Origin of the sequence: Streptomyces griseicoloratus (assembly GCF_014534645.1) — a bacterium.
In the GTDB taxonomy this organism is placed as follows: domain Bacteria; phylum Actinomycetota; class Actinomycetes; order Streptomycetales; family Streptomycetaceae; genus Streptomyces; species Streptomyces griseicoloratus.
The window spans coordinates 1-113,634 of record NZ_JACVQF010000163.1; the positions used below are offsets into that span (position 1 = coordinate 1).

Sequence of the window (113,634 nt, forward strand, 5' to 3'; positions counted from 1 at the left end):
CCGAGTCCTTCCGGGAGATCGACCGGCACCGTGCCGCGGTCGCCATCTACCAGAAGGAGTCCAGGCACCTGCTGGACCAGCCGCGGTTCGGCTATCTCGCCGAGTCGCAGCAGAAGTTCGAGAAGGCGTGGCTCGGCACCCTCGAACGCGGAGTGGCCGCCGAGGTCTTCCGCGCCGACCTGGACGTCCGGCTCACCTACCGCTTCGTGCGCGACACCGTGTGGGTCGCCGCGTCCTGGTACCAGCCGGGCGGACAGCACAGCCCGGAGGAGATCGCCCGCCAGTACCTGTCCATGGTGCTGGAGGGCATCGCCCTCCGTGAATGACGCAGGGCCTGCCCGCCGCGGACCGGCCCGGTCGGTCTCACATCCACTCGGCGAACCGCAGCCAGGACATCATGGTGTCCATCTGCGCCGGGGCCATGGCCGCCGCCCCGGCGTCCGAGCCGTTCCCCGCCGCACGAGCCGCCCCCGCCGCCCGCGCCCCCGGGCGCGAGCCCGATCGGGCCGCGGCCGCGCGACCCGGCCCGTACAGCGCCGACCACACCGCCCGCGCCGTGCCCAGCACCGCCGGCGCCATCCGCTCCAGCTCGCGGTGCACACCGTTGCCGCACACCGAGATGGAGGCGATCGCCCGGCCCGAGCCGCGCAGCGGAGCCGCCACGCACGCCACCCCGCGGAAGGCCTCCTCCCGGTCGAAGGCCACCCCGCGCTCGCGGATGCGCGCCAGCTCCTCCCGGAAGGCCCGCGGCCGGGTGATCGTGTACGGGGTGCGCGGACGCAGCCCGGACCGCAGTACTTCGGCCACCAGCGCCTCGTCGCCGAAGGCCAGGATCGCCTTGCCGGTGCCCGTGCAGTAGGCCGGCTGCCGGCCGCCCGTCCGGGACGGCACCGAGCAGTCGGCCGCGCCGCCGATCCGCTCCAGGTACACCACCTCCGGCCCGTCGATCACGGCGAGGTGCACCACGTGCCCGACCTTCTCGTGCAGCTCGTGCAGATGCGGCAGCGCGGCCCGGCGCAGCCGGTTGTGGTGCGAGGCCATCGCCCCGAGCTCCAGCATCCGCATGCCCAGGCGGTAGTCCCGACCGTCACGATCCAGCCAGCGAAGCTGCACCAGTTGGTCGAGGATGCGGTGCACGGAGGAGCGGGGGAGCCCGGAGCGGTGCACCACCTCCGTCAGTGTCAGCCGGGGCGTCGAGCCCTGGAAGGCACCGAGGACGAGAGCCGCCTTCTCCAGCAGCGAGGGCGGAGGCTGGGCTTCGTGACCGGTTTGCTGAACGGGCTGCACTGTCATCGGCGACTCCTGCGAGGAAGCGGAGGAAACCGCGTGATTCCGGCCACGCTCGTGCTGTTGCCGAGAGGTTGCCACGGTTCCCGCTCAGTGGGAAGTACCTATTTCGTTTCGAAACAAAGAGCCATAGGTTCGCGGCACTTTCCCACCTCCGCATCACGACCCGAGAGGGGATGCCATGACCGAACACGCGGTCCTCGCCGCAGTCCGGGACCTCGCCCCCCGGCTGCGCGAGCGCGCCGCCGAGGCCGAGGAACTGCGGCGGGTGCCGGACGCCTCGATCAAGGAGATCGAGGAGACCGGGTTCTTCCGGCTGCTGCAGCCCCGGTCGTACGGCGGCCACGCGGCCGACCCCGTGGTCTTCTACGAGGCGGTCAAGGAGATCGCCAGGGCCTGCGGTTCCACCGGCTGGGTCGCCTCCGTCCTCGGCGTGCACCCCTGGCACGTGGCGCTGTACGACCCGAAGGCCCAGGAGGAGGTGTGGGGCGCCGACCGCACCACCCGGATCGCCTCCTCCTACGCCCCCACCGGGAAGGTCACCCCGGCCGACGGCGGCTTCCGCATCTCCGGCCGCTGGCACTTCTCCTCCGGCTGCGACCACACCGGCTGGGCGCTGCTCGGCGGCCTCGTCCTCGGCGAGGACGGCGCCCCGGCCGACATGCGCACCTTCCTCGTGCCGCGCACCGACTACCGCGTCGACGACGTGTGGGACACCGTGGGCCTGCGCGGCACCGGCAGCAACGACATCGTGATCGAGGACGCCTTCGTGCCCGACCACCGGGCGCTCAGCTTCGGCCCGGTCACCGAGCTGAGGACACCGGGACAGGAGCTCAACCCCGAGCCGCTGTACCGGCTGCCGTACGCCGCCGTGTTCACCACCACCATCTCCACCCCGATCGTCGGCATCGCCGAGGGCGCCTACACCTCCTACGCCGAGGCCACCAAGCGGCGCATCCGCGTCTCCTACGGCCAGAAGGTCGCCGAGGACCCCTTCGCCCAGGTGCGCATCGCCCGCGCCGCCAGCGACATCGACGCCGCCTGGCTGCAACTGCGCCGCAACATCGAGGAGCTGTACGAGCACGCGCGGCGCGGCGAGGAACTGCCGATGGAGCTGCGGGCCCGCGCCCGCCGCGACCAGGTCATCGCCACCGAGCGGGCCGTGGCCGCGGTGGACCTGCTGGTGGAGAACGCCGGCGGCAACACCATGCGCACCGGCCCCAACCCGGTCCAGCGGGCCTGGCGTGACGCACACACCGGCCGCGGGCACGCCGCCAACGACCCCGAGCGCGCACTGCTGCTCTTCGGGCGGGGAGCCCTCGGCCTCGACATCCAGGACACGATGCTCTGATGGGAGCCCAGGTGGCCGATCTCACCTACGAGTCGACCTCGCGCACCGCCAAGGCCGGCGCGCTCACCCTGCACTACCACGAGGCCGGGCCCGACGGCGGCCCCGGCGCACCCGTCGTGATCATGCTGCACGGCGGCGGCCCCGGCGCCTCCGCCTGGAGCAACTTCGGCCGCAACCTCCCGGTGTTCGCCCGGACCTTCCGCACCCTGCTGGTCGACCAGCCCTGCTTCGGCCGCTCCGGCAAACCGGAGCTCGACAAGGACTACTTCAGCTACAGCGCGGACGCCATCGCGGCCCTGATGGACGAACTCGGCATCGCACAGGCGCACTTCGTCGGCAACTCGCTCGGCGGCGGCACCTGCGTACGCATCGCCCTCGACCACCCCGCCAAGGTCGGCAAGCTGCTGCTGATGGGCCCCGGAGGGGTCTCGCTCAACCTCTTCGCACCGGATCCCACCGAGGGCATCAAGCGGCTCTTCGAGTTCAACACGGCACCGCAGCCCACCAAGGAGCAACTGCGCGCCTTCCTCGGCGTCATGGCGTACGACCCGTCCGTCGTGACCGACGAACTGGTCGAGGAACGCTGGGCGTCGGCCACCGACCCCGAGGCCCGGCTGGGCAGCGCACGGATGGCCGCCGCCTTCGCGAACCCGGCCTGGGCCGAGGACCGGATGCTCTGGCGCGAGGCCCACCGGATCACCCACCCGGTGCTGCTCACCTGGGGCCGCGAGGACCGGGTCAATCCGCTCGACGGCGCACTGGTCGCCCTCAAGACCATCCCGGACGCCCGCCTCCCCGTCTTCCCGCACTGCGGCCACTGGGCGCAGACCGAACAGGCCGACGAGTTCAACCGGCTCGCCATCGACTTCTTCACCCACTGAGCCGACCGCCGCACCGAAGGAGACCGACCATGGACATTCGCGCTCTCGGCTACCTGCGCCTGGAGACCACCAGGCCCGAGGAGTGGCGCACCTACGCGCTCGACGTCCTCGGCATGGTGGAGGCCTCCGGCACCACCGAGGACACCCTCTTCCTGCGGATGGACGACCGCTCCTACCGCATCGCCGTCCGCACGGGCGACACCGACCGGCTGCTGGCGGCCGGCTGGGAGGTGGCGAACGCCGCCGCGCTCGCACAGGCCGCCGAGGAACTGGAGGCCGCGGGCGTCGCCGTCAAGCCCGCCGACGCAGGCGAACTCGCCGAGCGCCGCGTCCAGGGACTGATCCACGTGACGGACCCCTGCGGCAACCCGCTGGAGATCTACTGGGGCCAGGCGCAGGACCACACCGCGCTCGGCACCCCGTACGGCAACCGGTTCGTCACCGGCGACCTGGGCCTCGGCCACGTGGTGCTGCCGGTGCCGGACGTCGAGGCCGCGCTGGACTTCTACGAGAACCTGCTCGGCTTCCAGCTCCGCGACTCGATGAAACTCCCGCCGCAGGCCGTCCCCACCGCCGCCGAGCAGCGGGACTTCCACTGGATGCACTTCCTGAGCCCCAACCGCCGCCACCACAGCCTGGGCCTGTACCCCGGCGCCCTGCCCCCCGGCATCGTGCACTTCATGGTCGAGCTGGAGACCCTCGACGACGTGGGCCGCGGCCTGGACCGGATGAACGCGGCGGGCATCCCCATCGCCTCCTCCCTCGGCCGCCACACCAACGACCGCATGGTCTCCTTCTACGCCCAGGCCCCCGGCGGCTTCCAGGTCGAGTACGGCTGGGACGGCCTGATCGTCGACCCCGCCACCTGGGTCGCCAAGGAGATCACCGCCGACAGCTTCTGGGGCCACCGGTGGAACGGCTGACGGACCAGGGGCGGACCGGCCCGCGGATCGACGCGGCAGCCTTCCGTGACGTCCTCGGCCGCTTCGCCAGCGGCATCACGGTCGTCGCGGCACTGGACGGCACCGAGCCGGTCGGCTTCACCTGCCAGTCCTTCGCCTCGCTCTCCCTCGACCCGCCGCTGGTCATGCTGGCCGTGGCCAGGACCTCCAGCAGCTGGCCGAGGATCGAGCGGGCCGGCCGGTTCTGCGTCAACATCCTCGCGGAGGAGCAGCGGGAGACGTGCGCCGCGCTCGGCCGCAGCGGCCCCGACAAGTTCACCGGTGTGCCCTGGAGCGCCGGCGAGCACGGGACCGTGCGCATCGACGGCGCCCTGGCCTTCGTGGAGTGCGAACTGCACGCCGTGCACGAGGCCGGCGACCACCACATGGTCACCGGCCGGGTGATCGCGCTCGACGCCCGCGAGGACGGCCGGCCGCTGCTGTACTTCCGCAGCCGCTACGCCGTGGGGGCGTTCTGATGCCCATCGACGTGCACGCGCTCCTCGCGGCGCCACCGGTCCGCACCGACGTCGTGTGGGACGACCGTGACGTGCGGCTGTACCACCTCGCGCTCGGCGCCGGCGTCCCGGAGACCGACCCGGACGAGCTGCGCTACGTCTACGAGCGGCATCCGCGGGGCCTGAAGGTCCTGCCGCTCTTCGGGGTGGTGGCGGCGGGCGTCGGCTTCCAGGTCTTCGACCGGCCGGGCGTGGACATCGATCTGGCGAGGGTGCTGCACGGCGGCCAGGAGGTCACCGTGCACCGGCCGCTGCCGCCCGCGGCGAAGGCGACCGCCGTCACCCGCGTGACCGACGTCCACGACAAGGGCATGGCCGCCGTGATCGTCCAGGAGTCCGCGCTGCTGGACGAGACCGGGGAGCCGCTGCTGACCCAGCGCAACCACGTCTTCGTGCGCGGCGAGGGCGGCTTCGGCGGCGACCGCGGTCCCTCCGGCCGGATGCCGGACCCCGACGGCGAGCCGGAGCGTGTGTTCGAGCTGCCGACCCTGCCCCAGCAGGCGCTGCTCTACCGGCTCACCGGGGACTGGAACCCGCTGCACGCCGACCCGGACGCGGCGCGAGCGGCCGGCTACGACCGGCCCGTCCTGCACGGACTGTGCACCTTCGGAGCGGTCGTCAAGGCGGTCACCGACCGCTTCCTGGGCGGCGACACGAGCGCGATCGCCGGCTGCCGCACCCGGTTCGCGGGGGTGTTCCTCCCGGGCGAGACCCTGCGGATCAGCGTCTGGACGGATCCGGATCCGGCGACCCGCGGCTACCGGCTGCGGGCCACCGCGGCGGAGCGCGGCGACGCGCCGGTGCTCACCGACGCCGCCCTCACCGTCCGCTGACCCGAAGGCGCGTCCCGTCCGCGGGCGGGGCCGGAACGACACGACGAGGGAGAACGCGATGAACGACACGTGGGACCACACCTACGACGTGGTGGTCATCGGGTCCGGCGCCGCCGGAATGGCCGCCGCCATCACCGCCCGGCTGCGCGGACTCACCGTGCTCGTGGTCGAGAAGACCGACCGCTACGGCGGCTCCACCGCGCTGTCCGGCGGCGCGATCTGGGTGCCCAACAATCTCCATCTCGACCGGGCGGGACTCGGCGACACCCCGGAGAAGGCCCGCGCCTACCTGGACGCCACCGTCGGCGACCGGGTCCCACCCGAGCGCAGGGACGCCTACATCGAGCACGGCCCGGCCATGGTGCGCGAGTTCCACGAGAAGACCGACGTCCGGTTCGTCCACACCCCGGGCTACTCGGACTACTATCCCGAACGGCTCGGCGGCTCCCCGCAGGGCCGGTCGGTCGAGCCGGAGATCTTCGACTTCAGGAAGCTCGGTCCCGAGCAGCGCGCCACCATGCGCCGGGCCGGCCTGCCCACGTACGGGCTCACCATCACCTCCCACGACTTCCGGCACCTGAACATGGTGTCGCGCACGTGGGCGGGCAGGAAGACGTCGCTGAAGGTCGGGCTGCGCGCCCTCGGGGCCCTGGCCACCGGCAGGCGGCCGCTCTCCCTCGGCGAGGCGCTGGTCGCCCGGATGCGCCACTCGCTCGACAGGCTCGGCGGCGAGCTGTGGCTGTCCGCGCCGTTCACCGGGCTGGTGACCGAGGACGGCCGGACCACGGGCGTACGGGTCCGCCTCGACCCCTCCCGGCACCGCCCGGCCGACGGGACCTCTGCCGGCCGGGAGACGACCGTACGGGCCACCGGCGGTGTCGTCCTCGCCTCCGGAGGCTTCTCGCACGACCAGCGGCTGCGCGAGAAGTACCTCCCGGCGCCGACCTCCACCGAGTGGAGCTCGGCGGCCGAGGGCCAGACGGGCGACGGCCTGCAGGCCGCACTCGCGGCGGGCGCCGCGACCGACCTGATGGACAAGGTGTGGGGGGCGCCGTCGGTGGTGCCGCCCGGCGGGAAGCCGTTCTTCCTCGTCGCCGAGAGGGGCATCCCCGGCATGGTCGTCGTCGACGGAGCGGGCGAGCGCTACGTCAACGAGGCCGCCCCGTACCACGAGTTCGTCGACGCGATGTACGCCTGCGACCGGCCGGGGGCGTCCACCGTCCCCTCCTGGCTGATCCTCGACGCCACCTCCAAGGCCCGCTACCTCTTCATGGGCCTCTTCCCGGGACAGCCCTTCCCCAGGGCGTGGATCGAGAGCGGCTTCGTCAAGAAGGCCGCCGGCCTCGGGGAACTCGCCGCGCGGACGGGCCTGCCCGCCGAACGGCTGCGGGCCACCGTCGACCGCTTCAACGGCTTCGCCCGCAACGGCCGCGACGAGGACTTCCGGCGCGGCGAGAGCGTCTACGACCGCTACTACGGCGACCCGACGCTCCCCAACCCCAACCTCGCGCCGCTGGACAAGGCCCCCTTCTACGCCGTCCCGGTCCATCCCGGCGACATCGGCACCAAGGGCGGCCCGGTCACCGACGCCAGGGCCCGGGTGCTGCGCGACGACGGCAGCGTCATCGAGGGCCTGTACGCCTCCGGCAACGTCTCGGCCGCGGTGATGGGCGAGACGTACCCGGGGCCCGGCGCGACCATCGGCCCGGCGATGACCTTCAGCTGGCTCGCGGTCAACCACATGGCGGACACCCTCGCCTCCCGCTGACCACTCCGGAAGGAGCACACCACGCCCCGTACCCGTCCGGCCGGCGCAGCCGCCTCCGTCATCGGCGAGGCCACCGCGCCGCTCCTGCACGCGCGGGGCCACACCGTCATTCCCCTCACCGGGAGGCCAGCGCGGCCCGCAGGGCGCGCGCCGCCCCGGTCAGGGCCTCGTCGGCCTCCGGCAGCAGCCCGCCGAGGCCGAGGAAACCGTGGAACACGCCCGGCCACACTCGCAGCCGCGGCGCGGCACCGGCCTCCCGCAGCCGCCCGGCGTAGCGGAGCCCGTCGTCACGCAGCGGGTCGCACTCGGGCAGCACCACGACGGCCGGCGGCAGGCCGGCCAGGTCGGGGGCCAGGCCCGGGGAGGCGTACGGGTGCGAACCGTCCCCTCCGGGGCCGAGATACTGCTCCCAGTACCAGCGCATGTGCGCCGTCGTGTGGAAGAAGCCCGTGCCGTACGCCGAGTACGAGGCGGTCTCCATACGGTGGTCGAGGACCGGGTACGCGAGCAGTTGCGCCGCGATGTCCGGGCCGCCGCGGTCGCGTGCCATCAGGGTCACGGCGGCCGCGAGGTTGCCGCCGCTGCTGTCGCCCGCGACGGCCAGCCGGCCGGCGTCGCAGCCCAGCAGGGCCGCGTGCGCGGACACCCACGCGGTGACCGCGTAGGCGTCCTCGGCCGCCGACGGGAAGCGGTGCTCCGGGGCGCGGCGGTAATCCACCGAGACCACCACCGCGCCGGCGTGGAAGGCCAGTTCGCGGCAGATGCCGTCATGGGTGTCCAGGCCGCACAGCACCCAGCCGCCGCCGTGGAGGAAGACCACCACCGGTGGCGGGGAGCCGGGGTCCGCCGCCGGCTCGTAGACCCGCACCGGCACGTCCGGCGCGCCCGCCGGCCCGGGCATGCGGCGGTCGGTGACCCGGGGCAGCGGCCGTACCGGCCGCGCCGCGGCACCGGCCCGCGCGGCCTGCCGGATCTCGGACACCCGGACCGGGCCGAGGGCCGGGTCCGGGAAGCCGGCCGACATGGCGTCGGCGAGCTTCCGGGCGCGGGGAGTCAGGGGATCGGTCACCGGGCCGTCAGCCCCCCGTCGATGGTGAACTCGGCGCCGGTGACGTACGCCGAGGCGTCCGAGACCAGGTACAGCACCATCTCCGCGACCTCCTCGGGCCGGCCCATGCGCCGCAGCGGCACGTTCGGCCACTCCCGCTCTCCCGCGTCCGCGCCGAGGGCCCCGGCGACCATGGGGGTGTCGACCATGCCGGGGTGGACGGAGTTGACCCGGATGCGGTACCGGGCCAGGTCCATGGCCGCGGACCTGGTCAGTCCGCGCAGGCCGGACTTCGTCGCCCCGTAGGAGGCGTGGCCCGCGATGCCGACCAGGCCGGCGGTGGAGGAGATGTTGACGACCGAGCCGCCGTCACCGGTCGCGCGCATCGCCGGAACGACGGCCTGGATGCCGAGGAACGGGCCGACGAGGTTCACCCCGAGAAGCTGCCGGAGGTTGTCCTCGGTGTCCTCCTCGACGGGGGCGGTGCGCCACAGTGCGGCGTTGTTGACCAGTGCGTCGATCCGGCCGAAGGCGTCGGTCCCGGCCCGGACGGCCCGCCGCCAGCCGGCCGCGTCCGTCACGTCGTGGACGACGAACAGCCCCTGGTCGCCGAGGTCCCCGGCGACCGCGCGGCCCTCGTCCTCCCGGACGTCCGTGAGCACCACGCGCGCGCCGTGCTCCGCGAACAGCCGTGCCTCGGCCGCGCCCTGACCGCGGCCGGCCCCCGTGACGACGACGACCTTGCCGTCGAGGCGCCCGGGCATCACGCGCTCTCCCGGTCGAGGGCGCGGAAGTGCGGGATGACCTTCTCGCCCCACTGCCGGACGGTCTCCATGCACACCTCCTGCGGGACCGTGCCCATCTGGATGAGGCACATCACCTCGTCCACGCCGGTCCGGCGGAGCTGTTCGACGTAGGCGATGGCGGTGGCGGCGTCACCGTAGGCGTGCTCGGTGTTGTACGTGCCGGTGTCGACGGGGCGGGCCGGGATGCTGGCCTCGTGGAGCCGGGCGACGAGTTCGTCGCGGTCCCTGGCGAGCGCGGCGACGTGGTCCTCGTCCTCCGCGTGGCCGGTGGGGGCGGGCCCGTTGCCGTACCAGTGGGCGATGGACTCGGCGAAGAAGCGCTGGCCGCGGGTGCCGAGCCGGAGCGCGCGCTCGGCGTCGTCGAGGACGATGGTCGGGCAGAGGGCGGAGAGGTGGTCGTTCACCTCGGTCGACACGAACCGCTCGCCGCTGCGGGCCGCGATCGCCTCGTCGTACACCTTGCGCATCTCCCGCACGTCGTCCGCGCCGGCGAAGCCCATCACCAGGGCCCCGATGCCCAGTTCGGCCGCGAGCTTGAGGGTGTCGTGCCGGGAGCAGGCCATGAAGAGGGGAGGGTGCGGGTCCTGGACCGGGCGGGGGAGGATCGCGCCGGGTCCGATGTCGATCGTGCCGTGCCACTCGAAGCGCTCCTCGCGCCAGGCGGAGGAGAAGATCCGCAGCGCCTCCTCCATCTGCGGGTAGGTGTCCTCGGGCCTCACCCCGTACATGGACATCTCCTGGCGGGTGGCGCCGCGGCCGGCGCCGATGTCGACGCGGCCGCCGGAGAGCACGTCGAGCATGGCGGCGCGTTCGGCGACCCGGACCGGGTGCTGGTAGCCGAAGGGCATGGTGACCACGCCGTGGCCGATGCGGATGCGGGAGGTCTTCGCGGCCACCCAGGTGAGGAAGATCTCCGAGGCGCTCATGTGCGCGTACTGGGTGAGGGAGTGGTGTTCGACCGCCCAGATCCGGTCGAAGCCCATCTGCTCGGCGAAGACGGCCTGTTCGACGCAGTCGTGGAGGACCTGCCGCTCGCGTTCGGGGGTGGGGTCGACCATCTGGGCCTCGAAGATCATGGAGAACTTCACCGACGCCTCCTCTATGCCTGTCAGAAATATTTCTGTCAGGCATATACGAGACCGAAGGCCCGGCGCATGCCTTCGCTCCCACTCAGCGGGAAGACGGCGTTCCCTTCCGGGGACGGGGAAACGTACGGTCCTGCCACTTCGCACGACAGCCGGGCTGCGGCGGCGTCACGAGGAGGGGACGGGACAGTGGCGGATCTTCGGGGCAGGACGGTGATCGTCACCGGCGGCGCACGCGGACTCGGCGCCGAGACCGGCCGGGTGGCCGCCGAGGCCGGCGCCCGGGTGGTGCTCACCGACGTGCTGGAGGAGGGCGGGGCCGTCGCCGGGCAGCTCGGCGACCGTGTCCGGTTCGTCCGGCACGACGTCACCTCCGAAGAGGACTGGCGGCGGGTCGTGGACTTCACGGTCGCCGAGTTCGGCGGAGTCGACGGCCTGGTCAACAACGCGGGCGTCTCGGGCGGTTCCCACCCCCTCGAACAGCAGTCGGTCGAGGCGTTCCGCCGGGTCCTCGACATCGATCTGACCGGTGTCTTCATCGGCATGCGCACCGTGATCCCGGTGATGAGGCGCGACGGCGGCGGCTCCATCGTCAACATCTCCTCCGCGGCGGGCCTCATGGGCCTGGCCATGACCGCCGGGTACGGGGCGGCCAAGTGGGGCGTGCGCGGGCTGACCAGGGTCGGTGCCGTGGAGCTCGCGGCCGCCCGGATCCGCGTCAACTCCGTGCACCCCGGCATGATCTACACCCCGATGACCGCCCACGTCGGCATCGAGCGCGGCGAGGGCAACCACCCCGGCACCCCCATGGCGAGGGTCGGCGAGCCCCCGGAGGTCGCCGAAGCGGTCGCCTTCCTCCTCTCGGACGCCGCCTCCTACATCACCGGCGCCGAGCTGGCCGTCGACGGCGGCTGGACCGCCGGGCCGACGGTCGAGCCGCTGACGGATCACTGACACGGCGGACGACGACAGCACGACGGCAGGACAACGACGGCACGACGACAGCACGACGTCAGGGAGGACACCCATGGACCGCTTCGAAGGGCGCCGGGTCCTGGTCACCGGCGCCGGATCGGGCATCGGGCGGGCGACCGTGCTGCGGCTCCTGCGGGAGGGCGCGGTCGTCGCCGCCGCCGACGTCTCGGAGCCCGGACTGAAGGAGACGTCCGCCTCGGCCGGTGCCGGGGACCGGCTGCACACGCGGGTGATGGACGTGTCGGCCGAGTCCTCCGTGCGGGAGGGCGTCGCCGCGGCCGTGACACACCTCGGCGGGCTGGACGTACTGGTCAACGCGGCCGGCATCCTGCGCTCCGCGCACACCGAACGGACGACCCTGGAGCTCTGGAACCGGATCGTCGCCGTCAACCTCACCGGCACCTTCCTGACGACCCGGGAGGCCCTGCCCGCGCTGCTGGCCTCGCGCAACGGCACCGTGGTCAACTTCAGCTCCACCGCGGCGTCCTTCGCCCACCCCTACATGGCCGCCTACGCGGCGACCAAGGGCGGCATCCAGTCCTTCACGCATGCGATCGCGGCCGAGTACGCCAAGCGGGGACTGCGGGCGGTGTGCGTCGCCCCGGGCAGCATCGCCAGCGGCATGACCAGCAACCCGGGCCTGCCGGAGGACACGGACTGGAGCCTGCTCGCCAAACTGGCCCCGGCCCTCGGCCCGGGCTTCGCCGACCCGGCGGCCGTCGCGGGCGTCGTCGCCATGCTGGCCTCGGAGGACGGCGCCTTCATCACCGGCACCGAGATCCGCATCGACGGCGGCACCCACATGTGACGGCCCGCACCACTCTTCCGGAGATGCCGCACGGGCCGCCGCAGCCCGCCCGCCCCCGCGAGGGGCCGTCACCGGTCCTTGGTCAGTGCGACGAGTTCGGCGAACAGGCCGCCGGCGTGGACCAGGTCCTCGTACGTGCCGTGCTCGACGACCCTGCCCCTGTCCATGACGAGGACGCGATCGGCGAGACGGGTGTTCTCCAGTTGGTGGGTGACGACGACCGTGATGCGTTCGGCGGCGATCCTCCTGATCTCCAGGAAGACGGCGTGCTCGCCACGGGCGTCCATCTGGGAGGTCGGCTCGTCCAGGATCAGCAGCGGTGTCCGCCGGTACAGGGCGCGTCCGCACACCAGGCGCTGCCACTGCCCGCCGGAGAGCTCGGCGCCGCCCCACAGCTCCTTGGCGAGGAGCGTGTCGAGCTGCCGGGGCAGCTTCTCGATCGCCTCGCGCATGCCGACGGCATCGACCACCTCCCACACGGGCCCGTCGTCGAAGGTCTTCGGCTGGCCGAGCGTGATGTTCTCGCGGGCGCGCAGGGGCCAGCAGGCGAAGCCCTGGGGGACGAGCGCGGTGCGCTTCCACACGGCGTCGGGATCGGCCTGGGCGAGGTCGACGCCGTCCCACAGGACGCGTCCCTTGTCGGCGAGGAGGATGCCGGTGATGAGCTTGACGAGGGTGGACTTTCCCGAGCCGTTCTCGCCGACGACGGCCAGGATCTCGCCCCGGCGCAGGGTGAGCGACACCCCGGCGACGGCCGGTTCGTCCTTGCCCGGGTAGCGGTGGACCACTTCGTCGAGGCGGATCTCGTCCACGCGTTCCGGGATGGTCAGCTCTCCGCGTCTCGGGGCGCGTTCGGCGGCCAGGTCGAGGAAGGCCCGCATGTCGGCCAGGTACAGCGAGGTGTGGAACATCGCCGCGCCGTGGATGACGACGTGGCCGAGCGCGGCGAGCGCGGTCTGCACGGCGACGACGGCGGTGGCGGCGACGGGCAGGGCGACCCGGCCGGTGGCGGCCAGCCAGGCGAGGGCGGACCAGGTGCACAGCAGGAAGGCCCCGCCGAGTGCGCTCGTGGTCAGGACGATGCGCAGCATGCGCGGGGCCGCGGTGAGGCTGCGCCGGTCGATGCGGTCGGACAGGGCGCGGTACCAGTAGAGGAGGTAGCCGGTCATGCCGTTGGCGCGGACCTCGTCGCCGTAGCGGGAGTAGGTGGCCCACCAGCGCATCATGGAGCGCACGTTGCGGTCGCCGACGTTGAGGTAGTGGGTCTCGTAGTCGACGCGCGCGGACAGCACGGCTCCGGCGCCGGCCGGGAGAACGGCCAGCAGGAGCAGGGGCAGCATCAGCGGATGCAGTGCCGTGACGACTCCGCTCGCGGCGGTCATGCGGATCAGGGCGGACATGAACCGCTGGGCGTCCTGCACCATCAGCCGCGTGCGCGTGACGCCGACCTCGGCGGCTTCCTGCCGGTCGGCGAAACCGTCCTCGCCGTAGGCGGAGGACTCCACCCGGCAGACGGCGGCGACCAGGGCGATGTCCGCTTCGGTGGTCAGCAAGGGGGTGATCCGGCCGTCGGCGTAGGAGGACAGGGCGCCGCTGATCCGGCCGACGGCCGCGGCCGTCGTCACCACGACCAGGGCGGGCAGCGCGCCGTGCAGGCGTTCGGAGACGGAGCCGCTGCCGAGGACGTGCGCCATCGCCTCGGCGGTGAACGTCAGGACGACGGCGGCCGCGACGCCGGTGACGAGCTGGCACGCGAGGAGCAGCACGACGCCGGGCCTGTCGACGGCCCACGCCATCCGCGCGGTGTGTCCGAGCACCGACGGCAGGCGGCGGCACATCGCGGTGAAACCGGCGTCCGTCAGCGGGTTCCTGCCGTGCTTCCCCTCGAAGGTGAGGCTCGCCGGCGGTGGAGGGGGCGGCATCTTCTCGTCAGCGGTCGAGGCGTCGGGCACAGTCATCCGCGTCCCTCCTGGAGGTCGGTGCCGGACCTGGACGGCTCGGCGGTGCACGGCATAACGACCCGGCGCCGGAATCGAACGCGCTCGATTCCGGACGCGTTGAGACCCTTGCCGCGCAAGGGGTCGCCCGGGGCGGCTCGTTGCTGGAGCCGGTCCCGGGCGCACGGGACTGGCCGAATCGCCGATGCTTGAGAGCTGTGTGACGGATGGGATTTCAGGAAGCGCCCTGCGTGCATCTCGGGGGCCCCGGCGCAGGGTGATCGATAGCCTGCCGGGGGAGCGGACGGAGGGGCGCCCGGGCGCCAACTCCCCGGATCCGCCCCGAAGTAGGTCCCGAGCGCCGGCCGGACCAGGCCGGTGCGCGTAGACAGCGAGGTGAGAGGCCCTATGTTCACCACCCGCCCCACCCTCCAGGGCACCTTCGGCATGGTGTCCTCCACCCACTGGCTGGCCTCGCAGTCGGCGATGGCGGTGCTGGAGGACGGGGGCAACGCCTTCGACGCCGCCGTGGCCGGTGCCTTCGTGCTGCACGTCGTCGAACCGCACCTCAACGGACCGGCGGGGGAGGTGCCGATCCTGCTCGCCCCGGCGGGCGGCGAGGTGCGGGTGCTGTGCGGGCAGGGCGTGGCGCCGGCCGGTGCCACGGTCGCGCACTACCAGGGGCTCGGGCTGGATCTCGTACCCGGCACGGGCCCGCTCGCCGCCGCCGTCCCCGGAGCCTTCGACGCCTGGATGCTGCTGCTGCGCGACCACGGCACCAAGTCCCTCGCCGACGTGCTCAAGTACGCCATCGGCTACGCCGAACACGGCCACGCGCCCGTGGAGCGCCTCGGCGAGACCGTCGGGACCGTGCAGGGGCTGTTCGAGACGGAGTGGACGTCCTCGGCGGAGGTCTACCTGCCGGGCGGGCGCCCGCCGCGGCCCGGCGCGCTGTTCCGCAACCCCGCGCTCGCCGCCACCTGGAAGCGGCTGCTGGCCGAGGTGGCCGGCGCCGGGGACCGGGAGGCCGGGATCGAGGCGGCCCGTGCCGTGTGGCGCACCGGGTTCGTCGCCGAGGCGCTGGTGCGGCAGGCGGGACGCCCCACCATGGACACCAGCGGCGTGCACCACTGCGGCACCCTGACGGCCGCCGACCTCGCCGGCTGGTCCGCGGCCTACGAGACCCCCGTCACGTACGACTGGAACGGCTGGACCGTGTGCAAGGCCGGCCCCTGGAGCCAGGGCCCCGTCCTGCTCCAGCAACTGGCGCTGCTCCCGCCCGAGCTGCCCGAGTACGGGTCCGCCGACTACGTCCACCTGCTGGTCGAGGGCTGCAAACTCGCCATGGCCGACCGGGAGGCGTGGTACGGGGACGCCGCCGAGGTGCCGCTCGACGACCTGCTGTCGCCGCAGTACAACGCCGCCCGGCGGAAGCTCGTCGGCGACAGGGCCTCCCACGAACTGCGCCCCGGCAGCCCCGGCGGGCGAACCCCGCGACTGAGCGCCCACGCGCGCGTGGCGGCCGTCGAGGCAGCGGGATTCGACGCGCTGGGGATCGGCGAGCCGACGGTCGCCAAGGGCCCGGCGTCACCGGTCCCCGGCGAACCGGACGTCGCCGCCGACGGCGGCACCCGCGGCGACACCTGCCACCTCGACGTCGTGGACCGCTGGGGCAACATGGTCGCGGCCACGCCCAGCGGCGGCTGGCTCCAGTCCAACCCCGTCGTGCCCGAACTCGGCTTCCCGCTCGGCACCCGGCTGCAGATGACCTGGCTGGAGGAGGGCCTGCCCAACACGCTCACGCCGGGCCGCCGGCCGCGCACCACGCTCACGCCCTCGATCGCCCTGCGCGACGGCGAGCCGGTCATGGCCTTCGGCACGCCCGGCGGGGACCAGCAGGACCAGTGGCAGCTGCACTTCCTCCTGGCGGTCGCGCTGCGCGCGCGGGTGCGCGGGGGCCTCGACCTCCAGGGCGCGATCGACGCCCCGAACTGGCACAACGACAGCTTCCCGGGTTCCTTCTTCCCGCGCGGCATGCGGCCGGGCAGCGTGACCGTGGAGTCCCGCACGGACCCGGCGGTCGTCGAGGACCTGCGGCGCCGCGGCCACGACGTCGTCGTGGGCGACGCATGGTCGGAGGGGCGGCTGTGCGCCGTCGCGCGGGACCCGGACACGGGCATCCTGTCGGCGGCCGCCAACCCGCGGGGCATGCAGGGGTACGCGGTCGGCCGCTGACCCGGGCCCGGGCCGGCGAACCGGGAGTTCACCCCGATTCCACCGGGAGTGCACCCCCAGGGCGGGGATTGTCAGTGGCGCGTGCTCTCATGGACTCGTGATCCAAGACATCGAAACCATCGACGAGTTTCTCACCCGGCACGCCGACGACGTGGAGGAAGCCGTCCGCAAGGCGGCCGCCCAGGAGATCATGCCGCGCTGGCGCCGGCTCGCGGCGCACGAGGTCGACCAGAAGTCCGGCCCGCACGACCTGGTGACCGACGCCGACCGCAAGGCCGAGCAGTTCCTCACCGAGGCCCTCGTCGGCCTGCTGCCCGGCTCGGTCGTGGTCGGCGAGGAGGCGGTGCACGCCAACCCGGCGTCGTACGAGGCGATCCGGGGCGAGGCGCCGGTGTGGATCGTCGATCCGGTCGACGGGACCCGGCAGTTCGTGCACGGGGACACCGGCTTCTGCACCCTCGTCGCGCTGGCCCACCACGGGGTGCTGCGCGCCTCCTGGACCTACGCGCCGGCCCGCGGCCAACTCGCCACGGCGGTACGCGGCCGGGGCGCCTTCCTCGACGGGAAGCGGCTGTACGCCGGCCCGCCGGAGCCCGGCCGCGACCTCCGCGTCGCCACGTCCCACCCGGACTACACGACGGACGAGGAGAAGCGCGCCCTGCTCGCCCTGCGCACCCCGGGCGTGGCGCCCCGCGCCTGCGGCTCGGCGGGCCTGGAGTACCTGGCCGTCGCCCGCGGCGAGTCGGACGCCACGGCGTTCTCCTGGGAGGCCGCCTGGGACCACGCCGCGGGCCTCCTCCTGGTCGAGGAGGCGGGCGGCACCCACCTGACCCGCACGGGCGAACCCTTCCGCATCGCGGGCGACAACGACCTGCCGTTCACCGCCGCCCGCGACGCGGCCACGGCCCGGCGCGTGGCGGCGCTGCTGGCGGGCGAGGGCGTCTGACCGCCCGGGACCCGGCACCCCGCCTCCCGCCACCCTCGGCCGGGCGGTGCCGGTGCCCCGGCATATCCTGATGCCCAGTGGCCGTCGGCTGACGAAGGGGTCCGAAGGTGCCGTCGATGCTCGATGCGGTCGTGGTGGGTGCGGGGCCGAACGGGCTGACGGCTGCCGTGGAGCTGGCCCGGCGCGGCTTCTCCGTCGCCGTCTTCGAGGCCCGGGACACCGTGGGCGGCGGCGCCCGCACCGAGGAGCTGACCCTGCCCGGCTTCCGGCACGACCCGTGCTCCGCCGCGCACCCCCTCGCCATCAACTCGCCGGCCTTCCGCGGCCTGCCCCTGGAGCGCTACGGGCTGGAGTGGGTGCACGCCGAGCTGCCCATGGCACACCCGTTCCCGGACGGCTCCGCCGCCGTGCTGGCCCGGTCCGTGGGCGCCACGGCGGCCTCGTTCGGACCGCGCGACGCGGGCACCTACCGCAGGCTGGTCGAGCCGTTCCTCGCCCGCTGGGACACCCTGGTCCGCGACTTCATGTCCCTGCCGCTGACCGCGCTGCCCAGGGACCCCGTCACCCTCGCCCGGTTCGGCCTCGTCGGCCTGCCCCCGTCGACCTGGCTGATGCGCCGCTTCCGCGACGAGCGGGCCAGGACCCTGTTCGCCGGCCTGGTCGCGCACGTCATGGCCCCGCTCGGCGGCTTCGCCACCGGCGCCATCGGCCTGGTCTTCGCGCTCGCCGCGCACGCCCGCGGCTGGCCGGTGGCCCGCGGCGGCTCCCAGGCCGTCTCCGACGCCCTCGCCGCCCACCTCACGGACCTCGGCGGCACCGTCCACACCGACTTCGAGGTCAAGCGCCTGGACGACCTGCCGCCCGCGCGCGCGTACGTCTTCGACACCTCGCCCACCGCCCTGGCCCGTATCGCCGGCTTCGGCAGCCTCTACGACCACTACCGCTACGGCCCCGGCGTCTTCAAGATCGACTACGCGCTGGACGGCCCGGTCCCCTGGACCGCGAAGGAGGCCCGCGCCGCGGGCACCGTGCAGATCGGCGCCGACAGCGGGGAGATCGGCACCGCCCTGCGCGCCGCCTCCCGCGAGGGCCGCGCACCCGACGCGCCCTTCCTCATCACCGTCCAGCCCAGCGTCGCCGACCCGACCCGCGCTCCCGCCGGCAAGCACGTCTTCTGGGCGTACGGCCACGTGCCCAGCGGCTGGACCGGCGACCTCACCGACGCCATAGAACGCCAGCTGGAGCGCTTCGCCCCCGGCTTCCGCGACCGCGTCCTGGCCCGCGCGACCGCCGGGCCGCCCCAGATCGCCGCCCGCAACGCCAACTACGTCGGCGGCGACATCGCCTCCGGCGCGGTCTCCGGGCTCCAGGTCCTGCTGCGTCCCAGACTGTCCCTGTTCCCGTACAACACCCCGCACCCGGCCGTCTTCATCTGCTCGTCGGCCACCCCGCCGGGCCCCGGGGTGCACGGCATGTCCGGACACAACGCGGCGAAGGCCGTCTGGCGGAGGCTGAGGCAGGCATGACGACGATCACGCTGGTCCAGGGCGACATCACGCGCGAGAGCGCCGACGCGATCGTCAACGCGGCCAATTCCTCCCTGCTCGGCGGAGGCGGCGTCGACGGCGCCATCCACCGGCGCGGCGGCCCCGCGATCTTGGAGGACTGCCGCAGGCTGCGCGCCGGCCGGTACGGCAAGGGCCTGCCCACCGGCCAGGCCGTCGCCACCACCGCGGGCGATCTGGACGCCCGCTGGGTGATCCACACCGTCGGCCCGGTCTGGTCGGCCACCGAGGACCGCTCCGAGCTGCTGGCCTCCTGCTACCGGGAGTCCCTGCGGGTCGCGGGCGACCTGGGCGCCCGTACGATCGCCTTCCCCGCGATCTCCACCGGTGTCTACGGCTGGCCGATCGACGACGGCGCCCGCATCGCCGTCGAGACGGTGCGGGCCGCCGGGACCTCGATGGAGGAGGTCCGGTTCGTCCTCTTCGACGAGCGGGCGTACGAGGCGTTCGCCGCGCAGATCGGCTGAGGTGCCCGCCGGGCGGTCACCGGCCGAGGGCAAAAAACAGTCCCCGGTAGTGCTGCACGTGTCCTGAAGCTCCAGTCGTCACTGTCGCCTCGGTATCGCGCCGGCTTGCCGGGGGCCTGAACCACATCCTGTCCAAGTCTCTCCGCCGACTAGACGTCCTTGCCGACTTCGAGACTCTTTCGGTGTTGTGGTCTAACAATCACTCTGCACCTTATATATCCAGAGTCAATAGGTTTTGGGCAGATTTTTCGGTATTCCGTGGACGGATCCCGTCGGCTCGTGCCGCCGGGCGGGCCCATATGCGCCCCCACCAGGCTTGACGCGTCTATTGCAAGTGATATGCAATAACCTGTCGACAGCAACAAATGTGGGGGAGAGATGACCACCCGTCTGATACGAAGCGCCGCCGCCGCGGCGGCGCTGGCCGCCGGCGTCGCCGCCTGCTCGGCACCGGGGAGCAAGACGGACGACACCGAGGCGGCCGAGTCGGTCGTGATCGGGGTGGCCTCCGAACCGGACACCCTCAGTCCGCTGCTCGGCTACGGCAAGGACGGCAACTCCAAGATCTTCGACGGGCTGCTCGCCCGTGACGCCGATCTCAGGCTGAAGCCTGCCCTGGCCACCGCACTCCCGGAGATCGCCGACGGCGGCCGCACCTACACGTACACCCTGCGCAAGGGCGTGAAGTTCAGCGACGGCGAACCGCTCACGCCCGCCGACGTGGTCTTCACCTACAGGACCGTCCTCGACGCCAGGACCAACAACACGGCGCGCAGCGAGCTGGACGCCGTCAAGGACGTCCGGGCGAGCGGCGACGACAAGGTCGTCTTCACGCTCAAGTACCCGTACGCGCCCTTCGCCGCCCGGACGGTCCTGCCCATCGTCCCCGAGCACGTCGCGGGCGCGCAGGACCCGAACACCGGCTCCTTCAACACCGAGCCGGTCGGCACCGGACCGTACGTCCTCGCCGACTGGCGCAAGGGGGAGAAGCTCACCTTCAAGGCCAACCCGCACTACTGGGGCGGCAAGTCCGAGGTGAAGTCCTTCACCATGGCGATCATCGCCGACGACAACGTGCGCGCCACCCGGCTGCGCTCCGGCGACCTCGACGGCGCCGTCCTCCCGCCCAACCTCGCCGCCACCTTCGAGAACGAGGACGGCAAGCGCACCTACGAGGCGAAGTCGTACGACTTCCGGGCCGTCACCCTGCCCACCGGCAACAAGGTCACCGGCGACCGCGCCATCCGCCGGGCCCTGGACGCCGCCGTGGACCGCCAGGCCATGGTCGACAAGATCCTCGACGGCGCCGGCACCCCGGCCTACGGGCCGCTGCCCACCGACGACCCCTCGTACGAGCCGGGCATCGAACGCCCCCACGACCCGGCCGGCGCGCAGAAGATCCTGGACCAGGCGGGCTGGAAGCCCGGCCCGGACGGCATCCGCGCGAAGAACGGACAGCGGGCCGCGTTCACCCTGTACTACCCGTCCGGCGACAAGGTCCGCCAGGACCACGCGCTCGCCTACGCCTCCGACGCCAAGAAGGCCGGCATCGAGGTGAAGGTGGAGAGCGCCACCTGGGAGGTCATCGAGCCGCGCATGAAGAGCGACGCGGTCCTGGCCGGCTTCGGCAGCGTCGGCGACCCGGACTTCGGGCTCTACACCCTGCTGCACTCCTCCCTCGCCGGCGACGGCTTCAACAACATGGCCCACTACGACAACCCGGCCGTGGACGAAGCACTCGACGCGGGCCGCCGCAGCCAGGACCCCGAGGAACGCGGTTCCGCCTACGACAGGCTCCAGAAGGAACTGGTCGCCGACCCCGGCTACACCTTCCTCACCCACATCGACCACCTCTACGTCCTCGCCGACCGCTGGGACGGGCTGACCACCCAGCTGGAGCCGCACGAGCACGGCTTCGCCAGCGGCCCCTGGTGGAACATCGAGGACTGGCAGCCCAAGAAGTGAGCCCGCTGCCCTGGGGAGCGATGGCGCGCCTCGCGGGGCGGCGGGCCCTGTTCGCCGTCCCCGTCGTCCTCGTCGTCACCTTCGGCGTCTTCGCCATCGCCGCCGCCTCCCCGTTCGACCCCGTCAAGGCGTACGCCGGCACCGCCGCGCTCGGCGCCGACCAGGAGACCCTGGACCGGCTGCGGGACAACCTGGGCGTGGACCAGTCCTTCGTCGTCCGCTGGTGGCACTGGCTGACGGACGCGCTCACCGGCGACCTCGGCCACTCCGGCGTGATGCGGCAGCCCGTGGCCCAGGTGATCGGCGAACGCCTCGTGTGGTCCGCGCTGCTGTGCGCCGTCGCCTTCGCCGTCGCGGTGGCCGTCGGCACCCTGCTCGGGGTGCTGGCCGCCCGCCGGCCCGGATCGATGCTCGACCGCGCCGTCACCTCGCTCGCCTACTGCCTGGAGGCGGCGCCGGTGTTCTGGATCGCGCTGCTCGCCGTCTGGCTGTTCGCCCTCCAGTGGGACGTCCTCCCGGCGGGCGGACTGACCGACACCGCCAGCGAGCGGGTCACCGCCGGACAGGTCGCGAGCCACATCGTGCTGCCCGCCGGTGTGCTCGCCGTCTCCCAACTGCCCTGGTTCACCCTCTACGTACGCCAGGGCGTCGGCGACGCCCTGGCGGAGGATCCCGTGCGCGGCGCCCGCGCCCGGGGCATCGGCGAGGGCACGGTCCTGCTCGGCCACGCCCTGCGCTCCGGACTCCTCCCGGTGCTCACCCTGATCGGCTCCCGCGTGCCCGAACTCATCACCGGGGCCCTGCTGGTGGAGAGCGTCTTCAGCTGGCCGGGCATCGCCGCGGCCACCGTCGAGGCGGCCACCGCCGTCGACTTCCCGCTGCTGGCCGCCCTGACCACCCTCGCCACCGCCGCCGTCCTCGTCGGCAACCTGCTCGCGGACCTGCTCTACGGACTGTTCGACCCGAGGGTGAAGCTCAGTGAAATGTGACTCCCATGGCTGAGACCGCGGCCGAGAAGGCCGAGCGGCCCGGCACCGCGTGGCGCTCGTACGGCGCGAAACACCGCTCCACCCGCACCCTGCGCCTGCGCACCTCCGCCGCACTGGTGGCCCTGACCGTCCTCGCCGTCCTGGTCGTACCGCCGCTGGTCCAGCTCGACCAGCAGGCCGTCGACCTGGCCGCCAAGCTGCGACCGCCGAGCCCGGAGCACCCCTTCGGCACCGACGACGTCGGCCGGGACCTGCTGCTGCGCTGTGTGTACGGGCTGCGCGTCTCCCTGCTCGTCGGGGTGGCGGCGGCACTGACGGCGACCGTGGTCGGCACCGCCGTGGGCGCCGCCGCCGGGGCACTGGGCGGCTGGGTCGACCGGGCTGTCATGCGCGTCGTCGACGCGTTCTCGTCCGTGCCGCACCTGCTGCTCGGCATCTTCATCGTCGCCATGTTCCGGCCGGGCGTCTGGCCGGTGGTGGTGTCGGTCGCGCTCACCCACTGGCTGTCGACCGCGCGCATCGTCCGCGCCGAGGTGCTGTCCCTGCGCTCGCGCCCGTTCATCGACGCGGCGGTCTCCGGCGGCGCGTCCCGGTGGCGGGTGGCCGTGCGCCATCTGCTGCCCGGCGTGCTGCCGCAGGCCGCGCTGGCCGCCGTGCTGATGGTGCCGCACGCCATGTGGCACGAGTCCGCGCTGTCCTTCCTCGGACTCGGACTGCCCACCCACATGGCGAGCCTCGGCAACCTCATCCAGAGCGCACGCGGCTCGCTGCTCGCCGGGCAGTGGTGGCCCACCCTCTTCCCGGGCCTGTTCATCATCGTCCCCACCCTCGCCGTCGCGGGCCTCGCCGGCGCCTGGCGGGAGCGGATCAACCCCCGCCGCCGATCGGAGCTGATGCTGTGACCGAGCGAGCCCCCGTGCTGTCGGTCCGCGGACTGTCGGTGCGCTTCCTCATGCCGGGTGGCCGGCGGGTCGCCGCCGTCACCGACGCGCACTTCGAGGTGCGGGCCGGCGAGTGCCTGGCCCTGATCGGCGAGAGCGGCTGCGGCAAGTCCGTCCTCGCCTCCGCCCTCCTCGGCCTGCTCCCCGGCAACGCCCAGACCGCCGGCAGCGCCCTGCTGGGCGACCTCGACCTGCTCACCGCCGACGAACGGACCCTGGCCCGCACGGTACGGGGCCGGCTGGCCGGCCTCGTACCGCAGAGCCCGGCCGCCCACCTCACCCCCGTGCGCACCATCCGCTCCCAACTGCAGGAGACGGTCGCCGCACTGACCCCGACGCGGGGACGCGCCGCCCTGCGTTCCGCCGCCGAGGCCGCCGCCGAACGCGCCGCGTTCCCGGTGGACCACCTCGACCGCCACCCGCACGAGCTGTCCGGCGGCCTCGCCCAGCGTGCCGCCACCGCCCTCGCCCTCGTCGGCGACGCCCCGCTGCTGCTCGCCGACGAACCGACCACCGGACTCGACCGCGACCTGGTGGACCGCACCGTCGACGAACTGCGCCGGCACGTCGACGCCGGCGGCGAGGGCCGGGCCCTGCTGATGATCACGCACGACCTGGCCGCGGCCGAACGCATCGCCGACCGGGTCGCCGTGATGTACGCGGGCCGGATCGTCGAACTGGCCGACGCCGCCGCCTTCTTCGGCACCCCCGGACCCCGCCACCCCTACAGCCGCGGCCTGCTCCAGGCCCTCCCCGACCGGGCCTTCACCCCCATCCCGGGCCTGCCGCCCGAACTCGGCGCCCTGCCCGACGGCTGCGCCTTCGCCCCCCGCTGCGACCGGGCGAACGACGCCTGTGCCGTGCTCCCGCCGCTGAGCGGCACGGTCGCCTGCCACCATCCGCACGCCGCTCTCACGGAGGCCGCCGACCGTGCTTGACCTGCGGGCCATCACCGCCGGATACACCAGGAACGCACCGGTGTTCCGGGACGTCTCCCTGACCGTCGCGCCGGGCGAGGCCGTCGGACTGCTCGGCCCCAGCGGCTGCGGCAAGTCCACCCTCGCGCGCGTCGCGGCCCTGCTGCACCGGCCCGAGTCCGGGACCCTGGTGCTCGACGGCGAACCCGTACGACGCTGGCGCCACCGCGCCCCGCGCGCCCAGCGCACCGCCTTCGGCGTCGTCTTCCAGCAGCCCAGGCTCTCCGCCGACCCCCGGCTGCGGCTCACCGACCTGATCGCCGAACCGCTGCGGGCCACCGGCCGGCGCGAGGGCAGCGCCGACCGGGTCGCCGAACTGGCCGCCACCGTCGGGCTGACCGCCGACCTGCTCGGCCGGCGCCCGCACGAGGTCAGCGACGGCCAGCTCCAACGGGCCTGCCTCGCCCGCGCCCTCGTGCTGCGCCCGCGCTGGCTGGTGTGCGACGAGATGACGGCGATGCTCGACGCGTCGACCACCGCAGCCCTGGTCCGGGTGGTGGAGGACTACCGCGCCGCCACCGGCGCCGGTCTGCTGGCCGTCGGCCACGACCGCACCCTGCTGGACCGCTGGTGCGACCGCACCGTCGACTGGACGGCCCTGACCGGCACCGCCCTCGCCGCGGAGGCGGCCCGGTAGTACGCCCTCCGGTTCCTCGACATGCATCCGTCAAATGGGGTCCACGGACACAGCAGTCGGGGTTCATCCGGCGCCGTTTGGCTGGTGCGCGGCCGACCGTCCGCCGTCTGGAGGTTCGATGACCCCGCCGCGCACCAGCATGGACCGTCCTCTGAAGAGAAGGGGCTTTCTCGGTCTCACGGGCACAGCCGCCGCCGGTGCGGTGCTGCTCGGCACCGGCGCCGCACCCGCCGCGGCCGCACCCCTGCGGGTCCCGCGCGACCCGTTCCGGCTCGGTGTCGCATCCGGCGACCCGCTCCCCGACGCCGTCGTCCTGTGGACCCGCCTCGCTCCGCAACCGCTCGCCCCCGACGGCGGCATGCCCGCGCGTCCGGTGCCGGTGCGGTGGGAGGTGGCGCTCGACCAGCGGTTCCGCAAAGTCGTCCGGCGCGGTGTGGAGCACGCCCTGCCCGAGGAGGCGCACACCGTCCACGTCGACGTGCGGGGCCTGCGCCCGCACCACGAGTACTACTACCGCTTCCGCGCCGGCGACGCGGTCTCGCCGGCCGGCCGCACCCGCACCGCCCCGGCACCCGGCACCGCCCCCACCGTGGACTTCGCGTTCGCGTCCTGCGCCAACTGGGAGATGGGGTACTTCACGGCGTACCGGCACATGGCCGACGAGCGCCCGGACGTCGTCTTCCACCTCGGCGACTACCTCTACGAGTACGCGGCCGGGGTCAACGGCGACGTACGCACGCACATCGGCGACGAGATGAACACCCTCGCCGAGTACCGGCAGCGGCACGCCCAGTACAAGACCGACCCGGACCTGCAACTGCTGCACGCGACAGCGCCGTTCGTCGTCACCTGGGACGACCACGAGACCGACAACAACTACGCCGACCTGAGCCCGGAGAACACCGACGCGGGCCAGGGCAACGACACCACAGAGCACTTCGCCGCCCGCCGCCGGGCCGCCTACCGGGCCTACTGGGAGCACATGCCGCTGCGCCGGTTCCGCAAGCCCGTGGACACGGCACTGCCGCTGTACCGCCGCTTCGAGTTCGGCGCCACCGCGACCTTCAGCGTGCTGGACACCCGCCAGTACCGCACGAACCAGCCGTACGGCGACAAGTGGCAGGTCTCCGGTCCGGAGCAGTGGGACCCGAAGGCCACCATCCTCGGCGACGAGCAGCACGCGTGGCTGGAGCGCAGCCTCGGCCGGTCGCGGTCCACCTGGAACGTCCTGCCCCAGCAGATCTACTTCGCCAACTGGGACGCCGTGGCCGGGCCGGACGACGGCGGCTACAACGACGGCTGGGACGGCTACCGCGTCTCGCGCGACCGGGTCCTCGGCTACGTCGAGGAGCGCGGCATCGACAACTTCGTGGTGCTCACCGGCGACGTGCACAGCAACTGGACCAACGACCTCAGGCGTGACTTCGAGCGCCCCGAGACCCGGCTGGTGGGCAGCGAGTTCGTCACCACGTCGATCACGTCGAACGGCGACGGCACCGACTCCCACGACCCGGGCCGGGTGTACTGGGAGGAGAACCCGCACCTCAAGTACTACAGCAACCGCCGTGGCTACGTGCACTGCACCGTCTCCCGGGACCAGTACACCGCCGACTACCGGGTCGTCGACTACGTCAGCCGCCCCGGCGCCCCCGTCCGCACCGACAAGTCCTTCGTGATCGAGGCGGGCGTGCCGGGGGTCCAGCCGGCCTGAGGCCCGGCCCGGTCACCCCGGCAGCAGCTGCCGCACCAGCGCGTCCGCCGCCCAGTGCTCCCAGCGGGCCGGGGTCCAGCCCCGGGCGCCGACCAGCAGGCCGTAGGTCTCGGGGCCGAGGACGGCCAGGGCGACGTCGGCGGCCGAGGCGGCGTCGTGGCCGTCGCGCAGCGTGCCGCCGGCCTTGGCCAGCAGGGCCTCGGCGAAACGGAGTTGCACGGTGTGCCGCTGCCGCCGGTTGAGCCGCCACAGCTCGGCGAGCTCCACGTCGGCGGCAGCGGCCGCGTGCACCACCTCCAGCACGGGGGCGGCACGCTCCAGGACGGCCCGGGCACCCGCCGCCTGCAACGCCAGCTGGGCGGCGGGGTCCGGGGCGTCCAGCACCTCCCGGGCCCAGGGGCGGTCCAGCGTGGCCACCGGATCGGGATCGCCGGCGATCACGGTGTCCAGCAGTTCCTTGAGCAGCGCGCGCTTGGTGCCGAAGGTGAAGTAGACCGTCTGGACGCCGACTTCGGCGGCGCGGGCGATGTCCTCCACGGTCGTACCGGTCCAGCCGCGCTCGGCGAACAGCCGCGCGGCGGCATCGAGCATCCGCTGCCGGGTACGGCGTGCCTTCTCGGCCCGGGGGACGGGGGGCACCATGCCGCCTCCTCTGCGCCGCGCGAGGCGGCAGAGCTTTGACTGTAGTGACACTACAGTGTAGTCACTGGAGTATGACTACAGTGAACTCCGGCGGTCCCACCGGGCGGATCCTGGTCGTCGGCGGCTACGGCGCGGTCGGCGCCACGGTGTCCGCCACCCTCGGCGCGTGGTTCCCCGGCCGGGTGGTCCCCGCCGGACGCGACGAGGCCAGGGCCCGGCGGCTCGGCGGAGTGCGCGTGGACGTCACCGACCCGGACGCCTTCCGCCGCGTACTGGACGAACTGGGCGACGTCGCCGCCGTGGTGCTGTGCGTGGAACCCCCGGACGCGGGCATCGCGCGGATCACGCTGGAACGCGGCGTCCGCCTGGTCGACGTGGCGGCCACCGCCCGTCTCCTCGACGCCGTGACGGACCTGTCCGGCACCGCCGCGGCCCACGGAGCCACCGCCCTGCTCAGCGTGGGAGTCGCCCCGGGTCTCACCAACCTGCTCGCCCGCCGCGCCCACGAGGCAGTCGGCGGCGCCGAACGCCTGGACATCACCCTGCTGTTCGGCACCGGCGAGCGGCACGGCGCCGACGCCCTGCGCTGGACCCTGACCGCGCTGGGCGAGGCCGCCCCGGGCGCGCCGTACCGGACGGACCTGCCGGGACACGGAACCCGGACCGCGTATCCCTTCCCGTTCTCCGACCAGCACACCCTGCGCCGCACCCTGGACGCCCTGGACGTCACCACCCGGCTGTGCCTGGACTCCCGGCCGCTGACCGCGGCGCTCTTCGCGCTGCAACGCACCGGACTGTCCGGCGCCCTTTGCCGGCCACGCGTGCTGCGGCCGCTGACCGGCGCCCTCCACCGGATCCGCCTCGGCGGCGACCGCTTCGCGGTCCGGGTGGATGCCCGGCGCGGCGACCGGCACGCGGTGTACGCCCTCACCGGTCACGAACAGAGCCGGGTCACCGGACTCGTGGCCGCGCACGCCACCCGGGAACTGCTCACCGGCTCGCCCCCGCCCGGCGTCCACCACATCGAACAGCTCCCGGCCCTGGCCCGGCTGCCCGAGTCCCTGGCCGCCCACGGCGTCGTACTGCGGCGCCCGGCACGGCGGGGCGGCGATGACCGGTGACCGGGGTGGAGACCCGGGCGACGTCATCTTGCGAGACAGATCGTCATCGGGGCGGTTACGATGTCGGCGATGATGAACTTCTCCTCGTACGGATTGGGGGAATCGTCCGCGCAAGGTGATTGCTGATGGCACATCACTTCGCGAACGAGCTTCCTTCCCGCCTGTTGATGTGGCAGCGCGTGCGTGAGTACGCCGTGCCACCGTCCATGATCGAGACCGCGACCGCACGGCGTGCGGCCGGTGACTGGGCGGGGGCCTGCGCCGCCGCCCGGATCGACGTCGATCTCGATCTGCGCGCCGTGCGCGACCGCCACGGCACCGACCTCGTCCACCGCCTCCGCGCGGATCTGCGGCGGCTGTCGCCGGATCTGCTCCGCTGGCACATGCCCCGGATCGCCCCCGACGGGCGGCTCAGGCCCGGCCTCACCCTCTCGCTGGCCCGGTACCGGAGCTCCGGCGACCTTCCGCTGGAACTGGTGGTGCGGACACCGCCGGCCTGGGCGGACGCCGGACAGCGGATCTCCCTGGCCCTGTGGGAGGGGTCGGCGAACGGCGCACCGCGGCACCACCCTCATCCCCATCCCGACCGGCGATTCCGGCTCGACCTGCACCGGCATCTGTGGGACGCCGGGCGGAGCGGCGAACTGGCACGGCGGTGCGGGGCGCACGGAGCACCGTCCGCGGCGCCGCCGGACCTGCCCGCCGTAACCGACGCCCCGTGGGCGGTGGGGCGTTGGGCCGCCGAGGCGGAGCTGCTGCTGCGGGCCGAGGGACGTCCGCGCGGGGCGTTCGCCGTGCGGCTCGGTGCCCGCAGCCGCGCCGTCCTCGAACTCGTCGCCCCCGACGACAGCCACGCCCCGGCGTTCCGGCCGCTGCGGGAGGCGCTGCCACCGCAGGAGGCCGCGGCGCTTCCGGTGCTGCCGGAGGCGGCGGCCCGGGTCCTGCCGGACCTGGAGCTGCTGCGGGCCGGGCTGGTCGCGGCCGAGCGGCTGCATCCGCTCGTCGCCGCGGCGCTGCCGGTGTCCGGCCCCGCACCGGTGGCCGGCCCGGCCGCCGAGCCCGGTGACCCGCACCGGGTGGAATGCCGGGGCGAGGTCCACCGGATCGCGCTGCGGGACGGGGTGCTGACGGCCGTCGATCACGACCCGGCCGAACTGCGCCGGGAGGAGCTGCTGGTGGCGCTCGGCGGACCGGCGCTGCCCTGCCTGCGCGCGATCGACGCGGTGCACCGCACTCCGCAGGCACTGCCCGCGGTCCGCGAGCGGCTCCGCCACGGTGACGTCGCCGGGGCGCTGGCCGTGGTCGAGGGTCTGCTCGGTCCCGCCGCGCTCCTGCGCGACGGGCCGCTCAAGGAGGAACTGGAGTCGGCCGCGGAGCGCCGCGTCGACCACGGGCTCTTCCGCTCGGGGCTGGTCGCCGTGCACCCCGCCGCCGGCCGGGAGCACGCGGAGGCGGACCACCGTCCCCGGCTCGACCGCCGTACGCCTCTCGTGATGCGCCGCAAGCGCGCCGGCCGGGGCCGGCCCCGCACCGGCCTGACCCGCTGACCACCGCCGAAGCCCTCACCCGTACCGCGCATTGGGCGCCGTACGCCCCCATGACCTCCGGAACGGGCCGTCCCGTTTCCGTTCCCTTCTCCCACCCCAGGTGACGCCCATGACCCTCAGCACCCTTGTGTCCGCGCCCGCCCCCACGGCCGCCGACACGTCCGGAACCGGCGCCCAGCTCGCCCTCGCCGACGACCTCCTCGCCCTCCTGCGGACGACCACCACCGAGCCGCGCCCCGACGAACAGCTCGACGCGCTCACCCTGGCCGTCGCGGCCGACCTGCCCGTGCTGCTCTGGGGCGAGCCGGGCATCGGCAAGACCGCCGCCCTGACCCAGCTCGCCGCCTCCCTCGACCTGCCGCTGACCACCGTGATCGCCAGCGTCCACGAGCCGTCCGACTTCTCCGGGCTGCCCGTCGTGGGCGACGACCCGGCGGTGCAGGGGGTGCCGATGGCGCCGCCGCAGTGGGCCGTGGAGCTGGTGCGGGCCGGGCGGGGGCTGCTCTTCCTGGACGAGCTGTCCACCGCCACGCCGGCCGTCCAGGCCGCCCTGCTCCGGGTGGTCCTGGAGCGGAGGGTCGGGGCGCTGCAACTGCCGCCCGGTGTGCGGATCGTGGCCGCCGCCAACCCGAGGGCGTCGGCGGCGGACGGATGGGAACTGAGCCCGCCGCTGGCCAACCGGTTCGTCCATCTCCACTGGGTGCACGACCGGGACGTGGTGGTGCGCGGGCTGGGCGGGGTCTGGCCCCGTGCGGAGCTGCCCCGGCTGGTGCCCGAGCGGCTGCCGGAGGCGGTGGCCTTCGCCCGGCGCGCGGTCTGCGGCTTCCTGGAGGTCCGGCCGACGCTGATCCACCGGCTGCCGGGCACCGAGACGCGGCGCGGCGGTGCCTGGCCCTCGCCCCGCAGCTGGGAGGCCGCGCTGACCCTGCTGGCCTTCGGCACGGCGGCCTCCGTCTCCCGCGAGGTGCTGGCGCTGCTGGTGCGGGGCGCGGTGGGGGACGGCCCCGGGCTCGAACTCCTCGCCCACCTGGACCGCATGGACCTGCCGGACCCGGAGACACTGCTCGCCGAACCGGCCTGCGCCGAACTCCCCGAGCGGGGCGATCTGCGCCAGGCGGCGCTGGAGGCGGTGGTCGCCGCCGTCGGGGCACGCCCGGAGCGGGAGCGATGGGAGGCGGCCTGGGCGGTGCTCGTCCGGGCCATGGAGACCGGCGCTCCGGACCTGCTGGTCGCCCCGGCCACGACGCTGGCCTCGCTGCGGCGCGACGACTGGGAGGTGCCGGAGTCGGTGGAGCGGCTGGCCACGGTGATCGGCCTCGCCCGACGCGCGGACCGGTCGGTGGAGAGAGCCACGAGGGCCGAGACCGGGCATGCGACGGGGGCGCGCCGATGACGGCGGCCACGCAGGGCCCCGCATCCGGGTCTGCGGTATCGGGTCCCGTGTCGGGACCCCTGTCTGGGCCTGTGCGGTCGGGTTCGATGCCGGGCCCGGTGTCCGGGTCTGTGCCGTCGGGTTCGATGCCGGGCCCGGTGTCCGGGTCTGTGCCGTCGGGTCCCGTGCCGGGCCCCGAGTCCGGGGCTGCGCTGTCGGGCTCGGTGCCGGGCCCCGTGTCCGGGTCTGCGCCGCCGCGTCCGGTGCCGGGGCCCGTGCCCCGGCCCGCGCCGCCGCGTCCGGTGCCGCGCCCCATGTCCCCGCCCCCGGCGCCGCGCCCGGTAGCGGCCACCCTGCCGGAGCCGCCGACCGGACCCGGCGGACCGGACGGCTCCCCCGGGGCGGCTGGCTCCCGCGGGCCAGACGGCTCCCGCGGACCGGACGGCCGGCCCGGATCACCGCTGGACCTGGAGAAGTTGCTGGCCGCGAGGCTGCACGCGGTGAAGGTCCGGCCCTACCTTGCCGACGCCCTCTTCGCGCTGCACATCGTCGCGGACCGGTCGGTCCCGACGATGGCGGTGGACGCGCACTGGCGCTGCTACGTCTCGCCCGGTTTCGTGGCGCGCACCCCGGTGGAGGAGCTGGCGGGCGTCTGGGTGCACGAGGTCTCCCATCTGCTCCGCGACCACCACGGGCGGGGCGAGCGGTACGCACGGGAGCACGAGGAGTACGGGCCGGGCGAGCGAAGCGAGATGGGGGTCCCCCCGGCCGAAGGCTGGGGGAGGCTGCGGCGGAACATCGCCGCGGACTTCGAGATCAACGACGACATCTACGGCGACGGTCTGCCCCTGCCCGCCGGAGCGGTGCTGCCGTCGCTGCTGCGGCTGCCCGACGGGCTGCTGATGGAGGAGTACCTGCGCACGGCGTCGATGTCCTCGCTCGCCGCGGACCTGGCCTGGCTGGACTGCGGCAGCGGTGCCGACGGCCGGCAGCGGCCGTGGGAGCTGGGTCCCGACGGCGCCCACGGGCTGACCCGGCAGCAGCGCGACGCGGTCCGCTTCCGGGTGGCGGAGGGGATCAAGGGCAGGCCGGGCGACGCGCCGGAGGGCTGGCGCCGGTGGGCGGACGAGGCGTTCCACCCGCCGCAGCCCTGGCGGCAGTTGCTCGGCGCGGCGGTCCGCTCGGCGGCGAGCGCACCGGGGGCGGGCGAGGACCACAGCTACCGGCGTCCGTCCCGGCGCTCGGCGAGCGTCCCCGGCGTGGTGCTGCCGAGCCTGCGCCGCACGCCGCCCCGGGTCTGCGTCGTCATCGACACCTCCGGGTCGGTGAGCGACGCCGAGCTGGGCAGCGCGCTGCTGGAGGTGGCGGCGATCTCGCGCGCGGTGGGCGGACGGCGCGACCTGGTCTCGGTGATCTCCTGCGATGCGGCGGCCGGGATCGCCGTACCGCTGTGCCGTGCCGAGAACATCGAGCTGGTCGGCGGCGGAGGCACCGACCTGCGCTCCGGCTTCGCCCGGGCGCTCCGCTCCCGGCCCCGCCCTGACGTGATCGTCGCCCTGACGGACGGACAGACGCCCTGGCCCTCCGCGCAGCCGTACTGCCGCACCGTCGTCGGTCTCTTCCCCCGTCCCGCCCGCGCCGTGAACGAGGAGGACCCGGACTACGTCCCGGACACCCCGCCGCCCTGGGCGCGGGTCGTCACCATCGGCTGAGGGAAGGGTACGTGGACCGGCCTGGTCCGGGGAGGCGAGCCGCAATCGGGGGGATCAGGCCATCGTCCACCAGGACCCAACAAAGTCCGACGGGGTAATTGATTCGGTTGTGTTCGGGTCCTAGGGTGACCCTGACTCAGTAGCCGCACCATCACCGGCAGTTGCGCCACAACCCCACGTCAACCGCCGTCACAGCACCGAGCGTTGAGCCGCCCCCGAAGCCCACGGAAGGCCACGGTCATGCCGCACTCGCCCGTGTCACCCGCCGAATCCCCGGCCCGTCCCCGCCCGCTGGTCAGCCGCCGCCGTCTCCTGGAGGGCGGTGCCGCCGTGTTCGGCGCGCTCGCCCTGTCCGCGTCGCCCCTCGCCGCGCACGCGGTCACCCGGCGCCCGGTGGCGCAGGACACCCCGGAGTGGAACGACTTCGGCGTCTTCCGGCTCGGCACCGAGCCGCCCCACACCACGCTCATGCCGTACGCCGGCGTCGAGCAGGCACTGGCGGGCGACCGCACCCGCTCGCCCTACCGGCTGAGCCTCGACGGCACCTGGAAGTTCGCCTACGCGGACCGCCCCGACGACCGGGACACCGACTTCCACCGCACCGACACCGACGACAGCGACTGGGAGACCATCCCGGTCCCCTCCGTCTGGCAGCTGCACGGCCACGACTTCCCGATCTACCTGAACATCACCTACCCGTACTGGGGCCCGAACGGCCGGGGCGAGGAACCGCAGCCGCCCGCCGCCCCGACCCGCTACAACCCGGTGGGCCAGTACCGGCGCACGTTCACCGTCCCGCGCGACTGGTCGGGCCGCAGAACCTTCCTGCACTTCGAGGGCGTCAAGTCCGCGCACTACGTGTGGATCAACGGGGAGCTGGTCGGCTACGACGAGGACTCCTACACCCCGAGCGAGTACGACGTCACCGAGCACCTGAAGCCCGGCACCAACCAGATCGCGGTGGAGGTGTACCGCTACTCCGACGGCGACTGGCTGGAGGACCAGGACATGATCCGGCTGAGCGGCATCTTCCGCTCGGTCTACCTCTACTCCACCCCGGCCGTCCACCTGCGCGACTTCAAGCTCGACACCCCGCTGAACGACACGTACACCGAGGCCGAACTGGCGGTCACCGCGAGCGTGCGCGCCTACGGCGGCGACGGCGGCGGGCGGTACACGGTGGAGACCCAGCTGTACGACGCGCGCGGCCACGCCGTCTGGTCCCGGCCGCTGGAGCAGTCCGCCGACCTCGGCACGGTCCGCGCCGGCGAGGACGTCACCGTACGCGCGTCGAAGGCCGTACCCGAGCCGAAGCTGTGGTCGGCCGAGCACCCGAACCTGTACACCGCCGTGCTGCGCCTGAGGGACCCGGCGGGCCGGGTGACCGAGACGCTCTCGCACCGGGTGGGCTTCCGCGAGTTCGCGCTCAAGGACGGCCTGATGCGCATCAACGGCAAGCCGGTCTCCTTCCGCGGCACCAACCGCCACGAGATGCACCCGGCCCGGGGGACGGCGCTCACCCGCGCGGACATGGTCGAGGACATCGAGATCATCAAGCGGATGAACATCAACAGCGTCCGCACCTCGCACTACCCGAACAACCCGCTGTGGAACGAACTCGCCGACGAGTACGGCCTGTACCTGGTCGACGAGACCAACCTGGAGACCCACGGCATCCGCGGCGAGTACCCCGGCGACCACCCCGAGTGGACCGCCGCCTGCGTGGCCCGCGCCCAGAACATGGTCCACCGCGACAAGAACCACGCCTCGGTCGTCATCTGGTCGCTGGGCAACGAGGCCGGCGGCGGCAGCACCTTCGTCGCCATGCGCGACTGGATCCGGTCCTACGACCCCACCCGCGTCATCCAGTACGAGGGCGACGACCGGCCCGCGGTCAGCGACATCCGGTCGGAGATGTACGAGACGCCGCAGCGGGTCGAGCAGCGGGCGAAGGACACCTCCGACACCCGGCCCTACGTCATGATCGAGTACTCCCACGCGATGGGGAACTCCAACGGCAACTTCAAGAAGTACTGGGACGTCGTCCGCCGGTACGACGTGCTCCAGGGCGGCTGGATCTGGGACTTCGTCGACCAGTCCCTGACCTGGCCCACCCCGGCCCGCACGCTGCTGACCGAGACCGGCCCCGGCAGGCTGCGCGGCGAGATCCTCGCCCCCAGCGGCACCTTCGACCCGGGCAAGGGGGTGAGCGGCGGCACGGTCTTCGCCCGCGACGAGCGCCTCGACCTCACCGGCTCGCTGACCCTGGAGGCCTGGGTCACCCCGGACGTGACCGGGTACCACCAGCCGATCCTCGCCAAGGGCGACACCCAGTACGCCCTGAAGCAGACCAACCGGAACCTGGAGTTCTTCATCCACTCCGGTGGCCAGTGGGTCACCGCGAGCTGGGCGCTGCCGGACGACTGGACCGGCCGCGAGCACCACATCGCGGGCGTCTTCGACGCCGAGGCCGGCACGCTCACCCTGTACGTCGACGGCACGGTGAGGGCCACCCGCACCACCACCCGGCGGCCGGCCGTGAACACCGCGCCCCTCGCCCTCGCCACCGACGCCGACGCCCAGACCCGGGAGTTCAGCGGCACCATCCGCCGCGCCCGGGTCTACGCCCGCGCCCTGACCGCCGCCGAACTCGCCTCCGACGGCCGCGGACCGGGCGACGACGGCGTGCGGTTCTGGTTCGACGCCGCCACCGCCGAGGTCACGCGGAAGCGGCCCGCCGACAAGACCTTCCTCGCCTACGGCGGCGACTGGGGCGACAACCCCAACGACGGCAGCTTCGTCGCCGACGGCATCGTGACCGCCGACCGCGGCCACACCGGCAAGGCCGCCGAGATCAAGCGCGTCTACCAGGCCGTCAACGCCGCCCGGTCCTCCGGCGGGGCCCCCGGCGCGGTCACCCTCACCAACGAGTACCTGTTCACCAGTCTGCGCGAGTTCGACGGCCGGTGGGAGCTCGTCGCCGACGGCCGTGTCGTACGGCAGGGCAGGCTCACCCGCGACCAGCTCGACGTGCCGCCGCTGTCCCGGAAGGACATCACGCTGCCGGTCCGCCTGCCGGACGACCCGGAGCCGGGCACGGAGTACTTCCTCCAGCTCTCCTTCACCACCAAGGAGTCCACCAAGTGGGCGAAGGCGGGCTTCGAGGTGGCCCGGCAGCAGCTCCCGCTCGACGCCGGCAGCCCCGCCGTCACCCCCGTGCCCCTCAAGAGCGTGCCGGTGCTGCGCCACGAGGAGCGCGAGCAGGACGTCACGGTGCGCGGCCGGGACTTCTCGGTCACCGTCGACAAGCGCTCCGGGACCATCACGTCGTACGAGGCGAAGGGCACCCGACTGATCACCTCCGGACCCGTCCCCAACTTCTGGCGGGCGCCCACCGACAACGACAGGGGCAACGGGCAGCACACCCGCAACCAGACCTGGCGCGACGCCGGCGCCCGGCGCACGGTGACGGACGTCGCCGTGCGGACCCTCGGCGACCGGGCCGTCGAGATCAAGGTGGGCGGCACCCTGCCGACCACGGTGGAGTCGGCGTACACCACGACCTACACGGTGTTCGGCAACGGCGAGATCAAGGTCGACAACACCCTGCACCCGGGGGCGGCGAACCTGCCGTACATTCCGGAAGTCGGCACCCTGCTGTTCCTGCCGCGCCGCCTGGACCGGCTGCACTACTACGGCCGCGGCCCCGAGGAGAACCACTGGGACCGCAACACCGGCACCGACGTGGGCGTGTACTCCTCCACCGTCGCCGAGCAGTGGACGCCGTACATCCGCCCGCAGGAGAACGGCAACAAGACCGACGTCCGCTGGGTCGCCCTCACCGACGCGCGCGGCGTGGGGCTGCTGGCCTCCGGGGAACCCCTGCTGGAGGTCAACGCCTCGCGGTTCACACCGGAGGACCTGTCGGCCGGGGTGCGCCACGACTACCAGCTGACGCCGAGGGACGAGGTCGTCCTCCGGCTGAACCACCGTCAGATGGGTGTCGGCGGCGACAACAGCTGGGGCGCGCACACGCACGACGAGTTCAAGCTGTTCGCCGACCGCGACTACGCCTACACCTACCGGCTGCGCCCGCTCACCGACGTGGGTGAGGCGATGGCGGCCTCGCGGCGGCCGACGGCGACCGAGTAGCCGTACACCGGCGGACGGGAGCCCGGGTGCGCCGGGCTCCCGTCACGAGCGCTCATCCGGCGCGTCGCTGATCCCGAGCCGCAGGTGCTCCACGTGGTACACGGCCTGGTCGAGCAACTCGGCGACGTGGTGGTCGTGCAGGGCGTACACCACCGACCGGCCGCGGCGTTCGCCCACCACCAGGCCGAGGTTGCGCAGCAGCCGCAGCTGGTGCGAGCAGGCCGACTGCTCCATGCCGACCTCCGCCGCCAACTCGGTGGCGGGCAGCGGGCCTTCCCGCAGTCGGGCGAGGATCAGCAGCCGGGACGGCGTGGACAGGGCCTGGAGCGTGGTGGCGACCTTGGCGACGTTGTCCGCGTCCAGGCGCACCCGCTCGGCGGCGTCCTGCGCGGCGGTGGCGGCTCCGTGACCCATGCGGTCATCTTACGCAGCTGGACGCTCGCCGCACTGCTGGCGTTCCTGGCGGCCCTCGCCCTCGACCTCGACGGCGCCCCCGCCTGGGCGCACGGCCCGCTGTACGCGGTCGCCTACGCCGCCGGCGGCTGGGAGCCCGCCCTGGAGGCCCTGGCCACCGCCCGCACCGCCGACTCCGTGCGCGGCCTGCTCGACCTCGCCCCCGCCACCGCGACGCGTATCGCCGGCGACCGCGAGGAGACCGTCCCCTCGCACAGGACTTCACGGCGCTCCCCGGACGCGGCGTCACCGACCTCGTCGACGGCCACGAGGTGCACGTCGGCCGCGCGGACACCCCCGACGACGACCTCACCACCCTCCAGGTCAGCCGGGACGGCACCCCCGTCGGCACCCTCGCCCTCGCCGACCGGCTCCGCGCCGACGCCGCCCCGGCCACCGCCGCGCTCACCACCCTCACCGGCACCGCCCCCGCCCTGCTGACCGGCGACAACGCCCCCGCCGCCGCCCGCGTCGCCACCGCCACCGGCATCACCGACGTCCGCGCGGACCTGCTGCCCGAGGGCAAGGTCGAGGCCGTCCGCGAGCCGGAGCGGGCCGGCCGCAAGGTCCTCTTCGTCGGCGACGGCGTCAACGACGCCCCGGCCCTCGCCGCGGCCCACGCCGGGGTCGCCACGGGCCGCGCGGGCTCCGACCCGGCGCTGGAGACCGCGGACGCGGTCGTGGTGCGCGACGAGCTGACGGCCGTCCCCGCGGTCGTACGCCTGTCCCGCCTGGTGCAGCAGAACCTGGTCATCGCGGGCACCTTCATCACCGTGCTCGTCCTGCGGGACCTGATCGGGCATCTGCCGCTGCCGCTCGGCGTCGCCGGGCACGAGGGCTCCACCGTGCTGGTCGGCCTCAACGGACTGCGGCTGCTGCGCGAATCCGCCCGGCGATCCGCCGGGGCCCAGGAAGCGTGAGGTCCATGTCGGATTCTCGCCAGCCCCGGCCGCCCGGATCACCCATGCTGGACGCATGCAGATGGGGATGCACACCGACACCGAGCGCTGCGTGCGCGCCGTCCGGTCCAAGGACGCGCGGTTCGACGGCTGGTTCTTCACGGCCGTCCTGACGACCCGCATCTACTGCCGGCCCAGCTGCCCGGTGGTGCCGCCCAAGCCGGAGAACATGACCTTCTACCCCAGCGCGGCGGCCTGCCAGCAGGCCGGGTTCCGGGCATGCAAGCGCTGCCGCCCGGACACCAGCCCCGGCTCCCCGGAGTGGAACCGGCGCGCCGACCTCACCGCCCGCGCCATGCGGCTGATCGCCGACGGCGTCGTGGACCGCGACGGCGTGCCGGGCCTCGCCGCCCGGCTCGGCTACAGCACCCGGCAGATCGAACGCCAGCTGCTCGCCGAGCTGGGCGCCGGCCCGCTCGCCCTCGCCCGCGCCCAGCGCGCCCAGACCGCCCGCCTGCTCATCGAGACGACCCCGCTGCCGATGGCGGACATCGCCTTCGCCGCCGGCTTCTCCTCCATCCGGACCTTCAACGACACCGTCCGCGAGGTCTTCGCCCTCAGCCCGAGCGAGCTGCGCGGCCGCGCGCCGGGGGGCCGGACCGCGAGCGCCCCCGGTGGCGCCCTGAGCCTGCGCCTGCCGTTCCGCACCCCCCTCAACCCCGACAACCTCTTCGGCCACCTCGCCGCCACCGCCGTACCCGGCGTGGAGGAGTGGCGGGACGGCGCCTACCGCCGCACCCTGCGCCTGCCCCACGGCCACGGCATCGCGGCCCTGACCCCGCGCCCCGACCACGTCGCCTGCCGCCTCACCCTCAGCGACCTGCGGGATCTGACCGTCGCCATCAGCCGCTGCCGCCGCCTGCTCGACCTGGACGCCGATCCGGCCGCCATCGACGACCAGCTGCGCACCGACCCGCTGCTCGCCCCGCTGGTCGACAAGGCACCGGGCCGCCGGGTCCCGCGCACCGTCGACGCCGCGGAGTTCGCCGTACGGGCCGTACTCGGCCAGCAGGTCTCCACGGCGGCCGCCCGCACCCACGCGGCCCGCCTGGTCACGGCGCACGGCGAGACGATCGACGACCCCGAGGGCGGCCTGACCCATCTCTTCCCGTCGGTGCGGGCGCTGGCCGAGGTGGACCCGGAGGCCCTGGCGATGCCCCGCACCCGGCGCGCCACCCTCACCACCCTCGTACGCCACCTCGCCGACGGCTCCCTCCACCTCGGAGTCGAGAGCGACTGGGCGGACACCCGCGCCCGCCTCCTCGCCCTGCCCGGATTCGGCCCCTGGACCGCCGACGTCATCGCGATGCGCGCCCTCGGCGACCCCGACGCCTTCCTCCCCACCGACCTCGGCATCCGCCGCGCCGCCCGGGAGCTGGGCCTGCCCTCCACACCCGCGGCGCTCACCGCCCGCGCGGCGGCCTGGCGGCCCTGGCGGGCGTACGCGGTCCAGTACCTGTGGGCGACCGACAGCCACCCGATCAACTTCCTGCCCGTGTGAGGCAAGCACCGTGAAACAGCACACCGTGACCGACAGCCCCTACGGCCCGCTCACCCTCGTCGCCGAGGACGGCGTCCTGTGCGGCCTGTACATGACCGCCCAACGCCACCGTCCGCCGGAGGAGACCTTCGGCGAACCCTCGTCCCCCGACGAGGGCCCGTTCGCCGAGGCCCGGGAACAACTGGCGGCGTACTTCGCCGGCGACCTGAAGGACTTCACCCTCGACCTGTCCCTGCACGGAACCCCGTTCCAGCGCAGCGTCTGGGACCAGCTCCGGAAGATCCCCTACGGCGAGACCCGCACCTACGGCGAGCTCGCCGACGCCCTCGGCAACCCGGCCGCCTCCCGCGCGGTCGGCCTCGCCAACGGCCGCAACCCGGTCGGCATCATCGTCCCCTGCCACCGCGTCATCGGCGCGAGCGGAAGCCTCACCGGCTACGGAGGCGGCCTGGAACGCAAGCAGCGGCTGCTGGACTTCGAGCGGGGCTCTGCACTGTTCTAGAGACCGCCGCCCGGCGGGAGGGGGACCTCCCGCAACGGCCGGCCCCCGTCGACGAACAGCCGGCCGCCGGGGGCCAGCGCGGCGGCGATGCGCTCCAGCGCGCGCCGGCCCGCCTCGGGATGACGGCCGTCGAGCGCGCCGACACGCACTGCAAAGACGATGTCGAAGGGCTCCTCGCCGGGCTCCTGTACGAAGTCCTCCGCCGCGACGCACCGCACGCTCATCCGCCCCGAGGCGATCTCCCGGGCGGACCCGGCCTCGGCCTGCGCGATCGCCCGCGCCGAACGGTCGATCGCGAGAATGTGCCCCGCGGTCAGCCGCGCCGCCACGGCCCGCGCGGCGGCCCCCGGACCGCAGCCGATCTCCAGGACCCGCGCGCGCGGCGTCAGGGGCAGCGCCTCCACGATCTCCGCGAGGCGGGGCGAGAGCTCTCCGGTCACGGTCCGGTCACCTCATCTCCTCGGCGTGCCGACGCGCAGGCGGTTGCCGTCGGGATCGCGCAGCTCGATCTCGCGGCCCCAGGGAGCCTCCTCGACCCGCACGCCGAACTCGGCGGCGACCTCCTCGACGTCGGCCACCCGCAGGTACACCAGCGTGTCCGGCCGGGCGTCCCCGGCGTGTTCCGACAGGAACAGCCGCACCCGTCCGCGCGCGACCTCGACGAAGGCCGGCAGACCCGGCTCGAAGCGGTGCTCCCACTGCTCGGCGAAGCCCAGACGCGCGTACCAGCGCACGGCCGCAGCGGCATCGGCCACACGCAGGATCGGGATGACCTCCTCGTCCACGGTTCAGTCGCCCTCCCGGCCCAGCCCGCGCAGCAGCTCCGGCAGGGCCGTGCCGATGGGGTCGCGCACGACCTCGTCGGCGAGGTCGTCGTACGGCGTCGGCTCGGCGTTGACGATGACCAGCCGCGCCCCGTGGTCGGCGGCCACCCCCGCCAGCCCGGCCGCCGGCTGGACCTGGAGGCTGGTGCCGACGGCGATGAACACCTGGCACGCCTTGCTGATGGCGACCGCCTGGCCGAGGACCACCGGGTCCAGGCGCTCGCCGAACATCACCGTCGCCGACTTCAGGATGCCGCCGCACTCCAGGCAGGGCGGGTCGTCCTCGCCGGCCTCGACGCGGGCGAGGGCGTCCTCCATCGGACCCCGGGCATGGCACCGGGTGCACAGGTAACTCCGTGCGCTGCCGTGGAGCTCGAGCACCTTGCGGGCCGGCATCCCGGCGAGCTGGTGCAGCCCGTCCACGTTCTGCGTGATCACCCGCACCGGCGCCCCGGACCGCTCCAGCTCGGCGACGGCACGGTGCGCGGCGTTCGGCTCGGCCTTCAGCGTCCGGTTCCTCCGCCGCATCTGCCAGGACCGGCGCCGGATCTCCGGATCGCCCATGTAGTACTCGTACGTCACGAGCTTCTCGGCCTCCGGGTCCCGCCGCCACAGCCCGTTCGGCCCGCGGTAGTCGGGGATGCCGGAGTCGGTCGAGACACCGGCGCCGCTGAGGATCGCGACGAGGGGCGTGCTGGTCATGCGGTCGAGACTAGGTGCCCCGCGCCCGCCCGGCGAACGGGTTTCACCGGTCGACGCGTCGGCCGTTCTCCAGCTCCGCCGTCCCCGAACCCTCGGCCAGCACGTCCAGCGCCGCGAGGACACGGCCGTGCAGCGAGCCCAGCAGGTAGCCGCCCAGTTCCTCGCGCGGCACCAGCCGCCAGGACACCAGCTCCTCCTCCTGCAGCCGGATCGCCTTGAGGTCGTCCTCGGTGAGCACCCCGCCGTCGTACAGATACGCCACGATCGGCGGCCGGCCCGCCCCGTCCACCCAGTCCACCGCGAGCAGCCGGCCCACCCGCACGTCCAGCCCGATCTCCTCCAGCGTCTCCCGCCACGCGCCCTGGCGCGGAGTCTCCCCGTCCTCGGACTCGATCGTCCCGCCGGGCAGCGCCCACCCCTCGCGGTAGTTGGGCTCGACGATCAGCACCCGGTCCCGGGCGTCGCGGAAGAGCGCGGCCGCACCGGCGAGGACGCGGGGCAGGCCGGCGATGTACGTGGCGTAGTCGGGCGTGGTCATCCTGGAAGCGTAACGGGACCCCCGCGCGTCATGCCCCGGCGCCGGCCAGCCGCAGCGTCCGCTCCGCCAGCTCGGTGACCCGGACGCCGTCGAAGCCGAACACCGCGCTGCGCACCGTGTCCCGCAGCGGCTGCGTCCACTGTCCCGGGATCGACGACGCGCCGCCGTGGACCCCCGCCACCGAACCCGCCGTCGCCCCGTTGGAGTCGGTGTCCAGACCGCCGCGCACGGTGAGCGCGATCGTCCGGGTGAAGTCGCCGTCGCCGTACAGCAGCCCGGCGGTGAGGACGGCGACGTTCGGGACCACGTGGATCCAGCCGAACCCGGCGGTCTCCTCCGAGACGGTGGTGAGCGTGTCCTCCCACGCCATCCCGGTCTCGTGCAGCGAGACGACCCGGCGGACCGTGCGGGCGAGCCGGCTGCTCGCCGGGACGACCGTCAGCGCGTCCTCCACGGCGTGCCGCACGGTCGGCGCCGTGAACGCCGCCGAGACCAGCGCCGCCGCCCACATCGCGCCGTACACCCCGTTCCCGGTGTGCGACAGCACCGCGTCCCGGCGGGCGGCCGACGCGGCGCCGTGCGGGTCGCCGGGGCGGGTCCAGCCGTGGACGTCGGCGCGGATCAGGGCGCCGATCCACTCCTGGTAGGGGTTCTCGTACGTCGCGGTGAGGGGCGGTCTGAGCCCGTTCGCGAGGTTCCGGTACGCGGCGCGCTCCGCCGTGAACGTCTGCAGGTACGGCAACCGCAGCAGCCACAGGTCGCCGACCTGCTCGGTGCTGAAGCCGAAGCCGTGGGTCTCCAGCAGGTCCAGGCCGAGGATGGCGTAGTCCACGTCGTCGTCGCGGCAGCTGCCGTCGATCCGGCCGCGGACGCAGGCGCGCCACTCGGGCCGCAGCAGCCCGGCGTCGTCGCTGTCGCCGGCCGGCTCGGGCAGGTAGTCGGTCAGGGGCAGGGCCCCGGCCCGCCGCAGATAGCGGTCGATGCGCTCGCGCGTCCACACCTCGCCCTGCTCGACCGGCTTGCCCAGCATGTTGCCGGCGATCCGGCCGAGCCAGCCCCCGAGGACGCGGTCGGCGAGTGCCGGTCCGGTGCGTACAGCAGTCATGGTTGCGGTGTACCCACTTCCGCCGGCGTTCCAGGGTGCGGGCAGGGGCATGACGGAGCGGGTGTCGTCCGGTTAAGGTCGCAGCGGCGCGACTGCCTTGACGTGCGCAAGGCTCGGAGAGCAAGGGGAGAGCAAGGTGGCTGACGCTGCAGTGGACGGGACCCGCCGGGTGCTCGTCGCCGCGGACAAGTTCAAGGGGTCGCTGACGGCCGTGGAGGTCGCCGAGCGCGTCGCGGCCGGGCTGCGCCGGGTCGTGCCGGACCTCGGCGTCGAGGCGCTGCCCGTGGCCGACGGCGGCGACGGGACCGTGGCCGCGGCCGTGGCGGCCGGGTTCGAACGGCGGGAGGTCCGGGTCGCCGGGCCCCTCGGCGACGAGGTGACGGCGGCGTTCGCGCTGCGCGGTGACACCGCGGTCGTGGAGATGGCCGAGGCCAGCGGGCTGCAGCGGCTGCCGGCCGGCGTCCTCGCACCGCTGACGGCGTCCACGTACGGCTCCGGTGAGCTGCTGCGGGCCGCCCTGGACGCGGGTGCGCGGACGATCGTTTTCGGGGTCGGCGGCAGCGCGACGACGGACGGCGGCGCCGGGATGCTGTCCGCGCTGGGCGCGCGGTTCCTGAACGCCTCGGGGGAGCCGGTGGCGCCGGGCGGCGGGGGTCTCGCCGATCTGGCCACGGCGGACCTGTCCGGACTGGACGCGCGGCTGTCCGGCGTGGAGCTGGTGCTCGCCAGCGACGTCGACAACCCGCTGACCGGTCCGAAGGGCGCCCCGGCGGTCTACGGCCCGCAGAAGGGGGCCTCGCCGCAGGACGTGGAGACGCTGGACGCGGCGCTGGCGCACTTCGCGAAGGTGCTGGAGGACGTGGTGGGCGGGAAGGCGGCCGAGTACGCCGCCTCGCCGGGTGCCGGTGCGGCGGGCGGCATCGGATACGGTGCGCTGCTGCTGGGCGCGCGGTTCCGGCCCGGTATCGAGGTGATGCTGGACGTGCTGGGCTTCGCCCCGGCGCTGGAGCGGGCGGACCTGGTGATCACCGGGGAGGGCTCGCTGGACGAGCAGACGCTGCACGGCAAGGCGCCGGCCGGTGTCGCCGCCGCCGCGCGGGCCGCGGGCAAGGAGGTCGTCGCGGTGTGCGGGCGGCTGGCCCTGGCGCCGGAGACGCTGGGGCGGGCGGGGATCCGGCGGGCGTACCCGCTGACGGACGTCGAGCCGGACGTGGCGAAGTGCATCGCGGAGGCGGGGCCGATCCTGGAGCGGGTCGCGGAACGCATCGCGCGGGACTTCCTGGGCTGAGGGTTCTCGCCCCCGCCGCCCCTACCCTTCCCGTCCCCGGGGGCTGCCGCCCCCGGACCCCCGCTTCGGCCCTGAACGGGCCTCGTCCTCGAACTTCCCCAGAGGGGGCACCCCCCAGACGGGCTGAATTGCCCCTGACCGCCGTATGCCATCCGACCGAGTCGGGTGGTGTGTGGGCACAGGCCCGGGGTCCGGGGGCGGAGCCCCCGGCGAGGCCCGCGCCCGTACCGGGCACGCGGACAAGCGAAGGGCCCCGGACCCACCCGGGTCCGGGGCCCCACCCAGCGGAGCGCTACGGCAATTGCGCCGCCCGCGCCTCCCGCCGGTTGTCACGGAAGTTGTTCACCCGGCGAGCCGTGGCGAACAGGGGGATCACCGCCCCCATCACCAGCTGCAGCGCACACCCCGTCTGCAGCAGCAGCTGCCCGCTCGGGGCGTCGAAGGCCCAGGCGGCCAGCAGGCCCATCGACAGGACGATCCAGGACAGCATCGCCACGGCGAGGCGGCCCCGGGGCTTGGGGTACTCCACCCGGCTCACCATCAGCCAGGCCGTGCCGATGATCGCGAGGAGCGTCGCCACGAAGGGGAGCTCCAGCAGCACGATCGACACCACGGTCAGCGCCCCGAACGGCGACGGCATGCCCTGGAAGGTGCCGTCCTTGACCGTGACGCAGGAGAATCTCGCAAGCCTCAGCACCACCGCCAGCAGCACCACGATCGCCCCGACCGCGGCGACCCGCTGATACGCGTCGTGCGCGACCATGCCGTAGACCAGGACGAAGTACGCCGGGGCCAGCCCGAAGCTGATCAGGTCGGAGAGGTTGTCCAGCTCGGCGCCCATGGGGGAGGAGCGCAGCTTGCGCGCCACCAGACCGTCGAACAGGTCGAAGATCGCCGCGCACAGCATCAGGATGACCGCCGTGGCCGCGCTGTGCCGGGCCATGCCCGACTCCTCGCTGCCCGTGAGGTGCGGGATCAGGATGCCGGTCGTGGTGAAGTACACGGCCATGAAGCCGCACGTGGCGTTGCCGAGGGTGAGGGTGTCCGCTATCGACAGGCGCAGCGAGAGGGGCATCTCCTCCTCTTCGTCCACCTCGTCGGCCTCGGGCACCCACCCGGCCTGGGTCTGCGGATCAATCACGGTCAATGCGAGTCACCCCAGCCACGGTCTTCTGACCCACTTCGACCGCCACCTCCACGCCCTCCGGCAGGTAGAGGTCGACACGCGAGCCGAACCGGATCAGACCGATCCGGTCGCCCTGCTCGACCTTGGTGCCCTGGGGCAGGTACGGGACGATGCGGCGGGCCACCGCGCCGGCGATCTGGATCATCTCGATGTCGCCGAGCTCGGTGTCGAAGTGCCACACGACCCGCTCGTTGTTCTCGCTCTCCTTGTTGAAGGCGGGAACGAAGCCACCGGGCACGTGCTCGACGGACGTCACCGTGCCGGACAGCGGGGCGCGGTTGACGTGGACGTTGAGCGGGCTCATGAAGATGGCGACCCGGGTGCGGCCGTCCTTCCACGGCATGATGCTCTGCACCACGCCGTCGGCGGGCGAGATGACCCTGCCCGGAGCGATCTCGCGCTCGGGGTCGCGGAAGAACCACAGCATCCCCGCCGCGAGCGCGGTGGCGGGGACGGCGACGGCCTTGGCGGCACCGGAGCGGCGTGCGCGCGCCAGACTGAGGGCCGCCGTGGCGACGGTCGGGAGGAGCCACGGCGATGCTCCGCGCGCGAGGCGTACGCCGGCGATGCTGCCGCGTGTTGCAGAGGTTTGGCTGTGGGGCATGGATGACCTTCGTAGCGGATGATGCCGCGCTGTGACGGGGGACGGCGGCTTTCCGGCGATCGTAGCGGCTATCAGCCGCAACTGGGTAAGCCAGGAAGCTGAGTCGGCGGCCGAACATTGCCTACGGGGTGTGACCTTCTTCTCCAAGAAAACACCCCGTATCCGGACATCTAACCCTGGAATCGATACTCTTCGAGCAGTCTGCGGCCGATGATCATTTTCTGGATCTCGGCGGTCCCCTCACCGATCAGCAGCATGGGGGCCTCCCGGTAGAGACGCTCGATCTCGTACTCCTTGGAGAACCCGTAGCCGCCGTGGATCCGGAAGGCGTCCTCCACGACCTCCTTGCAGTACTCCGACGCGAGGTACTTGGCCATCCCCGCTTCAAGGTCGTTTCGTTCACCCGAGTCCTTTTTGCGTGCAGCGTTGACCATCATGGCATGCGCGGCCTCCACCTTGGTAGCCATCTCCGCCAGCTTGAACTGAATGGCCTGGTGCTGGGCGATCGGCTTGCCGAAAGTGTGACGCTGCTGGGCGTACTGGACACCGAGCTCGAAGGCACGCTGGGCGACGCCGCAGCCACGCGCCGCCACATTGACGCGGCCGACCTCCACGCCGTCCATCATTTGGTAAAAACCTCGTCCGGTGACCCCGCCGAGCACCCGGTCGGCGGACACGCGCAGGCCGTCCATGATGAGCTCGGTGGTGTCGACGCCCTTGTAGCCCATTTTGTCGATCTTGCCCGGGATGGTCAGGCCGGGGCGGACCTCGCCGAAGCCGGGCTCCTTCTCCACCAGGAAGGTCGTCATCGACTTGTGCGGGGCCGTGCCCTCGGGGTGACCCTCGTCACTCCTCACCAGGACGGCCACCAGGGACGACGTGCCGCCGTTCGTCAGCCACATCTTCTGGCCGTTCAGGACGTACTCGTCGCCGTCCTTCACCGCCTTCGACGTGATCGCCGACACATCCGAGCCCAGCCCCGGCTCGGACATCGAGAAGGCGCCCCGGATGTCGCCGGCCGCCATCCGGGGCAGGAAGTGGTCCTTCTGCTCCTGCGTGCCGTGCTGCTTGAGCATGTACGCGACGATGAAGTGCGTGTTGATGATGCCGGACACCGACATCCAGCCGCGGGCGATCTCCTCCACGCACAGCGCGTAGGTCAGGAGCGACTCGCCCAGGCCCCCGTACTCCTCGGGGATCATCAGACCGAACAGGCCGAGTTCCTTCAGGCCGTCGACGATCGCTTGCGGGTACTCGTCGCGGTGCTCCAGCTCGGTGGCGACCGGGATGATCTCCTTGTCCACGAAGTCGCGGACGGTGGAGAGGATCTCCTGCTGGACGTCGGTCAGACCGGCGGTCTGGGCGAGACGGGCCATCGCTTACTTCCCCTGTTCCTTCAGCTCGGGGCGGCCGGGCTGCTCGCCGCCGCGTTCCTTGATGTACGTCTCGGTCGGCACCATCACCTTGCGGCGGAAGACGCACACGAGCGTGCCGTCCTGCTTGTAGCCCTTGGTCTCGACGTGGACGATGCCGCGGTCGCTCTTCGACTTCGACGGCCACTTGTCGAGCACGGTGGTCTCGCCGTAGACGGTGTCGCCGTGGAAGGTCGGGGCCACGTGCCGCAGCGACTCGATCTCCAGGTTGGCGATGGCCTTGCCGGAGACGTCCGGGACGGACATGCCGAGCAGCAGGGAGTAGATGTAGTTGCCGACCACCACGTTCTTGCCGAAGTCCGTCGTCTTCTCGGCGTAGTTCGCGTCCATGTGGAGCGGGTGGTGGTTCATGGTGAGGAGGCAGAACAGGTGGTCGTCGTACTCCGTGACCGTCTTGCCCGGCCAGTGCTTGTACGTCGCCCCGACCTCGAACTCCTCGTACGTGCGTCCGAACTGCATGGCGCTCAGCCCTCCGGGATCTCGAACTTGCTGGTGCGCCGCATGCCGGCGGCCCGACCCTTGCCCGCGACCACCAGGGCCATCTTGCGGCTGGCCTCGTCGATCATCTCGTCGCCGAGCATCGCGGAGCCCTTCTTGCCGCCCGCCTCGGACGTGTAGTACTCGTACGCGTCCAGGATCAGCTCGGCGTGGTCGTAGTCCTCCTGGGAGGGCGAGAAGATCTCGTTGGACGCCTCGACCTGGCCCGGGTGCAGCACCCACTTGCCGTCGAAGCCGAGCGCGGCGGCGCGCCGGGCGACCTCGCGGTAGCCGTCCACGTTGCGGATCTGCAGGTAGGGGCCGTCGATCGCCTGGAGGTCGTTGGCGCGGGCGGCCATCAGGATCTTCATCAGGATGTAGTGGTAGGCGTCCGCCGGGTAGCCGGGCGGCTGCTCGCCGACCACCAGCGACTTCATGTTGATGGACGCCATGAAGTCGGCCGGGCCGAAGATGATCGTCTCCAGGCGCTGGGACGCCTGCGCGATCTCGTTGACGTTGTTCAGGCCCTGCGCGTTCTCGATCTGCGCCTCGATGCCGATTCTGCCGACCTCGAAGCCCATGGTCTTCTCGATCTGCGTCAGCAGCAGGTCCAGGGCGACGACCTGCTGGGCGTCCTGGACCTTCGGCAGCATGATGCAGTCCAGGTTCTGGCCGGCCCCCTCGACGACCGTGACGACGTCGCGGTACGTCCACTCGGTCGTCCAGTCGTTGACGCGCACGACGCGGGTCTTGCCGCTCCAGTCGCCCTCGTTGAGGAACTTGACGATGGTGTGCCGGGCCTCGGGCTTGGCCAGCGGGGCACACGCGTCCTCCAGGTCCAGGAAGACCTGGTCCGCCGGGAGGCCCTGGGCCTTCTCCAGGAAGCGCGGGTTCGAGCCCGGTACCGCCAGGCAGGAACGCCGGGGGCGAAGGCGGTTGACGGTCATGCGGGGACCTCCAGGGGGTCGAGCTTGTTCGCTTTGCGGATCTCGTCGACGATCCGGCCGATGATTCCGGTGATGTCGAAATCCTTCGGAGTGAAGACCGCGGCCACTCCCGCGGCCCGCAGCTGTTCGGCGTCGCCGTTCGGGATGATGCCACCGGCGATCACCGGTATATCTGTGGCACCGGCCACACGCAGCCGGTCCAGGACGTCCGGCACCAGCCGGGCGTGCGACCCGGAGAGGATGGACAGGCCCACCGCGTGCACGTCCTCCGCGAGGGCGGCGTCCACGATCTGCTCCGGGGTGAGCCGGATCCCCTGGTAGACCACCTCGAACCCGGCGTCCCGGGCGCGCACGGCGATCTGCTCGGCGCCGTTGGAGTGCCCGTCCAGGCCGGGCTTGCCGACCAGGAACCGCAGCTTGCCGACACCGAGGTCCCGGGCCGTCAGTTCCACCTTGCGGCGGACCCCGCCGAGTGCCGAGCCCTCTTCGGCGCTGATCGCCACCGGCGCCGACGACACGCCCGTCGGCGCGCGGAACTCGCCGAACACCTCGCGCAGGGCCCCGGCCCACTCGCCGGTCGTGACCCCGGAGCGGGCGCACTCCAGGGTGGCCTCCATGAGGTTCTCGGTGCCCTTCGCGGCCTCCTTCAGCCGCTCCAGCGCCTTGCAGGGGCGCGGGTGGTTGAAGGGCGGCTGGTAGCGGCTGTCCCGCCAGTTCCGCAGGGAGGCGACGACGCGGGCCTCCACCGCAGGGTCGACCGTCTGGATGGCCGTGTCCAGGTCGGCGGTGAGCGGGTTCGGCTCGGTGCCCTCGAAGGCGTTGACGCCGACGATCTTCTCCTCGCCGGACTCGATGCGGGCCCGGCGCTCGGCGTGCGAGGCGACCAGCTGCGACTTGAGGTAGCCGGACTCGACGGCCGCCATGGCGCCGCCCATCTCCTCGATCCGCCGCATCTCGGCGAGCGCGTCGGCGACCAGCTCGTCGACCTTGGCCTCGATCACCTTCGAGCCCTCGAAGATGTCGTCGTACTCCAGCAGGTCGCTCTCGTACGCCAGCACCTGCTGGATGCGCAGCGACCACTGCTGGTCCCAGGGGCGGGGCAGGCCCAGGGCCTCGTTCCAGGCCGGCAGCTGCACGGCACGCGCGCGTGCGTCCTTGGAGAGGGTGACCGCCAGCATCTCCAGGACGATCCGCTGGACGTTGTTCTCCGGCTGGGCCTCGGTCAGGCCGAGCGAGTTGACCTGGACGCCGTAGCGGAAGCGGCGGTGCTTGGGGTTCTCGATGCCGTACCGCTCGCGCGTGACCTGGTCCCAGATGCGGCCGAAGGCGCGCATCTTGCACATCTCCTCGATGAAGCGGACGCCCGCGTTCACGAAGAAGGAGATACGGCCGACGACGTCCCCCATGCGCTCCTGGGGCACCTGGCCGCTGTCGCGCACCGCGTCGAGCACGGCGATCGCGGTGGACATCGCGTACGCGATCTCCTGCACCGGCGTGGCGCCCGCCTCCTGCAGGTGGTAGCTGCAGATGTTGATCGGGTTCCACTTGGGCATGTGGGAGACCGTGTACGCGATCATGTCCGTCGTCAGGCGGAGCGACGGCCCCGGCGGGAACACGTGCGTGCCCCGGGACAGGTACTCCTTGACGATGTCGTTCTGGGTCGTGCCCTGGAGCTCGGCGATGTCCGCGCCCTGCTCCTCCGCGACGACCTGGTAGAGCGCCAGCAGCCACATGGCCGTGGCGTTGATGGTCATCGAGGTGTTCATCTGTTCCAGCGGGATGTCCTGGAACAGCCGGCGCATGTCACCGAGGTGCGCGATCGGCACCCCGACCCGGCCCACCTCGCCACGGGCGAGGACGTGGTCGGAGTCGTAGCCGGTCTGGGTCGGCAGGTCGAACGCCACCGACAGGCCCGTCTGGCCCTTGGCGAGGTTGCGCCGGTACAGCTCGTTGGACGCCTCGGCCGTGGAGTGGCCGGCGTAGGTCCGCATCAACCACGGCCGGTCCTTCTGACGCTCACTCATGCGGCGCTCCTCAGACGTTCCGGAAGCGGTTGATGGCGTCGACGTGCCGGGCGCGCATCTCCTCGTCGCGCACGCCCAGGCCCTCCTCGGGGGCGAGGCAGAGCACGCCGACCTTGCCCTGGTGGAGGTTGCGGTGGACGTCGTACGCCGCCTGGCCGGTGTCCTCCAGGGAGTACACCTTGGACAGCGTCGGGTGGATCTTGCCCTTGGCGATGAGCCGGTTGGCCTCCCACGCCTCGCGGTAGTTGGCGAAGTGGGAACCGATGATCCGCTTCAGGGACATCCACAGGTAGCGGTTGTCGTAGCTGTGGTCGTACCCGGAGGTCGACGCGCAGGTGACGATCGTGCCGCCCTTGCGGGTGACGTACACGGAGGCGCCGAAGGTCTCGCGGCCCGGGTGCTCGAAGACGATGTCCACGTCCTCGCCGCCGGTCAGTTCGCGGATGCGCTTGCCGAAGCGCTTCCACTCCTTGGGGTCCTGGGTGTGCTCGTCCTTCCAGAACCGGTAGTCCTCGGCACTGCGGTCGATGATCAGCTCGGCGCCCATCCTCCGGCAGATCTCGGCCTTCCGCTCGCTGGAGACGACACAGATCGGGGTCGCCCCGCCGGCCAGCGCGAACTGCGTGGCGTAGGAGCCGAGGCCGCCGCTCGCGCCCCAGATGAGCACGTTGTCGCCCTGCTTCATCTGGGCGCCGTTGCGCGAGACCAGCTGCCGGTACGCGGTCGAGTTCACGAGCCCCGGCGCCGCGGCCTCCTCCCAGCTGAGGTGGCCCGGCTTGGGCATCAGCTGATTGGACTTGACGAGCGCGATCTCCGCGAGCCCGCCGAAGTTGGTCTCGAAGCCCCAGATGCGCTGCTCCGGGTCGAGCATCGTGTCGTTGTGGCCGTCGGAGGACTCCAGCTCCACGGACAGGCAGTGCGCGACGACCTCGTCACCGGGCTTCCAGGAGTTGACGCCGGGGCCGGTGCGCAGGACGACGCCCGCGAGGTCGGAGCCGATGATGTGGTACGGCAGGTCGTGGCGCTTGGTGAGCTCGCTGAGCCGGCCGTAGCGCTCCAGGAAGCCGAACGTCGACAGCGGCTCGAAGATCGAGGTCCACACCGAGTTGTAGTTGACCGAGGAGGCCATGACGGCGACCAGGGCCTCGCCCGGGCCCAGTTCGGGCAGCGGGACCTCGTCCAGGTGGATGGACTTGCGGGGGTCCTTGTCGCGGGTCGCGAGGCCCGCGAACATCTCCGTCTCGTCCTTGTGCACGGTGATCGCGCGGTACGACTCGGGGAGCGGGAGGGCGGCGAAGTCGGCCGAGGTGGACTCGGGCGACTGGATCGCGGCCAGGATGTCCTTCATGGTCACGGTGTTGCCTCCGGCGTCGAGCGCCCTGAGGGAGGGGCGCTGAGGGTTACGTCGGTGCTGCTGAGGGTCGGGTGCGGGATTGCCGTCGGTTCGGCGGGGGTGGTGCTGTTCGGCAGCGCTTTGTGGCGCGGGAGGGTGCCTGTGACGCAGGCGCCAGGCACGCAGGCGATCGCCTGCGGGGACAGCCCGGACACCTTCAACGTATGGCACCGCGTGTCACCTCGCAAGGCACTGGGTGCCAGAAATTGCTCTCAGATGAAATCTTTACGTAACAGATGAGCGATGATCGATCGAACGCGGGGCGGGAGGGCTGTGAAAAGGGGCGTCGACATGCAAAAACGGCCACCCGGAGGGTGGCCGTTGTCGCAGACGGGAAGGGCGGTCAGCGTTCCTTGAGTGCCTGTTCGATGGTGCGCATGACCTCGTGCAGCGGCGCGTCGGTGCGGGCGACCGTCACCAGTACCTCGCCGTGCGCCGAGGCCGAGGCGGCCGGCGGACGCGCGGCCGAGCCGCTGCGCCCGGCGCCGATACCGGTGCCGAACGTCTTCCGCACGATCGCGAAGGCGTGGTCGAGCTGGGCCTCCACGTCGCCCTGCCCGCCCGCCCGCAGCCAGCGGCGCAGCACGTGGTTGTGGGCGGTGACCACCGCGGACGCGGCCACCTCCGCCAGCAGCGGATCGTCGTTGGCGTCGTCGTCGTGGGCGTGCTCGTCGAAGTGGCCGAGCAGATAGCGGGTGAAGAGGCGTTCGTAGCGGGCCACCGACGCGATCTCGGCCTCGCGCAGGGTGGGCACCTCGCGCGTCAGCTTGTAGCGGGCGACCGAGATCTCCGGCCGGGCCGCGTACATCTTCATGACTTCCTTGATGCCGCGGCACACCGTGTCGAGCGGATGCTCGTGCGCGGGCGCGGCGTTGAGCACCGCCTCGGCGCGGACGAGGGTGTCGTCGTGGTCCGGGAAGATGGCCTCTTCCTTGGAGCGGAAGTGGCGGAAGAAGGTGCGGCGGGCGACGCCGGCCGCGGCGGCGATCTCGTCGACGGTGGTCGCCTCGTACCCCTTGGTCGCGAACAGCTCCATCGCTGCGGCTGCCAATTCCCGGCGCATTTTCAGCCGCTGGGCGGCGGCTCGGCTGCCGGCGGCGCTCTCCGGCGCGTCGGGCGTAGCTGGAGTACGTGAGGACTTGGCGGGCTGGGACATGACCCGAACGTACTGCATCTGCGCAGCTCGGTGCTCGTGACCGGGGATTCCCCCGCCCCGGGAGGGCGGGGGAGACCCGGCGGGACCGAGCAGCCCGCCCCAGTCCTCCTCCGGCCGGAACCAGTCGCCCGGGCGGTCAGCGCCGGGCATATTCGCGGAAGCCGCGGCCCGTCTTGCGGCCGAGGCAGCCCGCGGCCACCAGGTGCTCCAGGAGCGGCGCGGGCGCGAGGCCCGGGTCGCGGAACTCGCGGTGGAGGACCTTCTCGATGGCCAGGGAGACGTCGAGCCCCACGACGTCCAGCAGCTCGAACGGGCCCATCGGGTAGCCGCCGCCCAGCTTCATCGCCGCGTCGATGTCGTCGAGCGTCGCGTAGTGCTCCTGCACCATCTTGACCGCGTTGTTCAGGTACGGGAACAGCAGCGCGTTGACGATGAAACCGGCCCGGTCGCCGCAGTCCACGGCGTGCTTCTTGACCTTGGCGCACACCTCCCGGACGGTGGCGTGCACGTCGTCGGCGGTCAGCACCGTGCGGACCACCTCGACCAGCTTCATCGCCGGCGCCGGGTTGAAGAAGTGCATGCCGATCACGTCCTGCGGGCGCGAGGTGGCGCGGGCGCAGGCGACGACGGGCAGGGAGGAGGTGGTGGTGGCCAGGACCGCGCCCGGCTTGCAGACCTTGTCCAGCACGGTGAACAGCTGCCGCTTGACCTCCAGGTCCTCCGCGACCGCCTCCACGGCGAGATCGACGTCGGCGAAGTCGTCGTAGGTGCCCGTGGGCGTGATCCGCTCCAGGGTCGCGGCGGCGGCCTCGGCGGACATCCGGCCCTTGTCGACGGACCGCGCCAGGGACGTGCCGATCCGCTCCTTGGCGGTCTGCGCCTTCTCGGCGCTGCGGGCGGCGAGGACGACCTCGTAGCCGGCCTTGGCGAAGACCTCGGCGATGCCGGAGGCCATGGTGCCCGAGCCGGCGACGCCCACCGAACGGACGGGACGGCCGGGGGCAGGCGTGTCGCTCGCGCGCGGCGTCAGCGCGTCCGGCACGACGACCGCGCTGCCGGGCGCCTCGTAGGTGTAGAAGCCGCGCCCGGCCTTGCGGCCCGTGAGGCCGGCCTCGCTGAGCTGCTTCAGGATCGGCGCGGGGGCGTGCAGACGGTCGCGGGAGGCCGCGTACATGGCCTCCAGGACCGTGCGTGCGGTGTCCACGCCGATCAGGTCGAGCAGGGCCAGCGGACCCATGGGCAGGCCGCAGCCGAGCCGCATCGCGGCGTCGATGTCCTCGCGGGTGGCGTAGCGCGCCTCGTACATGGCCGCCGCCTGGTTGAGGTAGCCGAACAGCAGCCCGTCGGCCACGAAACCGGGCCGGTCGCCGACGGCGACGGGCTCCTTGCCGAGGTCGAGGGCGAGGTTGGTGACCGCCGTGACGGCCGCGGGCGCGGTCAGCACGGAGGAGACGACCTCGACCAGCTTCATGGCCGGTGCCGGATTGAAGAAGTGCAGGCCCAGCACCCGCTCGGGGCGGGCCGAATCGGCGGCGAGACGGGTGACGGACAGGGCGTTGGTGCCGGTCGCCAGGATCGCCTCGGGGCGCACGATCCCGTCGAGCTCCCGGAAGATCTGCTGCTTGACCTCGTACGACTCCGGCGCCACCTCGATCACCAGGTCGGCGTCGGCCGCCGCCCGCAGATCGGTGGAGGTGCGGACCCGGGCGAGGGTGTCCGCGCGCTCCCGCTCGGTGAGCCGGCCGCGCTCGACGGCACGGGCGGTGGAGGACTCCAGGGCGGCGACGGCCCGGGCGGCCTGCGCCTCGCTGACGTCGATGCCGACGACGTCGCGGCCGGCCTTGGCCAGAACCTCGGCGATGCCGGTGCCCATGGTGCCGAGGCCGACCACGGCGACGGTCCGGAGCGGGGACAGAGGGGTGTCGGACAGGGGAGTGGCCATCGCGGGACTCCAGGAATGAGGGTGACGACGGGAAACACGCCCGGTGCGCCGAGGGGCGCACCGGGTGCGTGCGGAAGGAGTGCGGGTGTTGCCGGGCCGGCTGCGCACACGCCCGGTGCCGTCGGGGAGGGCGTGCACACGCCCCCGCGGCGGCGGGATCCGACCGGCCCTGTCCCGAGGCCGGGTCGTACTGCGGTACCTGACGTACCGAACCGACTGCTCCCCCACTGCCTTGAAGGCGTGGGAGGTGCCCCCACGACGGCTGCGTCACCAAACCGCCGTGAGGAGTGCCTGCGAGTGGGTGACTCGCTCGTCTGAGCTTAACTCGCCGGTAACGAGCGCGCCAGCCCCCTGTGTTCGTGAGGTACGTCCCATGCGGCCGGCGGCGCCTCTAACCTCGGTGTCATGGACGAAGAGTTGCGATCGCTCACGGAGCGCTTACGGGGTGAGTCGTCCGCGGCCGGGGCTTCGGCGGCGTACGACCGCCTCGTGGCCACCGAGGACCTCGACGAGCTGGCCGCGGTGCTCACCGAGCCCGGACAGCCGCTGTGGGCGCGCGAGCTGGCCGCGTTCCGGCTGGGGCTCGCGGGGGACCGGCGGGCCTTCGAGTCCCTCGTGCTGCTGCTGAACCACCGCGACCCGCCCCGCTGCGCCTCCGCCGCCCACGCCCTCGCCCGCCTCGGCGACCCCCGCACGGCCCGTGCCGCCGCCGCCCTCGCCACCAACGAACTGCGCGTCGCCTACGCCCTGTACCCGGTGCGGCTGCTGGTCGAGCTGCGGGCCCCGGAGGCCGTACCCGCGCTGATCACCACGCTGGAACGGAGGCTGCGCCCGCACGACCCCTACCGCCGGGTGGCGCTCGCCTGCATCGACGGGCTCGGCACGCTCGGCGACGAGCGGGCCGCACCGGTCCTGAACGACGCCCTCGCCCACCCGGCGCTGGCCGAGGCGGCGGTGCGGGCGCTGGCGCGGATCCCGGGGCAGCGGTGAGCCGTCAGCCGGTCAGCGTCCGGACGTACCGCACCTCGGGCACAGCGACCCCGTCCACGTCGAACGGCTCCTCGGTGCCGTCGGCGTGGAAGCCCGCCTTCTCGTAGAAGCGCCGGGCGCGGGTGTTGCCCTTGAGCACCCACAGGAGCATGCGCTCGTACCCGGCGGCCGTGCACCGGCGCACCGACTCGCCGAGCAGGGCCCGCCCGATGCCGCCGCCGAGCCGCGCGGCATCGACGTAGAGGGCGTACAACTCGGCGTCGGCGGTGTGCGGTTCGCCGTCCCGGCAGGGGCCGTGGCAGGCCCAGCCCACGATCCCGCCGCCGTCGTCCTCGGCGACCAGGTTCACCACGCCGTCGGGGGCCCGGGTGAACAGGGTGCGCCGCCTCGCGGCGTCCTCGGCGACACTGAGCCCGTCGAGGTACGGCTGCGGCATCAGGCCCCGGTACGCGGACCGCCAGCCGCCGACGCGTATCCGGGACACGGGCTCGCAGTCGGCGAGGAGCATCTCCCGCACCCGGGGCCCGGTCACTGCGGGACCACCGCGAACGCCTCGATCTCCATCAGGAACTCGGGCCGCACCAGCGAGGCGACCTGCACCGCCGAGGCGGCCGGCAGCCGGTCGTCGGGTATGTGCTCGGCGCGGGCCGCGCGGATGGCGGGCATGTGCGCCATGTCCGTGACGAAGAAGGTCAGTTTGACCACGTCGCCGAAGGTGGCGCCGGCCGCGGCCAGACAGCGGCGCAGGTTCTCGAACACCTGGCGGGCCTGGGCCGCCGGGTCGCCCTCGCCGACGACTCGTCCGTCCTCGTCGAGGGCGAGCTGGCCCGAGACGGCCACGAAGCGTCCGGTGCCCAGGACGACGTGGGAGTACTGGGCGGCCGGGGCGACACCGTCGGGGGCGGGGATCCTGGTCAGCTCACTCATGGGTCCATGGTGGACCACGGGTCCGACAACGCCCCCGACGGGCCGCCGGGAGGGGCTATCTCCGGAAGCCGAGCAGCCCGTGCAGGGTCGAGCCGCGCGACGACATCGCCGCCGCCTTCGTCTCCAGCGGCTTCGGCCGGGGCGGCGCCGCGCACACCGCGTCCGCCCCGCCGGTCCCGCGCGGCACGGTGCCGTCGGCCAGATAGGCCGTCAGGTGCTCGTCCAGGCAGGCGTTCCCGCTGAGCGTGATGCCGTGGTTCCCGCCGCCCTGCTCCACCACCAGGCTGGAGCCGCGCAGCATGCGGTGGACCGCGACGCCGCCCTCGTACGGGGTGGCCGCGTCGCCGGTCGCCTGGAACAGCAGCGCCGGCGGCAGCTCGGCGTTGGTGACGTCCACCGGCCGCAGCGAGTCCGTCGGCCAGAAGGCGCACGGTGCGTTGTACCAGGCGTTGTTCCACGCCATGAAGGGCGCCTTCTCGTACACCTTCCACTGGTCCTCGCGCCACTTCGCCCAGTCGCGCTGCCAGGCCGCGTCCCGGCACTGCACCGCGCTGTAGACGCTGTAGCCGTTCTCCCCCGCGGCGTCGGTGGCCCCGAAGTCCTCGTACGCCTCGACGAGCGGGTCGGCGTTCTCGTCGTTCACGTAGGCCGAGAACGCCTCCGCCAGGTAGGGCCAGTAGCCGTTGTAGTAGGCGCCGGGGAGGAAGGTGTCCTCCAGCTCCGCGGCACCGATCCTGCCGTCGGCCGGTTTCCTCGCCAGCTCACCCCGCATCGCGTACCACTGCGCCTCGATCCGTTCCGGGTCGGTGCCGAGCCGGTACGTGGCGTCGTGGTCCGCGATCCAGGCCATGAGGGCCCGGTGACGGTCGTTGAAGGCGAGGTCCTGGTTGATGTTGGCGCCGTACCAGACCCCGGACGGGTCGACGACCGAGTCCAGCACCAGGCGCCGCACCCGCTCCGGGTGGAGCTTGGCGTAGACGGCGCCCAGGTAGGTGCCGTACGAGTAGCCGAAGTAGTTGATCTTCTTCGCGCCGAGCGCCGCGCGGATCGCCTCCATGTCCCGTGCGGTGCTGACGGTGTCGATGTACGGCAGCACGTCCGCGTACTTGTCCCCGCAGGCGTCGGCGAAGGACTGCACGCGCGCGAGGTTGGCCTTCTCGACGGCCGGCGTCGACGGCAGCGTGTCCGGGCGCACCGGGGAGAAGTGGCCCGGCCGGCAGTTCAGGGCCGGCTCGCTCCTGCCCACGCCCCGTGGGTCGAAGCCGATGACGTCGTACTGCGCGGCCACCTTCTTCGGCAGCGAGGACGCCACGAACCCGGCCAGCGTCAGCCCGCTGCCGCCGGGACCTCCGGGGTTGACCAGCAGCGGGCCCTGGTACGTCGCCGCGGTGTGCGGGATGCGGGACAGGGCGAGGGTGATCCGCTTCCCGTCCGGGCGGGCGTGGTCGAGCGGTACCGAGAGGGACGCGCACTGGAGCGTCGGGTAGTCGGTGGTGCCGCACTTCTTCCAGCCGAGTTTCGCGGCGTGAGGGGCTTGCGGGGCGTGCGCGGACGGCGCGGAGTGCGCTGTGCCCGCCTCGGCGGGGACGGCCGCGAAAGCCCCGGCCGCGACGACGGCGGCGCCGCACAGCGCGACTGCGCGTTGTCTCATGGAGTCCTCCCAGGACCACGGGAAAGCGGACCGCGAGGGTCGCGGTCCACGCCGCATCGTCCCGGAAAGCACGTCCGAAAGAACGCATTCTGTCGATACTTGACCCAGTTGGGTGTTAGATGCCCTCCAATGCCTCTAATACCCTCAGATGAGCGAAAGTTGTGTCGGCTCGGAGGGCGCGGGCCCGGCCGGCCCGGGCCGAGCGATCCGGCGCGGCATCCCCGCACCGGCGGGGCCGATGCCGTACTCCCGTGCCAGGTCGTGCACCTGACGCGTGATCCGGCGCTGGTACCACTTCGGGGCGTAGGCGCCCTCCGCGTACAGCCGCTCGTAGCGGCGGACCAGATGCGGGTGATGAGCGGCGAGCCAGGCCATGAACCACTCCCGGGCGCCGGGCCGCAGATGCAGCACCAGGGGCGTGACGGACGTGGCACCGGAGGCCGCGATGGCCCGCACGGTCGCCCGCAGCCGGTCCGGCTGGTCGCTCAGGAACGGGATCACCGGCGCCATCAGCACACCGCAGCCGATCCCGTGCTCGCCGAGGGTCCGCACGACCTCCAGCCGGCGCTCCGGCGCGGGAGTGCCCGGCTCGACGGTGCGCCACAGGTCGGGGTCGGTGAAGCCGACCGAGACCGAGATGCCCACGTCCGTCACCCGCGCCGCCCGGGTCAGCAGGTCCAGGTCGCGCAGGATCAGCGTGCCCTTGGTGAGGATCGAGAAGGGGTTCGCCCGCTCGGTCAGCGCCGCGATGATGCCCGGCATCAGGCGATAGCGCCCCTCGGCACGCTGGTAGCAGTCGACGTTGGTGCCCATCGCGACGTGCTCGCCCTGCCACCGGCGGGAGGCCAGCTGGCGGCGCAGCAGCTCCGGCGCGTTCACCTTGACGACGATCTGGCTGTCGAAGCCGAGGCCGGTGTCGAGGTCGAGGTAGCTGTGCGTCTTGCGCGCGAAGCAGTAGACGCACGCGTGCGTGCAGCCCCGGTAGGGGTTCACCGTCCATTCGAACGGCATGCGCGAGGCCCCCGGCACCCGGTTGAGTATCGAGCGGGCCCGCACCTCGTGGAAGGTGATCCCGCGGAACTCGGGCGTGTCGAACGTACGGGTCGTCACCGCGTCCGCGTCGAACAGTGCGGGGTCGGTCGCCCGCTCGTGACCGGAGTCCGTGAGGTTTTCCCAGCGCATGCCGCCTCCTCGGTAGTACTGGCCACAGAATAGAACAAGTGTTCCCATGATCGTGCGGAGGTGCCGTACGGCTCCGCGCCCCCCGATTTGGTGGCCGGGCAGCGGGGTGGTTGGCTTGCTCCGACCCCGAGGAACCAGGCCCTGGAGGAACCCCGATGGCGCAGGTCGAGGCCACGACGGAGCGGATCGTCACGGCGGACGCGGAGACGGTGTTCGACACCCTCGCCGACTACAGCGGCACGCGCGAGAGGCTGCTGCCCGAACAGTTCAGCGAGTACGAGGTCCGCGAGGGCGGCGACGGCGAGGGCACCCTCGTGCACTGGAAGCTCCAGGCCACCAGCAAGCGCGTCCGCGACTGCCTGCTGGAGGTCAGTGAGCCGACCGACGGCGAGCTGGTCGAGAAGGACCGCAACTCCTCCATGGTCACCACCTGGCGGGTCACCCCGGCCGGTGAGGGCAGGTCCCGGGTCACCGTCACGACCACCTGGCAGGGCGCGGGCGGCATCGGCGGTTTCTTCGAAAAGACCTTCGCTCCCAAGGGCCTCGCCCGGATCTACGACGCGCTGCTCGCCAAGCTCGCCGCCGAGGTGGAGAAGTAGTCAAGACCCCTTTCTCCGGGGCCCGTTGGGCCCCTCACCGGTTCGAGTGATCTCCTCACGGGTCTTCCGTACGGCGTAACTCGTCGTGGTTGCCGCCAGTTGTCGCTTAATGCGGGAATTGCGGCAGTACGACGAGGGGAGCGGTACGTGGGCGGGATCACTCTGGTGCAGGAAGAACCGGTCGCCGCACCCCCGAAGATCCCCGTACCCGAGCCGGAGCGGGACACCGGGCTCAGCCCGCGGCGGGTGCGGCTGGTCTTCTTCGGGCTGATGCTCGCGCTGCTGCTCGCCGCGCTGGAGCAGATGATCGTCGCCACGGCGCTGCCGAAGATCGTCGGCGAGCTGCACGGCCTGGAGCAGATGTCGTGGGCGATCACCGCCTACCTGCTCACCTCCACCGTCGGACTGCCGATCTACGGCAAGCTCGGCGACCTGTTCGGCCGCAAGGGCGTCTTCCAGTTCGCGATCCTGGTGTTCGTCGTCGGGTCCGCGCTCGCCGGCCGGGCCCAGACGATGGACCAGCTGATCGCCTACCGGGCCGTGCAGGGTGTCGGCGCGGGCGGACTGATGATCGGCGTGCAGGCGATCATCGCCGACATCGTCCCGCCCAGGGACCGCGGCCGGTTCATGGGCCTGATCGGCGCCGCCTTCGGTCTGGCCTCGGTGGCCGGCCCCCTGCTCGGCGGCTACTTCACCGACCACCTCTCCTGGCGCTGGTGCTTCTACATCAACGTGCCCTTCGGGCTGGTCACCATGGTCGTCGTCGCGCTCGTCCTGAAACTGCCCAAGCCGCAGGCCAAGCCCCGGCTGGACATCCTCGGCGCGCTGCTGCTCGCCGCCGCCTCCACCTGTCTGGTGCTGCTGACCAGCTGGGGCGGCACCGAGTACGCCTGGGACTCCGAGGTGATCCTCGGTCTCGGCGCCGGAGCCGCGGTGTCCACCGTGCTCTTCCTCGTCGCCGAGCGCTTCGCGCCCGAGCCGCTGATCCCGCTCAGGCTGTTCCGGGACTCCGTCTTCAACATCACCGGCCTGGTCGGTCTCGTCGTCGGCGTCGCCCTGTTCGGCGCCGCCAGCTACCTGCCGACGTTCCTGCAGATGGTCGACGGCGCCTCCGCCACCGAGTCCGGCCTCCTCATGCTGCCGATGATGGGCGGCATCGTCGGCGCCTCCATCATCTCCGGCCAGCTCATCAGCCGTACCGGGCGCTACCGGATCCACCCCATCCTGGGCGGGGCCCTGTCCGTCGTCGGCATGTGGCTCCTGTCCCGCCTCGACGCCGACACGCCCCGGCTGCAGTACAGCATCTGGATGGCCGTCCTCGGCGCCGGCATCGGCATGGTGATGCCCGTCCTGATCCTCGCCGTGCAGAACTCCGTGCGCCCCTCCGACCTGGGCACGGCCACCAGCGCCAACAACTACTTCCGGCAGATCGGCGGCAGCGTCGGCGCGGCGATCTTCGGCACGCTCTTCGCCGGCCGGCTCACCGACGCCCTGGCCGAGCGCCTGCCCGCCGAGGCGGGCGCCGGCCTGCCCGACGCGGAGTCCATCACCCCGCAACTCGTCCACTCCCTGCCCCCGGCGCTGCGCGACGCCTACATCGGGGCGTACGCCGACGCCATGCCGAGGATCTTCCTCTACCTGGTGCCGGTACTCGTCCTCGGCCTGCTCATCGCCCTCTTCCTCAAGGAGACCCCCCTGTTGAACAGCGCAGCGACCCCCCACGCCCCCGCCGCCGAGCCGGACACCACCCGCCCCGTCGCCTCCGTGCCGCATGCCCGTTCGCCGCACGCCGCCGGCATCCCGGTCTGCGGCACCGTGCAGCACCCCGACGGCACCGTCGTGCCCCGCGCGGCACTCACCCTCATCGACGTCGCCGGGCAGCAGATCGGCCGCGGCGCCAGCGGCGACGACGGGCGGTACGCGCTCGCCACCCCCGGCTCGGGGTCCTACGTCCTGATCGCCGCGGCCGGTGGCCACCAGCCGCAGGCGGTCTCCGTCACCGTCGGCGAGCGTCCGGTCGAGCTGGACGTGGTCCTCGGCGGCGCCGGGCGGCTGGCGGGACAGGTGCTCACCGCCGACGGCAGCCCGGTGCGCGACGCGACCGTCACCCTCACCAACGTCCACGGCGAGGTCGTGGCCAGCACCCGCAGCGGCCGCGAGGGCGGCTACGTCATCACCGAGCTGGTGGCCGGCGAGTACACCCTCGCCGCCAGCGCGCCCGCCTTCCGCCCGGCCGCCCTGCCCGTCAGCGTGCAGGCCGCCCGGGAGACCCGCCAGGACGTCGAGCTGGCCGGCGGCGCCGTACTGCGCGGCACCGTGCGCGCCGGCGGCGGGCGGGCCGTGGAGGACGCGCGCGTGACCCTGCTGGACGCGGCCGGCAACGTCGTGGACACGCTGACCACCGGACCCGACGGCACCTTCCGGTTCGTCGACCTCTCGTCCGGCGAGTACACCGTCATCGCCGCCGGTTACCCGCCCGTCGCCACGGTGCTCCAGGTGGCCGGCGGCGGACGCACGGAACGCGACCTCCAGCTGGGCCACGAGGACTGAGACCGGCCACCGGCGCGCGGCCCGCGCGCCGGTGCGCATCCCCGCCACCAATTCCCCCGTTGCCGCACATCACCACCGGCCGCACCCGTACGGTGGTGACGGCGACACAGATCTTGCGGAGCCGTGGGAGAGAGGGCCTGACGCCATGGACCATGGCAGCGAGCGGGACACACCTCCCGGCCGCGGAGCCGGTCCCGGCGCCGCGCCCGGCCGCGTCCCGCTGGCCGTCGTCGTGGTGGACCGCGACGGACTGGTCTCCCACTGGAGCCGCGGTGCGCGCCTGCTGTTCGCCCTCCCCAAGGAAGAGGCGATCGGCCGGCCCGCCCCCGATCTGCTGCCCGTCTCGGGCGCCCTCGCCGAGGACGACGACACCACCCCGTACGGGTCCTGGACGGCCCGCGACGACCTCGGCCCCGGCCTGGAGGCGTCCCTCGACGGGCGGCTGTCCTACCCGGCCGCGGGCCGCGCCCGCCTCACCGTGCCCGGGAACGACCGGATCGACGTGCTGTGGTGGGCGTACCCGCTGGTGGGCCCCGGCCGCGAGCGGCTGCTGGTACTGGCCGCCGACGCGGACGCCCTGCGGCAGGACCCCGGCGGCGCGGACGCGCACCGCCCCGGGGAGAGGGCCGTCGAGCGGATCGTGCCCGGCTTCGCGCTGCACACCGACTTCCCCGGTGCCGAGGAACTGGCCCGCCGCCTGCCCGAGATCCTGCCCAGCATGAGCGTCGGCGAGAGCGCCCGCATCGTCGGACAGGTCCTCGAACTGGGCTACCCGGTCCTGGAGTTCAGCCGGAACGACCGGGTGCCCGTCACCCCCGACTGGGGCGTGCCCCGGCGCGCCGAGCGCAGGGCGCGCCGCGAACGGGCGGAGCGGGCGCTCGCCGCCGGCGAGCCGGTCCCGCAGGAACTGCTCGACGAGGCCGAGGACCTGGAGTACGCGGCCGTCCGCGAACGCCTGGAGTTCCTGAACGAGGTCAGCGGCCGCATCGGCACCTCCCTCGACCTCTCCCGCACCATCGTCGAGGTCAGCCGGGCCGTGGTCCCCCGGTTCACCGACGTCGCCGGCACCTACCTGCGCGAACAGGTCGTCGCCGGCGAGGGCTTCCCCGAGGGCGTGCCGGACACGACGACGATGTGGCACCGGGTCGCCGTCGAGCACACCGACGAACCCGGCCGCTGGGACGACGTCGTACCGGTCGGCGAGGCCATGCCGTTCCCGGCGCACACCCCGTTCTTCCAGTGCATGACCACCGGCGAACCCGTCCTCGTGCCGCGCATCAGCGAGGAGATGGGCCACGCCATCGCCTCCCAGTTCGAGAAGCGGGACATCCGGCCGCTCATCACGGGCCGCTCCATGCTGCTGGTGCCCCTGAAGGCACGCAACGTCGTCCTCGGCTTCATGATCCTGCTCCGCCACCCCGAGCGGCCCGTCTTCAACGACATGGACCGCGTCACGGGCGCCGAACTCGCCGCCCGTGCGGGCCTCGTGCTCGACAACGCGCGCATGTACACGTACCAGGAGAACGTCGCCGAGACGCTCCAGGACAGCATGCTGCCGCACATCCCCGCCCGCATGGCCGGCGCCGACATCGCCACCCGCTACCTGCCCGGCACCCTGCTCGGCCGGGTCGGCGGCGACTGGTTCGACGCCGTCAAACTGCCCGGCGCGCGCACCGCGCTCGTCGTCGGCGACGTCATGGGGCACGGCCTGAACTCGGCCGCCATGATGGGCCAGTTGCGTACGGCCGTGCAGACCATGGCCGCCCTCGACCTGCCGCCCGCCCAGCTGCTGCGCAACCTCGACGACCTCGCCCAGCGGCTCGGCGACACCTACCTCGCGACCTGCCTGTACGCCGTCTACGACCCGATCGCGAGCGAACTGCACCTCGCCAACGCCGGACACATCCCGCCCGTCCTGGTCCGTGCCGAGGACGGTGCCGGCGAGCTGATCGACCTGCCGACGGGGGCGCCGATCGGCGTCGGCGGGGTGCCGTTCGAGGCGGTACGCGTGCGCGTGGCACCCGGCGACCGGCTGGTGATGTGCACCGACGGCCTGGTGGAAGTGCGCGGCGAGGACATCGGCGTCGGCCTCGCGACCCTCTGCGAGTCCGCCGCCCACCCCGCCGCCTCCATGGACGACGCCTGCGACACGATCATCCGGGCGCTGGGCAGGCGCGGCGTCCGCAAGGACGACGTGGCCCTGCTGATGGCCCGCCTGAACGGCATCGAGCCCGACGCCGTCGCCGAATGGCGGCTCGCCCGCGACCCGGCCGAAGTCCGCCGGGCCCGTGCGGCCGTCCGCGAGCAGCTGCACGACTGGGGGCTGGCGAAACTGGCCGGTCCCGCCGAGCTGCTGGCCGGCGAACTCGTCACCAACGCCGTACGGCACGCCCACGCCCGCCCCGTCGGGCTGCGCCTCGTACGCGGCGACACGCTGCTGTGCGAGGTGGACGACGACGACCACGAACTGCCCACGCTGCGCAGCGCGGGACCCGAGGACGAGGCCGGGCGCGGTCTGCGCGTGGTCAGCACCCTGGCCCGCGAGTGGGGCGCCAGCCGCACGAAGGCGGGCAAGACCGTCTGGTTCGAGCTGACGCTGCCCCGGCGCTGAACCGCGCGCAGCGGCCGGGAGAAGAAGCCGCCCCGGAGGACCGGTGAAGGAACGCGCCGGGCGCTTGTGGCCGTGCGCCGGGCGCGGTACACCGTACTGGCCCGTCGTCAACGGCGGGCCGGACGGACCTGGGGAGTCGGGCATGAGCGTGACGAGTCGGTACCGGGACGCGTGGGAGGGGTTCTGGCGTGAGGCCCCCGGGGACGAGGGCGCGGTGTTCTGGGACGCCGAGCCCGCGCTGGCCGCCGGCCGTCACCTGGCCCACTTCGAGCCGTACCTGACCGACCCCGGGCTGCCGCTGGTGGACCTCGGCTGCGGCAACGGCACCCAGACCCGCTTCCTCGCCGGCCGCTTCCCGCACGTCGTCGGCGCCGACCTGTCCGCCGCCGCCCTCGACCACGCCCGGCACGCCGACCCCGCCGGGCTGGCCGCCTACCGGCAGCTGGACGCCGCCGACAGGTCCGCCACGAAGGCCCTGCACGCCGAGCTGGGCGACGCCAACGTCTACATGCGGGGCGTGCTGCACCAGTGCGAGCCCGACGACCGCCAGCCCCTCGCCGACGGCGTCGCCGCGCTCCTCGGCGAGCGCGGCCGGGCACTTCTCGTGGAGCCCTCCGCGGCCGCCAAGCCGGCTCTCATGGCCGTGGCCCGGGGGCCCGCGGGCCCGCCCCCGAAGGTCGAACCCGTCCTCCGGCACGGACTGACCCCCGGCGAGGTCGCCGACGGGGCGGTGCAGGAACATCTGCGCGCGGCCGGGCTGACCGTCCTGGCGAGCGGCGAACTCCCGCTGGTGACCACCGAGTACACGGCCGACGGCACCCGGATCGAGCTGCCGTCGACGTGGGTCGTGGCCGGGCGCCACCCCGTGTGACACCGGCGCGGGCGGAGCGTCATTGGTCTGGGCCGGTGAGAGTTTTCCACAGCCCTGGCTGCGCTCGCGCGAGACCGCGTAACGTGACGCCCCATGAAGATCCTCATCAGCGCCGACATGGAAGGCGCCACCGGTGTCACCTGGCCGGCCGACGTGCTGCCGGGGACGCCGCAGTGGGAGCGCTGCCGGTCGATGTTCACCTCGGACGTCAACGCCGCCGTGCTGGGCTTCTTCGACGGCGGTGCCGACGAGGTGCTCATCAACGAGGCCCACTGGACCATGCGCAACCTGCTGCTGGAGCGGCTCGACGAGCGGGCGCAGATGCTCACCGGGCGGCACAAGGCGCTGTCCATGGTGGAGGGCGTGCAGCACGGGGACGTCGACGGCATCGCCTTCATCGGCTACCACGCGGGGGCCGGCATGGAGGGCGTCCTCGCGCACACCTACCTGGCGAACTCCATCACGGGCGTGTGGCTGAACGACGTACGGGCCAGCGAGGGCCTGCTCAACGCCCACGTCGTCGCCGAGTACGGGGTGCCGGTCGTCCTGGTCACCGGCGACGACGTGGCCTGCGAGGACGCCCTCGGCTACGCGCCCGGGGCGCTGAAGGTCGCGGTCAAGGACCATGTCTCGCGGTACGCGGCCGTGTGCCGGACGCCGGCCAGGACCGCCGCCGACATCCGGGCGGCGGCCAAGGAGGCGGCGGCGCTCGCGGTGCGCCGCGAGCCGGTGAGCGGAGGACCGTTCACCGTGGCGCTGGAGTTCGACGCCGAGCACCTGGCGGCGGCCTCGACGGTCGTGCCGGGCGTGGCCCGCATCGGCGAGCGGAAGGTGGCCTACACCCACGAGACCATGTTCGAGGCCATCCGTACGTTCAAGGCGGTCACCACGATCGCCTCGGCCGCGGTGGAGGAGCAGTATGGCTGAGCAGCCCGGGAGCACGGACGCGCAGGCGCTGGACGAGGTCGTCCGGTTCACCTCCGACCTCATCCGCATCGACACCACCAACCGCGGCGGCGGCGACTGCCGGGAGCGCCCCGCCGCCGAGTACGCCGCCGCACGGCTCGCCGAGGCCGGGATCGAGCCCACGCTGCTGGAGCGCACCGAGGGCCGGACCAACGTCGTCGCCCGCATCGAGGGCACCGACCCGTCCGCCGGCGCGCTGCTGCTCCACGGTCACCTGGACGTGGTGCCCGCCGAGGCCGCCGACTGGAGCGTGCACCCGTTCTCCGGGGAGATCCGCGACGGGGTCGTCTGGGGGCGCGGCGCGGTCGACATGAAGAACATGGACGCGATGATCCTCGCCGTGGTGCGCGCCTGGGCCCGCCAGGGCGTCCGGCCCCGGCGCGACGTGGTGATCGCGTTCACCGCGGACGAGGAGGCCAGCGCCGAGGACGGCTCCGGCTTCCTCGCCGACCGGCACGCCGCGCTCTTCGAGGGCTGCACCGAGGGCGTCAGCGAATCCGGGGCGTTCACCTTCCACGACGGCGGCGGCCGGCAGATCTACCCGATCGCCGCCGGCGAACGCGGCACCGGCTGGCTCAGGCTCACCGCGCGCGGACGGGCCGGGCACGGCTCCAAGGTCAACCGGGAGAACGCGGTCACGCGGCTGGCCGCCGCCATCACCCGGATCGGCGACCACGAGTGGCCGCTGCGGCTGACCCCGACCGTGCGCGCGGCCCTCACCGAACTCGCCGCCCTGTACGGCATCGAGACCGACCTGCACGACGTCGACGCGCTGCTCGACAAGCTCGGCCCCGCGGCCAAGCTGGTCGAGGCCACCGTCCGCAACAGCGCCAACCCGACCATGCTGGACGCCGGTTACAAGATCAATGTCATTCCGGGCGAGGCGGTCGCCCATGTCGACGGGCGGTTCCTGCCGGGCGGCGAGGAGGAGTTCCGCAGCACCCTGGACCGGCTCACCGGGCCGGACGTGGACTGGGAGTTCGAGCACCGCGAGGTCGCGCTCCAGGCGCCGGTGGACTCGCCGACGTACGCCAGGATGCGCGCGGCCGTCGAGGAGTTCGCCCCGGAGGGGCACGTGGTGCCGTACTGCATGTCCGGCGGTACGGACGCCAAGCAGTTCTCGCGGCTCGGCATCACCGGCTACGGCTTCGCGCCGCTGAAGCTGCCGGAGGGCTTCGACTACCAGGCCCTCTTCCACGGTGTCGACGAACGCGTCCCCGTCGAGGCGCTGCACTTCGGCGTCCGCGTCCTCGACCGGTTCCTGCGCACGGCCTAGAAGGAGTGGGGGGAGACAGTGCAGACCCTGGCGTACGGATCGTGGCCCTCGCCGATCGACGCGGCGCTCGCCGCCGCGCACGACGGGCGGCCCGACGACGTGGGCTTCGTCGGCGACGAGGTGTGGTGGACGGCGCCCCGGCCCACGGAGGGCGGGCGGCGAACCCTGGTCCGCCGGCGTCCCGATGGCACGGAGGAGCCGGTGCTGCCGGCGCCGTGGAACGTGCGCAGCCGCGTCATCGAGTACGGTGGCCGGCCCTGGGCCGCGTTCCTGACCGACGCCGGGCCGCTGGTGCTCTTCGTGAACTTCGCCGACCAGCGGCTGTACGCGTTCGAGCCGGGCGGCGAACCGCGTCCGCTGACCCCCGTCTCCCCGGTGGGCGGCGGGCTGCGCTGGGCCGATCCGCAGCCGCGCCCCGAGCGGGGCGAGGTGTGGTGCGTCCTGGAGGAGTTCACCGGCGACGGCCCCACCGACGTGCGCCGGGTCCTTGTGGCGGTGCCGCTGGACGGCTCGGCCGCCGACGACCGGCACGCCGTGCGGGAACTCACCGACGACCGGCACCGGTTCGTCACCGGGCCGCGCCTCTCGCCGGACGGACGCCGTGCGGCCTGGCTCGCCTGGGACCATCCGCGCATGCCCTGGGACGGCACCGAGCTGAAGGTGGCCGAGATCGTACCCGAGGGTGTCTTCCAGGAGGCCCGGACCGTCGCGGGCGGGCCGGAGGAGTCCGTCGCCCAGGCCGACTGGGCCGCCGACGGCACCCTGCTGTACGCGTCCGACCGCACCGGCTGGTGGAACCTCTACCGGGACGGCGAGCCCCTGTGCGCCCGCGAGGAGGAGTTCGGCGGGCCGTTGTGGAAGCTCGGCCTGCGCTGGTTCGCCCCGCTGGACAGCGGTCTCATCGCCGTCCTGCACGGCCGCGGAGCCGCCACCCTCGGGATACTGGACCCCGAGACCGGCGAGCTCGTCGACGCGGCGGGCCCCTGGACCGAGTTCGCGCCCACCCTGGCGGCGCACGGCGAGCGGGTCGTGGCCGTCGGCGCGAGCCCGCACAGCGCCTACGAGGTGGTGGAGCTGGACGCCAGCACCGGCCGCACCCGCGTGATCGGCGCCCCCCACGAGGACGCCGTGGACCCCGTCTACTACCCCCGGCCGCTGATCCGCACCTTCGCCGGCCCCGACGGCCGCGAGATCCACGCCCACGTCTATCCACCGCACCACCCGGAGTGCACGGCCCCCGGCGACGAACTGCCGCCGTACGTGGTCTGGGCGCACGGCGGCCCCACCAGCCGGTCGCCGCTCGTGCTGGACCTGGAGATCGCCTACTTCACCTCGCGCGGGATCGGCGTCGTCGAGGTCAACTACGGAGGCTCCACCGGCCACGGCCGGCAGTACCGCAACCGGCTGCGCGAACAGTGGGGGGTCGTCGACGTCGAGGACTGCGCCGCCGTCGCCCTCGCCCTCGCCGACGAGGGCACCGCCGACCGCGACCGGCTCGCGATCCGGGGCGGCAGCGCCGGCGGCTGGACCGCGGCCGCGTCGCTGGCCACGACCGACGTCTACGCCTGCGGCACGGTCATCTACCCGATCCTCGACCTGGCCGGCTGGGGCACCGGGGAGACCCACGACTTCGAGTCGCAGTACCTGGAGACCCTGATCGGGCCGTACGCCGAGGTCCCCGGCCGGTACGCCGAGCGGTCGCCCTCCGAGCACGCCGACCGTGTGACCGTGCCGTTCCTGCTGCTGCAGGGCCTGGACGACGTGATCTGCCCGCCCGTGCAGTGCGAGCGCTTCCTCGCCCGCATGGCCGGCAGAGGCGTGCCGCACGCGTACATCGCCTTCGAGGGCGAGGGGCACGGATTCCGCCGGGCGGAGACCATGGTGCGCGTCCTGGAGTCCGAGCTCTCCCTCTACGCCCAGGTCTTCGGACTGAACCCGCCGGGCGTCCAGACCCTGGAGCTGACCAAGTGACCTCCCTGCGGCGGCCGCCGCGGCTGGCTCCCGGCGCACGGGTGGCCGTCGTCGCGCCCAGCGGGCCCGTGCCCGAGGAGCGGCTGCAGTCCGGCCTCGACGTGCTGCGCGGCTGGGACCTCGACCCGGTCGTGGCACCCCATGTCCTGGACCGGCACGGCACGTTCGACTACCTCGCGGGCACGGACGCCGACCGGGCCGCCGATCTCCAGGCGGCCTGGTGCGACCCGTCCGTGGACGCCGTGCTGTGCGCCCGCGGCGGGTACGGCGCCCAGCGCATGGCCGACCTGCTCGACTGGGAGGCGATGCGCGCGGCCGGACCGAAGGTGTTCGTCGGCTTCAGCGACATCACCGCGCTGCACGAGGCGTTCGCGACGAGACTGGGGCTGGTCACCCTGCACGGGCCGATGGCGGCCGGCGCCGACTTCATCAAGAACGCGAGGGCGCAGGAGCACCTCAAGGCCACGCTGTTCGCGCCGGAGACCGTCCGCACGATCGTGTCCGGCGCCACGTCGCTGGTCCCCGGCCGGGCCCGGGGCGTCACACTCGGTGGAAGCGTGAGTCTGCTCGCCGCCGAGCTGGGCACCCCGCACGCCCGCCGCTCCGCGCACGGCGGGCTGCTGTGCCTGGAGGACGTGGGAGAGGTGGCGTACCGGCTGGACCGCTGTCTGACGCAGTTGCTGCGCGCCGGATGGCTGGACGGGGTCCGCGGGGTGCTCCTCGGGTCCTGGGAGGCGTGCGGGCCCTACGAGCGCCTGCGCCCGCTGTTCGCCGACCGGCTGGGCGGCCTCGGAGTGCCGGTCGTCGAGGACTTCGGCTTCGGGCACTGCGAGGGCGCGCTGACCGTGCCCTTCGGGACGGCGGCGGAGCTGGACGCCGAGGCGGGCACGCTCACCCTCGACGAGCCGGCACTGCGCTGAGGCGGCACCGCGCCGAGCCGTCCGGCCGGTGACCGGGCCCGGCCCGGCGGTCCGCACGCGCGGGGCTGCTCCGGTTGCCGGTGCCCGGGGAGCGGCCCACCGGCCCCGTCGTAGGCTGGCGGGATGCCGCACACCGCATCCCGCTACCTCGCCGAGGGCCCCCGCGTGGGCATACGGCACTTCACCTACGAGGACGGCGACGAGTTCACCGCCCGGGCCCGGGAGAGCAAGGACCTGCACCATCCGTGGCTCTTCCCGCCCGACAGCGCCGAGGCGTACGCCGTGTACGCCGGCCGGCTGATCGAGGACCCGGCCAAGGCCGGTTTCCTGGTGTGCGAGCGCGACGGCGGCGGCATCGCGGGATTCGTCAACGTCAACAACATCGTCCACGGCGGCTTCCGCAGCGGGGCGCTCGGCTACGGCGCCTTCGCCCACGCGGCGGGCCGCGGGCTGATGCGCGAGGGACTGGACCTCGTCGTACGGTACGCGTTCGGACCGCTGGGGCTGCACCGGCTGGAGATAAACGTGCAGCCGGGCAACGCCGCCTCCATCGCGCTGGCCCGCGCCTGCGGCTTCCACCTGGAGGGCTTCTCGCCGCGGATGCTCCACATCGACGGCGCCTGGCGCGACCACCAGCGCTGGGCGATCACCGCCGAGAGCGTGACTTCCGGTTGATCTTCATGGTGTCCAGGTCGGTGACCGTCGACCGGAGGTCGCGGAACCCGTAGCCGAGCCCGCGCAGCGTCGTCTCCGCCCGGTCCTCCGCGATCGCCCCCGCCATCTCCTCGCCGTCCGCCGCGTCCGACACCACGACGTACCGCATCGAGAAGTGCTTCAGCGGCGACGCCTCGTACGACAGCGAGCCCTCCTCGGTGAACCGCATGCTCGCCATCCCGTGCTCGGCGGCCTCGGCGATCAGCCGGGCCCAGGCCTCCTCGGTCAGCGCCTCCCAGGTGCCCCGGACGATCACCCGGTAGGTGTGCTGCTCGCTCACGTACGCTCCACTCTCCGTCGCTCCTCGGCCACCGCGGCCGGAGGCCGACTCTACGTCGGCGCGGGCGGACGGCACCCGGGATTTTCGCCGCCCGGCCCGCCGCGGCGATCCCGCCCGGTCCGGCCCCTGGTCAGCCGGGCGGCGAGCGGCTTCCATGGGGAACCGTGACGACGATCCGACGTGAGGTACTGACGCTGCCCGCCGCGGCCCTGGGCACCGACAACCCGCTGCCGCCGCTGCGCCCCCTGGACGAGGCCCACCGCATCGACGACCGGGACCGGGCCGCCCTGCCACGTGACATGGCCCGGCAGATCGACTACGAGCCGCTGCGCAGCCTGCTGCCGGTGCGGATCCGGGACGGGTACGACCGGACGCGTCCACCGGGCCGCATCGAAGCCCTCGTCATCGAGAACGACCGGCTGAGGGCCACCGTCCTGCCCGCTCTCGGCGGCCGCGTCGCCTCCCTCCACCACAAGCCGACCGGCCGTGAACTCCTCTACACCAACCCGGTGTTCCAGCCCGCCAACTTCGCCCTCAACGGCGCCTGGTTCTCCGGCGGCATCGAGTGGAACATCGGCGCCACCGGCCACACCACTCTGTCCTGCTCACCCCTGCACGCGGCCCGCGTACCGGCCCCCGACGGCTCGCAGATGCTGCGCCTGTGGGAGTGGGAGAGGCTGCGCGACCTGCCCTTCCAGATCGACCTGTGGCTGCCGGAGGGCTCGGACTTCCTCTACGCCGGCGTCCGGATCCGCAACCCGCACGAGCGCCCGGTGCCCACCTACTGGTGGTCCAACATCGCCGTGCCCGAGGAGCGCCGCGTCCTCGCCCCCGCCGACGAGGCATGGCACTTCGGCTACGAACGCCGGCTGCGCCGGGTGCCCGTGCCGCTCCACGACGGCGCCGACCGCACGTACCCGCTGAACAGCACGTACGCCGCCGACTACTTCTACGAGGTGCCGGATGCCCGGCGCCGCTGGATCGCCGCGCTCGACGCCCACGGGCACGGACTCGTGCAGACCTCGACCGACGTGCTGCGCGGCCGGAAGCTGTTCGTCTGGGGCACCGGACCCGGCGGGCGGCGCTGGCAGGAGTGGCTCACCGAACCCGGCACGGGCGGCTACTGCGAGATCCAGGCCGGACTCGTCCGCACCCAGCTGGAGCACGTCCGGCTGGAGGCGGAGAGCGAGCTGTCCTGGCTGGAGGCGTACGGGCCGCTCGACGCGGACCCCGACGGCGAGTGGCACACCGTGCTGCGCGGGGCGGAGGAGCGGCTGGAGACCGCCCTGCCACGGGCCGGGGTCGACGCGGCGTACGCGGCCTGGAAGCCGCACGCCGACACCGAGCCCGGCGACAGCCTCGCCACCGGGTCGGGCTGGGGCGCACTCGAAGTACTGCGCACCGGCTGGAAACTGCCCGGCACGCCCTTCGAGGAGAGCACCCTCGGCGACGCGCAGCAGCCCTGGCTGCACCTGCTGCGCGCCGGGTACCTTCCCGAGCCCGGGACGCACGAGCCGCCCGGGGACACGCTGGTCGCCCGGCCCTGGCGGGACATGCTGGAGACCGCGCCCGCCACACCGGTCACCGAGTACCACCTCGGTGTCGCCCAGTGGCACGCCGGCGACCGGGCACAGGCGGAGCGCAGCTGGGAGCGCGCCCTCGCCACCGCGCCGGCCGGCTGGCCGCTGCTGCGCTGTCTCGCCGTCGCGGACCAGGAGGGCGGTCACCACGAGCGGGCCGCCGACCGGTACGCCGAGGCCTTCGACGACCTCTGCGAGCGGCGCGGCGACGACGAGCGGTGGACGGCGGTCACGGCGGCGCTGGGCCGGGAGGCCGTCGAGGCGCTGCTGGCGGCGGGGCGCACGGCGGACGCCCGTACCGTGTGGGAGCGGCTGGGCCCCGCCGTCCGCGCCCGGGGCAGGCTCCGGCTGACCGAGGCCGGACTGCTGCTCGCCGAGGGGCGGCACGAGGAGGCGCGGGCGGTCTTCGGGGACGGCTTCGAGGTCGCCGACCTGAGGGAGGGGGAGGAGGCCATCGGGCGGTTGTGGGCCCGTCTCTGCCCCGAACCGCTGCCCACCCGGCTCGACTTCAGGATGCGGCCGGACGGGGACTGACCCCGCCCGGCCGGAGACTCACGCGCGCCGGTCCACGTACTCGTAGACCACACCGTCCGGGTGCTGGGCGATCAGATTGCGTCCAGCTGGCGTCGGAACCGGGCCGGCGATGATGTCGGCACCCAGTTCGCCCAGGACGCGGTGGGCCTCGTCGACGTCCGCGACGGCGATCGTGGCGGCGACCTTGCGCAGCAGCTCCAACTGGGACTCCGGCCCGCTCATCAGCAGGAAGCAGCCGACCGCGGCGACTTGGACACCACCGCGTTCGAAGCGGAGGGCCCGGCCGCCGGCGACGCCCTCGTAGAAGGGGATGGCCTTGTCCAGATCGTCGACGTAGACGCGCAGTGTGGCTCCCAGAATGTCCATGCGGACGAGCCTAGTTGGCGGCGCCCCGGTCCTCACGGGCGCCGCCGCACCGCGCGGGGCGGTGCCGGTTCACGCGCTCTGCTGGAGCCGGGGCAGCACCTTGGTGCGGTAGAAGTCGAAGAAGCCGCGCAGGTCGGGGCCGATCTGGTTGACGTAGACCCGGTCGAAGCCGGCGTCGGCGAACCGCTTCAGCTCGGTGACGTGCTCGTCGGCGTCGGCACCGCACACCAGGTTCTGGCGCACCATGTCCTCGGTGACCAGCGTCTGCACCTGCTCGAAGTGCTTCGGCGAGGGCAGCACCTGGCCCAGCTCGCCGGGCAGCAGCTCGTTCGCCCACAGCCGGTGCACGGCCCGTACCGCCTCGTCCCGGTCGGCGTCGTAGCAGACCTTCGTGCCCCCGCTGACCAGCTTGGCGCCGCCCCCGCCCTTGCGGTACTGCTCGACCATCGACGTGTCCGGCATCATCGTGATGTATCCGTCCCCCACCCGGGCCGCCAGTTTCGTGGCGGCCGGCCCGAAGCCGGAGACGTCGACGGGGACGGGCTCGTCCGGGACGGTGTACAGGCGGGCGTTCTCCACCGTGTAGTGCGTGCCGTGGTGGTTGACCTCCTCGCCGCTGAACAGCCGGCGCATCACCAGGATCGCCTCCTCCAGCATCTCCAGCCGCACGTGCGCCGGCGGCCAGGCGTCGCCGAGGATGTGCTCGTTGAGCGCCTCGCCCGTGCCGACGCCGAGCCGGAAGCGGCCCCCGGTCATCACCGCGCTCGTCGCCGCCGCCTGCGCCACCACCGCCGGGTGCATGCGCACGGTCGGGCAGGTCACCGCCGTCTCGACGGGCAGCGACACGGCCTCGGACAGCGCGCCGATCACCGACCACACGAACGGGCTCTGGCCCTGCTCGTCGTTCCAGGGGTGGTAGTGGTCCGAGATCCACAGCGCCTGGAACCCTGCCTGCTCGGCCATGCGCGCCTGCTCGATCAGCTCCGCGGGGCCGTACTGCTCGCACGCGAGGAAATAGCCGTACTCGGGCATGGGGATGCCTCCGGGACATGGGGCGGGTGGGTCGCGGCCCGAGTACCCGGACGCCCGGCCGGAAACCGGCGGCGCGCGGTGCCGGCGGATGCCGGGGCGGCGGGGCCGGACGTTCGGGCACCCTGGTCAACGGACGTTTGGGCACCCTGGTCAAGGGGACGCGGAAGGCTCACGAGGTACGCGACAGCCCGGAGGCGAACCGTGAGCCGACCCCGCATCGTGATCGTCGGTGCCGGCTTCGCCGGGTACCGGACGGCCCGCACCCTGTCCCGGCTCACCCGGCACCAGGCCGACATCACCCTGCTCAATCCGACCGACTACTTCCTGTACCTGCCCCTGCTGCCCCAGGTCGCCGCCGGGGTGCTGGAACCGCGCCGGGTCACCGTGTCCCTGTCGGGCACCCTGCCGCGGGTGCGGCTGGTGCTGGGCGAGGCCCACGGCATCGACCTCGACCGGCACACCGTGCGCTACACCGACCCCGAGGGCCGCGACGGCACGCTGTCCTTCGACCGGCTGGTGCTCGCCGCGGGCAGCGTCAACAAGCTGCTGCCCATCCCCGGCGTCGCCGAGCACGCGCACGGCTTCCGCGGGCTGCCGGAGGCGCTGTACCTGCGTGATCACGTCACCCGCCAGGTGGAGCTGGCGGCCACGACCGACGACCGCGCGGAGTGCTCCGCCCGGTGCACCTTCGTCGTGGTCGGCGCCGGGTACACCGGTACGGAGGTGGCCGCGCACGGCCAGATGTACACCGACGCCCAGGTCCGCAGGCATCCGATGCGCGCCGGGATGCGGCCGCGGTGGATGCTGCTGGACGTCGCGCCCCGGGTGCTGCCCGAGTTGGACGAACGGCTCTCGCGCACCGCCGAGCGGGTGCTGCGGCAGCGGGGCGTGGACGTGCGGATGGGTACGTCCGTGAAGGAGGCCACGCACGACGGGGTCCTGCTGACCGACGGCACGACCGTGGACACGCGCACGCTGGTGTGGTGCGTGGGCGTGCGGCCCGACCCGCTCGTGGCGTCCCTCGGGCTGCCCATGGAACGCGGCCGGCTGCTGGTCGACCCCCACCTCCAGGTGCCGGGGCGGCCCGAGCTGTTCGCGTGCGGTGACGCGGCGGCGGTGCCGGACCTGAACAACCCGGGCGCGTTCACGCCGATGACCGCGCAGCACGCCTGGCGGCACGGCAAGGTCTGCGCCCGCAACGTCGCCGCCTCGCTCGGGATCGGGGAGCGGCGCGTCTACCGTCACCGGGACATGGGCTTCGTGGTGGACCTGGGCGGTGCGAAGGCCGCCGCCAATCCGCTGGGCGTTCCGGTCTCCGGCCCGGCGGCGGGCGCGGTGACCCGCGGCTACCACCTGGCGGCGATGCCGGGCAACCGTGTCCGGGTCGCCGCGGACTGGCTGCTCGACAGCGTACTGCCGCGCCAGGCGGTGCAGTTGGGGCTCGTACGCTCCTGGTCCGTACCCCTGGAGTCGGCGTCGCCCGAGCTGGCGCGGGTGCCGGGGGGACCGGGGGGCCGTCAGGACGGCGAACCGGCCGGGGCCGGGAGTGGTGGTGAGCCGGCCAAGTCCGGGGGCGGGGGTGAATCGGCCAAGTCCGGGCGAGGCGGTGAATCGGCCGGGGCCGGGAGTGGCGGTCAGTCCGCGAAGGCCGGGCGCGGTGGTGAATCGGACAGGGCCGGGAACGGCGGCGAGCCGGCCGGGACCGGGAGTGGCCGTGAGTCCGCCGAGGCCGGGCGCGGTGGTGAATCGGACAGGGCCGGGCATGGTGGTGAGCCGGCCCGCAGCCAGCCTGGCGGTGAGCCGGCCCGCAGCCAGCCTGGCCGTGAACCGGCCCGCAGCCAGCCCGGCGGTGAACCGGCCAGGAACCAGCCTGGCGGTGAACCGGCCAAGAGCCGGCCCCGCGGTGAATCCGGGGCGCGGGGCGCCGAGGCCGGGCCCGGTGTCGAACCGCCGGCCGGGCAGCCGCCGCCCGGTCCCGACGTCGCCCCAGGTCCCGTCAAGCGTTCCGACGACTCCCCGGAAGGAGACTCATGAACACCGGTGAACTCGTCGACCTGGGCCGGCAGTTGCGCGTCGACAGCGTGCGCGCCTCCGCCGCCGCCGGCTCCGGCCACCCGACCTCCTCGATGTCCGCCGCGGACCTGATGGCCGTACTGCTCGCCAACCACCTCCGCTACGACTTCCAGCGCCCGGCCCACCCGGGCAACGACCGCTTCGTCCTGTCCAAGGGGCACGCCTCGCCCCTGCTGTACTCCGCCTACAAGGCGGCCGGCGCCATCGACGACGACGAGCTGCTCACCTTCCGCGAACTGGGCAGCCGCCTGGAAGGGCACCCCACGCCGCAGGGCCTGCCGTGGGTCGAGACGGCCACCGGTTCGCTCGGGCAGGGCCTGCCCGTCGGCGTCGGCATCGCGTGGGCCGGCAAGCGGCTGGACCGCGCCGACTACCGCGTGTGGGTGCTGTGCGGCGACAGCGAGATGGCCGAGGGCTCGGTCTGGGAGGCCGCCGAGCACGCCGGACACGAGCACCTCGACAACCTCACCGTGATCGTCGACGTCAACCGGCTGGGCCAGCGCGGCCCGACCCGGCACGGCCACGACCTGGACGCCTACGCCCGCCGCTTCCGGGCCTTCGACTGGCACACCGTCGAGATCGACGGCCACGACGTCGACGCCATCGACCGCGCCTACGGCGAGGCCCTGTCCACCAAGGGCCAGCCCACCGCCGTCATCGCCCGCACCCTCAAGGGCAAGGGTGTCCAGGCCGTGGAGGACCGTGAGGGCCAGCACGGCAAGCCGGTGCCGGACGCCGACGAGGCGGTCGCCGAACTCGGCGGCCCGGGCGACGTCCGCGTCGAGGTGCACGAGCCGCCCTCCGCCCGGGCGCTGCACTCGGTCGGCTCCGGGCAGACCGACCTGCCCCGTTTCGAGCAGGGGGACGAGGTCGCCACCCGCAACGCCTTCGGGCAGGCACTGGCCGCGCTCGGCACCGCCCGTGGCGACGTCGTCGCCCTCGACGGCGAGGTCGGCGACTCCACGCGCGCCGAGTTCTTCGCCAAGGAGCACCCCGAGCGCTACTTCGAGTGCTACATCGCCGAGCAGCTGATGGTCGCCGCCGCGGTGGGCATGGCGGCTCGCGGCTGGACTCCGTACGCCACCACCTTCGCGGCGTTCCTCACCCGCGCCCACGATTTCATCCGGATGGCCTCGGTCAGCGGTTCCGGCATCAACCTCGTCGGCTCCCACGCGGGCGTCGCCATCGGCCAGGACGGGCCCAGCCAGATGGGCCTGGAGGACCTGGCGATGATGCGGGCGATCCACGGCTCGACCGTGCTGTACCCGTGCGACGCCAACCAGACCGCGCACCTCGTCGCCGCGATGGCCGACCTGGAGGGCATCCGCTACCTGCGGACCTCGCGCGGCGAGAGCAGGGTGATCTACGGTCCCGACGAGGAGTTCCCCGTCGGCGGCAGCAAGGTGCTGCGCTCCTCCGGCCGGGACCGGCTGACGGTCGTCGCGGCGGGCGTCACCCTGCACCAGGCGCTGGCCGCCGCCGACGCGCTCGACCGGCAGGGCATCCCGGTCCGGGTGATCGACCTGTACTCGGTCAAGCCCGTCGACCGGGCGACGCTGCGGCAGGCCGCCGAGGACACCGGCTGCCTGCTGACCGTGGAGGACCACCGGGAGGAGGGCGGCATCGGGGACGCGGTCCTCGACGCCTTCGGCGACGGGCGGCCCGTGCCGCGCCTGATCCGGCTCGCCGTCCGTACGATGCCGGGTTCGGCGTCCCCCGACGAGCAGCTGCACGCCGCAGGCATCGACGCCGAGTCCATCGCGGCGGCCGCCAGGCTGCTGGTGGAGGAGGCGGTCGTGGCGTGAGCGGCGACGCCGTGCGGACCGTCCGGGCGGGCCGGCGCCCGGTGGACGTCCACCGGCCGGACAAGGTGATGTTCCCGGGCGGCGACGGGGACGGCGGCGCCAAGGAGTACACCAAGAGCGACCTGGCCGACTACTACCGGTCCGTCGCCCCCTTCATGCTGCCGCACCTGCGTGGCCGCCCGCTGATGCTGGAGCGCCACCCCGACGGCGTCGACGGCCCGAGGTTCATGCAGAAGAACACCCCGGAGAACTACCCGGAGTGGATCACCCGTGTCGAGGTGGCCAAGGAGGGCGGCACCGTCTGCCACACCGTCTGCGACGACACCGCCACCCTCGTGTACCTGGCCGACCAGGCCGCCCTCACCCTGCACCGCTGGCTGTCGCGCGCCCCGGACCTGAACCGGCCCGACCGGATGGTCTTCGACCTCGACCCCGCCGGCGACGACTTCCCCTCGGTCCGGGAGGCGGCCGGGCTGCTGGGCGAGCTGCTCGACGCGCTGAAGCTGCCCTCGGCACCGATGACCACCGGCTCCCGGGGACTGCACGTGGTGGTGCCGCTGAACGGGCGTCAGGACTTCGACGCGGTACGGGAGTTCGCCCGGGACGTCGCCGACGCGCTGGCCGCCGCGCACCCGGACCGGCTGACCACGGCCGCCCGCAAGAAGGACCGCGGCGACCGGCTCTATCTCGACGTCCAGCGCAACGCCTACGCGCAGACCGCCGTCGCGCCCTTCACCGTCCGCTCCCTGCCCGGTGCCCCGGTGGCCACGCCCATCTCCTGGGACCAGCTGGACGACCCCGTGCTGCACGCCCGCCGCTGGACCGTCGCGGACGCCGTGGAGCAGGCCCGCACCCGGCCCTGGGCGGGGGTCATGAGCCGCGGGCGGGCCCTGGGACCGGCCCGGCGGCGCCTGGACGACCTGCTCGGCTGAGCGGGGCCCGGGAAAACCGGGCGGCAGAAGCCCGGGGCGCGAGGTTTGGCGAACACACTTGCGGCCACACGGATGGGGAGGTGGCCATGTCGAACGAGCCAACTGCCAACCGCGGCAACAAGAGCACCAAGAACACCAGAAACAACAACAGCAACACAGGCAACGAAGACAACGGCAACACGGACAACAGCACGGCGGATCACCGGCCGAGCCCGATGGAGGTGCTGCGCCAGGCGCGCGCCCAGTTCGCGGAGCTGACCGGCACGGCCGCCGAGTCCGTGTCGTCCTTCGAGCAGACGGAGGACGGCTGGTCCCTGGAGGTCGAGGTTCTCGAGCTCGAGAGGGTGCCCGACACGATGAGCCTGATGGCGAGCTACCAGGTGGAGCTCGACGCCCAGGGGCAGCTCACCGGCTACCGGCGCGTCCAGCGCTACGAGCGCGGGCGGGCCGACGCACGCAGGCCCGGCGGCCGCTAGGCCGCCCGACCGGACCCGCACCCACAGACAAGGAGGAACAGCCGGCATGACTGTCGTACCGGCACAGCAGACCGGCGGCGGAGGCGGCAGCAGCGGCCTCTACGACGTGCTTGAGCTTGTTCTGGACAGGGGGCTCGTGATCGATGCGTTCGTGCGCGTCTCCCTGGTCGGTATCGAGATCCTGAAGATCGACGTACGCGTCGTCGTCGCCAGTGTCGACACCTATCTGCGCTTCGCCGAGGCGTGCAACCGGCTCGACCTGGAGGCCGGGCCGCGCAAGGCCCCGGGCCTGCCCGACATGGTCGGTCAGGTGACCGAGTCCGGTGCCCGCGGCAAGTCCAAGGGCGCGCTGTCCGGCGCCGCCGAGACCATCTCCGACGCGTTCAAGCAGGCCCGTGACGAGGCCTCCGAGCGGGAGACCGAGCGCCCCCGGGCCCGCAGGACCGCGGCACCGCGCCGGAAGGAGGAGCAGGAGTGAACACCTACGTCTACGGCATCACGGCCGCTTCGCATCCTCCGCTCCCCGAGGGACTGGTGGGCATCGGCGACCCGCCGCGCCCCGTGCGCGTGCTGAAGGAGAGCGGGCTCGCGGCCGTCGTCAGCGACGCTCCCGAGGACCTGCGGCCCAAGCGCAGGGAACTGCTCGCCCACCAGAACGTGCTCGGCGAGATCGGCGCGGACGGCTGTGTGCTGCCGATGCGGTTCGGCAGTGTCGCCCCCGACGACCGGGCGGTCACCGGCGTGCTCGCCGAGCGTGCCGAGCACTACAAGGAGCGTCTGGGGGCGCTGGACGGCCGGGTCGAGTACAACATCAAGGCCCATCACGTCGAGGAGGCCGTGCTGCACCAGGTGATGGCCGAGAACCCGGAGATCCGCGCCCTCGCGGAGGCGAACCGGAAGTCGGGCGGCGGAAGTTACGAGAGCAAGATCCAGCTGGGCGAGATGGTCGCGTCCGCGGTGAAGGCCAAGGAGTCCGAGGACGCGGGCGCACTGGAGCGGCTGCTGGAGCCCGTCGCCGACGCGGTGAGCGTGGGTCCCGAGTCCACGGGCTGGCTCGCCAACCTGTCGTTCCTGGTGGAGCGGTCGTCGGCGGAGGAGTTCCTGGCCGCCGCGGAGCGGGCCCGCCGGGAGCTGCCGCACCTGGAGGTGCGCGTGAACGGCCCACTGCCGCCGTACAGCTTCGTCGAGCCCGGCCCCGCCCAGCCCGCCGGGACCGCGGCCGGCGGCGCGGACACCGGAGCGGGGTGAGGAACGTGGGACTGCTCTCCGAGGTCCTGCTGCTGCCGTTCGCCCCGGTGCGCGGCAGCGGGTGGGTCATGCGGCAGCTGCTCCGGGAGGCCGAGCGGATCTACTACGACCCCGCCACGATCCGGGCCGAACTGGCCCGACTCGAAGAACAGTTGGAAGCCGGGGAGATCACCGAGGAGGAGTTCGACCGGCAGGAGGACCAGCTCCTGGACCGGCTGGAGATCGCGTCGCGCATCAGCGCGGGAACGGGCAACGGGACGGCACCATGAATCGAGTGGGACTCGGCCTCGCGGTCGGGGCCGGATATCTGCTGGGACGTACCAGGAAGATGAAGCTGGCGGTCGCCGTGGGCTCCATGGTGGCCGGCAAGCGGCTGACCACGAGCCCGCGGGCGGTCGCCGACCTGGTGTCCCGGCAACTGCGGGACAACCCGCAGTTCAAGGAGCTCGGGGACCAGCTGCGGCAGGACCTGAGCGGCGTGGGCAAGGCGGCCTCGGGCGCGGTGGTCGAGCGGCAGCTCGACGCGCTCGCCGACCGTCTGCACGGCCGCACCGCAGAGGTGCGTGACCGGCTCTCGGGCGTCACGTCCAAGGTACCGGGCGCCGGAACCGACTCGGACTCGGACGCCGGCACGGCTTCCGAGGAAGACGAGGAACACGCGGACGAGGAGCCGACGGGCGGCGCCGACGAGGAATCCGGGGCCGCGGCCCGGAAACGGGACGGCCGGGGCGAGCGGCCCGCGAGGAAGGCCGCGCCGGAGGGACGAGAGTCCGCGGGCAAGGCGCCCGGCAAGAAGGTGCCCGCGAAAAGGGCCGGTGTGAGGGCGCCCACGAGGAAGACCATGGTGAAGAAGGCACAGCCCGCCGGGCAGCCGGCGCGGAAGAAGACGGCCGGGGCCGGGAGCACCGCCGGCGACACCCGGGCCGGGCGGCCGAAGGGCGGCGGTGAACGATGACGGACACCCTGGGATCCGCGGCCTCCGCGGCCGGCGGGGCGGCGAAGAAGAACCCCATCGGCGATCTCGCCCACAGTGAGGCTGCCGACCGGCTGAAGGCCGAGCTGCAGGACTACCTGTCCGCCCAGGCCCAGCGCCTGATGGTCGGTGCCGGACGGAAGCTGGGTGAGACCACTGCCAAGCTCAACGACATCGCGGAGGGCAACAGCCCCGGCCTCGCCAGGCTCGCCCTCGACGGCGGCCGCAAGCTCGCCGAGGGCAAGGGCCCGATGCGGACGGCACTGGAACTGGGCGGTTCCAAGGTGAAGGACAGCGTGGTCGGGGCCTTCAAGAACCTCGGTGGAGGCGGCAAGGGCAAGCGCAAGCGCGGCGGGGGCCAGCAGCCGACCGTCATCATCGAGTACGTCGACGTCGGCGTACCGCTGCGTACCGCCTACGACCAGTGGACCCAGTACCAGGACTTCAGCACCTTCGCCAAGGGCGTCAAGAGTGCCAGCCGTGCCGACGACACGACGTCCGACTGGCAGGCGAAGATCTGGTGGTCCAACCGTAGCTGGAAGGCGACGACCGTCGAGCAGGTGCCCGACGACCGGATCCACTGGACGTCGGAGGGCGCCAAGGGCACGACGAAGGGCGTCGTCTCCTTCCACCGGCTCGCGGACAGCCTCACCCGGGTCCTGCTGGTCATCGAGTACTACCCCTCGGGCTTCTTCGAGAAGACCGGCAACATCTGGCGCGCCCAGGGACGCCGGGCCCGGCTCGACCTGAAGCACTTCGTCCGCTTCATCACCTTCAAGGGCGAGGCGGAGGACAGCTGGCGCGGCGAGATCCGCGACGGCGAGGTCGTCCGGAGCCACGAGGACGCGGTCGCGCAGGAGGAGCAGGAGCAGCCGGAGGGCGAGGAGCAGAAGGGGGGCCCCGAGGACGAGGAGGAGGCCCCGCACGACGAGGAGGAATCCGAGGAGGAGCCCGAGGACGAGGAGGAGTACGAGGAGGAGTACCCGGAGGACGAGTTCGAGGAGGAGTACGACAGAGAGGGTGAGGAGGAGTACGCGTCCCGGGACGAGGACGAGGACGAGTACGCCGCCCGTGGGAGCCGTCGATGACGACACCCGGCCGGCTGCCCGAGCCCTACGGCCAGGGCCAGAGCGCCAACCTCGCCGACATCCTGGAGCGGGTGCTCGACAAGGGCATCGTCATCGCGGGCGACATCAGGATCAACCTGCTCGACATCGAGCTGCTCACCGTCAAGCTGCGACTCGTCGTCGCCTCCGTCGACAAGGCAAAGGAAATGGGGATCGACTGGTGGGAGAGCGACCCGGCGCTCTCCTCGCACGCCCGGCGTGACGAACTGACCAGGGAGAACGCCGAGCTGCGGGAGCGCCTGCGGGAGCTGGAGTCGGGCCGCGCACCGAGGGAGGCACCATGACCGGACTGCGGTACGTCTACGCCGTGTGCCGCCCGTTCGGCGCGGCCCTCCAGTCCCAGCTGAGGGGCGTGGCCGGCGACCCGCCCCGGCTGCTCAACCACCACGGACTCATCGCCGTCGTCAGCCACGTGCCCGAGACGGACTTCTCCGAGGAGGCCCTGCGCGCCCGCCTGGAGGATCTGGACTGGCTGGCGGCGACCGCCCGTGCGCACCAGCAGGTCATCGACGCGCTCACCGTCGTCACCACCCCGCTGCCGCTGCGGATGGCCACCGTCTTCCGGGACGACAGCGGGGTGCGGGTGATGATCGAGGAGCGGGAGGACGATTTCCGGCGCACGCTCGACCGGCTGGAAGGCCGGGTCGAGTGGGGCGTCAAGGTGTACGTCGAGGCGGACCCCGAGTCCGCCGCTCAGCCCGCTCAGCCCGCGCGCAGGGCCGCGTCGGGCCGGGACTACCTGCGGCAGCGGCGCATGCAGACGCGGGCGCACGAGGACCGGTGGGCCAGGGCCGAGGAACTGGCGGCGCGCCTGCACGAGACGCTGTCCTCCCGGGCCGACGACACCCGGCTGCACGCGCCGCAGAATCCCGCACTTTCCGGTGCCGCCGGACGGAACGTTCTCAATGCCGCCTATTTGGTGCGGCGGGACGTTTCCGAGGAGTTTGTGGAAATGGTGGACCGGGCGAAGGACGACGTCCCGGGAATTAGGGTGGAACTCACCGGCCCCTGGGCCGCCTATTCTTTCGCCGGAGAGGAAACCGCCCGGGAGGAAGACACGGGGACCCGGGAGAAGGGCGTGGGGCCCCCGGAGGAAGACGCGGGGGAGGGGACATGACGATCGTGGAACGCCGGGAGATCGCCCTGGTGGACCTGCTCGACCGGCTGCTCGCCGGCGGTGTCGTGATCACCGGGGACATCACCCTGCGCATCGCGGACGTCGACCTCGTCCGCATCGACCTGAACGCCCTGATCAGCTCGGTCAACGCCCAAGTCCCGTCACCCTGGAGGGAACTGACGTGACCGGACGCCGCAACCCCAACCGCAACCGGCTGGACCTGGAGCCCGACACGGTCGAGCGCGACCTGGTCAAGCTCGTGCTGACCGTCGTCGAGCTGCTGCGCCAGCTCATGGAACGCCAGGCGCTGCGCCGCTTCGACGAGGGCGACCTGAGCGAGGAGCAGGAGGAGCGCATCGGGCTCACCCTCATGCTGCTCGACGACCGCATGACCGAACTGCGCGAGCGCTACGGCCTGCGGCCCGAGGACCTCAATCTGGACCTCGGGCCGCTCGGGCCGCTGCTGCCCCGGGAGTGAGCCTCCCCGGGGCAGCCCCTCACCACCTGTACCAGCGGCCCCGTCCGCCGCCCGCGGTCGTGCCGCGGACCAGGAAGCCCAGCAGCCACAGGACCAGGACCACCAGGGCGATCCACCACAGTGCCTTCACGGCGAAGCCGACACCGAACAGAATGATTGCGAGAAGCAATACGAGCAGAAGCGGAACCATAATGTGAACCTCCTGCCGTACTGGTTTCCCGAAATTCATCGATCAGGCTTCTTTCAGGCTTCCTTTCGGCACAGGATTTCTCCGTGCAGGACGCTGAACCAGCCGTCCTGCCGCTTTCCCCACTCCCGCCACGCCGCGGAGACGGCACGCAGGTGTTCCGCCGTCGCGTGCCCGCCGTCCGTGGCGAGTCCGGCGTAGGAGGAAGCCAGGGTGCGGTCCGCCCACAGGCCGCTCCACCACTCGCGCTCCTCGGGCGAGGAGAACGTCCACGTGCTGGAGGTCGCCGTGACGTCCGTGAGCCCCGCCCGCAGCGCCCAGGACTTCAGCCGGCGCCCGGCGTCCGGCTCGCCGCCGCCCGCGCGGGCCACCCGGTGGTACAGGTCCAGCCAGTCGTCCATGCCCGGTGAGGCCGGGTACCAGGTCATGGCGCCGTAGTCCGCGTCACGGACGGCGATGAACCCGTTCGGTTTCGTCACGCGCTTCATCTCGCGCAGCGCCTGCACCGGGTCGCCGACGTGCTGGAGCACTTGGTGGGCGTGAACCACGCAGAAGGTGTCGTCGGGGTAGTCCAGGGCGTGCACGTCCGCGACCGCGAAGTCGACGTTGGCCAGACCGCGTCCGGCGGCCGTGGCGCGGGCCCGCTCCAGGATCTCCGGCGCCCGGTCCACGCCGGTGACGCGGCCGTCCGGGACCAGGGCGGCGAGGTCCGCGGTGATGGTGCCCGGACCGCAGCCGATGTCCAGGATCCTCATGTGGGGCTTCAGGGAGCCGAGCAGATAGGCCGCCGAGTTCTCGGCGGTGCGCCAGGTGTGCGAGCGCAGCACGGACTCGTGGTGCCCGTGCGTGTACACGGCGGTCTCGCGCGGCTTCGGCTGCTGCGGCATGGCTGATCCCCTCTTCCGGCATCGCGACGCGCCGGTGCACGGGGCACGCGGGCCCCGGCCGGCGGCAGGATCACCGTACGCCGATGCATCGCATTCTGAGACGCACGTTTCAGCATGCGGACCGCGTGGAGTGACGCCGGACGCTCAGCCGCCGGTCAGCGGACGGTAGACGGCGAGTGCCTCGGGCAGCTTCTCCAGCGTCAGATCGCCCTGCGTCTCGGTCAGCTCACCGTCGTACGCCATGAGGGTGCCGGGGGCGACACCGGCCAGACGGAGACGGCCCCGCTGCACCGCCGCGTGGGCGGGGGACCGGGTCAGCGGGCCGGCGAGGGCCGCGGAGAGCAGACGCAGCGCCGGCCGGCGGCCGCCGTGCACCACCCGGACGTCCAGCTGCCCGTCCGCCAGGTCGAGCCGGCGGCCCGAGGCGATTCCCCTGCGGTGGTACGTGCCGTTGCCCGCGAACAGCATCCACAGCGGACGCCTGCGCCCCTGGACCTCGGCCTCCAGCGGATGCCGGTCGGCGCGCAGCACCCGGACGGCCGCCAGCACACCGGCCGGCCACGAACCGATCAGGGGCGACCACCGCTCCCGCTCGCGCACCAGCTCCGGGTACACCCCGAGGCTGAAGGTGTTCAGGAACACGCCCTGCCGCCCGCCGGAGCGGAACCTGCCGACGTCCACACGGACGCCCTCGCCCCGCTCCAGCGCCCCGCACAGATCCCGCACGTCCTCCACGCCCAGGTCGTAGGCGAAGTGGTTGAGGGTGCCGCCGGGCAGCACCGCGAGGGGCAGCCCGTGCCGCAGGGCCGTCTCCGCGGCGGCGTTCACGGTGCCGTCGCCACCGCACACCCCGAGCACCCGGGCGCGCCCCGCCGCCCTCGCCAACTCCTCCCGGACGTCCTGCGGTTCGCACTCCACGACCTCGGCCTTCGGCAGCGCCTCGCACAGCGCGCGCACCCGGTCCGCGGTGCCCGAGCCGACGTTCGCCACCATGACCAGGCCGTCGCCCTCGGGCAGCGCCGGCACGTCGGCGCGCGGCCGGGCCGGCGGCAGCAGCTGGGCGCGGGTGGGCACCATGCCCCGTACGGCGAACGCGGCCCCCGCGCCCAGAGCGGCACCGGCCAGGACGTCGCTCGGGAAGTGGACGCCGGTGTAGACCCGGGAGAGGGCCACCGCGGCGGCCACCGGGGCCACCGCCGCGCCCCAGGCCGGGGACTCCAGCGCCACGCCGGTGGCGAACGCGGCGGCCGACGCGGCGTGCCCGGACGGGAAGGACGTGGTGATCGGCTGCCGCCTCAGCTGCCGTATCAGCGGCACCGGGTCCAGCCCGGGGCGCGGGCGGCGGACCGTGCGCTTGCCGAGGGTGTTGATGGTCAGCGAGGCGAGGCTCAGCGAGGCGACACCGCGGACGGCGGCGCGGCGTGCCCGCGGGGTGCGCGACGCGGCCAGCGCGGCGGCGGCCGCGAACCACAGCACACCGTGGTCGGCGCTGTGACTCAGCCGGGGCAGCAGGGGATCGGCGCCGGGCCAGTGGCGGCTGGCCACGGCATCGAACACGCGCTGGTCCAGCCGCAGGAAGACATTGCGGAAGGGATGCGGTCCGGGCGCCGGAGCGGTGAGGTCTACGTCGGGGCTCATGTCCGTCCGCCTACCCGGTGGGCGGCGATTCCTGCCGGGCGGCCGGCCCACCCCGGAAAAGCGGTTGCCGGGGCGCGGGCCGGACCAGAGAATCGCTGCTCATGGGCCACCTCGAAGCAGCGCACCTGGAGTACTACCTCCCCGACGGGAGGGCGCTGCTCGGCGATGTGTCCTTCCGGGTGGGGGAGGGGGCCGTCGTGGCCCTCGTCGGGCCCAACGGCGCCGGCAAGACCACCTTGCTGCGCCTGCTGTCGGGGGAGCTCGCACCGCACGGAGGGAGCGTCGCCGTCGGCGGCGGGCTCGGGGTGATGCGCCAGTTCGTCGGCTCCGTACGGGACGAGACGACCGTACGGGACCTGCTGGTGTCCGTCGCGCCGCCCCGGATCCGCGAGGCCGCGCGCGCCGTCGACGCCGCCGAGCACGCCATCATGACCGTCGACGACGAGGCCGCCCAGCTGGACTACGCGCAGGCCCTCGCCGACTGGGCCGAGGCGCGCGGGTACGAGGCCGAGACACTGTGGGACATCTGCACCACGGCCGCCCTCGGCGTGCCCTACGAGAAGGCCCAGTGGCGCCAGGTGCGCACGCTGTCCGGCGGTGAGCAGAAGCGACTGGTGCTGGAGGCGCTGCTGCGCGGCACCGACGAGGTGCTGCTGCTCGACGAGCCGGACAACTACCTCGACGTGCCCGGCAAACGCTGGCTGGAGGAACGGCTCGCCGAGACCCGCAAGACCGTGCTGTTCGTCTCGCACGACCGGGAACTCCTCGCCCGCGCCGCCCAGAAGATCGTCTCCCTGGAACCCGGCCCCGCCGGCGCCGACGCCTGGGTGCACGGCGGCGGCTTCGCCACCTTCCACGACGCCCGGCGCGAGCGCTTCGCCCGCTTCGAGGAGCTGCGCCGCCGCTGGGACGAGAAACACGCGCAGCTGAAGAAGCTGGTGCTGACGCTCCGCCAGGCCGCCGGGGTCAGCGACGACATGGCCTCCCGCTACCGCGCCGCCCAGACCCGGCTGCGCAAGTTCGAGGAGGCCGGACCGCCGCCCGAGCCGCCGCGCGAGCAGGACATCAGGATGCGGCTCAAGGGAGGCCGCACCGGCGTACGGGCCGTCACCTGCGAGCAGCTGGAACTGACCGGTCTGATGAAGCCCTTCGACCTGGAGGTCTTCTACGGCGAGCGCGTCGCCGTCCTCGGCTCCAACGGCTCCGGCAAGTCGCACTTCCTGCGGCTGCTCGCCGGCGACGACGTGGCGCACACCGGGAACTGGAAGCTCGGCGCGCGCGTGGTGCCCGGGCACTTCGCCCAGACCCACGCCCACCCCGAGCTGGAGGGCCGCACGCTCCTGGACATCCTGTGGACGGAACACTCCCAGGACCGGGGGGCCGCCATGTCCCGGCTGCGCCGCTACGAGCTGACCCGGCAGGCCGAGCAGACCTTCGACCGGCTCTCCGGCGGCCAGCAGGCCCGCTTCCAGATCCTGCTGCTGGAGCTGCGGGGCGTCACGGCCCTGCTGCTCGACGAGCCGACCGACAACCTCGACCTGGAATCCGCCGAAGCCCTCCAGGAGGGTCTGGAGGGCTTCGAGGGCACGGTCCTCGCGGTCACCCACGACCGCTGGTTCGCCCGCTCCTTCGACCGCTACCTCGTCTTCGGCAGCGACGGCCGCGTCCGCGAGACCGCGGAGCCGGTGTGGGACGAACGGCGGGTGCAACGGGCGCGGTAGCCGATCCGGCGGACGCTCACTCCTTCCAGCGCAGCAACGCCCCCAGGCCGCCCACGGGGGCGTCGTCCGCCTCCGGCGGCAGCGCCGGCGACACGGAGATCGCCGGGGCGCCGGTCATCACGGCCGAGCGCAGCAGGGCGTCGTCCGCCCGGGCCGACCAGGAGTCCTGCTCGCCGAGCGTCTTCAGTTCCGTACGGCGCACCGCCAGCTGGTCGGGGTCCTCGCCGATCCACACCTCGCGGTGGGTGTCGGGACCGTCCGGGATGATCAGCAGCTCGTCGATGCGGTGCTCCCGGGCGGCCTCGATCAGCGCGGGCACGCCCTCGACCGCGGCGGACCGTCCCTCGCCGTCCGGTGTGCGGGCGGCCAGGAACCTGTCCAGGTCCTCCCGTGCCCGCGCCCGCACGTGGTCGTCGCGCAGCCGCTCCACCTCGTCGTCGAGCAGCCTGCTGCCGCTGCCGCGCGAGGCCTCCACCACACGGTCCTGCAGCCGCTGGGGCAGCCGCTCGTGCACGGACCGCCGCTCCCGGTCGTCGCCCACCAGGATCAGCAGGTCGGCGCGGGTCTCCTCCTGGCACACGGCGAGCGCGTCCGCGATCTCCGCCGCGTTGTGCTCCCAGGTGTTCTCCACCCGCAGCTGGAAGTGCCGCTCCGACCAGTCGACGCTGCTGGTGCGGTGCACCGGCCACTGCCGGCCGCTCACACCGCCCGCGTCCGTGCTGCCCAGCGCGCTGCGCAGCTCGAAGTCCGCGCCTTTGCGGTCGATGTACGCCACCACACAGACCGGATCCTCACCCGCCAGCTCCAGCAGCGGCGAGACGTGCGGCAGCGGCGCCCAGTGGGCGGATGTGCCACCCCGCGGGGCACGCGCCAGCGGCGGATCGAGGACCACCTGCCCGGCACACGCGAACAGGGCCCGCCCGTGCTGGTCGGTCGAGTGGCGCAGATCCTCCACCGCCTCCCGCACCGCCCGGCACGTCGCCTCGTCCGCGCCCTGCGACGCGAGGTCCCGGGCCACCGCCCCGGCCATCAGCTCCCGTTCGTGCACGGTGTCCTCCGCATGCCGGGACAGGTCGACGTACACGGAGGCCCACGGCCCAGGATGTTCGTAGAGTGGATGCAGAAACGCGAGGTCCATGGCTCCCTCCCGGGTGCCGCTCGGGGGTGGTAGTGCTCACGGGGGCGGGTACCCGGACCGCATGAACGAACACGACACGCGGGACGACACCATGACCGGAGTGGACCCCGGGCGCCTGGACGACAACCAGCTCATGAAGGAGCTGGAGACCATCCACCGCACACGTCACGACACGCTGCTGTACGGCTCGAACGACGCGCTGCGGGCCCACAACGAGCGCATGGCACAGCTCGAGGGAGAGTGGCTGCGCCGCAATCCCCGGCGCCCGGTCGCCGCGGGCCGCACCCGGGAAGGGGCCCGGGAACGCGGGTGCGGAGGGTCGGCGACTCCCGGCGCCTGAGGGCCATCCGGGTCTGACGGCCACCCGGGTCTGACGGCCGCCCCCCGGAGCGAAGAACGCCCACCGGGCCCGCGGGCCCGGTGGGTGAGTGGTGCCGGCTCGCCGGCGTTCAGCCGCCCGCCGCGGCGAACTCCGCGAGGAAGGTCTCGCAGAACGCCTTCAGGTCGCCCGGCTTGCGGCTGGTGATCAGCTTGTTGGGGCCGTGGTCGCAGACCTTCACCTGTTCGTCCACCCAGGTGCCGCCCGCGTTGCGGATGTCGGTCCGCAGGCTCGGCCAGGACGTCAGCACCCGGTCGCGTACGACGTCCGCCTCGACGAGCGTCCACGGGGCGTGGCAGATCGCGGCCACCGGAAGGCCCTGTGCGAAGAAGTCCTTCACGAAGGCCACGGCCTTGTCGTCCATCCGCAGGAAGTCCGGGTTGGCCACGCCCCCCGGGAGCACCAGCCCGCCGAACGAGTCGGCCGACGTCTCGCCCACCACCTCGTCCACGGGGAACGTGTCCGCCTTGTCGAGGTGGTCGAAGGCCTGGATCCGGCCCGACCGCGTCGACACGAGCACGGGCTCGTGCCCGGCGTCCTTCGCCGCCTGCCACGGGTCGGTCAGCTCGACCTGCTCGACGCCCTCGGGCGCGGTCAGAAATGCGATGCGCATGGTGGTCTCACGTCCTTTCGTGCCGCGCCGGCGGTCTTCGCCGCCGGCGCGTGTCCGTCGTTTCCGCTCCTGTTGCGCGCCGGCCTCACGTCCCGTGCCGCGCGTCCGGTTCCGCACGGCTGATGTCGGCGAGCGCCGAGCCGGGATCCTCGGCCTCGGCCAGGTCGCCGAGGGTCACCATCCCGACCGGCAGCCCGTTCTCCACGACCGGCAGCCGGCGCACCGCGTGCTCACGCATCAGCGTGACCGCGGCCGAGACCGGATCGTCCGGGGCGACCATCAGGGGGTCCGGGGTGCAGACCGTCCCGACGCTCACCGCCAGCGGGTCGACGCCCTCCGCGACGGCCCGCACCGTGATGTCCCGGTCGGTGAGCACGCCCACGACGTCCTGTCCGTCCGCGATCACCACATCGCCGATGTGCTGGGTGCGCATCAGCTGCGCCGCCTCGACGAGCGAGGCGTCGGGGCGGACGGCGACCACACCGGGGGTCATCACGTCCCTCACGTACTCGGCCATCACCGCGCCTCCTGACGGTCCGGCTCCGGCGCGCCTAGGGGCTTTCCGGCCGTCCGGCCGGGCCGGGCTCCCCCGCCCCCGTCATGGCCTGCGCCAGCTCCTGGACGTTGCCGTAACGCGCCGAGGCCGGCAGCCGCTCCAGCCGCTCGACGAGGGCGTCCGGTGCGTTGCCGCGGCGCAGTGCCCGGGTCAGTTCCCGCGGGGTCGCCGGAAAGGCGCCACGGGTCAGGTTCCGGGCCAGCTCCAGGCGGAGCGTCTCCAGAACCGTCGGTCCACGGCTCGGCGTCACCGGGCCGTACATGACCTCCGGGTCGTCCTCGGCGGTCGGCTCCGGGTCGTTCCACTCCTCGGTACGGGTGGGGTGCCCGGACCTGAGCAGGCCCTGCAGCTCGTGCTTCATCTCGTCGTCGCGGTGGACACTCAGCCGGTCACTGCCTCGCTGCATGTCTCCCTCCAGATCCTCGGGGGTGGCCACCGCGTACCCGAACACCGCGGACCGACACGGGTTCACCCGGAAGGGCCCGGCCCGATTCCACCGGGCGGCTCCGGCCGGTGACCCGGCGCACACGGCACGTACGCGGGCCCGCACGGCGGGTTTGCCCGGCCCGTGCCGGGAACCCGGCCCGCATTCACCCCCCACGCCCGCCCTCTCGGGAAGGATGGACCATGGCGGTGCTGCTCGCTGTGTGCATCCCGGCCCTCATGCTCGGCGTGGTGCTGGCCCTGGGCCGCTACGAGGAACTCCTCCTGCCGCCGCCCGCCGAGCCCGCGGACGCCGCCCGGGACGCAGCGGAGAACACCTCGACCACACCCCTCTGACCCACCGCCCCGCGGATGACACGGCCCACAGCGCCGCCCACCCTCACCGCGCCGCCGGCCGCGCTGCGCCGCGCCGAGCCACCGTGCTGCGCCGCGCCGGCGAAGCTGCCGCAACGGACTCACCGCCGTTCCGACCGCCGCGTCGGGTCGTCGCCATTCGGGGGGGGTGGCTGCCGTACCGGGCGGCCCGCTGCGGTGGGGGAGGTGTCGGGTCGGTATGCCGCCGTGTCGGGTCGTCGCCGTTCGGGGTGGGGGCTGCTGCTCCCGGTCGGCGTCTCCACTGGGCCGGCTGCCGTTCGGGGCAGCTGCATCCTCGGGTCGGGGTGCCACTCGCGGCCGGCCTGCTACGGGGCGGCTGCTGCTTCGGGCGGAGCTGCAGCCCCGGCCGGCCACCGCTCCGGCGACCGCTCGGGACTGGCCGACGGTCGGGGCCGGCCGACGGTCGGGCTGTCGCCTCAGTCAGGCCGCCCGCCTCAGCCCGGCCGGTGGGCTGACCGATCACGGTCGGTGCGGCTCGCCGGGTACGGTCGGTGCGGCCTCGCCGGGTACGGCCCGTGTGCCTCGCCGGGCGCGGTCGGTCGTGGTCGGTGTGGCGGGACGGTCGCGGCCGTGTGCCGGAGGTCTCGTGAGCGTCGTGCCGGGAGGATCAGGAATCGAGAAGCGCCCGTCCCCGGGACCCGGCTAGCCTCCCTGCCAGGAGCCTGCTGGAGCGCTCGGCCGCGTCGCGACGCCGGGCGGCGGCTCTCCCGTGACAAGAGGGGGTCCGATCGGCCGTGTGCCGGCGGACGGTACGTGCCCCGCGCAGACAGATGGAGACACGATGAGCCCGGCCAAGAGGACGGACACCCAGGCGCCCGCGCCGCACATTGCCGACAGCCACGACCTGATCCGCGTGCACGGCGCGCGCGAGAACAACCTCAAGGACGTCAGCGTCGAGATACCCAAGCGCCGCCTGACGGTGTTCACCGGAGTCTCCGGCTCGGGCAAGAGCTCACTGGTCTTCGACACGATCGCCGCCGAGTCGCAGCGGCTGATCAACGAGACCTACAGCGCCTTCGTGCAGGGCTTCATGCCCACGCTGGCGCGCCCCGAGGTCGACGTCCTGGACGGCCTGACGACCGCGATCATCGTGGACCAGCAGCGGATGGGCTCCGACCCGCGCTCCACGGTCGGCACCGCCACCGACACCAACGCGATGCTGCGCATCCTCTTCAGCCGTCTCGGCGAGCCCCACATCGGTCCGCCCGGCGCGTACTCCTTCAACGTCGCCTCGGTCTCGGCGAGCGGTGGCTTCACGGTCGACCGCGGCACGGAGAAGACGAAGACGGAGAAGGTCGACTTCAGCCGCACCGGCGGCATGTGCACCCGCTGCGAGGGCCGGGGCACGGTCACCGACATCGACCTCACGCAGCTCTACGACGACTCCAAGTCGCTCAACGAGGACCCCTTCACCATCCCCACCTACACCGGGGGTGGCTGGGTGGTGCGCGTCATCGCCGAGTCCGGCTTCTTCGACCCGGACAAGCCGATCCGCGAGTACACGAAGAAGGAGCGGCACGACTTCCTCTACCGCGAGCCGACCAAGGTGAAGATCAACGGGGTCAACCTCACCTACGAGGGGCTGATCCCCAAGCTCCAGAAGTCGATGCTCTCCAAGGACCGGGAGGCGATGCAGCCGCACATCCGGGCGTTCGTCGACCGGGCCGTCACCTTCACGAAGTGTCCCGCGTGCGACGGCACCCGGCTCAGCGAGCTGGCCCGGTCGTCGCGGATCGGCAAGGTCAACATCGCCGACGCCTGCGCGATGGAGATCCGTGACCTGGCCGAATGGGTCCGGGGCATCGAGGAGCCGTCGGTGGCGCCGCTCCTCGCCGCGCTGCAGCACTCCCTCGACTCGTTCGTGGAGATCGGCCTGGGCTACCTCTCGCTGGACCGGGCCTCGGGCACGCTGTCCGGCGGCGAGGCCCAGCGCGTGAAGATGATCCGCCACCTCGGCTCCTCGCTCACCGACGTCACGTACGTCTTCGACGAGCCCACCGTCGGTCTGCACCCGCACGACATCCAGCGCATGAACGAGCTGCTGCTGCGGCTGCGGGACAAGGGCAACACGGTGCTCGTCGTGGAGCACAAGCCGGAGGCGATCGCGATCGCCGACCACGTCGTGGACCTCGGGCCGGGCGCCGGCACGGCGGGCGGCATGGTCTGCTTCGAGGGCACGCTGGAGGGGCTGCGGGCCAGCGACACCGTCACCGGCCGCCACCTCGACGACCGGGCCGCACTGAAGGAGACGGTGCGCAAGCCCACCGGCGCGCTGGAGATCCGCGGTGCGACGGCGAACAACCTGCGCGACGTCGACGTCGACATCCCCCGCGGGGTGCTCACGGTCGTCACCGGAGTCGCCGGATCCGGGAAGAGCTCGCTCATCCACGGGTCGATCCCGGCCGCCGAGGGCGTGGTGTCGATCGACCAGACCGCGATCCGCGGCTCGCGCCGCTCGAACCCGGCGACGTACACCGGGCTGCTCGACCCGATCCGCAAGGCGTTCGCCAAGGCCAACGGCGTCAAGCCGGCGCTGTTCAGCGCCAACTCCGAGGGCGCCTGCCCGACCTGCAACGGCGCCGGTGTCATCTACACCGACCTGGCGATGATGGCCGGGGTCGCGACCACCTGCGAGGACTGCGAGGGCAGGCGGTTCCAGGCGGCGGTCCTGGAGTACCGCCTGGGCGGCCGCGACATCAGCGAGGTGCTGGCGATGCCGGTGACGGAGGCGGTGGAGTTCTTCGGCGCGGGCGAGGCCCGTACGCCCGCCGCGCACAAGATCCTCGAACGGCTCTCCGACGTCGGGCTCGGCTACCTCAGCCTCGGCCAGCCGCTGACCACGCTGTCCGGCGGCGAGCGCCAGCGGCTCAAGCTGGCGACGCACATGGCCGACAAGGGCGGCGTCTACGTCCTGGACGAACCGACCACGGGACTGCACCTCGCGGACGTCGAGCACCTGCTCGGCCTGCTCGACCGGCTCGTCGACGCCGGCAAGACGGTCATCGTCATCGAGCACCACCAGGCGGTCATGGCGCACGCCGACTGGATCATCGACCTGGGCCCCGGCGCCGGTCACGACGGCGGCCGCATCGTCTTCGAGGGCACCCCCGCCGACCTCGTCGCCGCCCGCTCCACCCTCACCGGCCAGCACCTCGCGGACTACGTCGGCGCCTGACCGGCACTTCCCGCGGCCACGCATCCCACGGCGCCGGCCCCTCTCGGGGCGGGGCGCTGTGGGATGGTGGTCACGTGAACCTGGAGGACCTCGTCCGGCTGCGCCGGGCCCGTGACCTGATGGACCGCAACTACGCCGAGCCGCTCGACGTCCCGGCGCTGGCGCGCGTCGCACTGATGTCGCCGGGCCATTTCTCCCGCAGCTTCCGTGCCGCCTTCGGCGAGACGCCGTACAGCTACCTGATGACACGCCGGATCGAGCGGGCCAAGGCCCTGCTGCGGCGGGGCGACCTGTCGGTGACGGAGGTCTGCTTCGCCGTCGGCTGTACCTCACTGGGGTCGTTCAGCTCGCGCTTCACCGAACTGGTCGGCGAGAGCCCGAGCGCGTACCGGGCCCGCCCCCATGACGAGGGCGCCGCCGTCCCGGCCTGCGTCGCCAAGATCCACACGCGACCGGTCAGGAACGGAGAAGCGGGATCCGCCGCGCCGCCCCTGGCGTGAAACGCATGGACATCACGCTCTCACAGTGCTTCATCGCCGTCGACGACCATGACAAGGCGCTCGCCTTCTACCGCGACGTCCTCGGGCTCGAGGTGCGCAACGACGTCGGATTCGAGGGGATGCGCTGGGTGACCGTCGGCGCACCGTCGCAGCCCGGGGTGGACATCGTCCTCGAACCGCCCCTCGCGGACCCGAACGCCTCCGCCGCCGACAATCAGGCCATGGCGGAACTGCTGGCCAAGGGCCTGCTGCGCGGCATCTCTTCCGGACCGACGACTGCGACGCCACCTTCGAACGCATCCGTGCCGCGGGCGGCGAGGTGCTGCAGGAGCCGGTCGACCAGCCCTACGGCGTCCGTGACTGCGCCTTCCGCGACCCGTCCGGCAACATGCTGCGCTCCACCCAGTCCCGCAAGGGGTGACCCCCGCACGGCAGGGCCCGGGACCGGCCGGCAGGGCCCGGCTCCCCGTCCGCCGCTCTACCTCTTCCCCCGGGACTTCTCCCGGGACTTCTCGCGGCCCGGCAGGAACTCCTGCACCTTCGCCTTGAAGCCCTGCTTGACCACCGAGGCGCGGTCCTCGTCGCCCTTCAGGATCGAGGCGGCCGTCGCCTCCATCTGCTCCCAGGTGGCGTGCGGCGGGATCGGCGGCACGGCAGGGTCGGTGAGGAACTCGATCACCGCGGGACCGTCCGCCTCCAGGCCGGCCCGCCAGCCCGCCTCGACCTCCTCCGGCTTCTCCACCCGGACGCCCGTCAGCCCCAGCGAGCGGGCGAAGTCCGCGTAGCGCACGTCCGGGATCGCCTGCGACGGCACGAAGGACGGGGCGCCCTCCATGGCCCGCATCTCCCAGGTGACCTGGTTGAGGTCCTGGTTGTTCCAGACGGCAACCACCAGCCGCGGGTCCTCCCACAGATCCCGGTACTTCGCGGCCGTGATCATCTCCGCCAGCCCGTTCATCTGCATCGCCCCGTCCCCGACCAGGGCGATCACCGGCCGGTCCGGGTGGGCGAACTTCGCGCCGATCGCGTACGGCACCCCGCAGCCCATCGTGGCCAGCGTGCCCGACAGCGAGCCGCGCATCCCGGGCCGCATCGTCAGGTGGCGTGCGTACCAGTTCGCCGTCGAGCCGGAGTCCGAGGTGACGATCGCGTCGGCGGGCAGCATCGGATCCAGCGCGGCGGCCACGTACTCCGGATTGATCGGGTCGGCGTCGAGGCCCGCGCGCCGCTCCATCACCCCGCGCCAGCGCGTCACGTTGGCGCACACCGTGTCGTACCACTCGCGTCCCCGGCCGTCCTCGATCAGCGGGATCAGCCGCTGGAGCGTAGCCTTCGCGTCACCGACGAGGTTCACCTCGTACGGGTAGCGCATCCCGACCATGTGCGGGTCGATGTCGATCTGCACGCCCCGCGCCTGCCCGAAATCCGGCAGGAACTGCGAGTAGGGGAACGAGGACCCGATGGTCAGCAGCGTGTCGCAGTCCCGCATCAGCTCGTACGACGGACGCGTGCCGAGCAGCCCGATCGAGCCCGTGACGTAGGGCAGCTCGTCGCTGAGCACGTCCTTGCCGAGCAGTGCCTTGGCCACGCCGGCCCCGAGCAGCTCGGCGATCCGCTCGACCTCCTCGCGTGCACCGGCCGCACCCTGGCCGACCAGGATCGCCACCTTGTCACCGGCGTTCAGGACCTCCGCCGCCCGCCGCACCGACTCCTCGGAGGGGACCGCCGTCCAGGAGCTGCGGTCCAGGCTGGAGGGCACCATCTTGAACTCGTGCGTGGGCGGCGAGTAGTCCAGCTCCTGCACGTCGCCGGGGATGATGACCGCGGTGGGGCAGCGGCGGGCGTACGCGGTGCGGATCGCCCGGTCCAGCACGTTCGGCAGCTGCTCCGGGACGGTCACCGTCTCCACGAACTCGGAGGCGACGTCCTTGTACAGCGTGTGCAGGTCCACCTCCTGCTGGTAGGAACCGCCCATCGCCGTCCGGTGGGTCTGCCCCACGATCGCCAGCACCGGCACGTGGTCGAGCTTGGCGTCGTACAGCCCGTTGAGCAGGTGGATCGCGCCGGGTCCCGAGGTGGCCGCGCATACCCCGAGGCGCCCGCTGAACTTGGCGTACCCGACCGCCTGGAACGCGGACATCTCCTCGTGCCGGGACTGCACGAAACGCGGCCGGTCGTCGGCGCGGCCCCAGGCGGCGAGCAGACCGTTGATCCCGTCGCCCGGGTAGCCGAAGACCTGCTCCACGCCCCATTCGCGCAGCCGCTGCAGGACGTGGTCGGAGACCTTGGTGCTCATGTGACGGACCTCCCGGACGGGTGGGTGGGGTGAAGTCGACAGCAGCCCACGAGTCACCGCGGGCGTCGCCGGAAAACATGCGGGGCGTTTGCGGCACGGGGGCGGGGGCAGGCGACATTGCAGTGCTTCGGACAGGAGGCACGTCCGTGGGAGCGGCCACGCCGCCACGGGTGCGTCCGTCCGGCTCCCGGACGCGCTTCCACGGTGACCGCCCGACCCAAGGGCCGTGTCGTCGCACCGGCGCCGCCCCGCTCCGGAGACCTTCCGGGCCCCGGTGCCGTCCGCCCCCGGCCCACCGCCCGTGCCGTCGCCCCGGCGCGACGACAGGACCCCGCACTCCGAGGGAGTTGCGAGCAGCATGACGACCCACGTCCGTACGAAGCACCCCCACGACGACGCCCCCGACACCGCCGAGGCCTTCCGCCTCCTCGGGACGCTCCCCGACGGCCCGGAGCGCGACGCGGTCCGCGACCGGATCGTCGAGGCGTGGCTGCCCATGGCCGAACGGCTCGCGGGACGCTTCCGCAGCCGCGGCGAGAGCTACGAGGACCTCCGCCAGGTCGCGGCGCTCGGCCTGGTCAAGGCCGTCGACCGCTACGAGCCCGAACGCGGCAACGCCTTCGAGAGCTACGCCGTGCCGACCATCACCGGCGAGATCAAGCGCCACTTCCGCGACCACATGTGGACGCTGCACGTGCCGCGCCGGGTCCAGGACCTGCGCAACCGCGTCCGCTTCGCGGGCCAGGACCTCTCGCAGACCATCTCCGGCCGCAGGCCCACGGTCGCCGAGATAGCCGAGCGCGCCGACCTGAGCGAGGAGGACGTCCGGGTGGGCCTGGAGGCCCTGGAGAGCTTCACCGCCCTGTCCCTGGACGCCGAACTCCCCGGCAGCGACGACGGCTACTCGCTCAGCGACGCCCTCGGCGGCCCCGACCCGGCGCTCGACACCGTCGTCGACCGCGAGGCGGTCAAGGAACGCCTGGCCGCCCTGCCCGAACGCGAGCGCGCCATCCTCTACATGCGGTTCTTCGACGACATGACCCAGAGCCGCATCGCCGAGCGGCTCGGCATCTCCCAGATGCACGTCTCCCGGCTGATCAGCCGGTGCTGCACCCAGGTGCGGGAGCAGGTGCTGCGGGACCCGGCGGCCTGAACCGGCGCGCGCCACCCTCGAAACCCGTACGTCACCCACCTGGGCGCCCGGGTCCCGCGAACGGCGCACGGCGGCGCGCGTCCCCGTGCCGGGCGGGCTGTGATGGCCGAGGGGCCGCGAGTGCCGGGCCCCGCAGCCGTCGCTCGAAGGAGCCCGCCCCATGCGCCGCACCGTCCGCGCCCTGTCCGCCGCCGTTCTGGCCGGTGCCGCCCTCGGCGCCGGTGCGGGGCCGGCCGCCGCCGAGCCGGGTGTCCCGGCCCCCTCGGTGCCCTGCGAGGCGGCCGGCAGCGCGCGTCCCGAGACGCTCGGCGTCGTCCCGCCGGCCGCGGACGAGAGCAGCGCCGAACCGCGCGGGATGCCGCCCGAAGACGCCGAGGCGTCCGGACCGGCCGACCGCGGCACCGCCCGCCCCGCCGCCGGCTCCGAGGCCGCCCCGGACGCGTCGGACGCGGAGCCGCCGTCGGCCGCCGACGGCACCTGTGCCGAGGGGCCCGGCACCGAGAGCGAGCCGTGGAGCGCCCCGGCCGCCGAGCCGCGGGAGGCCGGCACCACGGGGCCGACGTGCCCGCAGTCCGCGCCGGGCGAGCCCTGCGGGGAGGAACCCGACTGCGCCGAGCCCGGCGAGTACGGCGGCGAGGCGTGCGGGACCGAGTCCGAATCCGAGGGCTCCGGGTCCGGTGGTGGTGGCGGGGGCGAGTCCGGTGGGCGTGGCGGCGAGGAGTCCTGCGGTGCCGAGCCGCCGTCCGGCGGGTCCGGCGGCCGCGGGGGTGAGTCCGGTGGGTACGAGGCGTGCGGGACCGAGTCCGAGGGCTCCGGGTCCGGTGGTGGTGGCGGGGGCGAGTCCGGTGGGCGTGGCGGCGAGGAGTCGTGCGATGCCGAGCCGCCGTCCCGTGAGTCCGGCGGGCGCGGTGGCGAGGAGTCCTGTGGTGGTGCTGTGGTGCCGGGCGGGGTGGAGGCGGGGGCGGGTGGCGCGTTCACCGGCTCCGTGCCCGCCGTGGTCGCCGGCGGCGTCCTCATTGCGGGCGCGGCCGGGGCGGCCGTACACCGGTTGAGGTTCCGCGGCAGGGCCGAGTACCGCTGACGGCCGGCACCGGCCGCGCGGCTGTGATCCGCACGACCCCCGCCGGAGCCATGTCCGGGCGGCACGGTGGGTACTCAGAGCACGACCGGGAAACAGGGCGCGACCCAGGAAACGGAAACGGACCGGCGGCGACAGGGCACGGCACCACGGACTGCGCGGAGGTACGCATGGGGCGGACGGCTCCCGAGGGGCACGGCCCCGTCCGCTACGGCCCGCCGCTCCCCGGCGACGGGCTGCCTCCGCTGCCCGAACTGTCCGGCGTGCTCGCCGCCGCCGCGGGCCGCGCCCGGGACGAACCCGTCGGCGGAGCCCCCGCCCTCCTGGACGCCGCCCAGGGGTACTGGGCGAGGCGCGGACTGCCCGTCGGCCCCGGACGCGTGGCCGCCGCTCCCGGAGCCAACGCCCTGCTGCTGGCCCTGACCGCCGTGCTGGGCGGCGACGTCCTGGTGCCCCGGCCGTGCGCGGCCTGGTGGGCGCCGTACGCACGGCTGCTGGGCAGACCCGTCTTCCATGTCGCCACCCCCGCCGAGTGCGGGGGCGTCCCCGACCCGTACGCGCTCCTGGAGACCGTGCGCCGGGTCCGCGCCGAGGGCGGTGACCCGCGCCTGCTCGTGCTGTCCGTCGCCGACGACCCCACCGGCACCGTCGCCCCGCCCGAGCTGCTGCACGAGACCGTCGAGGCCGCCACCGACGAGGACCTGCACCTGGTCAGCGACGAGACCTGGCGCGACACCCTGCACGACCCGCACGACACGGTGCTGCTCAGCCCCGCCGAGATGCTGCCCGAGCGGGTCACCGTCGTCACCGACCTGGCCGGCGCGCTGCTGCCACCGGGCTGGCCGGCCGCTATCGCCCGCTTCCCGGCCACCACGGAGGGGGACGGGCTCCACGCACGCGTGCTCGACGTGCTCACCGCGCTGGGCGCCCGCGTCGCCGCACCGGTCGCCGCCGCGGCCGCGTACGCCCTGGCCGAACCCGAACCGGTCACGGCCCGCCGGTCCGCCGCCGTACGACTGCACGCGCGCCTGGCCGCCGCCGTGCACGCCGGCGTCGTCACCGCGGGCGCGACCGCCCGGCCCCCGCGGGCCGGACGCCATCTGTACGCCGACCTCGGCCCCCTCCGCGACGCGCTCGCCGCTCAGGGCGTCGGCGACGCCCAGGAACTGGAGGACTTCCTCACCGCCCGGCTGGGCATGCCCGCGCCCGGTGGCCACCGCTTCGGCGACGACCTCGCGGCCCTGCGCGTCCGGCTGTCCACCGGCCCCCTGGTCGACGGCGGCACCGACGAGCGGCGCGCGGAATGCCTCGACGCGCCCGACCCGTTGGAAGTGCCACACGTGCACCGCGCCTTGATCACTCTGAAGTCGGTCTTCGACGATCTCCGCGACGCTCAGCGATGGGAGCCTCCTCGATGACGCAGCAGCCCCGGTCGACCACGAGCACGAGTACGCCCACGCAGGACGACGACGTCGCCCCGGCGCACGCGTCACCCCCGGCGTCCCCCGTCCCGCCGCTGGCCGAGCCCCGGCCGCCGGCCGAGCGCCGGGTGTGGCCGCGGACGTTCCACGACCGGCTGACGGCCCCGCTGCCCGGTCTGCGGGCCTTCGCGAGATTCGCCCGCGAGGGCGCTTTGAGGCCCGGCCCCGAGGGCCTCGCCGACATCCCCCGGCTGCCGTTCGCACCGGGCCCGCTGCCCCGCGTGGACGCCCGCACCGTCGCCGTGACCTGGGCGGGGCACGCCAGCTGGGTCGTGCGGATCGGCGGGCTGACCGTCCTGACCGACCCGGTCTGGTCGCGCCGCATCCTCGGCACCCCGGCGCGCGTCACCCCGGTCGGCGTCGCCTGGAGCGCCCTGCCGCGCGTCGACGCCGTCGTCATCAGCCACAACCACTACGACCACCTGGACGCGTCCACGCTGCGCCGGCTGCCGCGCGACACGCCGGTCTTCGTGCCGGCCGGGCTCGGCCGCTGGTTCCACCGCCGCCGGTTCACCCGCGTCACCGAACTGGACTGGTGGGAGGCGGCCGAACTCGGTGGCGTCCGCCTCGACTTCGTACCGGCCCACCACTGGTCCAAGCGCACCCTCACCGACACCTGCCGCAGCCTGTGGGGCGGCTGGGTCCTCACCGACTCCGACGGCCACCGCGTGTACTTCGCCGGCGACACCGGCTACGGCCACTGGTTCTCCCGCATCGGCCGCCGCTACCCGGGCATCGACCTCGCGCTGCTCCCCATCGGGGCCTACGCGCCCCGCTGGTGGCTCAGCGACGTCCACTGCGATCCGGAGGAGGCGGTCCGGGCCGCGCGGGACGTGGGCGCCCGGCGGATGGCGCCGATGCACTGGGGCACGTTCGTGCTGTCGGCGGAACCGGTTCTGGAACCCCTCACACGCGTGCGCGCGGCCTGGGAGAAGGAGGGCCTGCCCCGGGACGACCTGTGGGACCTGCCGGTGGGCGGTTCCCGCATCCTGGAGTGAGGGCCCGCCGGTGGGTGGGTGGTCAGTGGGCGTGGGCGGGTCGTCAGTGGGCGGTCTGGCCGCGGAGCCGGCGCCAGACGGTCGGTGCCGCGCTGACCAGGACGGTGAGGGCGACCGCCGCGGCCACGCCCTCCCACGGCTCCTTGAACAGCGCGCCGCCCAGGATCCCGATCAGCTGGTACGTCACCGCCCAGGCCAGGCAGGCGGGCAGATTGCCGCGTGCGAAGCGGCGCACCGGCCACCGTGCCAGCAGACAGGCCAGCATCACCGGGATGCGCCCCGCCGGCACCAGCCGGGACAGCACGAGCACGGCCACCCCGTGCTCGGCGAGCTTCTCCTGGGCCTGCGCCAGCCGGTCCTCGGGCGCCCGGGAGCGTATCGCCTCCAGCCAGCGCGAGCCGTTCTTCGAACCCATGCCGCGCCGGCCCAGCCAGTACAGCGCCATGTCCCCGAGGAACGCCGCCAGCGACGCCGTCACGAACACCAGCGCCAGCGACAGCGGCATCGTCTGGTGGACGGCCACCACCGCCGCGGAACTCACCAGCGCACCCGTCGGCACCACAGGGACCAGCGCCCCGATCAGCACCAGCAGGAACAGCGACGGATAGCCGAGCGCCTGCTGGGTCGGCTCGGGCGGAATGCTCGTCGAGGCGGCCCCCAGCCACGTCACCGCGCGACCTCCACCCGCACACTCTCGCCGTGCCCGAGCCGGTGCACCGCCACACCCGGCGCACGCAGCGCCGCCAGGCGCACGAACTCGTCGCCCGGCGCGTGGAACTCATGGGGGCGCACGGCGTCCATCCCGATCGGCCAGTACGTGCCGTAGTGCACCGGCACCGCGCTGCGCGGCGCCAGCCGGGCCAGCGCCTCGGCCGCCCGCCCCGCGTCCAGGTGGCCCTCGCCCAGGTACGGTCCCCAGCCGCCCACCGGCAGCAGCGCGGCGTCGACCGGCCCGACCTCCCGGGCCATGTCGTCGAACAGGCCGGTGTCCCCGGCGAAGTACGTGCGGGCCTCGCCCTCGATGACGTAGCCGACCGCGGGGGAGCGGTGCGGTCCGAGCGGCAGCCGCCGTCCGTCGTGGCGTGCGGGCACCACCCGCACGCGCAGGTCCCCGACCGCGATCTCGTCACCGGGCGTCACCTCGGTCACCTTCAGGTGCGAGAGCCGGCGCAGCCCCGGCACCGCCCGTGGCGCCCCCCGGGGCACGAGCAGGCGCGTGCCCGCCTCCAGCCGCGCCAGCGACGGCACGTGCAGGTGGTCGGCGTGCAGATGCGACACCACCGCCAGGTCCGCGCGCCGGGCGTCGGGAGGCGGCACCGCCCCGCGACGGCGGCGCAGATGCGCGAGCCTGCGGGCGAACAGCGGATCGGTCAGCACACGCATGTCCGAGTCCTCGACCGTGCAGGTGGCGTGACCCCACCAGGTGACCTCCGCCGGCACCTCTTTGCCTCCTTCGCGCGACTCCCCGAAGCCTACGTGCAGGAGTAGGGTCGGCGGCGAAAACGGGAGGTGAGGGGGACCCCATGGGGCCGGTGCGGGTGACGGCGATCGCGAGTCTGACGCCGCTGGAGCAGTTGGACGACGACCCCTTCCTGGTCGACTCCCGCAGCCAGCACGCCATGTGCGCCCGCTGGGCCGCCGAGCAGGGCTACGTGGTGACCAGGGAACTGCTGGTGCGCGGCCTGCGGCCGGACCACGAGGCCCTGTGGGAGGGCGTCCGCCCGGGACGCGACCTGTTCGTGGCGCCCAGCCGCCGCGTCCTGGAGAGCGCGCTCGCCTCGGTCGAGGAGTTCACCGCCGAGTGCGCGCGGCGCGGGGTCCGCGTCGAGACGGTGGGGCACGCCGAGCCGTCGTACGACGCCGAGATGAAGGCCTGCGTGCACCGGCGGCTGTCCATGCCGACGGCCGGTTACGACGGCCGCTGAGCCCCGGCGCGGGCCGCCGCGGGCGGGGAGCCGGGCGCCGGCCGGGCACGGAGGGTGATCTCGCAGTCGCGTGCGAAACCGGACCCGGGGGGACAAACGGTCGCCCCGGGCCGTTGTGACAAGGTGGGGAGGGGTCCGCGCCGAGGGCGGGCCCGGAACGTGAGGTGTGCTGGGCGTGGGCGGAGGGCGTTGGCGACGCGTCGCCAGTCAGGTCGGACGGAGCGTGGCGGTGTGGGCCGTCTCCACGGTCACCATGCTCGTGCTCGCCGGCATCCTGCCGGACTTCCAGCTCCAGTCCGCCGACGGCGACAGCGCCACCGACATAGCCGTGACGGCCGCGGCCGGCGCCGGCGCCTTCGGCCTGCTGTCCGCCCTGGTGTGGCCGCTGCTGGTCCGGCTCCTGCTGCTCGTGCCGGCGCTGGTCCTCGGGCTGCTCGTGTTCTTCCTCAACGGCGGGCTGCTGTTCCTCGCGCTCGACGTCAACCCGGCGGCGCGGGGCGCCGTCGCCCCGGAGACCGCCGTCGTGGTGGCGGCGGTGATGTCCGCGGTGGCCTCCGCCACCGGCGGTGCCCTCGCCGTGCGCGACGACGACGCCTACCGGCGCAGGCTCTACCGGCTGGCCGACCGGCGCCGCAGATCCCACCCGCCCTGCCCGGCCGGCCCCGGCACGGTCTTCCTGCAACTGGACGGGGTCGGCCACGACGTCCTGGCGGAAGCCGTCGAGCAGGGCACGATGCCCACCCTCGCCCGCTGGCTGGGCGGCGACGGGGCGCCCGCCACCCACCGGCTCACCCCCTGGCGCACCGACTGGTCCAGCCAGACCGGCGCCAGCCAGCTCGGCATCCTGCACGGCAGCAACCACGACGTGCCCGCCTTCCGGTGGTACGAGAAGGACAGCGGCGAGGTGGTGGTCTGCAACCGCCCGACCAGCGCCGCCGAACTCCAGCGCCGGGCCGTCGCGCACACCGGCGACGGCGGACTGCTCAGCCTCGACGGGGCCAGCCGCGGCAACCTGTTCGGCGGCGGAGCCGACGAACAGGCCCTCGTGCTGTCCATCGCCACCCGCCGCCGCAGCCGGGAGACCCGGTCCCGGGCCGGCTACTTCGCCTACTTCTCCGACCCGGCCAACGCGGTCCGCACCGCCCTGTCCTTCGTGGCCGAGGTGGTCCGGGAGATCACCCAGTCCGCCCGCGCCCGCCTGCGGCACGTCCGCCCCCGGGTCTCCCGCGGCGGCCTCTACCCCTTCGTCCGGGCCTTCGCGACCGTCGTCGAACGGGACGTCGTCGTCGCCGCGGTGATGGGCGACATGCTCGCCGGGCGCACCGCCGTCTACGCCGACCTGGTGGCGTACGACGAGGTGGCGCACCACTCCGGGCCGCGCAGCCGGGACGCCGCGAAGGTGCTCCAGCGCCTGGACCGGGCCGTCGCGCTGATCGAGAAGGTCGCCGAGCACGCCCCGCGCCGGTACCGGATCGTCGTGCTCTCCGACCACGGCCAGAGCCCCGGCGAGACCTTCCGCGCCCGCTACGGACTCACCCTCGGCGACCTGGTCCGGGCCGGCTGCGGCCTGCCCGTGCCGCGCCGGGCGCAGCGCACCCGCAGCGGCGCCGAGGCGCGCAACACCGTGCGCGCCGCCCTGCGCCGGCCGGTCGAGGAGGGCGCCGAGGAGCACCGCCCCGCCCGCCGGCGCCGGGAACCGGTCGTGCTCGCCTCCGGCAATCTCGGCCTGGTCTCCTTCCCGGACGTGCCGCACCGGATGAGCAAGGAGGAGATCGACGCCCGTCACCCGGCCCTGCTGACCACCCTCGCCAACCATCCCGGCATCGGCTTCCTGCTGGTGCGCAGCGAGGAGCACGGCGGGGTCGTGCTCGGCGCACGCGGCGCGGAGATACCCCTGGACCGGCTCGACGAGGACCCCGGTCCGCTCGCGCCCTTCGGTCCCGGCGCCGCCGACGCCGTGCGCCGTACGCACTCCTTCCCGCACACCGCCGACATCATGGTCAACTCCTTCCACGACCCGGCCGACGGGGAGGTGCTCGCCTTCGAGGAGCAGATCGGCTCCCACGGAGGGCTCGGCGGCGCCCAGTCGAAGGCCTTCCTGCTCTCGCCGGTCGTCCTGCCGGCGCCGGTGGAGGAGGGAGCGGAACTCGTGGGTGCCGAGCACGTCCACCGGGTGCTGCGACGCTGGCTGCGAGAGTCGAACGGCCCCCAGGTGCCTCTGGACGATTCCCGGCCGGCGGGCCGCGAAGACGTACCTTTTGCGGTGCCGGAGGGGTTCGTACAGGACAAAAGCGCCTGATTTTGAGCCGCCCGGGGCCATGCCGGACCATGGGCGCCGTCCCGGCGATCCCGGGCAGTAGTTCGAAGAGAGGCGCACCACCCCATGCACGTCACCGGAACCGTCCCTTCGTCGGCTCCGGCCCCGCAGGAGATCCCCGCGGCCACCGCCCTGCCCGCCGAGGACCCCACCGCCACCGTCGAGACGGGCCGGCACGCCCGTCGCTTCGGGCTGCCCGTCGCCACCGCCCTGGTCATGGGCAACATCATCGGCGGCGGCATCTTCCTGCTTCCGGCCTCCGTCGCCCCGTACGGCACGATCAGCCTGCTCGCCTTCGGCGTCCTGACCGTCGGTGCCATCGCCCTCGCCCTGGTCTTCGGCCGGCTCGCCGCCCGCGACCCGCGCACCGGCGGCCCGTACGTCTACGCCCGCGAGGCCTTCGGCGACTTCGCCGGCTTCCTCGCCGCCTGGGCGTACTGGATCACCACCTGGGTGTCCAACGCCGCGCTCGCCGTCGCCGCCGTAGGCTACCTCGACGTCCTGGTGCCGGTGAACGACCACCGCTGGACCGCCTGCCTCGCCGCCCTCGCCCTGCAGTGGCTGCCCGCGCTCGCCAACTTCGCCGGCACCCGCTACGTCGGCGCCGTGCAGCTGGTGTCCACCGTGCTGAAGTTCGCGCCGCTGCTGCTGGTGGCCATCGGCGGCCTGTTCTTCTTCGACCCCGACAACCTCGGCCCCTTCCACGCCGGCGGCGGCAGCGCGATCGGCGCGGTCTCCGCCTCCGCCGCGATCCTGCTCTTCTCCTACCTTGGCGTGGAGTCCGCCGCCGTCAGCGCCGGCGAGGTCAAGAACCCCCGGCGCACCGTGGGGCGCGCGACCGTCATCGGTACGGCGGGCGCGGCGCTCGTGTACCTGCTGGGCACGCTCTCCGTCTTCGGCACGGTCGCCCACGACCGCCTGGTCGAGTCCACCGCCCCCTTCTCCGACGCCGTCAACGCCATGTTCGGCGGCGCCTGGGGCGGCTGGGCCGTGGCCCTGGCCGCGCTGGTGTCGATGACCGGCTGCCTCAACGGCTGGACGCTGCTGAGCGCCCAGACCCCGTACGCGGCGGCGAAGGACGGGCTGTTCCCCGCCGCGTTCGCCCGCAGGCGGCGCGGGGTGCCCACGGTCGGCGTCGGCGTCACCGTCGTCCTCGCCTCGCTGCTGACCGTCTACAACTACAGCTCGGGCTCGGCGAAGGTGTTCGAGGTCCTGGTCCTCGTCACCACGTTCACCGCGACCGTGCCGTACCTGCTGGCCACCGCCGCACAGCTCTTCCACCTCGTGTCCGGGCGGCGCGACCGCGTCGACCGCGGACGCCTGGTGCGGGACGCCGTGATCGCCTCGGTGGCGGCCGGCTTCTCGCTGTGGCTGGTCGCGGGCGCCGGGTACGCGGCCGTGTACCAGGGCGTGCTGTTCCTGTTCGCGGGCGTGCTGGTCTACGCCGTGATGGCGGCCCGCGGGCAGCGGGCGCAGGAGCCGGCCGGGCGGTGATTCGGCTGCGGACCGCCCCGGGCCGTCGGCCTCGCCACGGTGCGGCTCCCGGGACGAGATCGGCATCGGCGCCGCAATCGCGCCACCGTGGTGCGCGGCTGCCGTTCACCGCCCGGGGACCGGTCTTCCGGGTGAGCTGAGCCGGAGTGTGATCGGATGGGGGCGGGGACCCGGGCACGGGCTCCCATCGACCGGCTTCAGCAAGAGAATTCGAAAGGATGCGTCGTGGCAACCACGCGTTCCGCACACACCGTCTGGGAAGGCAACCTGCTCGAGGGCAACGGTGTCGTCACCTTCGACTCGTCCGGCATCGGCCAGCAGCCGGTGTCGTGGCCGTCGCGCGCCGAGCAGGCGAACGGGAAGACCAGCCCGGAGGAGCTGATCGCCGCCGCCCACTCCAGCTGCTTCTCCATGGCGCTGTCGCACGGCCTGGCCGGCGCCGGTACCCCGCCCACCAAGCTGGTCACCTCGGCCGACGTCACGTTCCAGCCGGGTGAGGGCATCACCGGCATCCACCTCACCGTCGAGGGCACCGTCCCCGGCATCGACAACGACGCGTTCGTCGCCGCCGCCGAGGACGCCAAGAAGAACTGCCCGGTCAGCCAGGCGCTGACCGGAACGACGATCACCCTGTCGGCGAAGCTCGCCTGACCGGGGCCGGCCCCTTCCGCCAGAGCAGCCATGCGCCCTTGACAACGGCACACTCAAGTTTTGTGCTGGAGAGCATAGGCACCCGTAGGTTGCCCTGGCGGAAAGGGGACGGCGATGGGACGTGCGGTCGGTATCGATCTCGGGACCACGAACTCGGTGGTGGCCGTGCTGGAGGGCGGCGAACCCACGGTCGTCGCCAACGCGGAAGGCGCGCGGACCACCCCCTCGGTCGTGGCCTTCGCGAAGAACGGCGAAGTGCTGGTCGGCGAGGTCGCCAAACGGCAGGCCGTGACCAACGTCGAGCGCACCGCGCGCTCCGTGAAGCGGTACATGGGCGACGCCCACTGGCGCTTCCCCGAGCAGGGCGCCATCGACGGCACCCGCTACCGGGCGCAGGAGCTGTCCGCGCGGGTGCTGCAGAAGCTGAAGCGGGACGCGGAGGCGTACCTGGGCGAGGACGTCACGGACGCGGTGATCACCGTCCCCGCCTACTTCGACGACCACCAGCGGCAGGCGACCAAGGAGGCCGGTGAGATCGCCGGCCTTAAGGTGCTGCGGATCATCAACGAACCGACGGCGGCGGCCCTGGCGTACGGACTGGACAAGGAGAGCGACCAGACCGTGCTCGTCTTCGACCTCGGCGGCGGCACCTTCGACGTGTCGCTGCTGGAGATGGGCGAGGGCGTCATCGAGGTGAAGGCCACCAACGGGGACACGCATCTCGGCGGCGACGACTGGGACCAGCGGATCGTCGAGTACCTCGTCAAGCGGTTCAAGGGGCAGTACGGCATCGACCTCGGCGGCGACAAGATGGCCCTGCAACGGCTGAGGGAGGGCGCCGAGCGGGCCAAGATCGAGCTGTCGTCGTCGACCGAGACGACCATCAACCTGCCGTACATCACGGCCTCCGCCGAGGGCCCGCTGCACCTGGACGAGAAGCTCACCCGGGCCCAGTTCCAGGAGCTCACCGCCGACCTGCTCGACCGCTGCCGCAACCCCTTCCACCAGGCGGTCAAGGACGCGGGCGTCAAGCTCTCGGCGGTCGACCACGTGATCCTCGTGGGCGGCTCCACCCGCATGCCGGCCGTCACCGACCTGGTCAAGGAACTCACCGGCAAGGAGCCGCAC

At 73.2% G+C, this 113,634-nt stretch carries 104 protein-coding genes and 2 pseudogenes (1 of these 106 only partly in view); 67 read left to right on the top strand and 39 right to left on the bottom strand.

Features of this window, described 5'->3' with window-relative positions; translation table 11 throughout:
* Positions 1-326 (top strand): TetR-type transcription factor C-terminal domain-containing protein (locus tag H0H10_RS05530; protein WP_507227367.1); only part of this gene is annotated, 326 nt, incomplete at its 5' end.
* Between the two features lie 37 nt (positions 327-363).
* Here H0H10_RS05530 and H0H10_RS05535 read toward each other — a convergent pair.
* Positions 364-1,293: an IclR family transcriptional regulator gene (locus H0H10_RS05535; protein WP_188179691.1), complete on the bottom strand. Its 930-nt coding sequence runs from the start codon at positions 1,291-1,293 to the stop codon at positions 364-366.
* 175 nt (positions 1,294-1,468) lie between these two features.
* Between H0H10_RS05535 and hsaA the strand changes: the two genes are divergently transcribed.
* Genes hsaA through H0H10_RS05565 form a run of 6 tightly spaced genes read left to right on the top strand, consistent with a single transcriptional unit; the run spans position 1,469 to position 7,579 of the window.
* Entirely contained in the window at positions 1,469-2,638 is a 1,170-nt protein-coding gene (gene hsaA, locus H0H10_RS05540; RefSeq protein WP_188179692.1) for a 3-hydroxy-9,10-secoandrosta-1,3,5(10)-triene-9,17-dione monooxygenase oxygenase subunit, read from the top strand.
* Complete coding sequence (gene hsaD / locus H0H10_RS05545) at positions 2,638-3,519, top strand: 4,5:9,10-diseco-3-hydroxy-5,9,17-trioxoandrosta-1(10),2-diene-4-oate hydrolase (RefSeq protein WP_188179693.1); 882 nt, start codon at positions 2,638-2,640, stop codon at positions 3,517-3,519. The genes hsaA and hsaD overlap by 1 nt, the downstream gene beginning before the upstream one ends.
* A 29-nt stretch (positions 3,520-3,548) precedes the next feature.
* Positions 3,549-4,442 (top strand): VOC family protein, encoded by an 894-nt coding sequence (locus H0H10_RS05550; RefSeq protein WP_188179694.1) that lies wholly within the window; start codon positions 3,549-3,551, stop codon positions 4,440-4,442.
* Positions 4,430-4,939, top strand: a complete 510-nt coding sequence (locus tag H0H10_RS05555) for a flavin reductase family protein (protein WP_309141729.1) — start codon at positions 4,430-4,432, stop codon at positions 4,937-4,939. Before H0H10_RS05550 ends, H0H10_RS05555 begins: the two co-directional genes overlap by 13 nt.
* Positions 4,939-5,811, top strand: coding sequence for a MaoC/PaaZ C-terminal domain-containing protein (locus H0H10_RS05560; protein ID WP_188179695.1), 873 nt, complete (start codon positions 4,939-4,941; stop codon positions 5,809-5,811). The genes H0H10_RS05555 and H0H10_RS05560 overlap by 1 nt, the downstream gene beginning before the upstream one ends.
* A gap of 58 nt (positions 5,812-5,869) precedes the next feature.
* Positions 5,870-7,579, top strand: coding sequence for an FAD-dependent oxidoreductase (locus H0H10_RS05565; protein ID WP_188179696.1), 1,710 nt, complete (start codon positions 5,870-5,872; stop codon positions 7,577-7,579).
* Positions 7,580-7,694: 115 nt separating this feature from the next.
* Here the strand turns inward: H0H10_RS05565 and lipP1 are convergent, their stop codons facing one another.
* From lipP1 to H0H10_RS05580, 3 genes are read right to left on the bottom strand one after another with little or no spacing between them, the layout of a single operon-like run.
* A complete protein-coding gene (lipP1, locus tag H0H10_RS05570) occupies positions 7,695-8,648 on the bottom strand; it encodes a LipP1 family hormone-sensitive lipase (protein ID WP_309141730.1) in 954 nt (317 codons plus the stop codon).
* Entirely contained in the window at positions 8,645-9,391 is a 747-nt protein-coding gene (locus H0H10_RS05575; RefSeq protein WP_188179697.1) for a glucose 1-dehydrogenase, read from the bottom strand. The genes lipP1 and H0H10_RS05575 overlap by 4 nt, the downstream gene beginning before the upstream one ends.
* Entirely contained in the window at positions 9,391-10,521 is a 1,131-nt protein-coding gene (locus H0H10_RS05580) for an LLM class flavin-dependent oxidoreductase (RefSeq protein WP_188179698.1), read from the bottom strand. The genes H0H10_RS05575 and H0H10_RS05580 overlap by 1 nt, the downstream gene beginning before the upstream one ends.
* 186 nt (positions 10,522-10,707) lie before the next feature.
* Between H0H10_RS05580 and H0H10_RS05585 the strand changes: the two genes are divergently transcribed.
* Both H0H10_RS05585 and H0H10_RS05590 read left to right on the top strand, forming a co-directional pair.
* Positions 10,708-11,472, top strand: a complete 765-nt coding sequence (locus H0H10_RS05585) for a glucose 1-dehydrogenase (RefSeq protein WP_188179699.1) — start codon at positions 10,708-10,710, stop codon at positions 11,470-11,472.
* 73 nt (positions 11,473-11,545) lie between these two features.
* Entirely contained in the window at positions 11,546-12,301 is a 756-nt protein-coding gene (locus tag H0H10_RS05590) for an SDR family NAD(P)-dependent oxidoreductase (protein WP_188179700.1), read from the top strand.
* Positions 12,302-12,369: 68 nt separating this feature from the next.
* Here the strand turns inward: H0H10_RS05590 and H0H10_RS05595 are convergent, their stop codons facing one another.
* Entirely contained in the window at positions 12,370-14,259 is a 1,890-nt protein-coding gene (locus tag H0H10_RS05595; protein ID WP_188179701.1) for an ATP-binding cassette domain-containing protein, read from the bottom strand.
* A 387-nt stretch (positions 14,260-14,646) separates the two neighbouring features.
* Here H0H10_RS05595 and H0H10_RS05600 point away from each other — a divergent pair, with 387 nt between their 5' ends.
* From H0H10_RS05600 to H0H10_RS05645, 10 genes are all read left to right on the top strand, one after another.
* Complete coding sequence (locus H0H10_RS05600; RefSeq protein ID WP_188179702.1) at positions 14,647-16,473, top strand: gamma-glutamyltransferase family protein; 1,827 nt, start codon at positions 14,647-14,649, stop codon at positions 16,471-16,473.
* Positions 16,474-16,570: 97 nt separating this feature from the next.
* A complete protein-coding gene (locus tag H0H10_RS05605; RefSeq protein WP_188179703.1) occupies positions 16,571-17,419 on the top strand; it encodes an inositol monophosphatase family protein in 849 nt (282 codons plus the stop codon).
* 116 nt (positions 17,420-17,535) lie between these two features.
* Entirely contained in the window at positions 17,536-18,945 is a 1,410-nt protein-coding gene (locus H0H10_RS05610; protein WP_188179704.1) for a phytoene desaturase family protein, read from the top strand.
* Positions 18,942-19,451 carry an O-acetyl-ADP-ribose deacetylase gene (locus H0H10_RS05615; protein ID WP_188179705.1) on the top strand — a complete coding sequence of 170 codons (510 nt, stop codon included), beginning with the start codon at positions 18,942-18,944 and terminating at the stop codon, positions 19,449-19,451. Before H0H10_RS05610 ends, H0H10_RS05615 begins: the two co-directional genes overlap by 4 nt.
* A 378-nt stretch (positions 19,452-19,829) precedes the next feature.
* Positions 19,830-21,416: an ABC transporter substrate-binding protein gene (locus H0H10_RS05620; RefSeq protein WP_188179706.1), complete on the top strand. Its 1,587-nt coding sequence runs from the start codon at positions 19,830-19,832 to the stop codon at positions 21,414-21,416.
* 20 nt (positions 21,417-21,436) lie between these two features.
* Positions 21,437-22,405 carry an ABC transporter permease gene (locus H0H10_RS05625; RefSeq protein WP_188179707.1) on the top strand — a complete coding sequence of 323 codons (969 nt, stop codon included), beginning with the start codon at positions 21,437-21,439 and terminating at the stop codon, positions 22,403-22,405.
* 5 nt (positions 22,406-22,410) lie between these two features.
* Complete coding sequence (locus H0H10_RS05630) at positions 22,411-23,307, top strand: ABC transporter permease (protein ID WP_188179708.1); 897 nt, start codon at positions 22,411-22,413, stop codon at positions 23,305-23,307.
* The gene (locus tag H0H10_RS05635) at positions 23,304-24,284 is read left to right on the top strand and encodes an ABC transporter ATP-binding protein (protein ID WP_188179709.1); all 981 of its coding nucleotides are present in this window, start codon (positions 23,304-23,306) and stop codon (positions 24,282-24,284) included. The genes H0H10_RS05630 and H0H10_RS05635 overlap by 4 nt, the downstream gene beginning before the upstream one ends.
* Positions 24,277-24,960, top strand: a complete 684-nt coding sequence (locus H0H10_RS05640; RefSeq protein ID WP_188179710.1) for an ABC transporter ATP-binding protein — start codon at positions 24,277-24,279, stop codon at positions 24,958-24,960. The genes H0H10_RS05635 and H0H10_RS05640 overlap by 8 nt, the downstream gene beginning before the upstream one ends.
* Before the next feature lie 118 nt (positions 24,961-25,078).
* Positions 25,079-26,671: an alkaline phosphatase D family protein gene (locus tag H0H10_RS05645; RefSeq protein WP_223179423.1), complete on the top strand. Its 1,593-nt coding sequence runs from the start codon at positions 25,079-25,081 to the stop codon at positions 26,669-26,671.
* Between the two features lie 12 nt (positions 26,672-26,683).
* Here the strand turns inward: H0H10_RS05645 and H0H10_RS05650 are convergent, their stop codons facing one another.
* Positions 26,684-27,313 (bottom strand): TetR/AcrR family transcriptional regulator, encoded by a 630-nt coding sequence (locus tag H0H10_RS05650; RefSeq protein ID WP_223179424.1) that lies wholly within the window; start codon positions 27,311-27,313, stop codon positions 26,684-26,686.
* A 71-nt stretch (positions 27,314-27,384) separates the two neighbouring features.
* Between H0H10_RS05650 and H0H10_RS05655 the strand changes: the two genes are divergently transcribed.
* The 5 genes from H0H10_RS05655 to H0H10_RS05675 all read left to right on the top strand — a co-directional run bounded on the left by H0H10_RS05655 (position 27,385) and on the right by H0H10_RS05675 (position 37,217).
* Complete coding sequence (locus tag H0H10_RS05655) at positions 27,385-28,434, top strand: saccharopine dehydrogenase family protein (RefSeq protein WP_223179425.1); 1,050 nt, start codon at positions 27,385-27,387, stop codon at positions 28,432-28,434.
* 125 nt (positions 28,435-28,559) lie between these two features.
* On the top strand, positions 28,560-29,981 hold the full coding sequence (locus tag H0H10_RS05660; RefSeq protein ID WP_188179711.1) for a hypothetical protein: 1,422 nt from the start codon (positions 28,560-28,562) through the stop codon (positions 29,979-29,981).
* A gap of 109 nt (positions 29,982-30,090) precedes the next feature.
* Positions 30,091-31,374, top strand: a complete 1,284-nt coding sequence (locus H0H10_RS05665; protein WP_223179426.1) for an AAA family ATPase — start codon at positions 30,091-30,093, stop codon at positions 31,372-31,374.
* A gap of 446 nt (positions 31,375-31,820) precedes the next feature.
* Positions 31,821-33,065: a vWA domain-containing protein gene (locus H0H10_RS05670; protein ID WP_306420935.1), complete on the top strand. Its 1,245-nt coding sequence runs from the start codon at positions 31,821-31,823 to the stop codon at positions 33,063-33,065.
* A 240-nt stretch (positions 33,066-33,305) separates the two neighbouring features.
* Positions 33,306-37,217 carry a glycoside hydrolase family 2 TIM barrel-domain containing protein gene (locus tag H0H10_RS05675; protein ID WP_188179713.1) on the top strand — a complete coding sequence of 1,304 codons (3,912 nt, stop codon included), beginning with the start codon at positions 33,306-33,308 and terminating at the stop codon, positions 37,215-37,217.
* 42 nt (positions 37,218-37,259) lie between these two features.
* Here the strand turns inward: H0H10_RS05675 and H0H10_RS05680 are convergent, their stop codons facing one another.
* Complete coding sequence (locus H0H10_RS05680) at positions 37,260-37,631, bottom strand: ArsR/SmtB family transcription factor (protein WP_188179714.1); 372 nt, start codon at positions 37,629-37,631, stop codon at positions 37,260-37,262.
* A 113-nt stretch (positions 37,632-37,744) separates the two neighbouring features.
* On the bottom strand, positions 37,745-37,939 hold the full coding sequence (locus H0H10_RS39655; RefSeq protein ID WP_223179427.1) for a hypothetical protein: 195 nt from the start codon (positions 37,937-37,939) through the stop codon (positions 37,745-37,747).
* Between H0H10_RS39655 and H0H10_RS05685 the strand changes: the two are divergent.
* The 3 genes and pseudogenes from H0H10_RS05685 to H0H10_RS05695 form a co-directional block, all read left to right on the top strand.
* Positions 37,883-38,590: pseudogene (locus H0H10_RS05685) on the top strand (HAD-IC family P-type ATPase); the annotation flags it as partial. The gene H0H10_RS39655 and the pseudogene H0H10_RS05685 sit on opposite strands and share 57 nt — an antisense overlap.
* A 55-nt stretch (positions 38,591-38,645) precedes the next feature.
* Positions 38,646-40,130 carry a DNA-3-methyladenine glycosylase 2 family protein gene (locus tag H0H10_RS05690; RefSeq protein ID WP_306420933.1) on the top strand — a complete coding sequence of 495 codons (1,485 nt, stop codon included), beginning with the start codon at positions 38,646-38,648 and terminating at the stop codon, positions 40,128-40,130.
* 10 nt (positions 40,131-40,140) lie between these two features.
* Complete coding sequence (locus H0H10_RS05695; RefSeq protein WP_188179715.1) at positions 40,141-40,632, top strand: methylated-DNA--[protein]-cysteine S-methyltransferase; 492 nt, start codon at positions 40,141-40,143, stop codon at positions 40,630-40,632.
* Here H0H10_RS05695 and H0H10_RS05700 read toward each other — a convergent pair.
* From H0H10_RS05700 to H0H10_RS05720, 5 genes are read right to left on the bottom strand one after another with little or no spacing between them, the layout of a single operon-like run.
* Positions 40,629-41,072, bottom strand: coding sequence for an SAM-dependent methyltransferase (locus H0H10_RS05700; protein ID WP_188179716.1), 444 nt, complete (start codon positions 41,070-41,072; stop codon positions 40,629-40,631). The genes H0H10_RS05695 and H0H10_RS05700 overlap by 4 nt on opposite strands.
* Before the next feature lie 12 nt (positions 41,073-41,084).
* On the bottom strand, positions 41,085-41,417 hold the full coding sequence (locus tag H0H10_RS05705; RefSeq protein ID WP_188179717.1) for a glyoxalase superfamily protein: 333 nt from the start codon (positions 41,415-41,417) through the stop codon (positions 41,085-41,087).
* 3 nt (positions 41,418-41,420) lie between these two features.
* Positions 41,421-42,158, bottom strand: coding sequence for an SIR2 family NAD-dependent protein deacylase (locus tag H0H10_RS05710; protein ID WP_188179718.1), 738 nt, complete (start codon positions 42,156-42,158; stop codon positions 41,421-41,423).
* A 43-nt stretch (positions 42,159-42,201) separates the two neighbouring features.
* Positions 42,202-42,696: an NUDIX domain-containing protein gene (locus H0H10_RS05715; protein ID WP_188179719.1), complete on the bottom strand. Its 495-nt coding sequence runs from the start codon at positions 42,694-42,696 to the stop codon at positions 42,202-42,204.
* A 28-nt stretch (positions 42,697-42,724) separates the two neighbouring features.
* A complete protein-coding gene (locus H0H10_RS05720; RefSeq protein ID WP_188179720.1) occupies positions 42,725-43,801 on the bottom strand; it encodes an ADP-ribosylglycohydrolase family protein in 1,077 nt (358 codons plus the stop codon).
* 136 nt (positions 43,802-43,937) lie between these two features.
* Here H0H10_RS05720 and H0H10_RS05725 point away from each other — a divergent pair, with 136 nt between their 5' ends.
* Positions 43,938-45,089, top strand: a complete 1,152-nt coding sequence (locus tag H0H10_RS05725; RefSeq protein ID WP_373566808.1) for a glycerate kinase — start codon at positions 43,938-43,940, stop codon at positions 45,087-45,089.
* Between the two features lie 292 nt (positions 45,090-45,381).
* Here the strand turns inward: H0H10_RS05725 and pssA are convergent, their stop codons facing one another.
* The 9 genes from pssA to H0H10_RS05770 all read right to left on the bottom strand — a co-directional run bounded on the left by pssA (position 45,382) and on the right by H0H10_RS05770 (position 56,251).
* A complete protein-coding gene (pssA, locus tag H0H10_RS05730; RefSeq protein WP_188179842.1) occupies positions 45,382-46,200 on the bottom strand; it encodes a CDP-diacylglycerol--serine O-phosphatidyltransferase in 819 nt (272 codons plus the stop codon).
* A 22-nt stretch (positions 46,201-46,222) separates the two neighbouring features.
* Entirely contained in the window at positions 46,223-46,879 is a 657-nt protein-coding gene (locus H0H10_RS05735) for a phosphatidylserine decarboxylase (protein WP_188179721.1), read from the bottom strand.
* A 170-nt stretch (positions 46,880-47,049) separates the two neighbouring features.
* Positions 47,050-48,255, bottom strand: coding sequence for an acyl-CoA dehydrogenase family protein (locus H0H10_RS05740; protein ID WP_188179722.1), 1,206 nt, complete (start codon positions 48,253-48,255; stop codon positions 47,050-47,052).
* Positions 48,256-48,258: 3 nt separating this feature from the next.
* Positions 48,259-48,771 (bottom strand): MaoC family dehydratase, encoded by a 513-nt coding sequence (locus H0H10_RS05745; RefSeq protein WP_188179723.1) that lies wholly within the window; start codon positions 48,769-48,771, stop codon positions 48,259-48,261.
* Positions 48,772-48,776: 5 nt separating this feature from the next.
* Positions 48,777-49,736, bottom strand: coding sequence for an HpcH/HpaI aldolase/citrate lyase family protein (locus H0H10_RS05750; protein ID WP_188179724.1), 960 nt, complete (start codon positions 49,734-49,736; stop codon positions 48,777-48,779).
* The gene (locus tag H0H10_RS05755; RefSeq protein WP_188179725.1) at positions 49,733-51,760 is read right to left on the bottom strand and encodes an ethylmalonyl-CoA mutase; all 2,028 of its coding nucleotides are present in this window, start codon (positions 51,758-51,760) and stop codon (positions 49,733-49,735) included. The genes H0H10_RS05750 and H0H10_RS05755 overlap by 4 nt, the downstream gene beginning before the upstream one ends.
* A 10-nt stretch (positions 51,761-51,770) precedes the next feature.
* The gene (gene ccrA / locus H0H10_RS05760; RefSeq protein ID WP_188179843.1) at positions 51,771-53,108 is read right to left on the bottom strand and encodes a crotonyl-CoA carboxylase/reductase; all 1,338 of its coding nucleotides are present in this window, start codon (positions 53,106-53,108) and stop codon (positions 51,771-51,773) included.
* A gap of 388 nt (positions 53,109-53,496) precedes the next feature.
* Complete coding sequence (locus H0H10_RS05765; RefSeq protein ID WP_188179726.1) at positions 53,497-54,309, bottom strand: TetR family transcriptional regulator; 813 nt, start codon at positions 54,307-54,309, stop codon at positions 53,497-53,499.
* 136 nt (positions 54,310-54,445) lie between these two features.
* The gene (locus tag H0H10_RS05770; protein ID WP_188179727.1) at positions 54,446-56,251 is read right to left on the bottom strand and encodes a 3-hydroxyacyl-CoA dehydrogenase family protein; all 1,806 of its coding nucleotides are present in this window, start codon (positions 56,249-56,251) and stop codon (positions 54,446-54,448) included.
* A gap of 405 nt (positions 56,252-56,656) precedes the next feature.
* Here H0H10_RS05770 and H0H10_RS05775 point away from each other — a divergent pair, with 405 nt between their 5' ends.
* A complete protein-coding gene (locus H0H10_RS05775) occupies positions 56,657-57,241 on the top strand; it encodes an adenylosuccinate lyase (protein WP_188179728.1) in 585 nt (194 codons plus the stop codon).
* A 4-nt stretch (positions 57,242-57,245) separates the two neighbouring features.
* Here the strand turns inward: H0H10_RS05775 and H0H10_RS05780 are convergent, their stop codons facing one another.
* The 4 genes from H0H10_RS05780 to H0H10_RS05795 all read right to left on the bottom strand — a co-directional run bounded on the left by H0H10_RS05780 (position 57,246) and on the right by H0H10_RS05795 (position 61,001).
* Positions 57,246-57,749 carry a GNAT family N-acetyltransferase gene (locus tag H0H10_RS05780; RefSeq protein WP_188179844.1) on the bottom strand — a complete coding sequence of 168 codons (504 nt, stop codon included), beginning with the start codon at positions 57,747-57,749 and terminating at the stop codon, positions 57,246-57,248.
* A 20-nt stretch (positions 57,750-57,769) separates the two neighbouring features.
* Entirely contained in the window at positions 57,770-58,168 is a 399-nt protein-coding gene (locus H0H10_RS05785) for a RidA family protein (RefSeq protein ID WP_188179729.1), read from the bottom strand.
* A 55-nt stretch (positions 58,169-58,223) separates the two neighbouring features.
* A complete protein-coding gene (locus H0H10_RS05790) occupies positions 58,224-59,819 on the bottom strand; it encodes an alpha/beta hydrolase (RefSeq protein ID WP_188179730.1) in 1,596 nt (531 codons plus the stop codon).
* A gap of 144 nt (positions 59,820-59,963) precedes the next feature.
* Entirely contained in the window at positions 59,964-61,001 is a 1,038-nt protein-coding gene (locus H0H10_RS05795) for an Rv2578c family radical SAM protein (protein ID WP_188179731.1), read from the bottom strand.
* 155 nt (positions 61,002-61,156) lie between these two features.
* On the opposite strand from H0H10_RS05795, the gene H0H10_RS05800 reads away from it, so the two are divergent.
* The 9 genes from H0H10_RS05800 (at position 61,157) to H0H10_RS05840 (ending at position 73,440) form a co-directional block, all read left to right on the top strand.
* Positions 61,157-61,600 carry an SRPBCC family protein gene (locus H0H10_RS05800; protein ID WP_188179732.1) on the top strand — a complete coding sequence of 148 codons (444 nt, stop codon included), beginning with the start codon at positions 61,157-61,159 and terminating at the stop codon, positions 61,598-61,600.
* A gap of 147 nt (positions 61,601-61,747) precedes the next feature.
* Positions 61,748-64,150, top strand: a complete 2,403-nt coding sequence (locus H0H10_RS05805) for an MFS transporter (RefSeq protein WP_188179733.1) — start codon at positions 61,748-61,750, stop codon at positions 64,148-64,150.
* A 145-nt stretch (positions 64,151-64,295) separates the two neighbouring features.
* On the top strand, positions 64,296-66,761 hold the full coding sequence (locus tag H0H10_RS05810) for an ATP-binding SpoIIE family protein phosphatase (RefSeq protein ID WP_188179734.1): 2,466 nt from the start codon (positions 64,296-64,298) through the stop codon (positions 66,759-66,761).
* A 142-nt stretch (positions 66,762-66,903) separates the two neighbouring features.
* The gene (locus H0H10_RS05815) at positions 66,904-67,632 is read left to right on the top strand and encodes a class I SAM-dependent methyltransferase (protein WP_188179735.1); all 729 of its coding nucleotides are present in this window, start codon (positions 66,904-66,906) and stop codon (positions 67,630-67,632) included.
* 93 nt (positions 67,633-67,725) lie between these two features.
* Entirely contained in the window at positions 67,726-68,559 is an 834-nt protein-coding gene (locus tag H0H10_RS05820) for a M55 family metallopeptidase (protein WP_188179736.1), read from the top strand.
* A complete protein-coding gene (locus H0H10_RS05825) occupies positions 68,552-69,874 on the top strand; it encodes a M20/M25/M40 family metallo-hydrolase (protein ID WP_188179737.1) in 1,323 nt (440 codons plus the stop codon). The genes H0H10_RS05820 and H0H10_RS05825 overlap by 8 nt, the downstream gene beginning before the upstream one ends.
* An 18-nt stretch (positions 69,875-69,892) precedes the next feature.
* Entirely contained in the window at positions 69,893-71,845 is a 1,953-nt protein-coding gene (locus H0H10_RS05830) for a S9 family peptidase (protein WP_188179738.1), read from the top strand.
* The gene (locus H0H10_RS05835; protein WP_188179739.1) at positions 71,842-72,765 is read left to right on the top strand and encodes a S66 peptidase family protein; all 924 of its coding nucleotides are present in this window, start codon (positions 71,842-71,844) and stop codon (positions 72,763-72,765) included. The genes H0H10_RS05830 and H0H10_RS05835 overlap by 4 nt, the downstream gene beginning before the upstream one ends.
* Before the next feature lie 123 nt (positions 72,766-72,888).
* Complete coding sequence (locus H0H10_RS05840; protein WP_188179740.1) at positions 72,889-73,440, top strand: GNAT family N-acetyltransferase; 552 nt, start codon at positions 72,889-72,891, stop codon at positions 73,438-73,440.
* Here the strand turns inward: H0H10_RS05840 and H0H10_RS05845 are convergent.
* Positions 73,412-73,759 carry a DUF6204 family protein gene (locus H0H10_RS05845; RefSeq protein ID WP_188179741.1) on the bottom strand — a complete coding sequence of 116 codons (348 nt, stop codon included), beginning with the start codon at positions 73,757-73,759 and terminating at the stop codon, positions 73,412-73,414. The two genes, H0H10_RS05840 and H0H10_RS05845, sit on opposite strands and share 29 nt — an antisense overlap.
* Positions 73,760-73,923: 164 nt before the next feature.
* On the opposite strand from H0H10_RS05845, the gene H0H10_RS05850 reads away from it, so the two are divergent.
* On the top strand, positions 73,924-75,873 hold the full coding sequence (locus tag H0H10_RS05850) for a DUF5107 domain-containing protein (protein WP_188179742.1): 1,950 nt from the start codon (positions 73,924-73,926) through the stop codon (positions 75,871-75,873).
* 18 nt (positions 75,874-75,891) lie between these two features.
* Here H0H10_RS05850 and H0H10_RS05855 read toward each other — a convergent pair whose 3' ends face one another.
* Both H0H10_RS05855 and H0H10_RS05860 read right to left on the bottom strand, forming a co-directional pair.
* Positions 75,892-76,239, bottom strand: coding sequence for a VOC family protein (locus H0H10_RS05855; protein ID WP_188179743.1), 348 nt, complete (start codon positions 76,237-76,239; stop codon positions 75,892-75,894).
* A 69-nt stretch (positions 76,240-76,308) separates the two neighbouring features.
* The gene (locus tag H0H10_RS05860; RefSeq protein WP_188179744.1) at positions 76,309-77,271 is read right to left on the bottom strand and encodes an LLM class F420-dependent oxidoreductase; all 963 of its coding nucleotides are present in this window, start codon (positions 77,269-77,271) and stop codon (positions 76,309-76,311) included.
* Between the two features lie 201 nt (positions 77,272-77,472).
* Here H0H10_RS05860 and H0H10_RS05865 point away from each other — a divergent pair, with 201 nt between their 5' ends.
* The 13 genes from H0H10_RS05865 to H0H10_RS05925 all read left to right on the top strand — a co-directional run bounded on the left by H0H10_RS05865 (position 77,473) and on the right by H0H10_RS05925 (position 87,500).
* Positions 77,473-79,305: an FAD-dependent oxidoreductase gene (locus tag H0H10_RS05865; protein ID WP_188179745.1), complete on the top strand. Its 1,833-nt coding sequence runs from the start codon at positions 77,473-77,475 to the stop codon at positions 79,303-79,305.
* Positions 79,302-81,149 (top strand): transketolase, encoded by a 1,848-nt coding sequence (locus H0H10_RS05870; RefSeq protein WP_188179746.1) that lies wholly within the window; start codon positions 79,302-79,304, stop codon positions 81,147-81,149. The genes H0H10_RS05865 and H0H10_RS05870 overlap by 4 nt, the downstream gene beginning before the upstream one ends.
* On the top strand, positions 81,146-82,081 hold the full coding sequence (ligD, locus tag H0H10_RS05875; protein WP_188179747.1) for a non-homologous end-joining DNA ligase: 936 nt from the start codon (positions 81,146-81,148) through the stop codon (positions 82,079-82,081). Before H0H10_RS05870 ends, ligD begins: the two co-directional genes overlap by 4 nt.
* Before the next feature lie 86 nt (positions 82,082-82,167).
* The gene (locus H0H10_RS05880; RefSeq protein ID WP_188179748.1) at positions 82,168-82,557 is read left to right on the top strand and encodes a gas vesicle protein GvpO; all 390 of its coding nucleotides are present in this window, start codon (positions 82,168-82,170) and stop codon (positions 82,555-82,557) included.
* A 46-nt stretch (positions 82,558-82,603) separates the two neighbouring features.
* Positions 82,604-83,035, top strand: coding sequence for a gas vesicle structural protein GvpA (locus H0H10_RS05885; RefSeq protein WP_188179749.1), 432 nt, complete (start codon positions 82,604-82,606; stop codon positions 83,033-83,035).
* Positions 83,032-83,805 carry a GvpL/GvpF family gas vesicle protein gene (locus H0H10_RS05890; protein WP_188179750.1) on the top strand — a complete coding sequence of 258 codons (774 nt, stop codon included), beginning with the start codon at positions 83,032-83,034 and terminating at the stop codon, positions 83,803-83,805. The genes H0H10_RS05885 and H0H10_RS05890 overlap by 4 nt, the downstream gene beginning before the upstream one ends.
* A 5-nt stretch (positions 83,806-83,810) precedes the next feature.
* Positions 83,811-84,074, top strand: a complete 264-nt coding sequence (locus H0H10_RS05895; RefSeq protein ID WP_188179751.1) for a gas vesicle protein GvpG — start codon at positions 83,811-83,813, stop codon at positions 84,072-84,074.
* Positions 84,071-84,760 carry a DNA primase gene (locus H0H10_RS05900; RefSeq protein ID WP_188179752.1) on the top strand — a complete coding sequence of 230 codons (690 nt, stop codon included), beginning with the start codon at positions 84,071-84,073 and terminating at the stop codon, positions 84,758-84,760. The genes H0H10_RS05895 and H0H10_RS05900 overlap by 4 nt, the downstream gene beginning before the upstream one ends.
* On the top strand, positions 84,757-85,866 hold the full coding sequence (locus H0H10_RS05905; RefSeq protein ID WP_188179753.1) for an SRPBCC family protein: 1,110 nt from the start codon (positions 84,757-84,759) through the stop codon (positions 85,864-85,866). The genes H0H10_RS05900 and H0H10_RS05905 overlap by 4 nt, the downstream gene beginning before the upstream one ends.
* Positions 85,863-86,189, top strand: coding sequence for a gas vesicle protein (locus H0H10_RS05910; RefSeq protein ID WP_188179754.1), 327 nt, complete (start codon positions 85,863-85,865; stop codon positions 86,187-86,189). The genes H0H10_RS05905 and H0H10_RS05910 overlap by 4 nt, the downstream gene beginning before the upstream one ends.
* Positions 86,186-87,022, top strand: a complete 837-nt coding sequence (locus H0H10_RS05915; protein ID WP_188179755.1) for a GvpL/GvpF family gas vesicle protein — start codon at positions 86,186-86,188, stop codon at positions 87,020-87,022. The genes H0H10_RS05910 and H0H10_RS05915 overlap by 4 nt, the downstream gene beginning before the upstream one ends.
* Positions 87,019-87,207 (top strand): gas vesicle protein, encoded by a 189-nt coding sequence (locus H0H10_RS05920; RefSeq protein ID WP_188179756.1) that lies wholly within the window; start codon positions 87,019-87,021, stop codon positions 87,205-87,207. Before H0H10_RS05915 ends, H0H10_RS05920 begins: the two co-directional genes overlap by 4 nt.
* On the top strand, positions 87,204-87,500 hold the full coding sequence (locus H0H10_RS05925) for a gas vesicle protein K (RefSeq protein WP_188179757.1): 297 nt from the start codon (positions 87,204-87,206) through the stop codon (positions 87,498-87,500). The genes H0H10_RS05920 and H0H10_RS05925 overlap by 4 nt, the downstream gene beginning before the upstream one ends.
* Positions 87,501-87,519: 19 nt before the next feature.
* Here H0H10_RS05925 and H0H10_RS05930 read toward each other — a convergent pair whose 3' ends face one another.
* From H0H10_RS05930 to H0H10_RS05940, 3 genes are all read right to left on the bottom strand, one after another.
* Positions 87,520-87,690, bottom strand: coding sequence for a hydrophobic protein (locus H0H10_RS05930; protein ID WP_188179758.1), 171 nt, complete (start codon positions 87,688-87,690; stop codon positions 87,520-87,522).
* Positions 87,691-87,743: 53 nt separating this feature from the next.
* Complete coding sequence (locus H0H10_RS05935) at positions 87,744-88,574, bottom strand: class I SAM-dependent methyltransferase (RefSeq protein ID WP_188179759.1); 831 nt, start codon at positions 88,572-88,574, stop codon at positions 87,744-87,746.
* A 144-nt stretch (positions 88,575-88,718) separates the two neighbouring features.
* Complete coding sequence (locus tag H0H10_RS05940) at positions 88,719-90,212, bottom strand: bifunctional phosphatase PAP2/diacylglycerol kinase family protein (RefSeq protein WP_188179760.1); 1,494 nt, start codon at positions 90,210-90,212, stop codon at positions 88,719-88,721.
* 101 nt (positions 90,213-90,313) lie between these two features.
* Between H0H10_RS05940 and H0H10_RS05945 the strand changes: the two genes are divergently transcribed.
* Positions 90,314-91,933, top strand: coding sequence for an ABC-F family ATP-binding cassette domain-containing protein (locus H0H10_RS05945; protein WP_188179761.1), 1,620 nt, complete (start codon positions 90,314-90,316; stop codon positions 91,931-91,933).
* Positions 91,934-91,949: 16 nt separating this feature from the next.
* On the opposite strand, the gene H0H10_RS05950 is transcribed toward H0H10_RS05945, so the two are convergent.
* Entirely contained in the window at positions 91,950-93,071 is a 1,122-nt protein-coding gene (locus H0H10_RS05950) for a baeRF2 domain-containing protein (protein ID WP_188179762.1), read from the bottom strand.
* A gap of 61 nt (positions 93,072-93,132) precedes the next feature.
* Here H0H10_RS05950 and H0H10_RS05955 point away from each other — a divergent pair, with 61 nt between their 5' ends.
* Complete coding sequence (locus tag H0H10_RS05955; protein ID WP_188179763.1) at positions 93,133-93,411, top strand: DUF6158 family protein; 279 nt, start codon at positions 93,133-93,135, stop codon at positions 93,409-93,411.
* Positions 93,412-93,520: 109 nt separating this feature from the next.
* On the opposite strand, the gene H0H10_RS05960 is transcribed toward H0H10_RS05955, so the two are convergent.
* The 3 genes from H0H10_RS05960 to H0H10_RS05970 all read right to left on the bottom strand — a co-directional run bounded on the left by H0H10_RS05960 (position 93,521) and on the right by H0H10_RS05970 (position 95,025).
* On the bottom strand, positions 93,521-94,063 hold the full coding sequence (locus H0H10_RS05960) for a type 1 glutamine amidotransferase domain-containing protein (protein ID WP_188179764.1): 543 nt from the start codon (positions 94,061-94,063) through the stop codon (positions 93,521-93,523).
* 85 nt (positions 94,064-94,148) lie between these two features.
* Positions 94,149-94,580: a CBS domain-containing protein gene (locus H0H10_RS05965; RefSeq protein WP_188179765.1), complete on the bottom strand. Its 432-nt coding sequence runs from the start codon at positions 94,578-94,580 to the stop codon at positions 94,149-94,151.
* Positions 94,581-94,614: 34 nt separating this feature from the next.
* Entirely contained in the window at positions 94,615-95,025 is a 411-nt protein-coding gene (locus tag H0H10_RS05970) for a DUF2795 domain-containing protein (protein WP_188179766.1), read from the bottom strand.
* Positions 95,026-95,246: 221 nt separating this feature from the next.
* Between H0H10_RS05970 and H0H10_RS05975 the strand changes: the two genes are divergently transcribed.
* The 4 genes and pseudogenes from H0H10_RS05975 (at position 95,247) to H0H10_RS05990 (ending at position 99,534) form a co-directional block, all read left to right on the top strand.
* Positions 95,247-95,399: a hypothetical protein gene (locus tag H0H10_RS05975; protein WP_188179767.1), complete on the top strand. Its 153-nt coding sequence runs from the start codon at positions 95,247-95,249 to the stop codon at positions 95,397-95,399.
* An 820-nt stretch (positions 95,400-96,219) separates the two neighbouring features.
* Complete coding sequence (locus H0H10_RS05980; protein WP_188179768.1) at positions 96,220-98,613, top strand: ATP-binding cassette domain-containing protein; 2,394 nt, start codon at positions 96,220-96,222, stop codon at positions 98,611-98,613.
* Between the two features lie 74 nt (positions 98,614-98,687).
* Entirely contained in the window at positions 98,688-99,113 is a 426-nt protein-coding gene (locus H0H10_RS05985) for a helix-turn-helix domain-containing protein (RefSeq protein WP_188179769.1), read from the top strand.
* 5 nt (positions 99,114-99,118) lie between these two features.
* Positions 99,119-99,534: pseudogene (locus H0H10_RS05990) on the top strand (VOC family protein).
* Positions 99,535-99,591: 57 nt separating this feature from the next.
* Here the strand turns inward: H0H10_RS05990 and H0H10_RS05995 are convergent.
* Entirely contained in the window at positions 99,592-101,409 is a 1,818-nt protein-coding gene (locus tag H0H10_RS05995; RefSeq protein WP_188179770.1) for a thiamine pyrophosphate-requiring protein, read from the bottom strand.
* Positions 101,410-101,767: 358 nt separating this feature from the next.
* On the opposite strand from H0H10_RS05995, the gene H0H10_RS06000 reads away from it, so the two are divergent.
* From H0H10_RS06000 to H0H10_RS06015, 4 genes are all read left to right on the top strand, one after another.
* Complete coding sequence (locus tag H0H10_RS06000) at positions 101,768-102,562, top strand: RNA polymerase sigma factor SigF (protein WP_188179771.1); 795 nt, start codon at positions 101,768-101,770, stop codon at positions 102,560-102,562.
* Between the two features lie 160 nt (positions 102,563-102,722).
* On the top strand, positions 102,723-103,643 hold the full coding sequence (locus H0H10_RS06005) for a hypothetical protein (RefSeq protein WP_188179772.1): 921 nt from the start codon (positions 102,723-102,725) through the stop codon (positions 103,641-103,643).
* 167 nt (positions 103,644-103,810) lie between these two features.
* Complete coding sequence (locus H0H10_RS06010) at positions 103,811-105,058, top strand: aminotransferase class I/II-fold pyridoxal phosphate-dependent enzyme (protein ID WP_188179773.1); 1,248 nt, start codon at positions 103,811-103,813, stop codon at positions 105,056-105,058.
* A complete protein-coding gene (locus H0H10_RS06015; RefSeq protein ID WP_188179774.1) occupies positions 105,055-106,119 on the top strand; it encodes an MBL fold metallo-hydrolase in 1,065 nt (354 codons plus the stop codon). Before H0H10_RS06010 ends, H0H10_RS06015 begins: the two co-directional genes overlap by 4 nt.
* A gap of 43 nt (positions 106,120-106,162) precedes the next feature.
* Here the strand turns inward: H0H10_RS06015 and H0H10_RS06020 are convergent, their stop codons facing one another.
* Both H0H10_RS06020 and H0H10_RS06025 read right to left on the bottom strand, forming a co-directional pair.
* On the bottom strand, positions 106,163-106,789 hold the full coding sequence (locus tag H0H10_RS06020) for a DedA family protein (RefSeq protein WP_188179775.1): 627 nt from the start codon (positions 106,787-106,789) through the stop codon (positions 106,163-106,165).
* A complete protein-coding gene (locus H0H10_RS06025; RefSeq protein WP_188179776.1) occupies positions 106,786-107,559 on the bottom strand; it encodes an MBL fold metallo-hydrolase in 774 nt (257 codons plus the stop codon). The genes H0H10_RS06020 and H0H10_RS06025 overlap by 4 nt, the downstream gene beginning before the upstream one ends.
* An 83-nt stretch (positions 107,560-107,642) precedes the next feature.
* On the opposite strand from H0H10_RS06025, the gene H0H10_RS06030 reads away from it, so the two are divergent.
* The 5 genes from H0H10_RS06030 to dnaK form a co-directional block, all read left to right on the top strand.
* Positions 107,643-108,044 (top strand): hypothetical protein, encoded by a 402-nt coding sequence (locus tag H0H10_RS06030; RefSeq protein ID WP_188179777.1) that lies wholly within the window; start codon positions 107,643-107,645, stop codon positions 108,042-108,044.
* Between the two features lie 166 nt (positions 108,045-108,210).
* The gene (locus H0H10_RS06035) at positions 108,211-110,343 is read left to right on the top strand and encodes an alkaline phosphatase family protein (RefSeq protein WP_188179778.1); all 2,133 of its coding nucleotides are present in this window, start codon (positions 108,211-108,213) and stop codon (positions 110,341-110,343) included.
* Positions 110,344-110,427: 84 nt separating this feature from the next.
* Entirely contained in the window at positions 110,428-111,855 is a 1,428-nt protein-coding gene (locus tag H0H10_RS06040; RefSeq protein ID WP_188179779.1) for an amino acid permease, read from the top strand.
* Positions 111,856-112,080: 225 nt separating this feature from the next.
* Entirely contained in the window at positions 112,081-112,506 is a 426-nt protein-coding gene (locus tag H0H10_RS06045) for an OsmC family protein (RefSeq protein WP_188179780.1), read from the top strand.
* A 114-nt stretch (positions 112,507-112,620) separates the two neighbouring features.
* A protein-coding gene (gene dnaK, locus H0H10_RS06050; protein WP_188179781.1) for a molecular chaperone DnaK crosses the window boundary here: on the top strand, positions 112,621-113,634 show its 5' portion. The gene runs 849 nt beyond the window's last position; 1,014 of the gene's 1,863 nt are visible here — the first part of the coding sequence; its start codon is at positions 112,621-112,623; its stop codon lies beyond the right edge, outside the window.

Excerpts from the sequence above, each read along its gene's own strand:
- H0H10_RS05750 (WP_188179724.1), bottom strand. The coding sequence starts at position 49,736 with ATGACCGTCAACCGCCTTCGCCCCCGGCGTTCCTGCCTGGCGGTACCG.
- H0H10_RS05675 (WP_188179713.1), top strand. The coding sequence starts at position 33,306 with ATGCCGCACTCGCCCGTGTCACCCGCCGAATCCCCGGCCCGTCCCCGC.
- H0H10_RS05935 (WP_188179759.1), bottom strand. The coding sequence starts at position 88,574 with ATGCCGCAGCAGCCGAAGCCGCGCGAGACCGCCGTGTACACGCACGGG.
- H0H10_RS05655 (WP_223179425.1), top strand. The coding sequence starts at position 27,385 with ATGACTACAGTGAACTCCGGCGGTCCCACCGGGCGGATCCTGGTCGTC.
- H0H10_RS05755 (WP_188179725.1), bottom strand. The coding sequence starts at position 51,760 with ATGAGTGAGCGTCAGAAGGACCGGCCGTGGTTGATGCGGACCTACGCC.
- H0H10_RS05780 (WP_188179844.1), bottom strand. The coding sequence starts at position 57,749 with ATGCTCCTCGCCGACTGCGAGCCCGTGTCCCGGATACGCGTCGGCGGC.
- H0H10_RS05645 (WP_223179423.1), top strand. The coding sequence starts at position 25,079 with ATGACCCCGCCGCGCACCAGCATGGACCGTCCTCTGAAGAGAAGGGGC.
- H0H10_RS05715 (WP_188179719.1), bottom strand. The coding sequence starts at position 42,696 with ATGACCACGCCCGACTACGCCACGTACATCGCCGGCCTGCCCCGCGTC.
- H0H10_RS05840 (WP_188179740.1), top strand. The coding sequence starts at position 72,889 with ATGCCGCACACCGCATCCCGCTACCTCGCCGAGGGCCCCCGCGTGGGC.
- H0H10_RS05575 (WP_188179697.1), bottom strand. The coding sequence starts at position 9,391 with ATGCCCGGGCGCCTCGACGGCAAGGTCGTCGTCGTCACGGGGGCCGGC.
- H0H10_RS05940 (WP_188179760.1), bottom strand. The coding sequence starts at position 90,212 with ATGAGCCCCGACGTAGACCTCACCGCTCCGGCGCCCGGACCGCATCCC.
- H0H10_RS06030 (WP_188179777.1), top strand. The coding sequence starts at position 107,643 with ATGGGGCCGGTGCGGGTGACGGCGATCGCGAGTCTGACGCCGCTGGAG.
- H0H10_RS05960 (WP_188179764.1), bottom strand. The coding sequence starts at position 94,063 with ATGCGCATCGCATTTCTGACCGCGCCCGAGGGCGTCGAGCAGGTCGAG.
- hsaA (WP_188179692.1), top strand. The coding sequence starts at position 1,469 with ATGACCGAACACGCGGTCCTCGCCGCAGTCCGGGACCTCGCCCCCCGG.
- H0H10_RS05795 (WP_188179731.1), bottom strand. The coding sequence starts at position 61,001 with ATGCGCTGGGAAAACCTCACGGACTCCGGTCACGAGCGGGCGACCGAC.
- H0H10_RS05880 (WP_188179748.1), top strand. The coding sequence starts at position 82,168 with ATGTCGAACGAGCCAACTGCCAACCGCGGCAACAAGAGCACCAAGAAC.
- H0H10_RS05980 (WP_188179768.1), top strand. The coding sequence starts at position 96,220 with ATGAGCCCGGCCAAGAGGACGGACACCCAGGCGCCCGCGCCGCACATT.
- H0H10_RS05975 (WP_188179767.1), top strand. The coding sequence starts at position 95,247 with ATGGCGGTGCTGCTCGCTGTGTGCATCCCGGCCCTCATGCTCGGCGTG.
- H0H10_RS05825 (WP_188179737.1), top strand. The coding sequence starts at position 68,552 with ATGGCTGAGCAGCCCGGGAGCACGGACGCGCAGGCGCTGGACGAGGTC.
- H0H10_RS05535 (WP_188179691.1), bottom strand. The coding sequence starts at position 1,293 with ATGACAGTGCAGCCCGTTCAGCAAACCGGTCACGAAGCCCAGCCTCCG.
- H0H10_RS05815 (WP_188179735.1), top strand. The coding sequence starts at position 66,904 with ATGAGCGTGACGAGTCGGTACCGGGACGCGTGGGAGGGGTTCTGGCGT.
- H0H10_RS05905 (WP_188179753.1), top strand. The coding sequence starts at position 84,757 with ATGACGGACACCCTGGGATCCGCGGCCTCCGCGGCCGGCGGGGCGGCG.
- H0H10_RS05790 (WP_188179730.1), bottom strand. The coding sequence starts at position 59,819 with ATGAGACAACGCGCAGTCGCGCTGTGCGGCGCCGCCGTCGTCGCGGCC.
- H0H10_RS05820 (WP_188179736.1), top strand. The coding sequence starts at position 67,726 with ATGAAGATCCTCATCAGCGCCGACATGGAAGGCGCCACCGGTGTCACC.
- H0H10_RS05565 (WP_188179696.1), top strand. The coding sequence starts at position 5,870 with ATGAACGACACGTGGGACCACACCTACGACGTGGTGGTCATCGGGTCC.
- H0H10_RS05930 (WP_188179758.1), bottom strand. The coding sequence starts at position 87,690 with ATGGTTCCGCTTCTGCTCGTATTGCTTCTCGCAATCATTCTGTTCGGT.
- H0H10_RS05710 (WP_188179718.1), bottom strand. The coding sequence starts at position 42,158 with ATGACCAGCACGCCCCTCGTCGCGATCCTCAGCGGCGCCGGTGTCTCG.
- H0H10_RS05855 (WP_188179743.1), bottom strand. The coding sequence starts at position 76,239 with ATGGACATTCTGGGAGCCACACTGCGCGTCTACGTCGACGATCTGGAC.
- H0H10_RS05720 (WP_188179720.1), bottom strand. The coding sequence starts at position 43,801 with ATGACTGCTGTACGCACCGGACCGGCACTCGCCGACCGCGTCCTCGGG.
- H0H10_RS05595 (WP_188179701.1), bottom strand. The coding sequence starts at position 14,259 with ATGACTGTGCCCGACGCCTCGACCGCTGACGAGAAGATGCCGCCCCCT.
- H0H10_RS05680 (WP_188179714.1), bottom strand. The coding sequence starts at position 37,631 with ATGGGTCACGGAGCCGCCACCGCCGCGCAGGACGCCGCCGAGCGGGTG.
- H0H10_RS05740 (WP_188179722.1), bottom strand. The coding sequence starts at position 48,255 with ATGGCCCGTCTCGCCCAGACCGCCGGTCTGACCGACGTCCAGCAGGAG.
- H0H10_RS06040 (WP_188179779.1), top strand. The coding sequence starts at position 110,428 with ATGCACGTCACCGGAACCGTCCCTTCGTCGGCTCCGGCCCCGCAGGAG.
- H0H10_RS05860 (WP_188179744.1), bottom strand. The coding sequence starts at position 77,271 with ATGCCCGAGTACGGCTATTTCCTCGCGTGCGAGCAGTACGGCCCCGCG.
- H0H10_RS05800 (WP_188179732.1), top strand. The coding sequence starts at position 61,157 with ATGGCGCAGGTCGAGGCCACGACGGAGCGGATCGTCACGGCGGACGCG.
- H0H10_RS05630 (WP_188179708.1), top strand. The coding sequence starts at position 22,411 with ATGGCTGAGACCGCGGCCGAGAAGGCCGAGCGGCCCGGCACCGCGTGG.
- H0H10_RS05910 (WP_188179754.1), top strand. The coding sequence starts at position 85,863 with ATGACGACACCCGGCCGGCTGCCCGAGCCCTACGGCCAGGGCCAGAGC.
- H0H10_RS05900 (WP_188179752.1), top strand. The coding sequence starts at position 84,071 with ATGAATCGAGTGGGACTCGGCCTCGCGGTCGGGGCCGGATATCTGCTG.
- H0H10_RS05735 (WP_188179721.1), bottom strand. The coding sequence starts at position 46,879 with ATGCCCCACAGCCAAACCTCTGCAACACGCGGCAGCATCGCCGGCGTA.
- H0H10_RS05660 (WP_188179711.1), top strand. The coding sequence starts at position 28,560 with ATGGCACATCACTTCGCGAACGAGCTTCCTTCCCGCCTGTTGATGTGG.
- H0H10_RS05995 (WP_188179770.1), bottom strand. The coding sequence starts at position 101,409 with ATGAGCACCAAGGTCTCCGACCACGTCCTGCAGCGGCTGCGCGAATGG.
- H0H10_RS05590 (WP_188179700.1), top strand. The coding sequence starts at position 11,546 with ATGGACCGCTTCGAAGGGCGCCGGGTCCTGGTCACCGGCGCCGGATCG.
- H0H10_RS05650 (WP_223179424.1), bottom strand. The coding sequence starts at position 27,313 with ATGGTGCCCCCCGTCCCCCGGGCCGAGAAGGCACGCCGTACCCGGCAG.
- H0H10_RS06010 (WP_188179773.1), top strand. The coding sequence starts at position 103,811 with ATGGGGCGGACGGCTCCCGAGGGGCACGGCCCCGTCCGCTACGGCCCG.
- H0H10_RS05745 (WP_188179723.1), bottom strand. The coding sequence starts at position 48,771 with ATGCAGTTCGGACGCACGTACGAGGAGTTCGAGGTCGGGGCGACGTAC.
- H0H10_RS05885 (WP_188179749.1), top strand. The coding sequence starts at position 82,604 with ATGACTGTCGTACCGGCACAGCAGACCGGCGGCGGAGGCGGCAGCAGC.
- H0H10_RS05955 (WP_188179763.1), top strand. The coding sequence starts at position 93,133 with ATGAACGAACACGACACGCGGGACGACACCATGACCGGAGTGGACCCC.
- H0H10_RS05625 (WP_188179707.1), top strand. The coding sequence starts at position 21,437 with ATGGCGCGCCTCGCGGGGCGGCGGGCCCTGTTCGCCGTCCCCGTCGTC.
- H0H10_RS05690 (WP_306420933.1), top strand. The coding sequence starts at position 38,646 with ATGCAGATGGGGATGCACACCGACACCGAGCGCTGCGTGCGCGCCGTC.
- H0H10_RS05765 (WP_188179726.1), bottom strand. The coding sequence starts at position 54,309 with ATGTCCCAGCCCGCCAAGTCCTCACGTACTCCAGCTACGCCCGACGCG.
- H0H10_RS05810 (WP_188179734.1), top strand. The coding sequence starts at position 64,296 with ATGGACCATGGCAGCGAGCGGGACACACCTCCCGGCCGCGGAGCCGGT.
- H0H10_RS05665 (WP_223179426.1), top strand. The coding sequence starts at position 30,091 with ATGACCCTCAGCACCCTTGTGTCCGCGCCCGCCCCCACGGCCGCCGAC.
- H0H10_RS05620 (WP_188179706.1), top strand. The coding sequence starts at position 19,830 with ATGACCACCCGTCTGATACGAAGCGCCGCCGCCGCGGCGGCGCTGGCC.
- H0H10_RS05615 (WP_188179705.1), top strand. The coding sequence starts at position 18,942 with ATGACGACGATCACGCTGGTCCAGGGCGACATCACGCGCGAGAGCGCC.
- H0H10_RS05550 (WP_188179694.1), top strand. The coding sequence starts at position 3,549 with ATGGACATTCGCGCTCTCGGCTACCTGCGCCTGGAGACCACCAGGCCC.
- H0H10_RS05610 (WP_188179704.1), top strand. The coding sequence starts at position 17,536 with ATGCTCGATGCGGTCGTGGTGGGTGCGGGGCCGAACGGGCTGACGGCT.
- H0H10_RS05600 (WP_188179702.1), top strand. The coding sequence starts at position 14,647 with ATGTTCACCACCCGCCCCACCCTCCAGGGCACCTTCGGCATGGTGTCC.
- hsaD (WP_188179693.1), top strand. The coding sequence starts at position 2,638 with ATGGGAGCCCAGGTGGCCGATCTCACCTACGAGTCGACCTCGCGCACC.
- H0H10_RS05775 (WP_188179728.1), top strand. The coding sequence starts at position 56,657 with ATGGACGAAGAGTTGCGATCGCTCACGGAGCGCTTACGGGGTGAGTCG.
- H0H10_RS05965 (WP_188179765.1), bottom strand. The coding sequence starts at position 94,580 with ATGGCCGAGTACGTGAGGGACGTGATGACCCCCGGTGTGGTCGCCGTC.
- H0H10_RS06000 (WP_188179771.1), top strand. The coding sequence starts at position 101,768 with ATGACGACCCACGTCCGTACGAAGCACCCCCACGACGACGCCCCCGAC.
- H0H10_RS06005 (WP_188179772.1), top strand. The coding sequence starts at position 102,723 with ATGCGCCGCACCGTCCGCGCCCTGTCCGCCGCCGTTCTGGCCGGTGCC.
- H0H10_RS05945 (WP_188179761.1), top strand. The coding sequence starts at position 90,314 with ATGGGCCACCTCGAAGCAGCGCACCTGGAGTACTACCTCCCCGACGGG.
- H0H10_RS06015 (WP_188179774.1), top strand. The coding sequence starts at position 105,055 with ATGACGCAGCAGCCCCGGTCGACCACGAGCACGAGTACGCCCACGCAG.
- H0H10_RS05920 (WP_188179756.1), top strand. The coding sequence starts at position 87,019 with ATGACGATCGTGGAACGCCGGGAGATCGCCCTGGTGGACCTGCTCGAC.
- ccrA (WP_188179843.1), bottom strand. The coding sequence starts at position 53,108 with ATGAAGGACATCCTGGCCGCGATCCAGTCGCCCGAGTCCACCTCGGCC.
- H0H10_RS05950 (WP_188179762.1), bottom strand. The coding sequence starts at position 93,071 with ATGGACCTCGCGTTTCTGCATCCACTCTACGAACATCCTGGGCCGTGG.
- H0H10_RS05970 (WP_188179766.1), bottom strand. The coding sequence starts at position 95,025 with ATGCAGCGAGGCAGTGACCGGCTGAGTGTCCACCGCGACGACGAGATG.
- H0H10_RS05785 (WP_188179729.1), bottom strand. The coding sequence starts at position 58,168 with ATGAGTGAGCTGACCAGGATCCCCGCCCCCGACGGTGTCGCCCCGGCC.
- H0H10_RS05870 (WP_188179746.1), top strand. The coding sequence starts at position 79,302 with ATGAACACCGGTGAACTCGTCGACCTGGGCCGGCAGTTGCGCGTCGAC.
- H0H10_RS05560 (WP_188179695.1), top strand. The coding sequence starts at position 4,939 with ATGCCCATCGACGTGCACGCGCTCCTCGCGGCGCCACCGGTCCGCACC.
- H0H10_RS05915 (WP_188179755.1), top strand. The coding sequence starts at position 86,186 with ATGACCGGACTGCGGTACGTCTACGCCGTGTGCCGCCCGTTCGGCGCG.
- H0H10_RS05770 (WP_188179727.1), bottom strand. The coding sequence starts at position 56,251 with ATGGCCACTCCCCTGTCCGACACCCCTCTGTCCCCGCTCCGGACCGTC.